The sequence below is a fragment of the Bacillus sp. BC08 genome, from assembly GCF_054326875.1.
In genome coordinates this window covers 1-115343 of sequence record NZ_JBTGPA010000024.1, presented here as the reverse complement: position 1 = coordinate 115343, position 115343 = coordinate 1, and the positions used below count along the sequence as shown (strand labels likewise).

Genomic DNA, 115343 nt, shown 5'->3' with positions numbered 1-115343 from the left:
CGATATGACAGAACGCGATCGTTATACAAATGAAGAGAAAGAGGCCGAGCCGAAAGAAACTGGAAAAGAAGCTTCAATAGTGGAAAAAATTCAACAGCTTGGACAAACAAATGTACCACAAATGAATGAATCGCGTATTCATTGTTTAACAATCATTGGACAGGTGGAAGGTCATGTTCAGTTGCCGCCGCAAAATAAAACAACAAAATATGAGCATATCATTCCGCAAATTGTTGCGATAGAACAAAATCCGAAAATTGAAGGTTTACTTTTAATATTAAACACGGTTGGTGGTGATGTTGAAGCAGGGTTAGCAATTTCTGAGATGGTAGCTTCGCTTTCAAAGCCAACAGTATCACTTGTTTTAGGCGGAGGACATTCTATCGGTGTACCGATTGCTGTCTCTACGGACTATTCATTTATTGCGGAAACTGCGACGATGACAATTCATCCTATTCGTCTAACAGGTCTTGTTATAGGTGTGCCGCAAACATTTGAGTATTTAGATAAAATGCAAGAAAGAGTCATTCGATTTGTGACGAAGCATTCGAAAGTAACGGAAGATCGTTTTAAAGAGCTTATGTTTGCGAAAGGAAATTTGACGCGAGATATTGGGACGAATGTAATTGGCGGAGATGCAGTGAAATATGGTCTTATAGATGATGTGGGTGGTATTGGAAATGCGATTCGAAAACTGAATGAATTAATAGATGCCCGCATGGATGATAGTGCAGAAGGGACAATGTTACAATGATTTTATATACAATTATGCCAGAGCAACTTGTCTATCCAGCCGATTATTCGCAATGTGAAAGTCAAAAAGTTGTAAATATAAACGGTGTTGAGTTAATGGTTTCGGAAGAAGAACATGGGTGTTATTCTATTGTACGTGTGCTAAGTACGGATCCGCTTCACTACTTAGAGTTTGAGCCTGGCCAGAAAATAACCTTTTAGCAAAAAGAAGGATTTTGTTTAGAAGCTATGGTATAATATAAAAAACAAGACGGTTGAGCAGCCATGAGAGGGCTGCTTTCTTCTGTTTATTTAACAATTTACAAGAAGTGTAAAAATAGAAGATATAAGACCTGAAAAAATAGAGAAAACAGACATATAAGTAGAGCTTTTTTCAGGAGGCTCTATTTACATGTAGAACACGAGGTGAAGAAATGGCAAAACAAAAGCAAAGAGGGACGAAGGCAAAAGCAAGACGCACGATAAAGCCAACTTTGTATTATGAAATCGTCGGTTTAACTCTTTTTGCACTTTCAATCATTACGATTTTACAGCTAGGTGTTGTAGGGAAATCGTTTGTGTTATTTTTTCGCTTCTTCTTTGGTGAGTGGTACATAATTGGTGTGTTAGGTGTAATAGCTTTATCGGTTTCGTTTGTTATCAAACGCGGATGGCCGAACCTTTTAAATAAACGGTTAATCGGTTTTTATTTAATAGTATTGGCGATATTAATGTTTAGTCATATTACATTATTTAACCTTCTTACGAAAGATGGAGCAGTGCAAAATACTTCTGTTATTGTGAGTACAAAAGATAACTTCTTTCTTGAAATGAAAAAGGGTCCAGATAGCGTTCATTTAGGCGGTGGTATGTTTGGTGCGCTTATGTTCGCGACATGTTACTTCTTATTTGATGAAGTAGGAGCCTATATTATTGGAATTATTTTAGTGATTCTCGGCATACTTTGTATAACAAATAAGCATATTGGGGAAGTACTTGCCCCTGTAGGGAGAATCCTTAGAAGTCAATTTGAAGTAATGCAAGGGGATTATAAAGATTGGAGATCCAAAAGAACGGCTGAACAAACAGAAAAGAAAAAAACAACGAGAAGCACAAGGAGCAAACGTGCTGCAGAACAAGAAGAGATTATTGAGCCGATGGAAGAAATCTCAATTGATCCTCCCATTATTTCAAATTTCACTGAGAATTATCCAGTAAATGAAGAAGAGAATAAACGAGTTAGTGAAGAACAGGAAGTAGAGTTGATAACTTCACCGTCTATTGAAGAGGCTCCGCCTGTTGAAGAATCTAAGAAAAAGCGTGGAGAAAAAATCGTTGAATCGCTAGAGAGTGAAACACAAGCACCTCCTATGCAATTTTCAAATGTAGAAAATAAAGATTATAAGCTTCCTGCACTTGATATATTGAAATTTCCTAAGAACAAGCAAGTTACAAATGAAAATGCAGAAATTTATGAGAATGCTCGTAAATTAGAACGTACATTCCAAAGTTTTGGAGTGAAAGCGAAAGTAACAAAAGTACATAGAGGTCCTGCTGTTACAAAATATGAAGTGTATCCTGATATGGGAGTAAAGGTAAGCAAAATCGTTAGTTTAAGTGATGATTTAGCACTTGCTTTAGCTGCGAAAGACATTCGTATTGAAGCACCTATTCCCGGGAAATCAGCTGTAGGGATTGAAGTTCCGAACTCAGAAGTTTCTATGGTAACGCTTCGAGAAGTTCTTGATTCTAAGGCTAATAATCATCCGGAAGAGAAATTGTTAATTGGTCTTGGACGAGATATTACAGGTGAAGCTGTATTAGCGCGTTTAAATAAAATGCCCCATTTACTAGTAGCTGGTGCAACAGGTAGCGGGAAAAGTGTATGTATTAACGGTATTATTGTTAGTATTTTAATGCGTGCAAAACCACACGAAGTAAAATTAATGATGATTGATCCGAAAATGGTAGAGTTAAATGTATATAACGGTGTTCCTCATTTATTAACACCAGTTGTAACTGATCCGAAAAAAGCATCACAAGCTTTGAAAAAAGTTGTGAGCGAGATGGAGCGTCGTTATGAGTTATTTGCTCATAGTGGCACGCGTAATATTGAAGGATACAATGATCATATTAAAGAACATAATAGTCAGTCGGAAGCGAAACAACCGGAATTACCTTATATTGTAGTCATTGTGGACGAGTTAGCAGATTTAATGATGGTTGCTTCATCGGATGTAGAGGATGCAATTATGCGTTTAGCACAAATGGCTCGTGCGGCTGGTATTCATTTAATTATTGCAACGCAACGTCCATCGGTTGATGTTATTACGGGAGTTATTAAAGCGAATATTCCATCACGTATTGCATTCGCTGTATCTTCTCAAACGGATTCTCGTACAATTCTTGACGGTGGTGGTGCAGAGAAACTACTAGGTCGTGGAGATATGCTGTTTATACCAATTGGTGCATCGAAGCCTGTACGTGTACAAGGTGCGTTTTTATCAGATGATGAAGTTGAGAGAGTTGTAGAATATGTTATTGGTCAGCAAAAAGCGCAATATCAAGAAGATATGATTCCGCAAGATGTTCCTGATACGAAGCAGGAAGTAGAAGATGAATTATACGATGAAGCAGTTCAGCTCGTAGTGGAAATGCAAACAGCATCTGTTTCTATGTTGCAACGTAGGTTTAGGGTAGGTTATACGCGAGCTGCCCGTTTAATTGATGCAATGGAAATGAATGGTGTAGTAGGTCCGTATGAAGGTAGTAAACCACGAGAAGTGCTCATTAATGATGTACAAGAAAAAAGTTCATAAAAAAAGCCTAATTGTTTTTACAATTAGGCTTTTTTATATGCTGTTTTTGTTATATACTATATTAAATAGTAAAGAAAGGGCTTACATTCAAAGCGATTCTTTAGAATACGAATACTTTGGTATGGTTTTTTGTGAACGTTCGATATTTAATGTAGAAAAATGTTAAATTTTGTTGACACGTATGGGAGCAAGTGGTAAGATTACTTCGAAAAGAATCACTGCCTCATATAATCTTGGAGATAAGGTCCATAAGTTTCTACCCGGCAACCATGAATTGCTGGACTATGAGGGGAAAAGTGTGTAACAAAGGATGTAAGAGATCTTTGTGCCGAACTTTTTCTCGAAATGAGGAATGTTTATGGTGCAAAGTTTTTTTTATGCAGTAAAGAGTGAAAATTTCATTTTAAAAAATTATTAATATTTATTCGACAATTAAGCTTATTTTTAGTATTTAGCAATTTTTATTATGTTGTAAGTTGAAAAAAGAGAAAAGAAGTCTTACATCAGAGGTCGAATAATTGAAATGCGGGGGAGTCTTATGTCAGTAAAATCCGATAGTCGTCATCTATATTTACGGGTGATTGATCACATCAAAGAAAAAATTAAAGATGGAGCTTACAAGGAAAGACAGAAGTTACCATCAGAGTTTGATTTAGCGAAAGAACTTGGTGTAAGTAGGGCGACTTTAAGGGAAGCACTGCGTATTTTAGAAGAAGAAAATGTTGTCATTCGTAGACATGGTGTAGGGACATTTGTAAATGCAAAGCCGTTATTTTCTTCTGGGATTGAACAACTTTCTAGCATTACAGATATGATTTCTAGTGTGGGGAAAACACCAGGAACTATCTTTCTATCATCGTCTACAACAAGTTTAACAGAAGAAGAAAAAGAGAAATTTAATAGTGACGATGGTTTTAATGCAGTAATGATTGAGCGTGTGCGTACAGCAGATGGGGAACCTGTTGTATATTGTATCGATAAACTTGCAAAAGAAATCTTGCCGGATTTATCGGGATACAACGAAGAATCATTGCTTACAGTGATACATAACAATACGCATAAACGTATCACATACGCGGTTGCACACATTGAGCCAATTGGCTATCATCCGAAAATCTCACCGATTTTAGAATGTGAACCAGAAACAGCACTGCTAGTTTTAAAACAAATGCACTATGATCAAAATGATGAGCCAATCTTATATTCTATCAATTACTTTAGAGCTGACAAGTTTAGCTTCCACGTATTAAGAAAACGTATGTAGGTAAGTTCCATTTTAGGGAGGTGACAGCAAGAAGTTAGGGACAGCAGCGTAAGAATAAAGAGATATATATAATTTCAGGAGGGGTTTCTAGTATGAAGAAAAAAACAGGTCTTTTATTATCATTAACATTAGCAGCAAGCACGGTTTTAGGTGCATGTGGTAACTCGGATAAGGCGAGTAGTGACAAGAAAGAAGATAAAGAATTCAAAGTTGGTATGGTAACAGATGTTGGGGGCGTTGATGATAAATCATTCAACCAATCTTCTTGGGAAGGTTTGAAAAAGTTTGGTAAAGATAATGGATTAAAGGAAAAAACAAATTATCGTTACCTACAGTCTGAAAAAGAAGCAGATTATATTCCGAACTTAAAGAAATTTTCAAAAGATAAGTATGATTTATCTTTCGGAATCGGTTATAAATTAGAAGGTGCAATTAAAGAAGTTGCAAAAGAATCTCCAAAACAACAATTCGCAATCGTTGATACTGTTGTAGATGCACCAAACGTAACAAGTATTACATTTAAAGATCATGAAGGATCATTCCTTGTGGGTGCGGTAGCAGCTATGTCAACAAAATCGAATAAAGTAGGATTTGTTGGTGGAATGAAGAGTGATTTAATTAGTAAATTCGAAAATGGATTTAAAGCCGGTGCAAAGGCAGTAAATCCAAACATTGAAATCGTATCTGAATATGCGGAAGCATTTGATAAACCTGAAAAAGGTACAGTTCTTGCGTCAGCAATGTATGGTCAAGGTGTAGATGTAATTTATCATGCTGCTGGTGGTACAGGTAACGGCGTGTTCACTGAAGCGAAAAACCGTAAGAAAAAAGGTGAAAATGTTTGGGTAATCGGTGTTGACCGTGACCAAAACCAAGAAGGTATGCCTGAAAACGTAACATTAACTTCAATGGTAAAACGTGTAGATATCGCTGTTGAAAAAGTAGCACAAGAAGCGAAAGATGGTAAATTAAAAGGCGGTAAAGTAGAAGCGTTTGGCTTAAAAGATGACGGTGTTGGTATTGCAAAAACAACTGACAACGTGAAAAAAGTTAACCCTGAAATTTTAACAAAAGTAGAAGAGTTTGAAAAGAAAATTACAGATGGTGAAATTAAAGTACCAGCTACAGATAAAGAGTATAAAGAATATGAAGCTTCTCTAAAAAAATAAATAGAGAAATAGCAAAGGTTAGTTCATAGAACTAACCTTTGTATGTATAAAACTTCCAAATTGCTTAATAAGTTAATAGTGTAATAGGGGAATGTTCCCTGTTAAAAGGAGGAACACAATGGAATACGTAATTGAGATGAATAACATTACGAAAGTATTCCCAGGCATTGTAGCGAATGATGATATTACGCTGCAAGTAAAGCAGGGAGAAATACATGCTTTACTTGGAGAAAATGGTGCAGGGAAATCCACATTGATGAATGTACTATTTGGTTTGTATCAACCGGAACAAGGTGAAATTAAAATTAAAGGAAAGTCTGTAAACATTACCAATCCAAATGTGGCAAATGATCTTGGTATTGGAATGGTTCATCAGCACTTTATGCTTGTTCATAATTTTACAGTTACAGAGAATATTATTCTCGGAAATGAACCGAAGAAAAAAGGGAAAATTGCTGTTGAGGAAGCTGCTAAAGAAATTCAAAAACTGTCTGAACAATACGGATTAGCTGTAGATCCATATGCGAAAATACAGGATATTTCAGTTGGTATGCAGCAGCGTGTTGAGATTTTAAAAACACTTTACCGTGGTGCAGAAATTTTAATATTTGATGAACCGACAGCTGTGTTAACACCGCAAGAAATTCATGAGCTAATTCAAATTATGAAAAAGCTTGTACAAGAAGGAAAATCTATTGTTCTTATTACACATAAGTTGAAAGAAATTATGGAAGTTTGCGATCGTTGTACGATTATTCGTAAAGGAAAAGGGATTGGAACGGTTGACGTTGCAAATACGGATGAAAATAAACTTGCAGAATTAATGGTCGGACGTCAAGTGAATTTTAAAACAGAAAAAATAGACGCGAAGCCAAAAGAAGAGGTACTTTCAATTGCAAATCTTGTTGTTCACGATGCACGTCAACTACCTGCTGTAAAAGGCCTTGACTTAACTGTTCGTGCGGGGGAAATTGTTGGAATTGCAGGGATTGATGGAAACGGACAAAGTGAATTGATAGAAGCAATTACTGGTTTACGAAAAGTTGAGTCAGGTTCTATTGCAATTAAAGGAAAAGAAATAACAAATTGGCCTGTTAGAAGGATAACGGAAGAAGGAATTGGTCATATTCCAGAAGATCGTCATAAACACGGCCTTGTTCTTGATTTTTCTGTTAGAGATAATATAGTGCTGCAAACGTACTATAAAAATCCGTTTTCAAAGAAAGGGATTTTAAATTTTAGTAAAATTACAGAAAAAGCAAAGGCACTTATTGAACAGTTTGATGTACGTACACCTAGTGAGCAAACGTTAGCGCGTGCTTTATCTGGGGGGAATCAACAAAAAGCAATTATTGCACGTGAAGTAGACCGTGATCCAGATTTATTAATCGCGGCACAGCCAACACGTGGTTTAGATGTAGGAGCAATTGAATTTATTCATAAGAGATTAATAGAGCAGAGGGATAAAGGAAAAGGTGTATTACTTTTATCTTTAGAGTTAGATGAAATCTTAAATGTTAGTGACCGAATTGCTGTTATTTATGAAGGGAAAATTGTAGCAATTGTTGATGCGAAAGAAACGAATGAACAACAGCTTGGATTGTTAATGGCTGGAGGAACAAAGAAGGAGCAGGTGGGTACAAATGGCTAAAAAACTTTTAACAGAACGAACGATAAATATTTTAGTCCCAGTACTATCCGTTATTTTCGGCTTACTTGTCGGAGCAATTGTAATGCTAGTTAGTGGCTATGATCCGATTGTTGGTTATAGTGCACTTTGGACAGGAATGTTTGGTAGCCCAAGTGCAATAGGTGAAACGCTTCGTACAATGATCCCACTTATTCTTGCCGGCTTATCAGTGGCGTTTGCATTTCGTACAGGTTTATTTAATATCGGGGTAGAGGGTCAATTACTAGTTGGTTGGCTTGCAGCAGTTTGGTTCGGTTATGCAGTTTCGCTACCAGCTGTTCTTCACATTCCGTTATCTATTTTATTTGCAGCATTGGTAGGTGGAATTTGGGGTTTCATCCCTGGATATTTAAAGGGGAAATTTCAAGTTAATGAAGTTATTGTAACAATTATGATGAACTATATTGCGTTATACGTAACATATGACATTATTAAGCGTTTCTTGCACGAGGGTAATGATAAAACGTACGACATCAAAGCGAGTGCGTCATTATCTTCAGACTGGCTTGCTGCCATCACTGATGGTTCGCGCCTTCACTGGGGAATTGTTGTAGCAATTTTAATCGCTATTTTAATGTGGTTCTTATTAGATCGAACAACTTTAGGGTATGAATTAAAGTCGGTAGGATTTAATCAACATGCTTCCCAATATGCTGGTATGAAAGTTTCTCGCAATGTAGTATTCTCTATGACAATTGCTGGTGCATTTGCGGGGATTGGTGGTGCGATGGAAGGGTTAGGAACATTCCAAAGTATGACAGCAATGTCTTCGTTTACAGGAGTAGGATTTGACGGGATTGCCGTTGCTTTACTTGGGGGGAATAATCCGTTTGGTATTATCCTTTCAGCTTTATTATTTGGTGGTTTGAAAAGTGCTTCCCCTCAAATGAACTTTGAGGCAGATGTACCATCAGAGCTTATTAATGTGATTATTGCATGTATCATCTTCTTTGTTGCATGTAGTTATGTGTTAAGATGGGCGCTTACACGCATGAGCAAGGAGGGGAAATAAATGAGCTTTTTAGATATATTAGCCATTCTTGTGACGGGTACGTTATATACATCAGCACCTATAATTTTTACAGCACTAGGTGGTGTATTTAGTGAACGATCAGGTGTTGTAAATATCGGATTAGAAGGACTAATGCTATTTGGTGCATTTATTGGAGTTGTTACAAACTTATTAATGGGTGATACATGGGGAACGATGACTCCGTGGATTGCGTTATTATTTGCAGCAATTGGTAGTGGATTATTTGCATTACTTCATGCGGTAGCATCTATCACATTCCGAGCGGATCAAGTTGTAAGTGGTGTAGCGATTAACTTCTTATCTCTTGGATTAACAGTATTTGCAATTAAGAAGATTTTTGATAAAGGACAGACTGACTTTATTCAGTACCGTATTGAAAAGATTGATATTCCAGGCCTTTCGGATATTCCGGTTTTAGGAAAGATATTCTTCTCGAACGTACCGATAACGTCGTATATTGCTATTATTTTAGCATTCGTTGTTTGGTATGTTATTTATAAAACACCGTTCGGTCTTCGTCTTCGTGCGGTTGGTGAGCATCCAATGGCAGCTGATACGATGGGGATTAACGTATATAAAATGCGCTATATTGGCGTTTGTATATCAGGTGTGTTTGCTGGAATTGGTGGAGCAATTTTTGCAATGTCAATTTCTAATAACTTCTCAGGGGCAACTATTACTGGACAAGGTTTCTTAGCGTTAGCTGCTATGATCTTTGGGAAGTGGAATCCACTAGGTGCATTAGGTGCAGCGCTATTCTTTGGTTTTGCACAATCGTTAAGTGTAACAGGTGGAACAATTCCTGTATTAGATCAAATTCCAAGTGTATTCTTAACGATATTACCGTATGTATTTACAATATTAGCACTTGTTGGTTTTGTAGGTCGTTCTGAAGCTCCGAAAGCGTTAGGAACTCCTTATGAAAAAGGAAAACGATAAGTATAAAAAAGCTCGCACATTAGTGCGGGCTTTTTTACATAGACTATATTTAATACAGAATTTTACGATGTTCCTTACAAATGAAAGTTTTTAGAAAGAACCTAATGTAAGTATAGTGAGGAAGAAAATTTGATTTTTCATTTCTAAAAACTGTATATTGAAGAGGAATATTCCTACATACGTAAAGGAGGGCTATAAATGAAACTAATGGAACAACAGTTACATGAGTTAGGTGGTTTACGAGTACATATTATTCCAACAGATAAATATAAAACAAATACTTTTGTATTTCGTTTGAAAGCACCTTTAAATGAGGAGACGGTGACAGAGCGTGCTCTATTGCCATACGTATTGCAAAGTGCGACAGAAAAGCTTCCTTCTGTAATTCGTCTTCGTCAATATTTAGAAGAATTATATGGATCTTCTTTGGCAGTAGATGTAAGTAAAAAAGGAGAAGACCATATCATCTCTATTTATGTGGACATTGCAAATGAAGTATATTTACATGATGCACCACCGTTATTTGAAAAAGTACTTTCTATGTTATCGGATATAGTATTACATCCAGCGACAGAGGGGAACGGTTTTCTACCTTCTATCGTAGAAAGTGAAAAAAGAGCGCTCTTGCAACGAATTGAAGCTACGTATGATGATAAAATGCGCTATGCAAACGAGCGTTTAGTTGAAGAAATGTGTAAAGTAGAACCGTATCGTTTAAGTGCAAATGGGAAAAAAGAGAGTGTTTCTTCTATTACAAATGAAAGTTTGTATCAATATTATCAAAAAGTGTTAGCAGAAGATGAAATGGATCTATACATTATTGGTGATATTTCAGAAAACGCAGTTGATCTTGTAAGTAAGTATTTTTCTATTTCAGCGCGTCCTGCGAGAGAAAGAAATGTACTTCTTCATAAGAGAAATAATGAAGAAAAAGAAGTTGTAGAAAAACAAGAATTAAAACAAAGTAAATTACACATCGGTTATCGTACGTTTATTACGTATAAAGACGAAGATTATTTTGCACTGCAATTGTTCAATGGGCTTTTTGGAGGGTTTTCTCATTCGAAGTTATTCGTTAACGTTCGTGAAAAAAATAGTTTAGCGTACTATGCAGCATCTCGTTTTGAAAGTCATAAAGGCTTATTGTTTGTCATGTCAGGAATTGAAGCGAAAAATTATGAAAAAGCTGTTGAGATTATTAAAGAACAAATGTTAGCGATGCAAAATGGTGATTTTTCTGAAGAAGAGATGCATCAAACGAAAAGTGTTATTCAAAATCAAATATTAGAGGCGATTGATACACCGCGTGGATTTGTGGAAATGCTGTATCATGGTATTATTTCAGAGCGTACGCGTCCGGTTGAAGAATGGCTTACAGGTATTGAAAGTGTGACGAAAGAAGAGATTGTGGAAGTTGCTAAAAATATTGAACTAGATACAATTTACTTTTTACAAGGAACGGAGGGAGAATAAATGGAGAAAATTGTTTATGAGCAATTAAAAGAGACACTCTATTATGAAAAACTTCCTAATGGATTAGATGTATATATTTTACCGAAACAAGGATTTAATAAAACATTTGCAACGTTTACGACAAAATATGGTTCTATGGATAATACATTCGTACCATTAGGTAAAGAAGAAATGATTCGTGTGCCTGATGGGATTGCTCATTTTCTTGAGCATAAATTATTTGAAAAAGAAGATCATGATGCTTTTCAATTGTTTAGTAAACAAGGAGCATCGGCAAATGCTTTCACATCTTTCACAAGAACAGCGTACCTTTTTTCATGTACATCAAATGTAGAACAAAATTTAAATACATTGCTAAACTTCGTACAAGAGCCTTACTTCTCTGAAAAAACAGTTGAAAAAGAGAAGGGGATTATTGGGCAAGAAATTCAAATGTATCAAGATAATCCAGATTGGCGCTTATACTTTGGTTTAATTGATAGCTTGTTTGTAAAGCACCCAATTAAAATTGATATTGCAGGAACAATCGAGTCTATTAGTAAAATTACGAAAGACCTATTATATGAATGTTATGAAACATTTTATCATCCGAGCAATATGTTACTATTTGTTGTGGGCGCAATTGATCCAGAAAAAACAATGGATTTAGTACGTGAAAATCAAGCGAAAAAAGACTATAAAAACCAACCAGAAATTGTACGTTCATTTGAAGAAGAACCAGATGAGGTAAATGAAAAGAAGAAAATTATTTCAATGCCTGTACAAACACCGAAATGTTTAGTGGGTATTAAGGCGACAAATTTAAAAGAAAAAGGGAAAGCCCTTTTAAAACAAGAAATTGCGCTTACGTTACTTTTAGATTATTTATTTGGAAAAAGCTCCGTTCATTATGAATCTTTATATAACGAAGGGCTTATTGATGATTCGTTCTCGTATGATTATACGGAAGAGAATAACTTCGGTTTTGCAATGGTTGGCGGCGATACGAAGCAACCTGATGAGCTGGAAGAGCGTTTGAAAGGTATTTTATTAAATACAAATTATGATCAATTAGATGAGGCGGCATTAGAACGGGTAAAGAAAAAGAAAATAGGTGGCTTTTTACGCTCCTTGAATTCACCGGAATATATTGCAAATCAGTTTACACGATATGCGTTTAATGAATCGAGTCTGTTTGAAGCATTGACGGTATTAGAAGGGTTAACTGTTCAAGATTTACAAGAAGTAGCGAAAACATTATTATCAGAAGAAAGAATGAGCGTTTGTCAGGTTTTACCGAAGAAATAAAAGGTTTCATAATAATACCCTCATCTTATCATTGATAAATTGTAAGATGAGGGTATTATTTATTTGTAGGATAAAGATTTTGCTGAGATAAGAGAGGAATTATATGAAAAAGTATGCATTAGTAACTGGAGGGAGCGGAGGGATTGGCTCTGCTATTTCAAAACAATTAATTCAAGATGGATATACAGTATATGTTCATTATAATAACAGTGAAGAGAAAGTGAATGAGTTGCAGAAAGAGTGGGGTGAAGTAATTCCTGTTCAAGCGAATTTAGCTTCTGCTGATGGAGCAGAGCAATTGTGGGAACAAATTGAACAGCCTCTTGATGTTATCGTATATGCAGCTGGGAAGAGTATATTTGGACTCGTAACAGATGTAACGAACGATGAATTGAATTATATGGTAGAACTTCAGGTGAAGAGTATCTATAAACTATTATCAATGGCATTGCCATCTATGATTCAGCGGAGAAGCGGTAATATTGTACTTATTTCGTCTATATGGGGCCAAATTGGTGCATCATGTGAAGTGCTTTACTCGATGGTAAAAGGTGCACAAAATTCATATGTGAAAGCTTTAGCAAAAGAAGTTTCATTAAGTGGATTAAGGGTTAACGCGGTGGCACCAGGTGCGATTGAAACGGAAATGTTACATGTATTTTCAGAAGAGGATAAGAATGGAATTGCTGAAGAGATTCCGTTAGGCAGGTTGGGATTACCAGAAGAAGTAGCGAAAACAGTGTCATTCCTCGTATCGCCAGGTGCATCTTACATAACTGGACAAATTATCGGAGTGAACGGCGGTTGGCATTGCTAAAAATTTCTTACATAAAAAATAAAAAACTGTACAAATTAAGCATGATTCTATTACTAAGTAGTGAGGTGCTTACACATGTCAGTTTTAGATAATTTTGATCAATGGAAGAGCTTTTTAGGAGAACGATTAGAACAGGCATCAGGAAAAGGTCTTGATGGCGGTGCTGTATCAGATATGGCATTTCGTGTTGGAGATTATTTAGCAAATGAAGTAGAAGCGCGCAACGATCAAGAGAAATTATTGTCTGAGCTTTGGAAAGTTGCTGATGAACAAGAGCAACATACAATCGCAAACTTAATGGTGAAGTTTGTACAGCATAAGTAAAAAATAGAGAGGAGATTCTCCTCTCTATTTTTTTTGTATAATAATAACGCGGGTTAGATTATACATTTAGCTTCCCTATTAAGGTGAAATCATATAATATAGTACGTAGGTGTAAAGTAAGCAAGGGGAGTGATCTTGGATGATTGAATGGTATTTTGAATATGAAATACATAAAAACCGACCTGGCTTGCTTGGTGACGTTTCTTCGTTAATCGGTATGCTCGGCATTAATATTGTCACAATTAATGGTGTAGATAATGCACGACGTGGATTACTTCTTATGTGTGATAATCAAGAGCAAATCTCTAGACTTGAATCAATTTTAAATACGATGGATAACATAACGGTAACGAAATATCGTCCGCCAAAGCTAAGAGATAAGCTAGCGGTTAGACATGGTAGGTACATACAACGAGATGCAGATGATAAGAAGACATTTCGATTTGTACGTGATGAATTAGGGTTACTTGTAGACTTTATGGCTGAAATCATGAAAAAAGAAGGTCATAAACTAATCGGGATACGAGGAATGCCTCGTGTCGGAAAAACGGAATCCATTGTTGCTGCAAGTGTTTGTGCAAATAAAAGATGGTTATTTGTATCATCTACTCTTATTAAGCAAACTGTTCGTAGTCAATTGATTGAAGATGAGTATAGCGACGACAATATTTTCATCTTAGATGGGATCGTGTCAACAAAGCGTGCTAACGAAAGGCATTGGCAGCTTGTTCGTGAAATTATGAGATTACCTGCAACGAAAGTTGTGGAACATCCTGACGTATTTGTGAGTCAGTCAGAATACACATTGGATGATTTTGATTATATTATCGAGTTGCGTAACGATTATGATGAAGAAATTCAATATAATTTAGTAGATGAAATTGAGCAAGGTACGCAAAATAATTTCTCTATGTTTGACTTTTAAAGAAATATTGAGGTGTTAGTAGTGACAGAATTAGGACAAAAGCTGAAAGAAGCAAGAGGAACGAAAGGCTTGTCTATTGATCAGCTGCATGAGATTACAAAAATTCAAAAACGCCATTTAGTAGCGATTGAGGAAGGCAATTATGATGTATTGCCAGGAGCTTTTTATGCGCGTGCATTCATTAAACAATACGCAGATGCGGTTGGATTAAATGGAGAAGAACTGCTTGTAGAATATCAGAGTACGATACCACAATCTGAAAAACGCGATGTTCCACAAGTATCAACAGGACAAAAAACACAAGAAACAATGCAAAAATCTTCATCATGGCCAATTGCAGATCATATGCCGAAAATTTTAGTTGCGTTGTTAGTAATCGCATTTGGAGTGGTAATTTGGTTTGTTTTCCAAGCGTTAACTGGAAAAGATGATGAGAAAGTTCCGAACGCTCAAAGTGAGAAAATTGAAGTTAAAAAAGCAGAAAACTCTCCGTTAGATACAAAGAAAGATGAAGTAAAAGCGGAAGAGCCGAAAAAAGAGGAACCAAAGAAAGAAGAGCCAAAGAAAGAGGAACAACCAGCACAGACAACTGGACAACAAGAAGTGAAAGTAGTTGGAACAACTGGTATAGTATCTACTTTGGAAATTCATAATAATAAAACATTAGAACTGGAAATATCGGGTAAAGGTGCGAGTTATGTAAATGTTCAAGATGATACTGGTAAAGTAATTCTAAACACTACAGTACAAGAGGGCCAAGTAGAAAAACATGATGTATCAACAGTAAAAGAAGTGCGACTTAATATTGGAAATGCAACGAATGTTGAAGTTAAACTGAATGGCCAAGTGGTCGCTTACCCATTGGATACAGGAAAAGAACTTCACCAAAGATTGGTGATAAAAAACCAAGGGATAGAGCAACCTGCACAATAACAGTCATCGCTGCGATGACTTTTTTCAATGAACAAATGTTTTTGATATGATGGAGGAATAGCTGTGAATTTACCAAATAAAATTACAATATCTAGAATCTTCTTAATTCCAATTTTTATGGTAATTATGTTAGCGCCCTTTGATTGGGGTTCATACACAATTGGTGATGTTGATTTACCAATTCAACATTTAGTAGGGGCACTTATCTTTATTATTGCTTCGGCTACAGATTGGATTGATGGATATTACGCAAGAAAGTATAATCTTGTAACGAATTTAGGGAAGTTCCTTGATCCGTTAGCTGATAAATTACTTGTTTCAGCAGCACTTATCACGTTAGTTGAGATGCAATACGTACCTGCTTGGATCGTTATTGTAATTATAAGCCGTGAGTTTGCAGTAACAGGTTTACGCCTTGTACTTGCTGGAACAGGAGAAGTAGTGGCAGCAAATCAGTTAGGAAAAATTAAGACGTGGACACAAATTATTGCGATTGCAGCGTATTTATTACACGATGTACCTTTAAATTTAATCCATATCCCAGTTGCTGATATCTTTATATGGATTGCGTTATTCTTTACTGTTATTTCAGGGTGGGATTATTTCTGGAAAAATAGAGCTGCTTTTGTAAACTCAAAATAGAAGTTTATGGGGGAATTGGGATGAATGCTGAAATTATTGCGGTTGGAACTGAATTATTACTTGGACAAATTGCAAATACAAATGCCCAGTTTTTATCTGAAAAGTTAGCTTCAATTGGAATTAATGTGTACTACCATACTGTAGTTGGAGATAATAACAAGCGATTACAGCAGGCGATTGAAGTTGCGGAAGAACGTGCTGACATGCTTATTTTCACAGGTGGGTTAGGCCCGACAAAAGATGATTTGACGAAAGAAACGATATCTTCTAGTTTGGGTGGAGAGTTAGTGTATGATGAACTGGCATTAGCATCGATCAGCGAGTACTTTAAGCGTACAGGTCGCGAGTTCACAGAGAATAATAAAAAGCAGGCGCTCGTTTTGAATGGAGCAACTGTATTTGCGAATGATCACGGCATGGCACCTGGTATGGGATTAAATAAGAACGGGAAAGTTTATATTTTATTACCAGGACCACCGAAAGAGATGAAGCCGATGTATATAAGTTATGTAGAGCCTTTTTTACGTAACTTTACAACAGGAGAAAACATTTATTCTCGTGTGCTTCGCTTCTTCGGGATTGGGGAATCTCAATTAGAAGTGAAAGTTCAAGATTTAATTGATGGACAAACGAATCCGACAATCGCCCCCCTTGCGAATGATGGAGAAGTGACACTACGTTTAACTGCCAAACATCAAAATGCTGATGAAGCGGCGAAACTCATTCAGCATATGGAAGATTTGATTTTAGAAAGAGTAGGAGAATTTTTCTACGGGTATGATCAAGAGTTTCTGCATGATAAGGCGATAGAGTTATTGAAGAAAAAAGAATTAACTTTAGCATGTGCAGAAAGTTTAACCGGTGGACTCTTCGGGAATCAAGTAACAGAAAGTGCTGGTGTGTCTTCAGTATTTAAAGGCGGTGTCATTTGTTATCATAATGATGTGAAGCAACATGTTTTACATGTACCTGAGGGAGTGTTATCTACTGATGGTGCAGTAAGTAAAGAATGTGCTCGTTATCTTGCTGAAAATGTTAAGGGCTTATTAAAAGCGGATATCGGAATCAGTTTCACTGGGGTAGCAGGACCTGATGCTTCAGAGCATAAGGAGCCGGGAACAGTATTCGTTGGATTGGCGATTAAGGATGAACCAACTGTAGTCTTTCCTCTTAATTTAAGTGGAAGTCGTCAACAAATTAGGGAACGTTCGGCGAAATATGGATTTTATCATTTGTATAAAAAGCTAGAAGAGATGTGAGTCTCTTCTAGCTTTTTTTTTATGCTTAAATGCAGTTTTATTTAATGGAAAATAAAAAAATCGAATAAATGTTCGATTTTTGTTGGCAAATTGAATTGAAAATAGGTATAATAAGATTAGCAATTCAGTTAAGGAGGAATTTTGAATGAGTGATCGTCAAGCGGCATTAGATATGGCGTTAAAACAAATAGAGAAGCAATTCGGTAAAGGTTCAATTATGAAATTAGGAGAACAAGCGGAGCGTAGAGTTTCTACAATTTCAAGTGGTTCTTTAGCACTTGATGTGGCACTAGGGGTAGGCGGATACCCACGCGGCCGTATTATTGAAATTTACGGACCTGAAAGTTCAGGTAAAACAACAGTTTCATTACACGCAATCGCTGAAGTACAGCGTCAAGGTGGACAAGCAGCGTTCATTGATGCGGAGCATGCGATGGATCCTGTATATGCACAAAAATTAGGTGTTAACATAGATGAATTACTATTATCACAACCTGATACAGGGGAGCAAGGTTTAGAAATCGCAGAAGCACTTGTACGAAGTGGTGCGGTTGATATTATCGTAATTGACTCTGTAGCAGCTCTTGTACCGAAAGCTGAGATTGAAGGAGACATGGGTGACTCACACGTAGGTTTACAAGCTCGTTTAATGTCTCAAGCACTTCGTAAACTTTCAGGTGCAATTAATAAATCAAAAACAATCGCAATCTTTATTAACCAAATTCGTGAAAAAGTTGGGGTTATGTTCGGGAACCCAGAAACAACTCCAGGTGGTCGTGCGTTGAAATTCTATTCAACAGTTCGTCTTGAAGTACGTCGTGCGGAGCAATTAAAGCAAGGTAACGACATCGTTGGTAATAAAACGAAAGTAAAAGTAGTTAAGAATAAAGTAGCACCACCATTCCGTGTTGCTGAAGTTGATATTATGTACGGAGAAGGTATTTCAAGAGAAGGTGAAATCTTAGATATGGCTTCTGAACTTGATATCGTTCAAAAGAGTGGTGCTTGGTACTCTTATAATGAAGAGCGTTTAGGACAAGGTCGTGAAAATTCGAAGCAATTCTTAAAAGAGAATACGGATTTAAGAGAAGAAATTGCCTTCTTTGTTCGTGATCATCACGGAATTGGTGAAGACTCTGGTGTGGAAGACACGGAAGATTCAAATCTTCAAGATTAAAAATAAAAGACACGGGACCGTGTCTTTTATTTTTAATTATTATGAAAGCGTTGTATATCGTTGGAAATAAAATATTTAATTTAACTAAAAGGCTATGCATAAAGAGGAATATATGCATGTTTTATATGAATAAACTGGAATTTACTAAGGTTTTCCAGGATAATATGCGGTCTGCTTTTTAAATTCATATATGAATTAGGGCTGAAGGTAAAGAAAGTAAAAGTAGACAACGCTTGACAATGAAAATTGCGATAGATACAATGAGAATGTATATTTTTTCTTATATACGAAACACTCTTCTCAAGAAGAGAAGTAATATTCGGAGTAAGACTTAAATCTTGCCGAAATAATAATATGACATTTTAATTGTGAAATGAAGAAAGTCCCTTAAAAAAGTGGGGCGACGGTCTTTGCTGTATGTTGGTATTCAATGTACATGCCGACAGTCTTTTTTCATTCATAGCAAGGGGAGGTGAAATCATGAGTAGTACTACAGTTTGGATACTCATCTCCATTTTGCTTGCAACAGTCGGTGCAGTTGTTGGCTTTTTTGTTCGAAAGTCTATTGCTGAAGCGAAGATTAATGGTGCAGCTAATGAAGCGAAACGTATTATAGACGAAGCGAATCGTGAGGCTGAAGCACTTAAGAAAGAAGCGCTTTTAGAAGCAAAGGATGAAATTCATACACTTCGTACAGAAGCTGAATTAGAAATTCGTGACCGTAGAAGCGAATTACAAAAACAAGAAAATCGTTTAATGCAAAAAGAAGAGAACCTTGATCGTAAAGACGAAACGCTCGATAAACGCGAGCTACAGTTAGAAAAGAAAGAGGATTCTCTTGTAGCGAGACAACAACAGATTGAAGAGTTGGAAAGCAAAGTGGGAGAGTTAGTTCAAAAGCAACAAACAGAATTAGAGCGCATTTCCAATCTGACACGCGAACAAGCGAAAGCAATTATTCTTGGTAAAGTAGAAAGTGAAGTTTCTCATGAAATTGCCGTAATGGTAAAAGAAAGTGAAGTTCGTGCGAAAGAAGAAGCGGATAAGAAAGCAAAAGAAATCTTATCTCTTGCAATGCAAAGATGTGCAGCTGATCATGTTGCTGAAACAACCGTTTCGGTTGTAAATCTTCCAAATGACGAAATGAAGGGACGTATTATCGGACGTGAAGGTCGAAATATTCGTACGTTAGAGACGTTAACAGGTATTGACCTAATTATCGATGATACACCAGAAGCGGTTATCCTTTCTGGATTCGATCCAATTCGTCGTGAAACAGCTCGTATCGCTCTTGATAAACTAGTACAGGACGGACGTATTCACCCAGCACGTATTGAAGAAATGGTCGAAAAATCAAGACGTGAAGTGGACGAGTATATTCGCGAAGTCGGAGAGCAAACAACGTTTGAGGTGGGTGTTCACGGTTTACATCCAGATTTAATTAAGATTTTAGGTCGTTTAAAGTACCGTACAAGTTACGGACAAAACGTCTTAAAACACTCTATGGAAGTTGCATATTTAACTGGACTTATGGCAGCAGAGCTTGGTGAGGATGAAAAACTAGCAAGACGTGCTGGTCTATTACATGATATCGGTAAAGCGATTGACCATGAAGTAGAAGGTAGCCACGTTGAAATTGGTGTCGAACTCGCAACGAAGTATAAAGAGCATCCTGTAGTTATAAACAGTATTGCATCTCACCATGGGGACACAGAACCAACTTCTATCATTGCAGTTTTAGTTGCAGCAGCAGATGCATTATCAGCTGCAAGACCTGGAGCTCGTAGTGAAACGCTTGAGAACTATATTCGTCGTCTTGAAAAGTTAGAAGAGATTTCAGAGTCTTATGAAGGCGTAGAAAAATCTTTCGCAATTCAAGCAGGACGAGAAGTTCGTATTCTGGTAAAACCAGATACAATTGATGATTTAGAAGCTCATCGTTTAGCTCGTGATATTCGAAAACGTATTGAAAATGAACTGGATTACCCAGGACATATTAAAGTAACTGTTATTCGTGAAACACGTGCAGTGGAATACGCAAAATAAAGTGGTGAAACACCACTTTATTTTTTTGTGTTGGAATTGGTTAAAATAAAGGAAATTAGCATACAAGTGAAACAAACTTATCATACATATATTGTAAGGGGATCACTTGAAGCTATAGTAATAAAAAATGTAGTACATAGGAAGGGTAAGACATATGAGAATATTATTTGTTGGGGATGTAGTAGGATCTCCTGGTAGAGGTATGATTCAACAATACGTACCGGCATTAAAGAAAAAATATACACCTACAGTAACCATTATTAATGGAGAAAATGCAGCAGGTGGACGTGGAATTACGGAAAAAATATATCGAAACTTTTTAGAATGCGGGGCACAAGCGGTTACACTTGGAAACCACGCTTGGGATAACCGTGAAGTATTTGAATTTATTGATGATGCAAAATATCTTGCAAGACCAGCTAACTTCCCAGAAGGGACTCCAGGAAAAGGGCTTATCTTTGTGAACTGTAATGGAACAGAAGTTGCAGTTATTAACTTACAAGGACGTACATTCCTTCCTCCAATTGATTGCCCATTCCGTAAAGTGGATGAATTAATTAACATTGCAAAAAAACGTACGAATATTATCTTTATTGATTTTCATGCGGAAACTACAAGTGAAAAACAAGCGTTAGGTTGGTATGTAGATGGTCGTGCTACAGCGGTAGTAGGTACACATACACATGTTCCTACAGCAGATAATCGTATTTTACCAAGCGGAACGGCATATATCACAGATGTTGGTATGACAGGGCCTTACGATGGGATTTTAGGTATGGACCGAGAAGCGGTATTGAAGAAGTTTTTAACAAACTTACCAGTACGATTTGAAGTGACAAGTGGTAGAACACAATTAAGTGCAGTGCTAGTTGATGTGGATCCTAATACAGGAAAAGCTAAGAAAATTCAGCGTATCTTAATTAATGATGATCAACCATTTTTTGAGTAATTCCTGGGTAAAATCTAGAAAAGTTATTATTTTTTAATTTTTTAGAAAAATTACAGAAATTTAGCAGGAATACGCGTCATTCCTCGTGAATATAAGTTAAAGTGAAATAATTGCTAATACTTTTTATAGAAACGAGGAGGAAACGCGGAATGGAAATATTAAAAGTTAAAGCAACGTCGGTCCCTAATTCTGTAGCTGGTGCACTTGCAGGTGTTATTCGCGAACGCGGAACAGCAGAAATTCAAGCCATTGGTGCAGGTGCATTGAACCAAGCGGTAAAGGCAGTAGCAATTGCAAGAGGATTTGTAGCGCCTAGTGGTTTGGACCTGATTTGTATCCCAGCGTTTACGGATATTATGATTGATGGGGAAGAACGTACAGCAATAAAATTAATTGTAGAACCTCGTTAAGCTTAAACAACCTGTTTGCAGTATGCAAACAGGTTGTTTTTATAATGGAGGAATGAAAATGAAAATTTTTGATGCTCATTGTGATGTGCTTCTTCAGTTATGGAGTGCACAAGGGAAAAAGAATTTTAAACATGATCCGCAATTACATATTACATTTGAACAATTAAAGAGAAGAAAAGAAAGTATACAATGTTTTGCTATATATGTGCCAGAAACAGTGGCATATGAAAACCGATTTGAAGTAGCATTACAAATGGTAGATATTTTTTATAATGAAATTTTATCATTGCCGGGTGTGAAGTTTATTCAGACAAAAGATGATATTAACATGTTAAAACAGGACGAGATTGGAGCGATATTAACACTAGAAGGATGCGAAGCAATTGGAAGAGATGCAATGAAATTACGGTTGTTGTATCGCCTAGGAGTACGTTCTTTTGGACTAACATGGAATTATGCCAATCTATTAGCTGACGGTGCGCTAGAGACACGTGGGGCAGGTTTAACGACTTTCGGTAAAGAAGTTGTACAAGAACTTAATACGTTACATGCATGGACTGATGTGTCTCATCTGAATGAAAGAAGTTTTTGGGATGTTGTAGAAAGTGCAAAAAATCTTATTGCTTCCCACTCAAACTGTATGAAAATTTGTCAGCATCCACGTAATTTAAACGATGAACAACTTAAAGCTCTTATAAAGCGAAATGGCATGATAGGTGTCACTTTTGTACCGCAGTTTCTAACAAATGAAAAACAAGCGAATATAGCAGATATAGTAAAACATATCGAATATATTTGTTCTTTAGGTGGAGAGAACAATATAGGATTTGGTTCAGATTTTGATGGGATTTTAGAAACGGTTGTAAATGTATCAGCGTATCGAGATTATGAAAATGTAATGAATGAGCTTTGTAAACACTATGCTGCATCTACTGTAGAGCGATTTTTATATGATAATTTTGTTGAACATATAAGTTTTTGAGATTTTTGTTTTAAAAATCCAGAAAAATTAGAATTAATTCATTTGATATTATTGCTTTTTTTAAGACCTAATACTAGAATGAAAAACAAAATAGCTTTATACTAAAGATTCAGGGAAATCAGAAGAGGCATAATTTGCGTCCGTTGTAGTTTATTTGTATAAAAAATGCTAAACTATTACTGTAAAAAAATACACTACAATGAATGCAGCCAAAAGGGGTGTAGGAGATGATTAGTCAACTTTCATGGAAAGTTGGAGGCCAACAAGGTGAAGGAATTGAAAGTACAGGAGAAATCTTCTGTATTGCATTAAACCGATTAGGATATTACCTATACGGTTACCGCCACTTCTCATCACGTATTAAAGGCGGCCATACAAATAATAAAATTCGTGTAAGTACAACAGAAGTACGCTCGATCTCAGATGATTTAGATATTTTAATTGCTTTTGATCAAGAAACAATTGATTTTAACTTCCACGAACTACGTCCAGGTGGAATTGTAGTTGCGGATGCGAAGTTTAATCCAACAATACCTGATAATACAGATGTAAATCTATATGTGATACCGTTTACAGATATTGCTTCAGAATTAGGCACATCATTAATGAAAAACATGGTTGCTGTTGGGGCATCAAGTGCGGTATTAGGATTAGATGAAACAGCTTATTTAGATGTTGTTGAAGAAATCTTTGGTCGTAAAGGAGAGCAAGTTGTTCAAAAGAATATGGACGCAATTAAGCGCGGCTCTCAATATATGAAAGAATTGCTAGGTGAGAAAGTAAACATGATGCAGCTTGAAAAAGCTGATGGTAAGAAACGCATGTTTATGATTGGAAACGATGCAATCGCATTTGGTGCGGTAGCTGGTGGTGCTCGCTTTATGTCTGCATATCCAATTACACCTGCATCTGAAATTATGGAATACTTAATTAAAAAATTGCCAAAAGTTGGCGGGACAGTAATCCAAACTGAGGATGAAATCGCAGCTTGTACAATGGCAATCGGTGCAAATTATGCTGGTGTTCGTACATTAACTGCATCTGCTGGTCCGGGCCTATCTTTAATGATGGAAGCGATTGGTTTAGCAGGTATTACAGAAACACCATTAGTAATTGTTGATACACAACGTGGTGGTCCAAGTACAGGATTACCAACGAAACAAGAACAGTCTGATTTAATGGCGATGATTTACGGTACGCACGGTGAGATTCCAAAAATCGTAATGGCGCCAAGTACAGTTGAAGAAGCTTTCTATGATATTGTAGAAGCATTTAACCTAGCTGAAGAATATCAAGTTCCTGTTATTTTCTTAACGGATTTACAGCTTTCTTTAGGGAAACAAACGGTAGAACCACTTACGTTAGATAAAGTAGAAATTCGTCGCGGTAAGCTGGATTTAGAAGCGGAATTACCAGAACGTGAAAATAAAGCATACTTCAAGCGTTATGAAGTAACAGAAGATGGCGTTTCACCACGTGTTTTACCTGGTATGAAAAATGGTGTTCACCATGTTACAGGTGTAGAACATGATGAAACTGGTAAACCATCTGAATCAGCAATAAACCGTAAAGATCAAATGGACAAACGTTTCCGTAAGATGGAGAACTTGAAGTTTAATACCCCTGTCTATAAAAATGTTAAGCATGAAGAAGCAGACGTATTGCTTGTTGGATTTAACTCAACTCGTGGTGCGATCGAAGAAGCAATGGAGCGCTTAGAACAAGAGGGTATGAAAGTAAACCATGCTCATGTGCGTTTAATTCACCCGTTCCCAACAGCTGAAATCGATCCACTTGTGAAAAATGCGAAGCGTGTTGTAGTGGTAGAAAACAACGCAACAGGTCAGCTTGCTAACATTATGAAAATGAATCTTGGTAACGGTGAGAAAATTTCTAGTCTTTTAAAATATGATGGGAACCCATTCTTGCCGAAAGAGATTTACAACGAATGCAAAAAAGGGGTTGTATTAAATGGCAACATTTAAGGACTTTCGTAACAGTGTAAAACCAAACTGGTGCCCAGGTTGCGGAGACTTCTCGGTGCAAGCTGCAATTCAACGTGCGGCAGCTAACGTTGGCTTAAATCCAGATGAACTTGCTGTTATTTCTGGTATCGGCTGTTCAGGTCGTATTTCAGGTTATATTAATTCATACGGTGTGCATAGTATTCATGGTCGTGCCCTTCCAATTGCACAAGGTGTAAAAATGGCAAACCGTGATTTAACAGTTATCGCATCAGGTGGCGATGGTGATGGATTTGCGATTGGTATGGGACATACAATCCATTCTATTCGTCGTAACATCGACATTACGTACATCGTAATGGATAACCAAATTTACGGATTAACAAAAGGGCAAACTTCACCACGTAGTGAAGCTGGATTTAAAACGAAGAGCACACCACAAGGTTCAATTGAGCCATCACTAAATGTTATGGAAATGGCTTTAACAGCTGGTGCGACATTTGTGGCGCAAAGCTTTTCAAGTGATTTAAAAGAATTAACACAAATTATTGAAGCTGGTATTAACCATAAAGGATTTTCATTAATTAACGTATACAGCCCATGTGTTACTTACAATAAAGTAAATACTTACGATTGGTTTAAAGAGAATTTAACAAAACTAAGTACAGTAGAGGGATATGATCCGTCTAATCGCATGATGGCTATGCAAACGTTAATGGAAAATAATGGATTAGTAACAGGTTTAATTTATCAAAATACAGCGCAACCTTCATACCAAGAACTTGTAAAAGGATATAGCGAGAAGCCTTTAGTGCAAGCTGATTTAAATATGGATCAGAAAATGTTTAATGAACTTGTTGCTGAATTTATGTAATATAAGAAGAGGAGGTTGCCATGTGGCAGCCTTTTTTTATGAGAAAATATAGGATAGTCTTATTTACTTAGAAAATTCAGAATGGTAAAATAATATATAAATCGTTGTATGAAAATGGTGAGTTCATTGCTTATGAAATGTAAGATCCAAACAGAGCATCTTTCTTGTTAAAATTGGCGAAACGCTTCATACTATGGTAATGTTTATAAGGATAAAGCAATATGCTTTTGGGTAGGCCAAAAAGAAATGTTAAAAGGGAATGTCTATTTGTGTGTGGGGAAGACTTCATTTTTATGAATGATTAGATTGACTACTCAAGTTTCAAAGGACAAGTTATCTCTCAAGCTATCTAACCATTTTTGAAGTGAGTCAAAGCGCATTAAAATGGACTATAGAGTGTGTATAGTTAAGGGTGAAAGGAGATTACCGATGAACGAGCAACAACGATTAGCAAGTCAACAAGCAAATTCCTCTACGAAAAAAGAAGAGAAAGATTATAGTAAATACTTTGAAAGTGTATACCAACCACCTTCCTTAAAAGACGCGAAAAAACGAGGGAAAGAAGAAGTTAAAATTGAACGGGATTTTGGCTTACCTGAAGAGTTTCGTGATTTTGGTACAGGAAGAAAGTTCTATATTCGTACATATGGTTGTCAAATGAATGAGCATGATACAGAAGTAATGGCGGGTATTTTCACTGCACTTGGATATGAACCAACCTTTTCAACTGAAGATGCAGATGTAGTGTTATTAAATACTTGTGCCATTCGTGAAAATGCTGAAAATAAAGTGTTCGGTGAACTAGGTCATTTAAAGTCATTAAAACGAAGAAATCCGGACCTTTTAATTGGTGTATGTGGTTGTATGTCGCAAGAAGAATCTGTTGTAAATAAAATTATGCAAAAAAATCAGCATGTAGATATGGTGTTTGGAACGCATAATATTCATAGATTACCGTACATTCTAAAGGATGCAATGTTCTCGAAGGAGACGGTAGTTGAAGTTTGGTCAAAAGAAGGGGATGTAATTGAAAACCTTCCGAAAGTACGCCGTGGCGATATTAAAGCTTGGGTAAATATTATGTATGGCTGTGACAAGTTCTGTACATATTGTATCGTACCGTATACACGTGGAAAAGAGCGAAGCAGACGTCCAGAAGACATTATCCAAGAAATTCGTCATTTAGCTGCGAATGGTTATAAAGAAATTACGTTACTTGGACAGAACGTAAATGCATATGGTAAAGACTTTGAAGATTTTGAATACGGACTTGGCGATTTAATGGACGAACTCCGTAAAGTTGATATTGCCCGTATTCGTTTTACAACGAGTCACCCACGTGATTTCGATGATCACTTAATTGAAGTGCTTGGAAAAGGTGGAAACTTAGTAGAACATATTCACTTACCAGTTCAATCTGGAAGCACAGAGATGCTGAAAATTATGGCGCGTAAATATTCACGTGAGCATTATTTAGAGCTTGTAAGAAAAATTAAAGAAGCAATTCCAAACGCGGTATTCACGACTGATATTATCGTCGGTTTCCCAAATGAAACAGATGAGCAATTTGAAGAAACGATGTCGTTATATCGTGAAGTAGGATTTGATACTGCCTTTACCTTTATTTATTCACCGCGCGAAGGTACACCAGCTGCAAAAATGAAAGATAATGTACCGATGGAAGTGAAAAAAGAACGTCTTCAACGCTTAAATACACTAGTAAATACGTTGGCAATTGAAAAGAATAATCGTTACAAAGGTCAAATTGTAGAAGTGTTAGTTGATGGGGAAAGTAAAAATAATCCAGAAGTACTCGCAGGTTATACTCGTACGAATAAACTTGTAAACTTCGTCGCTTCAAAATCTTTAATTGGTCAGCTTGTGAAAGTAAAAGTAACGGATGCGAAAACTTGGTCTCTTAACGGAGAATTAGTTGAAGAGCCGATTGAGGTGGAATAATAGATGAAAGTATATACGAAAGATGACATTGTTGAGCAAGCGAAAGAATTAGCAAAAATGATTTCTGAAACAGAAGAAGTTGATTTCTTTAAGAAAGCAGAGGCGCAAATTCATAAAAATGAAAATGTAAAGCGCGCAATTGATGAAATTAAAGCACTGCAAAAGCAAGCAGTAAACTTGCAGCATTACGGGAAATGGGAAGCTTTGAAAAAAGTAGAAGCTGAAATTGATGCATTGCAAGATAAGTTAGACAGTATTCCAGTTGTACAAGAATTTAAATCTTCACAAACATATGTAAATGACTTACTACAGCTAGTTGCCAGTACGATTTCTAACAACGTTACAGATGAAATATTAATTTCAACTAATGGCGATGTATTGAAGGGTGAAACGGGCGCAGAGGTAGAAAGTAAAAAAGGAAATTGTGGTTGTTAAAGAGATGTCGAATTGACATCTCTTTTTTTAGTGGGTTAAACGTAAGTTCTTCTCGAAAAAAGAATGACACATTCCGCTATTGTCACGCATATGATTAAGTGAATAGTGATTGAGGAGGGTTACGAATGTCCGAATTTAGAGAGATTATTACAAAAGCAGTGGTTGGAAAAGGACGTAAGTATACAAAGTCAACGCATACATGTGAATCGAATAATGAGCCAACAAGTATTTTAGGTTGCTGGGTAATTAACCACTCGTACGAAGCAAGAAAGAATGGAAAGCATGTGGAAATCGAAGGTTTCTATGATGTGAACACTTGGTATTCATTTGATGGTAATACAAAGACAGAAGTTGTAACAGAACGTGTGAACTACACTGATGAAGTGAGTATTGGGTATCGTGATAAAAACTTTTCTGGTGATGATTTAGAAATTATTGCTCGTGTCATTCAGCCACCAAATTGTTTAGAAGCTCTTGTATCACCAAATGGTAATAAAATTGTTGTGACTGTAGAACGTGAATTTGTAACAGAAGTAGTTGGAGAAACGAAAATTTGTGTAAGTGTAAATCCTGAAGGTTGTGTAGAATCAGACGAAGATTTCCAAATCGATGATGATGAGTTTGAAGAATTAGATCCGAACTTTATCGTTGATGCAGAAGAAGAGTAATAGAAAGCTAGGGAGAAGTTCTTCCTAGCTTTTTACTTTACATAAGTAGTGCTTGAATGAACATGATTCCTTATGAAATGTGCTATAATGAAGAAAGACTCCTGAAATAGGAGATATGGATGTCCGTGAAGTGTGACATATATGAAAATTGATTACTATGTAAGAATTATGGAGGATAAGTATGACGCAATATACCCCTATGATACAGCAATATTTAAAGGTTAAGGCAGACTATCAAGATGCCTTTTTATTTTTCCGATTAGGTGATTTTTATGAAATGTTCTTTGAAGATGCGGTTAAAGCAGCTCATGAACTTGAAATTACATTAACGAGCCGAGATGGTGGTAGTAGTGATCGTATACCGATGTGTGGTGTACCGCATCATGCAGCTAAAAATTATATTGAACAACTTGTTGAAAAAGGATATAAAGTAGCTGTTTGTGAGCAAGTGGAAGATCCAAAAACAGCTAAAGGTGTAGTGCGCCGTGAAGTCGTACAACTCATTACGCCAGGAACGATGATGGAAGGGCGTACGATTGATGAGAAAGAAAATAACTTCTTAGCAGCATTAACACATTTTGAAGATGGATCGTATGCTTTAGCTTGTAATGATTTAACGACTGGACAAAATACAGTAACGTTGTTAACGGGTTCAGTAGAAGATATTTTATTAGAAGTGTATGCAACTGGTTCAAAAGAAATTGTTGTAGATTCTACATTTTCGAAAGGTGAATTAAATAAATTAACTGAAACATTAAAAATGACGATTTCGTATGAAGATGCAACGACTATTCCAGAAGGGCTAGAACATCTTGTGAAAAATGTTTCACAAGCAAAGTTAATTAAAGCAATTGGTCGTTTATTTAACTATGTAATAAGAACACAAAAACGTTCGTTAGATCACTTGCAACCAGTTGAAATTTATTATACGAACCAGTTTATGAAAATTGATGTGCATTCAAAGCGAAATTTAGAGCTGACAGAAACACTTCGAACGAAAGAAAAAACAGGATCATTATTATGGCTATTAGATAAAACGAAAACAGCTATGGGTGGTCGTATGTTAAAACAGTGGATGGAACGTCCACTTATTCAGAAAGAAAAAGTGGAAGAGCGTTTAGAAATGGTTGAAACGTTTGTAAATGATTACTTTTTACGTGAAGACTTAAAAGAAAAGTTAAAAGAAGTATATGATTTAGAACGTTTAGCAGGGAAAGTTGCATTTGGTAATGTGAATGCACGGGATTTATTACAGTTAAGACGATCTTTACTTCAAGTACCAGCTATTTTAGAAGCGATTAGTTTGTTAGATAATGCTTATGCAGCAAGGTTAATTCAAGGTGCGGATCCATGTGAGAGCTTAACTGAATTGCTAGGAAGAAGTATTCAAGAAAACCCACCGCTTTCTATTAAAGATGGAGATATTATTAAAGATGGCTATAATGACAAGCTTGATCAATATCGTTACGTTAGTAAAAACGGAAAAACGTGGATCGCCGAGCTTGAAAAACGAGAGCGTGATATTACAGGAGTTAAATCGTTAAAAATTGGGTACAACCGTATTTTCGGCTACTACATTGAAGTAACGAAAGCGAATCTTGCAGCATTACCAGAAGGCCGCTATGAGCGTAAACAAACGCTTGCTAATGCTGAACGTTTCATAACAGATGAGCTGAAAGAAAAAGAAACGTTAATCTTAGAAGCAGAAGAAAAAATTGTACAACTAGAATACGATTTATTTACAGCGCTTCGTGAAGAAGTAAAAGTATTTATTCCGAAATTACAGCATTTAGCGAAAGTAATTAGTGAACTAGACGTACTGCAAAGTTTTGCGACAGTTAGTGAAGAAGAACAGTTTGTAAAACCTGTTTTAACAACTAAGCGCGAAATCTTTATTAAAGATGGTCGTCATCCTGTCGTTGAAAAAGTATTGAACGGGAAATTGTATGTACCGAATGATTGTATTATGCCGGAGAAGATGGATGTCTTTTTAATTACAGGACCGAACATGTCTGGTAAAAGTACGTATATGAGACAATTAGCACTTGTAACTGTTATGTCACAGATTGGTTGTTTCGTACCAGCAACAGAAGCTGTATTACCTGTATTTGATCAAATCTTTACGAGAATTGGTGCAGCGGATGATTTAATTTCAGGTCAAAGTACATTTATGGTTGAAATGTTAGAAGCAAAAAATGCAATTGCAAATGCATCAGAAAGAAGTTTAATTTTATTCGATGAAATTGGACGCGGTACATCTACGTATGATGGTATGGCACTTGCACAAGCAATCATTGAACATATTCATGACCAAATTGGAGCAAAAACGTTATTCTCTACGCATTATCATGAATTGACGGTGCTAGAAGAAAGTTTAGATCAACTGAAGAATGTACACGTTTCAGCTATTGAAGAGAATGGAAAAGTAGTATTCCTTCATAAAATTCAAGATGGAGCAGCTGATAAAAGTTACGGAATTCACGTTGCGCAACTTGCAGAGCTTCCAGATAGCTTGATTGCTCGTGCGAAAGAAGTGTTGGCACAACTAGAAGGACAGGAAGAAATTATTATTCCAAAGCGTGTGGAAGTGAAAGCGCAAGAGCAAGAAGTAATTCCAGAACCTGTAGTTGTAAAAGAAGAACCAGTAGAAATAGAAGAAACGAAGGTAGAGACTGAGGAAGAATCGCAACTATCCTTCTTTGGTGGAGAACAGTCTTCGAAAACACAAGACAAGCCAGTTTTAGATGCAAAAGAAACGGCAGTACTTACGCAAATTAAAAAAATTGATTTACTTGATATGACACCTTTAGAAGCGATGAACGAACTGTATCGCTTGCAGAAAAAGTTAAAGAAAGGATGAGTAAGTAGATGGGGAAAATTCGCAAACTCGATGACCAACTCTCTAACTTAATTGCTGCAGGGGAAGTAGTAGAGCGCCCTGCCTCAGTCGTAAAAGAACTTGTGGAAAATTCTATCGATGCGAATAGTACATCTATTGAAATCCACTTAGAAGAAGCTGGTTTATCAAAAATTCGCATCATTGATAATGGGGATGGCATTGCAGAAGAAGATTGTATTGTAGCTTTTGAACGACATGCAACGAGCAAAATTAAAGATGAGAACGATCTGTTTCGTATTAGAACACTCGGTTTCCGCGGTGAGGCATTGCCGAGTATTGCCTCAGTTAGTGAATTAGAATTAATCACTAGCATAGGTGATGCGCCTGGTACGCACCTTATGATAAAAGGTGGAGACATTATAAAGCAGGAGAAAACAGCGAGCCGAAAAGGAACAGATATTACAGTACAAAACTTATTCTTTAATACACCAGCGCGTCTTAAATATATGAAAACCATTCATACAGAGCTTGGGAATATTACAGATATCGTGTATCGTATCGCAATGTCACACCCAGAAGTATCGTTAAAGCTGTTTCATAATGAAAAGAAATTGCTTCACACATCAGGAAATGGTGATGTAAGACAAGTACTTGCATCGATTTACAGCATTCAAGTTGCAAAAAAGCTTATTCCAATTGAAGCTGAATCTTTAGATTTCACAATTAAAGGTTATGTAACATTACCAGAAGTAACGAGAGCATCTCGAAATTATATGTCAACGATCGTAAATGGTCGTTATGTTCGAAATTTCGTATTAATGAAAGCAGTTCAGCAAGGATACCATACATTATTGCCAATCGGACGATATCCAATCGGTTTCTTATCGATTGAAATGGATCCAATGCTTGTTGACGTTAACGTACATCCTGCGAAATTAGAAGTTCGTTTTAGTAAAGAACAAGAATTGCTAAAACTTATCGAAGAAACATTGCAAGCAGCATTTAAAAAAATACAGCTCATCCCAGATGCAAGTGTAACAACGAAGAAAAAAGAAAAAGATGAAAGTGTGCAAGAACAGTTCAAGTTTGAGCATGCGAAGCCGAAAGAGCCATCTATGCCCGACATCATTTTACCGACGGGCATGGATGAAAAACGAGAAGAACCACTGGCAGTGAAACAGCCAGCACAACTGTGGCAACCGTCGAAGCAAGAATGGCAACCACCACAGTCGCTCGTAAGAGAAGAGCAAAGTTGGCAGCCATCTACTAAACCGATAATGGAAGAACCGATTCGAGAAGAGAAATCGTGGAACAGTAACGATGAAGACTTTGAATTAGAGGAATTGGAAGAAGAAGTTCAGGAAATAGAAGAGATTGAAATGAACGGTAATGACTTACCACCGCTTTATCCAATTGGACAAATGCATGGAACATATATTTTCGCTCAAAATGATAAAGGCTTATATATGATTGACCAACATGCCGCACAGGAACGTATTAATTATGAATACTTCCGTGATAAAGTAGGAAGGGTAGCGCAAGAAGTACAAGAATTACTTGTACCATACCGTATCGATTTATCTCTTACTGAATTTTTACGTGTCGAAGAGCAACTAGAAGAACTGAAAAAAGTTGGACTGTTCTTAGAGCAATTCGGTCATCAATCCTTTATCGTCCGTTCACATCCAACGTGGTTCCCAAAAGGACAAGAGACAGAAATTATCGACGAAATGATGGAACAAGTCGTCAAACTAAAAAAAGTTGATATTAAAAAATTACGTGAAGAAGCAGCCATCATGATGAGCTGTAAAGCGTCCATTAAAGCAAATCAATATTTAACGAACGATCAAATATTTGCTTTACTGGAAGAACTACGTACAACAACAAACCCATACACATGCCCGCACGGAAGACCGATTCTTGTGCATCATTCTACTTATGAGCTGGAGAAGATGTTTAAGAGGGTTATGTAGGGATACTGTTCGTAGAGAAAAAATGGTTCCTGGTTATTTTAATAAAATATAGAGAGAAATAAAAAGGAGCGATAGTAACAAGTCGCTCCTTTTTCATATAATTCTTTTGCAACTATATTTTAAAAATTCATTTATCAACTAGAGATAACCCATTTGCAATTTATATGTGCTTTCTCAATTTTTTTGTAAGGAAAGAGGTTTTTAATTTACAGACTTATCGGAATTATGTAAAGTGTAGATAAAACCATAAAATGGGGTGTTCTTTATGTGTACTAGTTTGACATTACAGACAAAAAATGGTCAGCACCTTTTTGCAAGAACGATGGACTTCACATTAGATATGAATCAAGAAGTAATAATTATTCCTCGACATTACCAGTGGAATAATATAACTGGTGAAATTATTAATACGAAACATGCTACGGTTGGAATGGGTATTAATCATCAAGGAAGGATCATTATGGCGGACGGAGTAAATGAAGCAGGTATGACATGTGCAACACTCTATTTTCCAGGATTCGCTACTTATAGTCAAAGCATAGATGACAACAATACAAATTTGGCTCCATTTGATTTTGTGACTTGGAGTCTGACACAATTCAATTCTGTCAAAGAGTTAAAGAAATCTGTAGATAGCCTTACCTTTTTGGATATACCATTACCGGATTTAGGACTTACGCCACCACTACATTGGATTTTAGCGGATAAATGGGGAGATTGCATTGTACTGGAGCCGACAAATGAAGGGTTAAAAATGTATGATAACCCACTAGGAGTGATGACGAATAGTCCGGAGTTTAATTGGCATTTGCAAAATTTAAGACAATATATAGGCCTTAAATCGCAGCCATTCGCGCCAACTGAGTGGAGTAACTTACCATTAAGTGCTTTTGGTCAGGGCTCAGGCTCAATGGGACTTCCAGGGGATTTCACCCCGCCATCAAGGTTTGTACGAGCAGCATATGGTAAACAAAACATTCAAGGTATAGATGGTGAAGAAGAGGGAGTATCGGCCCTATTTCATATTTTATCAAATTGCGAGGTTCCTAAAGGCGGAGTAATAACAGAAGAGGGTGCATTAGATAATACCATTTATACAAGCGTAATGTGTATGGAGTCTGGAACATATTATTATCATACCTACGATTGTAGACAAATTATAGCCATTCATTTATTTCATGAAAATTTAGATACAGATGAGATTAAATCCTATCCATTCCAGCGGAAACAAAAAATATTTTATGAAAACTAAGTTGCTTTGAAACAGCGTTTGGTAAATTTAAAAATATATAATCGAGCAATAACGCCCTATAAAAAGTAGGGATTGGAAGGGATATAAATTCAATTCAATGACTTCTAGAAGGCCTATTAATACCATTAGGTGAAATAAATATGGAAGCACTTTATTTATAAATAATAAAGAACAAAAAGGTATGGAAAATATCCATACCTTTTTGTTCTTCTATTATCTATGTATAAAAAAGCGCTGTATATCAGCACTTTTTAAAAGTACATGAGTTGTATAAGAAAGATTTATTTATTACCTATAACTATGCAAGGTCTAATATAGATTCTTATTTGATTAATGGTTATAAGGCTATTTATTTTTATTATTATTTATCTTTTCCGTATATAACACCTGTTCTTTATAGTGTTTTTTTATTGGGAAAGTATGTGTACCAGAGCCGTTTTTGTATGTTTTATTGATGGGATTTTTTAGCGGGATTGTTGTAGTTTCAGTAAATTCATATGGGTAGTTTATTTTAGATTTATCTTCAAACATGAAAATGCCTCCTTTTAGGATTTCCTGAATTCTTTACTATAACATGATATGCATATAGATTTTTTTTGGACTAGTTATTTATATAGGTTAATGGAATTTAATTAACTAACTACTGAAATATTTCAAAGGAAAAGAATGTGAAAAATATATGATAATGAATTCTTTCATTTATTAGGGAAGGGAGTTTTGCATATATATTCGCTATAAATTGTTTTTATAATATTATTTATATAGTTTTTTCTTGATAATATAATGTGGGAGGTTATAGTGTTATTAGGTTATTAGGAACATTTAATGCTGTTTCATAACTGAAAGGGAATTGAAAAAAAACTGAAACTTTTCTCATAAAAATTCAATCTTACTTGAAAAATGAAAGGAAAATGAAATTTTCCAATAGATATTCTTTGTTAAGATAAAAAGCATACATACAAAAAGTATTGACATATCTTAAAAATGTATTTTCAAGATATAGTGGGGGAAAAGATGAGAGTAGAAAAACAATTAATAAAAAAGATGTATTATGAAACATTCCTAATGGAGAATGAAACAAAACCACCTCTTGACGTACTTGGAGAAGTTTATGTAAACGAAGAAGGAAATGAGATTTCTGATGGATCTTATATTCGTTTTGCACAAGGTGAGTTTTATTATCGTCATCAAGATTTTGAAGCTGCTATTTTTAAATGGGAAAAAGTTAGTAATGAATTAGCACCGTGGGCACAAAAAAATATTGCGGATGCTTATTTCGAACTTAATCAATTATCAGTTGCTGAAAATGTGTATACTTCTATTACTACTGATAATAAAATATTGATGACTGAAATTGGATTACAATTACTTTCTCTTTACATAGAGCAAAATAATTTTGATTCCGCTTTCGCTGTTATTAAAGAAGCGGTTTCTTTAAATCCCGATTACCCGAACGTCACAAAAATTGCCCGTTCTTTTTATGAGGAGCAGCAAGATTTTGATAGTGCAGTAGAGCTTGCTGTGAATGAGTTAATTCGAACAGAATCTTATCCGTGGTTTGAGGTTTTAAAAGGATATATTGATAAAGGATTCACTAAACATATTTCACCAGATTATTTCTATGAAGTATTAGTTACGTTAAATACTGTAGATCAAGTACAATTTACGCAAATGGTTTCATCACTTTGGAATAGTTATAAAAATGAACAAAATTACTTATTATGGCTTAATACAATAAATGAATTTTTCTTACATATTGAAATACATTCGTCTGATATATGGAACAAAATTTCTTCTCTTTATGAAGAAACGTACTTTGAATTAATTCAAGGTCAATATATGCTTAAACAATTGCACGACATCATTCCAAACTTGTTAACAAATTGGTTAAAGGTAGTCAATCCATCTTATGCTGTATTTCCATCAGCAGCTGTATTGGCATGGGATGAGATTTTCCCTTCTAAAATAGATTCAGCAAATATAAAACATGCGGAAAACCTGTTGTTATATTCTATTAATCATGTGAATGGCTTAGAGTATAGTTTGCATCTTTTTGAATCTATTACAGAGTGGGCACAAGAGCATAATATAGAAATGGGTCACCGATTTAGATGGTTAGTTGGCGAACTCGCAGATTTAAGCACAAACCGCATTTTAGTAACAGGAACTTCAGGGAACGGAAAAACTACATTTATTAACTCTATATTAGGAGAAAATATAGTAGAAAAATCAATTTCAAATGTAGTAGTTTTAAAAAATGATGCTCATACAGAAATTAACGCCATAACAGACTCTGCAATTACAACAACGGAAGATGTCTCTGATTACCATAATATGATGTCTCAACACCATCAATCATATAGAGAGAGAGCATGTGTAGAATTTAAATTACCATGCAGATTTTTAAGTGAAAATAAACTTACATTTGTAGTTACACCTGGATTTAATAGAAATAACGATACTAGGGATGAGATATTCGAATATTTAAATTCTGTAGACGAATTACTATTCGTATTGAATGCGGATTCACCTTTTACTGACAAAGAACGTGACATTCTATTAAGCATTCAAGAATATACACCAAATTTACAAATTCATTTCTTATTAAATAAAATCGATAACATTTACAGTGAAGCAGAAGTGAAAAGAGTGTTATATGATACGCAAGCTAGAATAAACACATATTTCCCGCATGCGAGAATTTTCCCTTACTCTTCGCTATATACAAGTAGTCAACAATTAAATGATTTAACGGAGTTTATTCATTTAAACTGTAATCATAAAGATATCGATGTAGAACGTACTGAAAAGTTATTGTTTTTCATTCGAAAAACAATTACATATCTTTTGGATAAACGAGTGGAGAAAGAAAATAATTTAGTGGATGCGATTAATTGGAATGAAGATATGCTAGTGAAACTAAATGGTAGTATTAATAATCTTACTGCTTTTGAGAAGGAAAAAATTCATTTCATTACACAATCATATCGTACAATGAAAACTGAAATTATGAATGATCTTACTGAAAATATTCCGAAGGTATTACAGGGTTGTTCGGATTTAATTAGTGAAGAAAGTGATTTCGGGCACATGGATACGGAATTAAATAAAGCAATGAATGAAAGAGTGCATAAATACTTAGAACAAACGGTATTACCTAATCTTGCTCTTTCTATGCAAAATTGGATTGCAACTTCTAATAATGAGCTCCTTCAAAGTCAATCGTACCTAGAAGAACTTAGTGAAGGACTTAATTCTTTATTTGGAGAAAATCGAATACAGTTAGCATGTGATTTTAAAGTGCTTGATGACTGGCGCAGAGATACGGACAGAATGACGACTAGAATACAAATGGAGGAAGTAAATATTTTACGTCGATTTACGCCAGCACAATTTTTACTGAAAAGTGCCGGTAAATTATTTGGAGTTCTTCCTAAAAACAAAGGTATGCTATATAGCAAATATAAACAGTATGTAGAAAATGAAGATTATACTGAGGTAACAGCCTCTATTATGAAGAAATTTTTCATGCAATTTGAGCTATTTGAAAACACGCAAGAGAGGGATATTCATATATTCTTTAGGAATCCATTTAACTCCTTGAAACAAGCTGTAGAAAACACTCATTTAGAAATACAAGAAAAACAAGAGATGTTACATAAAATGAAATCAAATCCTGAGGTCTATCATGATTCTATCAAGCTCTTTGAATTGAGATTACGTCAATGTGAAGTAATTTTAAATATAGGTGAAGATCATACCTATACAGATGTAACTTTAGAAACAAGCGTAGAATAAAAGTTCTTATATGACATTGCATCATATGTTATAAGAAAGTAAAAGGGAGCAACTTATTACAGTTGCTCCCTTTTCATATTTAGATTATTTTTCAGTCTCTTTAATTTTCGTTTGTACTTCACCAGTTTTAATTTTATTACTTTCTGAGAAACGTAATAAATCACCTTCAATGATTTTGTCAGACATTCGTAATTCATTTTGTGCACGGTTAATGAGCGCTTGTGCTTCTTTTTTTGGTAAATCCACAATGTCACCTGTTATGCGGTCGTAGAAAGTGTTGTTTGTGTATGCATACTTGTCTGTAATAAAGCTACCATCACGTAAAACAACAAATCCGGTATATTCATCTGAAAACATATCATGGCCAAAACGGATATCGTTCGTAGTATCAATTCCTAATAAATTTAGAATAGTAGGTTTCATATCGATTTGTCCCGTAGGTTTTGAAATCGTTTGACCTTCTGTTTGGCCTGGCATATGAATATATAAAGGTGTTCGTTGTAAATTTAAAGTATCAAATTCTGTTATTTGATCTTTTTCTAAAAACTGTGCCATTGCACGATTATGTTTTTCAGAAATACCATAATGATCACCATACAATACAATAATAGAATCATCATACATTCCCTCGGCTTTTAAACGCTCAATAAATTTTTTGATGGATTCGTCTAAGTAACGTGCTGTTACGATATAACGATCAAATACGCCATTACCAGAGTTATATGGTTCAATGAATTTTGTATCTTTATCATACGTAAATGGATAATGGTTCGTTAGCGTAAGGAAACGAGCATAAAAGGGTTGATCAACAGTTTTTAATATATCTACAGATTGATCAAAGTATTCGATATCTTTTAATCCCCAATTCAAATTTGTTTCGGGCGTAATTTTGTAATCAAGTTCATTATAATAACGATCATAACCAAGAGCAGAGTACATAATGTTACGATTCCAAAATGTTGCGTTATTCGCATGGAATACAGAAGTGAAATAACCTTGCTGACGTAAAATTTCTGGAGTTGCAGTATAATCATTGTTACCGTGTGTGAAAAATACAGCTCCTCGATTTAATGGATACAATGACGTATCGATTAGAAATTCAGAATCGGACGTTTTTCCTTGCCCAGTTTGGTGGAAAAAGTTATCGAAATAATAGCTTTCATTTATGAATTGATTCAAAAATGGTGTAACTTCTTGCCCGTTAACTGATGCGCCTATTAAGAAGGTTTGCAGGGATTCAAGAGTAACGACAATTACGTTTTTTCCTTTTGCTGCACCAAACATGTTAGGATTAGGCTCACTTTGGTTTGCCTTTACGTAGTTTTCTGTTTCTTGTAATTTACTGCTATCAGCAAGTGCTTTTTGTGATCCTGCTTTTACTTGTAGTGTTAAATCATAGATTTGATGAGTGTATAGTCCTAAATTTTTCACAAGCATAACTCGGTCGAATGATCTCGTTAATAGTTCAGGTCGCTCTTTTTCTGCAAGATGTAAATTCGCAAAAAATACACCAATCGTTAAAAGAAAATATAGCAAGCGTACCGGATGAGTTACACGTCCTGTTTGGAAGACTATTGATTTCTTCTTCAATAAAATAAAGAAGAAAATAATGTCTACGAATGCGAGTATAATTTTGTAGTTCAATATTTCTATAATACTGCCGCCTAATTGGCCGAAGTTTGATGTTTGCCCAAGTACTGGTAACGTAACGAAATCGCTATAAAAATCATAGAACATTACATTCCCAACTAGTACGATTGTTAATAAGAAATTAATACATAGCGCGATATAATTTCTCTTTTCACCGGTTGCAAATAATGCTAATCCGACAAATGCTAATGATGCAGCGAGAGGGCTAATAAATAAAATAAGCTCTTGTGTAGAAGACTCAATTTTTAAATCAAAACTGAATCTTGTAATAAGGTATGTTTTTAACCATACTGCCAAAGCAATTATTAAAACAAAGCTTATATTTTGCATTTGTAAATTGATTTTATTTTTCATTTTTACACCTTCTTTATACAAATTATTTAACTTGTGTTATATATTATATTTTTATAACTATTAGAGTGTAATGAACCATTTAGCTTATGTTTTCTAAAGGTAATAATGTGAAGTATTCATATACGTACAATGAGGAATTTTAAAGCATAAATCTATTTTTTAGAAACAGAGCAGAAAAAGTCATAGTTGTAGTAAAAAATACTTATAGACATCCTAACACATTAAACACTATGATGATGTTACAAAATATCGAACAAATGAAAAGGGAAATGAATAGAGGCTTTTAAACCTGTTGACATTCAATTTGTTAGAATTGAATGTCAATGGTTATGTTAAATATGCATTTCATAAAACTCGGATTCTTTGCGGCAGAATCGTTAGTAAGCTATTACTATGGAAGTTAAAATATTTGATCGCAATCTTAATGAAAGATATTAAATATGAGATAAATATTTTCCAACATACAACCCACTTGCAGCAGCTTGAGATAATGAATGAGTGACGCCGGAACAATCTCCAACTAAAAATAGCCCATGTACACTTGTTTCAAAGTGGTTATTGATTTTTATCGTAGGAGCATAGAACTTTCCGTCAATTCCATATAATAAAGTATCTGTATCAATCGGTTCTTGAATGAATCGTTCTAAGCGTAATAAAAATTCTTTAATTCCTTCAATATACAATGGAGGAATTTCTGTATGCAAATCTCCATAATCTCCTTGTAGTGTAGGTTGTATACGGTTATGTTTCACGCGGTTATCCGTTGTAGGTTGTTTATTTAGTAAATCCTCTAAGCGCTGAATAACAATTCGATCTCGTCCTTGGTTAATGTTTTTAATAATTGAACTTGCGTATACATTTGCTTCTTTGAGAGTTGAAAAATAGCGCGGGATAAATAAAGTGAAATTTAAGTTAGGTGTGCCAGTTCCTTTCTCTCGAAAATTTTGACCGTCAGGCATAACTAAACCTTCTTCGTATTTTCTAATAATGCGGCCTTTCGGATTCATACAGTACGTAGTTGCTGTGAAGTGTTCATGCTCATAAGAAAGTTTAGTCTCAAATGTATCTTTTAATATAGAACGTAATTGGTGTTCTTTCATCTCTACTCTAATACCTAAGTCTACACGAGTTTGCTCCTGAGAAATATTGAGAGAAGTGCACATTTCTTTTAACCAATCTGCTCCAGAACGTCCAGTTGCAAATACTAGTTGCTTAGATTGAACTGTTTCTTTATTTGTCTCTATTGTGAAATGATCTTTCTGTTTCATAATATGTTGCACATCTATATGAAATTGTATATTTATTTTCGTAAGTAAAAATTCATAGAGTTGCTGAAAAATCTCACTTGAAAGGGTAGTGCCAAGATGTCTTACTTCTGTTGATAGCATTTGTAAACCACAAGCTTCAGCCCTCTTATTGAGAGTTGGATTTTCTGTAGAATATTTTGAAACAGAACTTCCTCCGAACTGACATAGAATTTCATCTACTTCAGCCATGAGTTGTATAAAGCCCTCTTTACCGACTTTTTGCTCAAGTTCTCCGCCAAATCCGTTTGTATAATTAAATTTCCCTTCAGATTTTCCTAAACCGCCAAACCCAAAATATTTATCACATGTAGTACAAGTACATGCTTTTCCTTCGTCTAAAGGACAATGACGATCTTCTAGCGCTTTACCTTTATCCAAAATTAAAACTTTTTTGTTACTTTTAGCTAGTGAATAAGCCATAAAAATGCTACTTACTCCAGCGCCGATAATTGTAACATCATACATATTCTTTCACCTGCTAACGAATAGTTTGTTTTTTATTTTTCTAGTGTATAACAATTTTATGAAGTTAAGAAATAGATTTTATTAATAAAGAGGGAGTTTTTGATCGAGATGCTTTTTTTATTTCTCCGAGTGGAGGAGTAAACACAAATGTTTTTATTTGAAAGAAGAAGTATTTTTAAATGATCACTATGTCCTATGATTAATAAAATCTAACATATAAAAAACAGACCTTTTAAGTGAAGAGGTCTGTTAATGGTTTTAAATCTTATTTAGCAAACACATGGTTACCAATTACTGCTACTGTTTGACGTGTCGTAATCCATTTGTCTGTTGATGTTTTTGGATTGTAAAAATAAAGCCAATCAGAATGTATTCCATTTGTGGAGATAGCTTCTTCTACTGCCATTGTTGCTTCTGGGCTTGCAGGCTGATTAATTCTTCCATCTGTAATAGGAGTAAAGGCATATCCGTATTTAATAGGTTCATAAATAACGCCTGTTATTGTATTTGGAAAACCTTTTGCCTTTACACGATTTAGAATAACTTTTGCCACAGCCACTTTTCCTTCATAGGATTCGCCACCTGCTTCAGCGGTAACTAAGCGTGCCATTAAGTCTTTTTCTTTTTCTGAAATGCTTGAGTTAATTTTTAAATGTTGTCCTGTATAAAGTTTGTTTCCGATTGTATTGTTAATTTGTTTTATAGATTGAACGGTAACGTTGTAACGCTTTGCTATCGTTTCTAATGAATCTCCCTGTTGAACTTGATAAATAATTTGTCCAGAAATGTTCGCAGGTTTGGCGTTTTGACGAACGATGATTTCTTTTGAATTCGTGGACCCTGGAATATGTAACTGTTCACCAATAAAAGTTTGATCCTTTCCTTTATTGTTAGCCTGTTTAATAGATTGTACTGAAACCCCGTATTGTTTACTAATGCCCCAAAGTGTATCATTCTTTTTTACTGTATGAATGGTAGATGCTTCAGCTGTACTTTGATGACATACGAATGTAATTGCTGCTGCAGATATAGGGATTATATGTTTTATTTTTAAAAATTTCATTGTAAATCCTCCTAGGGAAAATAAGGTCAAACTGTTATGTAATGTAGTTCAGAATGTCTATATATAATATTCTAATGTAAGTATATTAGCACATATGAAATAAATAATCATTATAAGTTTCTTATTTATGTAGTGTAGAGTCCGAATATGAAATATTGCATATGAAAATACATTGAAGTTCATATTGCTGATTACTATAATCTATTTAGTAGAAAGGAAATATGTTATATAAATAAAATCATTATAGATTAATATAATGATTAAATATTATTAATAAGAGGAGTGATGTAATGAGTATATTTAAAAGAATATTTGTTTCAGTTGTAATCATTTCAACATTTTTAGGAATAGGGGAAACTGTCAATATTGTAAATGCTGATTCTATAGAACAACAGAGTAAATTAGGGATAGAACAAGAAACAGATAAGCAAATCATTGTAAAATTCAGAGCGGATTTGAAATTGCCATATGAAGATGGTATTGAAAAACAAATACAATCTCAAATGAACGATAAAGTACTAGAAGATTTTTTTGCAGAATATCCAGATGTAACATTTAATCGTTTATTTACATCTGTAAGTCCGGAACAAATACAAAACCTTGAAGTGAAAGCACCTAATAATGTATCTACAAGTTTATCAAACTACTATATTCTTCAAACTCAAAATGGTGAGCAGGAAGAAGAACTAGTAAATAAGTTAAAGACATCTTCTTTAATAGAAGATGTGTATGTGAAGAAACAAGAAAAAATAACGCCACCGGAAGTGCAAACATCAAATGTATTTCTTAGTCCTAATAACAATCCTAGATATAAAAAACAAGGTTACCTTGATGCGGCACCATACGGTATTAATGCGCCTTTTGCCTGGGGAGTCCAAGGTGGTAATGGAAGTGATATAACCTTTGTTGATATGGAATATGGATGGCTATTAAATCATGAGGATTTAGTACATCAAAATATTGAATTAATGTCTGGAAGAAATATAGATCAGCATGTTGGACATGGAACGTCTGTACTAGGGATTGTATCCTCTGAGGATAATGAGGTTGGGAATATTGGGATTGCACCAAAAGCGAAAGCGAAAGTGATTTCTCAAATAAGAGATAACGGACAGTATAATACAGCTGATGCAATATTAAGTGCTGTAAATCAGTTAGAAGCTGGGGATGTTTTATTATTAGAGGCACAAGCTTCTTTTGATGGATATGGTGATAAATATTTACCTGTTGAAATACAACCAGATATATTTGATGCGATTCGTGCTGGTACAGATAAAGGTGTTGTCATTATAGAAGCTGGAGCAAATGGGTGGAATGATTTAGATCAATTTAAAGATAGAAATGGTAAACAAGTCTTAAATCGTAATAGTAAAGATTTTAAAGATTCAGGTGCAATTATGGTAGGAGCGGGCTCTTCATCTTTCCCTCATGAGCGTATGTGGTTTTCAAATTATGGAAGTCGGATTGATGTGTACGGGTGGGGAGAAAATGTAGATACAACTACAGCCGAGCAAAGTCGAAGTGCCGTAAATCTTTATACATCAAGCTTTAGTGGAACATCTAGTGCTTCACCCATTATCGCAGGAGCAGCGACTTTAGTACAAAGCATTGCTAAAGAAAATTTAGGACAACCATATAGACCAAGTGAATTAAGAACGATATTAAGTAACCGTAACACTGGAACGAAATCTAAAGATCCATCTTCAGATAAAATTGGTGTTTTACCAGATTTGAAGTCTATACTAGTAGATTTAGGATATGAACGAAGAGAACCGAACGGTGGGAATGAGTTACAAGTAACAGAAAATGAACCCAATAATGAACCTAGACAGGCAAATAAAGTCTCCTTTCATACACCAATGAAAGGAAAACTAGATATTCGTGATAAGGTAGATGTATTTACTTTCCAAATTGACTCACCAGAAAATATTAATATTTCTCTACTAAATGAACAAAACATTGGAATGACATGGGTACTTCATCATGAATCCGACTTAAACAATTATGTAGCATATGGTGAAAATGAAGGGAGTGTAGTTAAAGGAACTTATAATGCAAAGCCAGGTAAATATTATTTATATGTCTATAAGTATGAGAATAAAGATGGTTCATATGTATTGAACATAAAATAAACGAAAGGAACTTCAGATGAAGTTCCTTTAAATGTTTCTAATTTAGTATATGTGAATGATTTTTTAACTTTACTTCTATGCAATATTTCATATTGATAAAATGTTATTTATTTTTTATGAACTAGCTTATATTATATTCAATAAGTTTGATATAAAACAGGAAAAGGAGGAATAATAATGAGCAATAATAATTTTATTTTGAAATTATTCATATGTAGTATGATATTTATCACATCTGTATTTGCTTTACATGATAAGCGAGTCGTTGCAGCTAGCCCTGTTAATGAGCTTGAAAATTGGTCAAAATGGATGCAACCTATACCTGATAACATCCCATTAGCACGAATTTCAATTCCAGGAACACATGATAGTGGTACGTTCAAATTACAAAATCCAATTAAGCAAGTATGGGGAATGACGCAAGAATATGATTTTCGTTACCAAATGGATCATGGAGCTCGTATTTTTGATATAAGAGGACGTTTAACAGATGATAATACGATAGTGCTTCATCATGGGCCATTATATCTTTATGTAACATTGCATGAATTCATAAGCGAAGCGAAACAATTTTTAAAAGATAATCCAAGTGAAACGATTATTATGTCTTTAAAAAAAGAGTATGAGGATATGAAAGAAGCAGAAGGTTCCTTTAGTAATACGTTTGAAAAAAATTATTTTGTTGATCCTATCTTTTTAAAAACAGAAGGAAATATAAAACTTGGAGATGCTCGTGGGAAAATTGTGTTGTTAAAAAGGTATAGTAGTAATGAAACAGGAGGATATAATAATTTTTATTGGCCAGATAATGAGACATTTACGACAACTGTAAATCAAAATGTAAATGTAACAGTGCAAGACAAATATAAAGTGAGTTATGATGAGAAAGTAAAATCTATTAAAGATACAATCAATGAAACGATGAACAATAGTAAGGATTTAAATCACCTTTATATTAATTTTACAAGCTTGTCTTCTGGTGGTACAGCATGGAATAGTCCATATTACTATGCCTCTTATATAAATCCTGAAATTGCAAACTATATAAAACAAAAGAGTCCTACAAGAGTAGGTTGGATAATGCAAGACTACATAAATGAAAAGTGGTCACCATTATTGTATCAAGAAGTTATAAGAGCAAATAAGTCATTAATAAAAGAATAAAGATGATGAGAGTAAGAAGCGATAACATACGTCGATTCTTATTGAAAATACAGTGTATCTTGTAAACGGAACTATTATTGAGTTATTTCAATCGATGTTTCATTATGAAAAGACTAAACTTTTAAGTTGGATTAATTTTAAGTGAAAAATGAGTATAATTAACCTTGCGAAAAAGCAACTGATCCTAAGTGATTAGTTGCTTTTTTATTGTTAAAGTGGATGAGCAAAAAAATACAAAAGTGGTTGGTCCGTTTTTTGCAAACATCCATTATGATAAGAGAAGAAAGGTAGTATGTTATTAACGTTTTAAAGAGAAAGTTCTTTATTAAAATAGATTGTCTGTAGAGAGGTGGAAATACAATGGTTTTTGCAATTTCACTAGTCGTTATTATTGTAATTGGATCGCTGTTTGGGACCGTGCTAGTTGCACGAAATGTGGAGGAGAATTACGGCAAGTCCACAAAGAGAAATGTGAAAAACTTATCAACTATTTATATTCTCCTTCTTTTCGTACTACTTGTAGGGGTAACGTGGTATGCGGTAGTGATTTAATAGTTTTGAAAGAAAAAGGTTAATGTTGTATATGATGGAGGAGTATGATTTTGATAAAAAATGAACGCCACGTTTTAATTGTTTTTCCGCACCCAGATGATGAGTCATATTGCGTGGCAGGTACAATTTTAGCTTATACGCAGCGAAATGTTCCGCTTACTTATGTTTGCTTAACGTTAGGTGAAATGGGGAGAGCGATGGGAAATCCTTCTTTTGCAACACGTGAATCATTATATGCAATTAGAGAAAAAGAACTAAAGAGGGCTACAAATATTTTAGGGATTAAAGATTTGCGTATGATGGGATACCGTGATAAAACTCTTGAATTTGAAACTCCTGGAGAGTTAAGACGTGTCATACAAAACTGTGTGGAAGAATTGAACCCTTCATTGGTCATTTCTTTTTATCCGGGATATGCAGTTCATCCAGATCATGATGCAACAGGAAAAGCGGTAGCCGAGGCGTTAGCTAATATTCCGGAAAATAAAAGGCCAATATTTTATGCGGTAGCTTTTTCGAAGAATTATGAAGCGGAAATAGGTCCTCCGCATTTTAAAAATGAAGTGAAAGAATATGTTCCAAAAAAAGTCGAGGCGTTGCAAGCACATGCATCACAATTTGCGACGAAAGTAACGGAACTAAAAAGAGAGTATGAAGAAGGTGCACAGGAAACAGTAGAATGGTTAGAAAAGGAACCATTTTGGATATATTCATTCAAAGATAAGAATAAGTGATGCTATAGCTGAAGGTGATGTATATGTATTTTGAATATAAGAATCGAAAAATTTCTTACAATATAGAAGGATCAGGTCCTGTTATATTGTTATTACACGGTCCTGGTGGGAACGCAAACAATTGGCTATATCAAAGGCAATATTTTAAAGAGAAGTGGACAGTGATTTCTCTTGATTTACCGGGGCATGGGAGATCTGAAGGGTTGGAAATCCCTTTTAAAGAATACGCAAATGTTTTGTATGAGTTATGCAATTATTTAAAGCTACAAAAAGTAGTCATTTGTGGTCTTTCAAAAGGGGCTAGAGTCGGTATCGATTTCGCTATTCAATATCCAGACTTTGTTTCTAGCTTAATTGTTGTAAATGCATTTCCCTATTTGGAGCCTGAAGATCGAAAAAAACGACTTGAAGTATATGATTTACTTAGCTTACATGATAATGGGAAAACATGGGCGGATACATTGTTGAAGGCGATGGGGGTAGCAAATAATGAAGTAATTGTCAGGGGATTTTATCAATCTTTACAGTCTATTAATCCAGTGCATATTCAAAGGTTATTTGCTGAATTAGTAGATTATGATCAAAGACCGTTTCTTTCAAATATTTCATGTCCTACTTTAATTATAAGAGGGGAAAATGATGATTTCGTTTCCGAGAAATATGTAAGAGAGTTTGAAAGACGTTTGAAAAATACAACTTTTATTGAGTTTAAAAATAGTGGACACTTACCTTATTTAGAACAGCCGACTAGCTTTAATATGACGGTAGAAAGATTTTTAAATCACGTAATAAATTAATACTATTATTACAGTGAATACTGTTAGTAGCGAATCAAGGATAGTTCGTTTTGAAAGGAGGAAACAGGATGGAATGGAAACCAAATCGTACAGATAAGACGCCTTTATATAAACAAATAGCTGATTATATTGAAAGGGGTATTTCTTCAGGTGAGTTTCCTTCTGACAGCAAGTTACCTTCTGAGCGTATGTTAGCAAAAGAATTGCAGGTGAACCGGAGTACAATAGTAGCTGCGTATGAAGAATTAAAATCACTTGGAGTAGTAGAACGGCAAAAAGGAAGCGGAACACGGGTGAATACAGACATATGGGGTGTTTCACATAAACGAATACCGAACTGGGGTAGGTACGTTGAGGATGGATCGTTCTTACCTAATGTGCCACTCGTTCAACAAATTCGAACGGAAACACAAAAAGATGACTTAATTAATTTAGCAAGTGGTGAATTGTCACCAGAGTTAATTCCAAGTGATAGATTCCGAACGATTTTGTCGGAGAAAACATTTATGGAAAACCTAGGTTATGACCATCCACTTGGAAATGAAATGTTGAGAAAAACAATTGCGGCACATGTTCAGCAATATAAACAAATTGAAGCAGATTCGAATTCTATCCTTATTACATCTGGCGCACAACAGGCACTGAATCTTATCGTGCAATGCTTATTAAAACCTGGCGATGCGATTGCAATTGAAGATCCGTCGTATTGTTTTTCATTGCCGATGTTTAAATCCGCGGGCTTACAAATATTCCATCTACCTGTTGATCAGAATGGAATGAATCCAGATGACTTAATTGATTTGCATAAAAAGCATCGTATTCGCATGGTATTTTTGAATCCAGATTATCAAAATCCAACGGGAACAGTGCTTTCATTAGCAAGACGTAAAAAGATTTTAGAATTGTCTTCTGAATTTGGTATACCGATTGTAGAAGATGATCCGTATAGCTTAACGTCATTTAATGGAGAAGTGAATCCAACATTAAAATCAATGGATCAAAACGGGAATGTTCTTTATATAAGTTCATTATCAAAAATTGTTGCATCAGGATTACGTATTGGCTGGGTAATTGGCCCAACGCGTGTAATTGAACGTTTAGCGGATGCGAAGCAGCAAGTTGATTTTGGCCATAGCGTATTTACACAGTGGGTGGCAAATCAATTTTTAGAATCAGAAGATTTTCACGCACATATTACAATGCTTCGTGAACAATTGAAAGAAAGAAGAGATGTGTTAATTAGAAAGCTTGAAGAAATATTGGGGGACCAGGTTGAATTTTTTGTTCCAGAGGGTGGAATACATTTATGGTGCAAAGTGCAAGGAACGTTTGATGAATATCATTTGTTAGGCGAATCTATACGAAATGGTGTAGCGTTTGTCCCAGGAAGTGTTTTAGGCACTAAAAGTGAATATATTCGTTTTACTTTTGGGAGAGTAGATGTCGAACAAATTCAACTGGGAATTACGAGATTCGCGGAAACGTTAAATGAAATTTCATAATAGTGATGCGTAATATTGAAATGAGGGAAAGAAATGAAGTACGTGACGCTTTTACTTCAAGTAGGCGTGCTCTATGTATTTAGTTTAGTTGGTACGTGGATTCAGGGAGAATTCCATCTATCAATGCCGGGAAGTTTAATTGGGATGTTAATGCTGTTTCTACTCCTCTCTACTCGTATTTTACCATTAAAGTGGTTTGAGGAAGGTGCGGACAAATTAATCGTATTTTTACCTTTATTTCTAATTCCTTCGACAACAGGACTGATGGAATACGGGTCTTTTCTTTTCAGTAAGGGGAGTGTTATATTCCTTTTAGTAGTTGTGAGCACGGTGGTAACTTTGATTATTTCAGGGTATATAAGTCAATTATTAGTAACATCAAAAAAATAAAATCGACAAGGTGCAAGATGCAAATGGTCTTAATTATTATTACTATAGTAATGTATGTATTGGCGACAAAATTATATAAAAAAATTCCGTTTCCTTTTACGTTACCGGTGCTAACAGTTACAGCAAGTATGATTTGCTTATTTTTGATTTTTGGTATTTCTCATCATGAGTATAGAGCAAATGGGGGAGATATTCTTTCCGGTTTATTGAGTCCTGCAATTGTAGCGTTAGCGATACCGTTATTTAAAGAGCGAAAAATACTTATGAAAAACTTTTTGTCGATACTGATCGGCGTAGTAGTAGGTATAGTGGCTTTAACGAGTATGAATGTAGTGATTGGCGGGATGTTAAATATAGATAAGGAACTCATATTAACGACACTGCCGCAATTAGCGACGATGCCTATCGCCATTTCATTAGCGGATCAAATTGGTGGTATTCCATCTATGACTTCTAGTTTCGTAGTAGTTGCAGGAATAACAGGTGCTATTATCGGACCGACAGTACTGAAGTTTTTCCGAATAACAAGTACGATTGGAAAAGGAGTGGGGATGGGATGCGCATCACATATTATCGGTGTGAGCCGTCTCGTGAAGGAAGGCGAGAAAGAGGCGACAATCGGTTCGGTGACGATGATTGTAACTGGAATACTCATTAGTATATTAATACCGTATGGAACGAAATTTATCTTTTAAATGTAATGGAGATGATGAAAATGACAACATGGTTTATAGTTACATTATTTATTTTTGGCGCTCTTAAAGTACTAGTTTCTAGTATGCCAACTTCTGTTGTAGAATCAATTATTAGTAGATTTGAATTGCATCAAAAACTTGAGGAAGAGAATACCTCTATATCGATAGATGGAAAAAATATAGAGGGAGAAATGAAACTACAAGTTATTCATGAATTTAATGAAGCTTTATTTTTAGATAAACATTATTTCCCGCCGCACGGGGAGGGAACACCGATCGTTATTAACGCGAAGAAAGGGAGTAAAGAGATTAGATTTTCTCTATATAGCCATGAGGAACATGTTGATGTAATCAAACAATATAAGAAGAAAATTGTTGCCTATCGTTTACGTTCTAAAATTCTTCAAAATCCCGCATCATTAGCAATAACTGAAGATTATGCTTAAGAAGAGATCGATAATGGTCTCTTTATTTTTGTATGAAATGATATACTTCCCAAATAAAAGAAAAGAAAATCATATAGCCAAATAAAGAATATGTATGATTCCAATCCACACTATGAATAAAGAAACCGAATCTTTCAGCAACCTGTTCAAAAATACTAGCACAAATACCTATTGAAATAATAAATACAATTCTAGAAACTGCAGATAATGTTTTTGAAATTTGTATGAAAATCGTTGTTAAAATCGGTAGTACAAACAAAGTAAAGCCAATGTTAACTGAAAATATGGATGAGAACGGTCTAACCGGAAAGGAATACATTTGTTTCGCAACAAAGAAAGCATCTAAGCAAGTTCCGATAATACAAGAGAGTAAGATTGTAACTGTTAATGCTAGAAAATCATTCTTCTTCTCGAAGGAGAACGTTTTTCTTTGCAAGAATGGCAAGTTCAATTTTTTCGAGTGTTTTACAGTAGTCTTCTGTAATTTGTCCATTTATATTTTCCTCCTTATCTACTAAGTAATTTACAACTTGCCAGTCCGTAAACCAATCTTCACTGTCAACTTCTTCATGCTTCATATCTCGCCATGCATAGATGAGTGCAGGACTGTATATACGATGAGCGCCACTACGCAACTGGCATTTCTTTATTCGACGCTTATAAAATTCACGGGAAAAAGATTCATTTACACTTGAAAATAAATGAGGCCAGTAATCTTTCCTTGATCCTGTATGCGGATGGTGCTGGGCCCAGCTTATTATTTGAGATAAAACATGTGTGTCTCGAAATAATAATGAATACAACCTTTTTCCAATTAAGATTCGTTCGTGTAAGGAAGTGAAATGTTTCATTGTATCACCAAATAGTAATACTTTGTGTTTCTTATCATTTTCGTAGAATGGGAAAAGGATATGATTAAACTGAAAGAAATCAAAGAGTTTAAATCCAATACTATTAAGTACAGTCTTTTGAAATTGTATATTTTGTATCACTCTTTTTTCTAAGTAGTTTTGTTCATTAATAATAGTTGCAATGGCTAATGTTTTTTTGTTACCCGTTTTCCAAAAATCGTTCCACATCGTTTCCATAAATGTAGAAACATTTAGGTGAGGGAGAAGGTGAAATAGTTTTTGTGCTCTTTTTACACTTTGTTCATAAAGCAGAAATTGAGGATATACATCTTGGAAAATAAGCCAATTCCCTCTTTCTAAAAAAGAAAAAAATGTGATTTGATCTTTCTCTGATAAAATTTTCGTATATAAATCGCCCTTCAAATCAGTCATATTCCAACCGCCGTTACGTGATACCATATGCCCAAGTAGTGCCCAATGTATTTCTGGATATTGAATGTAAAATTGGTAGTATGCGCGTGTCCTTGTAACGTTATTTTTATTTAGCTGTTCTGTTTGTATTTTTATGTTGTTGAGGATGAATTGCTCTTCTTGCGTTAATTTATACATCGTGCCAGAATGAATAAGTTTGCTTTTTTGTTTCAATTCATTTTTCACATCAAATAGGGAGAGAGGCAGGGCTTTGGAAGGTCCGTTATATGTATGATTTGAATTGCTTCGGTACATTCCATTCCCTCCCTTTTTCATAAAATTAAACATGATTATTGGCTATGAGTCATTCTATTTATTTTATTACGAGTATAAGAAATAAATGAGCGGTGTTTTTTACAAGGATTTAGTTATCATACAAAAAGCATAAAAAATCTTACTGTTGTGAGGTGAAATAAAAAAACAGAAACTATGTTTAATAGTTTCTGTTTTTTTATTTTGTCAATTAAATGTAACAAACGACGATTATGATTTAAATCAATTGAAAATAATTCAATAAATTTTTATAAATACAATTTTAATTGAAATGTGTAGTAGGAGGAAAAGAAATGCTAAATAAAATAATTTTAATTACTGGTGGTACAGGTTCGTGGGGTCATGAACTTATAAAACAACTATTAGAAAAATCACCGAAAGAAATTAGGGTTTTTTCAAGAAATGAAACGGTTCAGTTTGAAATGCAGCAACAGTTTATAAATGATGATAGATTAAAATTTATTATTGGAGATATTCGTGATAAAGATCAACTAGCCTATGCTTGCCAAGGTGTGCATTATGTATTTCATCTTGCAGCTTTAAAACATGTTCCAGTATGTGAGTATTATCCTTATGAAGCTATAAAAACTAATATACATGGTACACAAAATGTAATTGAAGCATCTATACAGATGCAAGTTGAGAAAGTTATATATGTTTCAACGGATAAAGCGGCCGATCCATCAAATACGTATGGGATGACAAAAGCAATTGGTGAGAAATTAATGGTTCATGCGAATATGCAAACGAAGAAAACAAAATTCATTTGTGTTCGTGGTGGAAATGTTTTAGGGACGAGCGGAAGTGTGGTACCACTTTTTAAAAAACAAATTAAAAAATCTTCACAAATAGGGATTACCGATGCAAATATGACTAGATTTTTCTTAACGATTGAAGATGCTGTCGGATTGTTATTTAAAGCCGTATATCAAGGTAGAGGTGGAGAAATCTTTGTTATGAAAATGCCGGCATGCAAAATAACAGATTTAGCAGAAGTGTTAATTGAAGATTCGCAAAAGGAAAACGTGAAGGTAAAAGAAGTAGGGATAAGACCGGGTGAAAAATTAAGTGAAATGCTTTTATCTGAGGTAGAGAGTAAAACAAGTATAAGTTTTGATCAAAATTATTTTGTGGTACTACCGACCATTCCTATAGAAGGGCTTCAAGAATATTATGCTAGCTATCCGCTTGTGGATGTGAAGAGTTTTAGTTCTCAACAAGACTTACTTACAAAACATGAGGTGAAACAAATGTTATTAAGAGGAGGATTTTTACGATGAAAAAAAATGCGAGCCTTTTAATAACTGGTGCAAATGGTTTCACAGGACGCCATGCTTGCCAATATTTTTTAGAGCAGGGCTTTCATGTAATTTCTATGTTTCAAAATCGTGCACATAAAGAAACAATTGGGAATGGTATTACTTGTAATTTAACTAATAAGAGCGAAGTAATGAAGGTAATGAAACAAATAAAGCCAGATTATGTATTGCATTTAGCAGGAAGGAATTCGGTCATAGAGTCTTGGACAGCTGCTCTTGAATATGTAGAGATTAATGTAATAGGGACATTATATTTATTAGAAGCAATTAAGCAAGAAGCACCTCACTGTAGAACGTTGGTTATAGGATCTGCTTTGCAAGCAGATAGTATGAACGAAATAAAAATTTCAAATCCATATAGTTTAAGTAAAACGATGCAAGTCATTATTGCAGAAGCGTGGAGTGAATTAATGAATTCAAATATTATCATTGCAAAACCCTCGAATTTAATTGGTCCAGGAGTATCGAATGGTATTTGTTCTATTCTTGCAAAAAAAATGATAATGATAGAGTCGAATAAAAGTGAAGCAATTATTGAGGTGAACAGTTTGAAAGATAGTAGGGATTTTTTAGATGTACGTGATGCGGTTAAAGCGTATCATGTGTTATTACGCGATGGAACAAATGGAAAACAATATAATGTTGGATCAGGGGTAAAACGGTCTTTATTAGATGTAATAGAACAATACAAAGAATTAACACAGCTGAATTTTTCCATAAAAGAAGCAAAGCATAGTGGGAGCGAATCAAATGAGAGTTTAGTAATAGAGGATATAAAAAGGTTAGGTTGGGTCCCAGAAATTCAATTCCATCAATCATTAAAAGATGTACTCGAGTATGTGAAGTGTAGTGAAATCTGCATTCAATGAAAAATAAAAAGGGTGTAAGAAATATATGAATGGCTATAAAACAATAGATAATCAAAATACGCTATTTCTTTTAATTGTTGATACGATGGACTGGAAAGATGAGGAAGAGCATGTTTTGTGTATCTATGAGGCGATAAATAAATGTCGAGCCTATGTGGAAGGTAAAAAGGGTGATAGGAAAAGTCCAGTAATAGGTACAGGAACTAGGGCGGTAATTCAAGTCTTTGCTCAGTATGAATGTAGTGAGTATGGAAATGATTTTTATGATCTCGTTAAAGATTTTTTGCAAGATATAGGATTTGAGTTAAAGGTTTATATAAATAATAGTAAGTTTACTTACATTTAATAGATAAGTATAAAACAAGATTTTTAATGATAAAGGTGGATATAAATTATGAATAAAAAGATTCTCTTTACTGGGGGCGGTACAGCCGGACACGTAATGATTAATATGGTATTGATTCCTAAATTTATGGAAAAAGGATGGGGAGTTGAGTATATTGGATCTCAAAATGGAATTGAAAAACTATTAGTTCAAAATGTGAAATACAATAGTATTTCAACGGGAAAGCTTAGGAGATATTGGGATTGGGAGAACTTTAAAGATCCTTTTAAAATAATAAAAGGTTGCATACAAAGTTATAAATTGATGAAACGAATAAAACCAGATGTTATTTTTTCGGCAGGAGGATTTGTTTCCGTTCCGGTAGTAATAGGAGCGTGGATGAATAAAGTACCCGTAATAATACGTGAACCAGATAGTACGTTAGGATTAGCAAATAAAATAGCATTACCTTTTACTACAAAACTATGCACAACATTTCCTCAGACAGGAGAAAATGTAAGTAATGAGAAGAAGGTTTATGTAGGACCAATTGTAAGGGAAGAAATTGAGAGGGGCAACGTATTACGGGGAAGAAGCTATTGTAAATTTCAGCAAGATAAACCAGTATTGTTAATTATGGGTGGGAGTCAAGGTGCTCAATGGATAAATGATATGGTAAGGGAAAGTTTGGAAACATTACTATTAAATTTTAATATTGTTCATATGTGCGGCAAAGGGAAGGTGGATTCATCTATTGGTATGGAAGGTTATATGCAATTTGAATATATAGGGGAAGAGTTGCCGCATATACTAAATATGGCGAGTGTTGTAGTTTCGAGAGCGGGTTCTACTGCTATTTCTGAATTGCTATTCTTGAAGAAACCAATGTTGCTTATCCCGCTAACTAACAGTTCCAGTAGGGGAGATCAAGTTTTAAATGCTGAATATTTTTCTCGGCAAGGATATGCAGAAGTTATACTCCAAGACAAAGTAAGTATGAATGTATTCATACATGCAGTCAATAAGTTGTATGCAAATAAGGAGAGATATATTCAAAACATGACTGGCTATACGAAAACAAATGATGAGGGGATTCATCAATTAATAAATATAATAAATGAAGTGGTGCAGTAATAGAAATTTAAATAGTAAAAAGGAAAGAAGATATCTTCTTTCCTTTTTACTATAGTTGTTCAAATTCATTATTACTTATCCTGATTAGCTATGTATTATGGGTGAATCCCACTTTCTAATAGCTCAGTAAATGCATTAGTATGAATAGGTTTACTGTAATAGTAACCTTGAATAAACTGACATTTATTTTTTTGAAGGAAATTCACGTGTTCTTTCGTTTCTACCCCTTCAGCAATGACAGACATTCCTAATGTATTTGCTAATGTGATGATTGTTTTAATAATTTCCATTCCATCGTCACATGTTTCAGACATTGTAATAAATTCTCTTGGGATTTTTAACGTATCGATTGGATATAAAGGTAAGTAAGCTAGCGAAGAATAGCCTGTACCAAAGTCGTCGATTGAAATGTGAATCCCTAAACTTTTTAGTGTGCGCAATTTTATCAATGTTTCTCGCTCATCCATCATGGCAATTCGTTCTGTTAATTCAAGATCAAGAGAACTTGCAGGTAAACCTGTAGTTGCTAATGTAGAAGAAATAGATTTTACAAAATCTTCTTGTTCAAATTCTTTAGTAGATAAATTTACACCTATTTTTAAATGAGAATATCCGAGTGTATGCCATATCTTCATTTGTTGACATGCTTGTTGTAATGTCCATTGTCCAATTGGTATAATTTGCATCGTCTCTTCTGCAATAGGTATGAACTCATATGGAGAGATGATACCTAATTCAGGATGATTCCACCTGATTAAAGCTTCCGCACCGATAATTTTGTTAGATTCGCTATCAACTTGAGGTTGATATAAAAGGAACAATTCTTCATTTTGTATTGCGTTTGGTAAATCTTTTTCTAATCGTAATCTTCTTTCGATTTTCTTAGCGATTATATCGTCATAAATAGAGACAGAGTTAAGTTCTTTTGCCTTCGCATCATACATGGCAACATTAGCATTTTTCAGAAGTGTGGCGGTATCGATTCCAGAATGTGGATAAATGGCGATACCGATACTAAGTGATAAAGTTAATGTATGCTCATGTATAACGAACGGTTTTTTCATGCATTCGAATAACTGGTTACATAATTGGAATAAGGAATCTTCGTCAGTATAGTTTTCAATTAAGATTGTAAACTCATCACCGCCGATTCTTGACAGATGAGTATGTGATGGAAGACAGGATTGGAATCGATTTGCTACTTCTTCTAATATATAATCTCCTGACGAATGTCCAAGTGTATCGTTAATTGCTTTAAAGCGATCTAAATCTAAGTATAATAATGCGAACTCACTGTCTGTTGTTTCAGCATTTTTTATAACTCTTTTTAATTTCTTATGGAAAAAGGCACGGTTCCCAATTTTCGTTACAGTATCATGGAATGCTAAATATTTTATTTCTTCTTGCTGTTTTTTTTGTGCAGTAATATCTTTCACCATAATATAGCTTCCTGAAATTTGTCCGTCTATCATAATAGGGACAATGGTAACGTATAAAAAATAAGTAAAGCCATTATTGTATTGAGAACGTAATTGTAAAGAAGTAGGCTCCTGCTTTTTTACTTTTTCTAATGCGGATGCTAGTTTGTGCTTATCTGCATCTAAGATAATAGAAAGACAAGTATTGCCAAGCAATTCACTTGTAGCGACTCCAAGTAGCATGCCGCCTGCTTTGTTAACATTTAAGAAAATGCCATTTAAATCAATAGTAAAAATAGGATCAGGATGATATTCATATAATGATTCGAATTTTTGTTGTTTCTGAGATAAAGCTTCTGATTTTTGAACTAAGTCAGAAGTTCGTACAGCAACTTTTTCTTCTAATTGTGCATTAAAGAATTGTAACCGTTCTGTTAAGCTCTTGTTTTGCATACGTCCAATGGAATGGCGAATAAGTACGAAAACAAAAGTGATACAGTTTCCTGTAATAAGAATGGAAGAAGCTGTTTGTTCTATAAGGGTAAAGCCAATTAGAAATGCAACAACGAGATAGGGAAATGTGACTAAAACTTTTTTCCCTAGTACAGGGTTTACGATGGAATAACTTGTATTATTCGTAAGGCCGTTTGGAATAGAAGCAGCTATTGCAACAAGTAATAGTGGTATCCTATATAAAAGTCGTAATAATGCTACAGTGTCATGCGATAAATGAGTATTTAAATAAAAATAAATATAATTAAAAGCTGCAGAACTTATTAATACAAAAACAAAAATATATATTTTCCATTTCGACTTAAAAACAGTTGGGCGAAAAATGAGAATAGCACCTAGTAGTAAAAAGAGTAGGTCTGCAATTGGATATAAAAATGAAAGGAAAATTTCTCTCATTGGTAGAGAGAAAACACTTAAATCTGGTTGATTAAATAAATACCATTCTAATGTGAGTATAGAAGCGAGTACTATACATATATCGCAAATAAAGAAAGCTTTTTCCCATTTATTACATCCCTTTAAAATTTTATAGCAGAAAGCGATAAGGAAGAAGAATAAAAATAGCATGTAAAATATATCTGAAAAAGTAAAATGATGTACTGGTAATTCGAAAAATTCATGTTGAACCGTATATATTATTTTTCCTAATAAAAAACTGCCCATTGCGAAAATAATACATAACCAAAAGAAATCAGTACAAATCTTTTTGGAATATAGAGAGTAAATTAATGATATGAATGCGATGCCTTCAACGATGAGAGAAGAGAAGCGTACATTGAAATCAGAAAAATGAACAGGGAATGAAAAGAAATATATAAGACAATAGCTGGAATAACAAAGTGTGGTTATTGTTAATATACGTAATTGTAAATTTTTATTTAATTGCAATAGAATCACCTTCTTAAAATATACACTAAATTCATAATATCCATACGTAAGAATATTACTTGAAGATTGTACCAGATTTACCTAGAAAAATCATGTTTCTGAGTAAATTAATGGAGAATGTAATGATTTTGTAATCAGGAAAATATTACAAAAAACAGCTCGGTAGAAAATTGAATGGAAGTTGTATATTTAGTCATTTTTCAAATTGTAATGATTTTTTAGTGTTTTGCAAGTGAATATGCAAAATTGCATAAAGATAACGGATTCGATTTGTGTAAATTAGTTTTGTTATAAAGCATGAACTAAACTTTTGTATGTATTTATTTTCATACTAATGAGGGACTTCAAAAAGAGGTTACGTATATACAATAATACGTAAGCAAGTATAAAATTTTTAGTATGGGAGGAAAAGTATGAAGAATTGGGTGGAATTTCGAATAGCACGTCCAACTGATCAGTTTGAAAAGGTTATAGAATTCTATGAAAAAGGATTAGGCTTAAAACGTATAGGTGAATTCTACGATCATGAAGGCTATGATGGGGTCATGTTTGGACTCCCAGATGAAGAATATCATTTAGAGTTTACAAGGCATATAGATGGGAGCCCATGTCCAGCTCCGACAAAAGATAATTTACTCGTATTTTATATGCGGGAAGATAGCGAAATGAAAAAGGTGAGTAAAAGGCTGCATGCATTGGGATATGATGAGGTCGAACCTGAAAACCCATACTGGAAAGACAAGGGGATAACGATAGAGGATCCAGATGGCTGGAGAATTGTGTTGATGAAATTAGAAGAATAATGTGTAATGATGCTTGAAGTGCAAGTAGGAGGAAATACGTAAAAGAGCTTTCTTTTGAGGGGATACACTCATGGAGGGCTTTTTTGTTTAAAAACTGAAAAGTAAAATTTGAAGTTATGTTCTGAAAAGTTATAAAATAAGAACGTGTATTCCTGTTGGTTTGAGAGGGTTGTCTGTAAAGATGAATAGAACACTAGGGGGACTTTTTAATGATATGCCGGATTAAGGATGCAGAAATATATTATGAAATCATTGGTGAAGGAAAACCAGTCATTATTATACATGGCTGTGCTCCTGATCATAGGTTAATGCAGAGATGCATGGAATCAGTATTTCAAAAATATAAAGGTTACCAAAGAATATATATTGATTTACCTGGCATGGGGAAATCAAATGCTCCAGATTGGATAAATAGTTCAGATCATATGTTAGAACTGTTAATTGCATGTATTGAAGAAATCATTCCAACGAAAAACTTTTTATTAGTAGGGGAGTCCTATGGGGGATATTTAGCTAGAGGTATACTCACAAAGCTGTTTGAAAGAGTTAATGGATTACTATTAGTATGTCCTGTTGTTGTAGCGGAGCAAGAAAAAAGGGCTCGCCCGAATAAACAGGTAATTGTACAAGATAAGGAGTTTTTAAATACACTAACTTCCACTGATAGAGAAGAGTTTTGCGAGTTAGCAGTAGTCGCGAATGAATATACATATACGAGATTTAAAGAGGAGATTAAGCCGGGACTAGATATTGCTAATTATGAATTTATTGAAAGGTTGCAAAAGAATTACTCTCTTACTATGAATTTTCATCATATGAAATATGAGAAACCCGTTCTTTTACTAGCTGGAAGACAAGATATCTCGGTAGGTTATCAAGATATTATAAGAATTATTGATGATTATCCAAGAGCGACATTAGCGATGTTAGATATGGCAGGGCATAATTTACAAATTGAACAACCTGAAGTATTCGAGTGTTTAGTAGGCGAGTGGATTAGACGAACAAATCAACAAAGTTTATAAAAGACGAATGAATATTTTCAAGGAGGAAGTATGAGTACATATATCTATATGGTTAGACATGGTGAATCACCAAAATTAGAAGGAAATGAAAGAGCACGTGGGTTAACTGAGAAGGGACATATGGATGCCTGTCGAGTAACTGACATATTAAAAGAGGAGAGGATTGATACTTTTATTTCTAGTCCCTATAATCGGGCTACGTTAACGATAGAAAAAGCAGCCGATTTCTATGAAAAAGAGATAGTAGTATATGAAAATCTCAAAGAGTGTATGTTTTCAAATGAGGATCAGGTTATATCAGATAAAGAGATATATCCACTTGTAAAGAAGATGTTCGCAAATCAGGATTTTACATTAACGGAAGGAGAGTCATATAAGGATTGTCAGAGACGGGTAGTGAAAGTGCTGAAGGAAATATTGATGGATTTTCAAGGGCAAAAAGTTGTAATTGGTACGCATGGGCTTGTAATGACTTTAATGATGAATTACTTTGATAATCAATACGGGTTTGAATTTCTTATACATGCATCGAAGCCCGACATATATAAGTTGGAATTTAAGGATGAGCAATTAATGAATGTAGAAAGATTATGGATAGGAGATAGAAAGAATCTTTATCAACTGTTTTTAGAATCTTAAATCAATAAGTAATTATTCAGTTTCTGAATAATATTATTAGAAGTTGGTTTAAGTAAACAATTTTTAATAAGACAAAATTCCAAACGCTGGATTTATATTCAATTGGAGAAAAAGATGTAGAATTTTGTCTTACGGTCTCCGTTTACTTTTCATTTCATTACATATAGCCTTTGTGGTGTAAAGGAGAAAATCACCTTTACACAAAATTTATAAGGAGGACATTGTGATGAAAAAGATTAAAAAGTTTGCGGGAGTTGCTTTAGCGGGGACGATTGGATTAAGTGGACTATTGTTTTTAGAACCAAGTGTAAGTGCTGCAGAAACACAGCAGGTGAAAGAAGAAAATTTCAATGCAATTGATGTAACGATGAATCAAAGTGAATTTTATGTATTGAGTGGCAGAAGCATTGATGTTCTTTCTGGAGATAAAGAAGCAATTCAACTAAATAAATACACAATTCGTTTTAGTAAACCCGGGAAGTATGTCATTAAAGTAAATGGCTGTATTTATGAAGATATATATACTTTTATTGTAAATGAGTAGTATATATTCTTAAATTGTGAGATGAAAAAAGAAACACCCTATTTATGGTGAGAATCGTAAATAGGGTGAATTTATTTATATTTAACTGTACTTTAAATATGTTCACTAATTTTCTTTTTGCTATGTAAAGTATGTAAGAGGGTTTGAAACATCTTAAATGATTGTTGAAAGATTGGACTTTGAATAAAGGTGTACAGAAAAGTTACGATGAAAACAGGACCTCCTAGCATAAATCCAATAACGAGTACAACACATTCTACTATGATTCTAGCACGGCTAATAGATAGTCCTGTTTTATCGGAAATAGTAAGCATGAATCCATCGCGAGGTCCAGCACCAATCCCAGCCGCAACATACATCCCTCCCCCAATACCTGTAATTGCAATACCAGCAAATAAAATGAGTAAGTTTATCCATAAATAATCACTAGCGTTTGGAAGGATATTTGATTGTAAGAAAAAGTCCATAATCGGACCGATAAGTAGTGCATTTAAAAATGTACCCACATTTATATATTTTCGATCTACTAGTAAAGAAATGAGAACGAGACATAATCCACATATTACACTCCACGTACCAATGGTCCATCCAAACCTTTGGTAGAGAGCCATGTTTAAAACTTCCCAAGGATGTAAACCGAGAAATTTAACTTTGACTGCAAGAGCATTTCCAAGGCCGAAAAAAATTAATCCTAAGAAAAAAAGAAAATGGCGAAAGAGAGTTAGCCTCATCTTTAATACCTCCCATATTGTATAATTATGTATATTACATGTAAGAGTCTTAGTGTACAAATATTACGACTTTTTGGTTGTTATTTATAATTTCTAAAATACAAATGAAATAAATATTCGCAGTCAAAAAAGTTAAAATATTTCGTTTTAAGGATTATAATAGAAAGAGAAACGTAAAAGGGAGTGAATGAGTTTGAAACAAGAACTTATTGAAAGATTTACGAGATATGTAAAGATTGATACACAATCAAATGAAGAAAGTCATACAGTACCAACAACACCTGGACAAATTGAGTTTGGTAAGTTATTAGTGGAAGAGTTAAAAGAGATTGGCTTAACAGAAGTAACGATGGATGATAATGGATATGTAATGGCAACACTTCCTGCTAATACGGATAAGGATGTTCCAGTAATCGGCTTTTTAGCACATTTAGATACGGCAACAGACTTTACAGGGAAAAACGTAAAACCACAAATTCATGAAAATTTTGATGGTAATGCGATTACGTTAAATGAAGAGCTAAATGTTGTGTTAACGCCAGAACAGTTTCCAGAATTACCATCATATAAAGGACATACGATTATTACAACGGATGGTACGACACTTCTAGGAGCAGATGATAAAGCTGGCCTGACTGAAATTATGGTTGCAATGAACTATTTAATACATAATCCGCAAATTAAACATGGGAAAATAAGAGTAGCATTTACGCCGGATGAAGAAATTGGTCGTGGGCCAGCGCATTTTGATGTAGAAGCGTTTGGTGCATCATGTGCTTATACGATGGATGGAGGTCCATTAGGTGGTTTAGAGTATGAAAGCTTTAATGCTGCAGGTGCTAAGTTAACGTTTAACGGAACGAATACACATCCTGGAACAGCGAAAAATAAAATGCGTAACGCAACTAAACTTGCTATGGAGTTTAATGGGCATTTACCAGTAGAAGAAGCACCAGAATATACAGAAGGCTATGAAGGATTCTATCATTTACTTTCATTAAATGGTGATGTTGAGCAAAGTAAAGCGTATTATATTATTCGAGATTTTGATCGTGAAAATTTTGAGGCGCGTAAACATAACGTTGAAAATATTGTGAAGCAAATGCAAGAGAAGTATGGACAAGATGCAGTCGTTTTAGATATGAATGATCAATACTATAACATGCTTGAAAAAATTGAACCAGTGAGAGAAATTGTTGATATTGCATATGAGGCGATGAAAAGCTTAAATATCGAACCAAACATTCATCCGATTCGTGGTGGAACAGATGGGTCACAATTATCGTATATGGGATTACCAACGCCGAATATTTTCACAGGTGGTGAAAACTATCACGGTAAATTTGAATATGTTTCGGTAGATACGATGGAAAAAGCTGTTCAAGTTATTGTGGAAATCGCAAGACGATTCGAAGAACAAGCTTAAAAAAGAACCAAGTAGTGCGGATGCGCTACTTGGTTTTTTAGTATAATACTCGCCACAAATAAAAAGTTGCGTAAGACTCCCAGTTGGTCCAATTTGCCGCAAAATCTTTTATTTCATGTTTAGTCGGTTTATTTTCAGAACCTGTTATATATTTAATTGCATTGTGTAAACCAACATCGTCAATTGGAAAAGCGGAAGGAAATCGTAAACAGCGCATTAAAACATAGTGGGCAGTCCACGGTCCTATACCATGTATAGCAGTTAATTGTTTTTCAGCTTGTTTCACGTCTTGTATTTGCAGTAAAGATTCTTTTGATAGTTTTCCTTCTGTAATAAGCTTTGCAATACCGATTAAATATTCACATTTTCTAGTCGTCATTTTTAAGTTTTTGAGATCCTCTACATGTAAATTGGCAATCGTTTCAGGAGAAGGGAATATCCAATGTTTTCTATCATTCCACTCTACATAACTTCCAAAGTGTTCGACTAATCTTCTTTTTAGTGTATAAGCATATGTGAGGTTAATTTGCTGACCGATAATTCCCCAGGAAAGTGCTTCAAATAAGTCTGGAATACCTAAAGTACGAAGGCCATAATATTGTTCAATTGGTCTTTGAAGGAGTACATCATGTTTAGCTAATGTATAAAAGGGAGCTAAATCAGTAGTTAAATCAAACCACTCTTTCACATAGTTAGCTACAGCTTCGCATACCAATTCTTCAGATGTATATAATTTTTCTAAAAAACGTATTTGAATATTTCCATCCGTATTTATACTAATTTCAACTAAAAGATTTACATCGTGAACAGGGATCACTTTATAAATTTTGTTATCTTCAATGTGGAACATACATTCATTGTTAGAACGTGATAGATAGCGTAAATTTTCTTGGAAATTAAATTCTGTTGGAACTGCTAAAGTTAATGCGCTAGTATGTTCTGCTGTCATATGTATTCTACCTGTAACTTTTCTAATGTAAGCAGCTCTTTCTTCATTTCTAATCCACCTCTAAATCCGGTTAATTTACCATTCTTTCCAATAACACGATGGCAAGGAATTGTAATAAGGAGGGGGTTAGCAGCAATAGCAGTAGCAACAGCACGTACGGCAGTAGGTTTTTGTATTCTTTCGGCAATTTCTGAATAAGAATATGTTTTCCCGTAAGGAATTTCACGTACCGTATTCCAAACAGATAATTGAAAATCAGTTCCGTAAGCATCGATAGGGAATGTAAAAGTTTCTCGTTTACTTTCTAAATACTCGGTAACTTCTTTCGCATATGATTGTAGATAATCTGGATTACAGGCCAATATATGTTGTGGCAATTTTTTTCTAGCCCATATATTTAGTTCTTCAAAGTTTTCATCTTGAGATCCAATGAAGCATAGTCCATTTTCTGTTGCAGCAATATGAAACTGCCAATTCTTATGTGTAAGTAGCGTCCAATAAATAAATTTATTTTTGTTGGAATTCATTTTTGTATCCTTCTTTCATTTTTCGATATTCAGTAGGAGTAAACCCGGTTTTCTTTTTAAATAAGGTTGCAAAATACTCTGGGTTTTCTATCCCGACAGCATTACTAATTTCTTTAATGGATTGATTTGATTGTAATAGCTGTTCTGCAGCTTTAACAATCCTGAACTGCTGTATATATTCTATTGGACTTATTCCTGTTGTTTTTTTGAAAGTGCGTTGTAAATGAAATGGGCTACCATGGCACATTTCTGCAAGTATATCGAGAGTTAATAATTCATCGAAATGTTTTTCAATATAATCTTTAATTTGTTCTACCCACTCTTCATTAGGCAAAGTGATTCCACTTGGCTTACAACGTTTGCAAGGGCGAAATTTTTCACTTAATGCTTGCTCTGCATGATGAAAAATTCGTACATTGTTTTTATTCGGTATTCTTGATTTGCATGACGGCCTGCAAAAGATTCCAGTTGATTTCACAGCATAAAAGAATTTGCTATCATAGGAAGAATCATTATGAATAATTGCTTGCCAATGCTCATTTGTTAACGTAATCCCTTCATTGTGCAAAGAACATCACCTCTGAAATTAGTATAACCTGAATAAAGTACGTATGTATGTATTCACAAATGTAAGAGCAAGATTACAAAGATGAAAATATGATTGTTTTTCTATTTTGTGATAGCATGAAATTTAAAAGTGAACATCAAGAGGAGGACTATAGGTGAAGTTAATTTCGTGGAATGTAAATGGTTTGCGAGCAGTTATCGCAAAAGGTGGATTTTTAGAATATCTTGAGGAGTCAAATGCTGATATATTTTGTTTACAAGAGATTAAATTACAAGATGGCCAAATTGATTTAAATCCAGAAGGATACTATACATACTGGAATTATGCTGTGAAAAAAGGTTATTCAGGAACGGCTATTTTCACGAAAAAAGAACCGCTTTCTGTTACATACGGTTTAGGCATCGAAGAGCATGATCAAGAAGGCCGAGTTATTACTTTAGAATTCGAAGATTTTTATATGATAACGTTATATACACCAAATTCAAAACGTGGATTAGAACGATTGGACTACAGAATGAAATGGGAAGATGATTTCCGGGCGTATATAAAGCGGTTAGATGAGAAGAAACCAGTTGTTTTTTGCGGTGATTTAAACGTTGCTCATAAAGAAATCGATTTAAAAAATCCAAAAAGTAATCGTAAAAATCCTGGATTCTCTGATGAGGAACGAGAGAAATTCACACGTATTTTAGAAGAAGGATTTATTGATACGTATCGTTATCTGTATCCTGATCAGGAAGGCGCATACTCATGGTGGTCGTATCGTATGGGAGCGAGAGCAAAAAATATTGGATGGCGTTTAGATTATTTTGTTGTTTCCGAAAGAGTGAAAGACCAAATAACAGGGGCGAAAATTAATAGTGAAGTGATGGGATCAGACCATTGCCCAGTTGAATTACATATAAATTTCTAAAAGAAGAAGTATCTCCTTAACATTAGGCGGATACTTCTTTTTTATTCAGTTTGTTAAAATTTTTCAAATCTTTCTTGAAATAATTGCATATTAAATATATACTTAGTAACGATAATCATTATCAGTGAAAAGGGTTATCAATGGATGAGGTGTAAACGAATTATAGCTTAGGGGAAGTGAACGAGAATGAGTTCTGGATAGGATTATTAATCTAATGAAATATATATGTAAGACAAGTTTCATATAGTTAAATTTTATTGAAAATTCGAGAGGAGATATATAAAGATGAACAAGAAGTTATTTACATTAGGGATGGTTACAGTTTTAAGTGTAGGATTAGCAGCATGCAATAGTGCGGATAAAACTTCAGGGGAGCAAAAGCAACAGACAAAAGCTACGGAAACGAAAAAAGACGAAAAAAGAAAAATTACATATTTAGGTAAAGAATATACAGTACCAGCAAAAGTAGATAAAATTGCGACAGCTAGTCTAGAGTCAATGGAAGATGCAGCGGTACTTGGTATTAAGCCAGTTGGTGCAATTACTGTTGGTGGTAAATTACCGAAGTATCTTGAAAAAGATTTAGAAGGTGCAAAATCTGTTGGTGAGAAAATGGAACCAAATTTCGAAACATTACTACAATTAAAACCAGATGTTATTACATCAAGTACGAAATTTCCAGCAGAAACAGCTGAAAAGTTTACGAAAGTAGCTCCGACATTCCCAGTATCGCACGTTTCAACAAATTGGGAAGATAACTTAAAGTTAATGGGAGAATTAACTGGTAAAAAAGATAAAGCGGAAAAAATTATTAAAGATTACAATGCAGATGCTGAAAAAGCAAAAGCAAAACTAGGAGATAAATTAAAAGATAAAAAAGTTCTTGTTATTAGACTAAGAGCAAACGAATTATTCCTATATCCAGAAGGGGTATACTTCAACCCTGTCATTTATAAAGATCTTGGATTAACTGCTCCAGAACAACTTAAAACTGTAAAAGCACAAGAGAAAATTTCATTTGAAAAACTTGCTGAACTTAACCCAGATTATATTTTCTTACAATATGAGACAACTGAAAATAAAAACCCGAAAGTACTAGAAGAAATTGAAAAGAATCCAATTTGGCAAAGTATGAATGCTGCGAAAGAAAAGAAAGTATTTGTAAACGTTGTAGACCCAATGGCACAAGGTGGTACAGCTTGGAGTAAAACAGCATTCTTAAAAGAAGCAGTGAAAAATTTATCTAAATAATACAATAAGTAAGGTGCGTTGAATGATATGCAGAAAACAAATGCAGTACCAGTGACTATATTATGTATAGCACCCATACTCATCTTATTTACAGTTATACTTTCTATTTTGTATGGGGCGAAAAGTATTGATGCTGAAACAGTGTGGAACGCATTATTTCATTTTGATTCAAGTGATGTAAATCATAATATTATTATTACTTCACGTTTACCAAGGGTAGTTGCAGCTCTTTTAGTCGGAGCATTTCTAGCCATATCAGGAGCACTTATGCAGGGGATGACAAGAAACTATCTTGCATCCCCTTCTATTATGGGTGTGACGGATGGGGCAGCCTTTGTTATTACACTTTGTATGATTTTTCTCCCAGGAATGTCATCTATTGGTATGGTGATATGTTCAATGATTGGTTCTGCACTAGGAGCTGGTATCGTGTTTGGTTTTGGTTCGCTCCTTCAAAATGGCTTATCACCAGTTAGGTTAGCGATTATTGGAACTGTGATTGGCACATTTTTAAGTAGTGTATCTGCTGCGATGGCTTCATATTTCCAAATTTCTCAAAATGTTAGTTTTTGGTTTAATGCAAAGTTAGATCAAGTGGACCCGAATATTATTAAAATTACGATACCATTTGGGATAATTGGAATAGTTTTAGCACTGTTAATATCAAAATCTATTACGATTCTTTCTTTAGGAGAAGAAGTTTCTATTAATTTAGGGCAGCGTACAAAACTAGTTAAAGCGATGTCTATTTTATCAGTTATTTTCTTAACAGGAACGGCAGTTGCTTTAGTGGGGAAAGTTGGTTTTGTAGGTTTAATTATTCCGCATATTACCCGCTTTATAATTGGGGTAGATTATAAGTGGATTTTGCCATGTGCAGGCGTTATTGGTGGCGTTTTCTTAGCATTATGTGATGTTTTAAGTAGATTTGTAAACTATCCATTTGAAACACCGATTGGAGTTGTAACATCTTTAATCGGAATTCCTTTCTTCCTTTATTTAATCCGTACAAGAGGAGGAGAGAGACATGCTTAAAAGTTCAAGTCAACGTTTTGGAATGACGATGGGGATTATTATATTTTTAATACTATGTGCTATTTATATTAGTTTAACGAATGGTACGTTTGACATTACGATTACAGATGTATTTAAAACACTCCTTAGAATAGATCCAGTACCAGACCATGATTTAGTTATTTTTGAGTTTCGTCTTCCGCGCATTGTAATTGCTGGATTAGTAGGATTAGGATTAGGTGTTGCAGGGGCTGTTATTCAAGGGATTACGAGAAATGGATTGGCAGACCCAGGTATTTTAGGAGTGAACGCCGGGGCAGGAACAGCAATCGTCATCTTTATGTTTTTCTTTCAAGGACAATTAAAAAGCACAGACTGGGTGTCTATTATGATGATGCCAATGTTTGGTTTAGTTGGCGGATTAGGTGCAGCTATTATCATTTATCTGTTTTCTTGGAAAAATGGTAAGTTAGATTCGCAGCGTCTTTTATTAACAGGGATTGCAATTGGATCAGGATTTGGAGCATTTTCTATGTACTTATCACTCAAAATGAAGTCAACTGATTTCGAGATGGCTGCAGTTTGGGTGTCGGGAAGTATATATAATGCAAACTGGAAGTATATTATTGCAATGTTGCCGTGGCTAATCCTATTAATTCCGCTTATACAAAAGAAAGCTTATTTATTAGATTTATTTCAATTGGAAGAAACGAGTATTACAAGTTTAGGTGTTTCAGTAGAAAGAGAGAAATCTATTTTACTATTAAGTAGTATCGGACTTGTCAGTGCATGTGTTGCTGTTTCAGGAAGTATTGGTTTCATTGGACTAATGGCACCGCATATAGCGAAAAGACTTGTCGGTATTCAGCATAAGCATATCATTCCTACGTGCGGAGTAATCGGAATGTTCCTTGTAATCGCTTCAGACTTTATCGCAAAAACAGTCTTCACACCTGTAGAGTTACCAGTTGGAATCGTTATTTCTATTGTCGGTGTACCGTATTTCTTATATTTACTTTATAAGGCGAAAGCGTAAGAGGAGGAATAAAAGTGAGTATTTTAAGTGCAAAAAATTTAGAAACGAGTTATGAAAAGCTTACAGTGTTTCGCAATTTAAATGTGGAAATACAAGAAGGAAAAGTAACGACAATTATAGGACCAAACGGGTGCGGTAAATCCACACTGTTAAAAACAATGGGAAGAATTTTAAAGCAAAAGAGCGGTCAAGTCTATTTACAAGGACAGGATTTAAATACAATTCCAACGAAAGAAATTGCAAAGCAGTTAGCGTTACTTCCGCAAACTCCAATTGCGCCAGGAGAGCTTAAAGTAGAAGAATTAATTTCTTATGGACGCTATCCACATCGAAATAACGTAAATAAGTTAACTTCAAAAGATAAAGAGATGATTGATTGGGCTTTAGATATAACGAAAACATCTGAATTTCGAACGAGACAAATAGCAAATCTATCTGGTGGTCAAAGGCAAAAGGTATGGCTAGCGATGGCTTTAGCACAAGAGACAGAAGTGTTACTACTAGATGAACCAACGACATATCTTGATATGTCTCATCAATTAGATGTATTACAAATTGTGGAGAAATTAAATAAAGAGCATAATTGTACGGTCGTAATGGTACTACATGATATTAACCATGCAGCAAGGTTTTCAGATGAAATTATTGCAATGAAGGAAGGGGAAATCGTTACAACGGGTATCCCAGAAGAAATTATTACAAATGAAGTGTTAAAAGAAGTATTTCATATTGATGCGCGTGTCATGATTGATCCGTATAATGGGTCTCCTGTTTGTTTTGGATACGATAGCGTTGCACTTCAAGAAGAGAAAGTTGAAATATATGTAACGAGTTAAGAAGGGGGGATATAAGATGAATACTACGATTGAAAAACAGCAGATTATAACATCTAATACGGAACAGTGGAAAATGTATTCGAAATTAGAATGTAAGGAATATCAAATTCATATTTCAAAGCCGAGGCAGCCAGCACCAGAATCAGGCTATCCTGTTATATACGTATTAGATGGCAATGCCTTTTTTCAAACATTCCATGAAGCGGTTAAAATACAATCAGTTAGAGCAGAAAAAACAGGTGTTTCACCAGCCATTATAGTCGGTATTGGTTATCCAATTGAAGGGGCATTTTCAGGTGAAGAGAGATGCTATGATTTTACGCCTAGCGTAATTTCAAAAGATGCGCCTTTAAAACCAGATGGCAAACCGTGGCCTAAAACAGGAGGAGCACATAACTTCTTTACTTTTATAGAAGAAGAATTGAAGCCTCAAATCGAAAATGACTTTGAGGTTGATAAAGGAAAACAAACGTTATTTGGGCATTCGCTAGGTGGTTTATTTGCTTTACATATACTATTTACAAACGTAAATGCCTTTCAAAATTATTTTATTAGTAGTCCATCTATTTGGTGGAATAACCAATCTGTGCTTGAAAAAGAAGAGAATCTTATAAGTGAATTAAATAGTGCGAAGTTTGAAACGGGAGTGTTCCTTACAGTTGGATCACTAGAACGAGAGCATATGGTTGTAGGGGCAAACGAATTGTCAGAGCGCCTTCTCCAAGTAAAACATGATCAGTTTAGATTTACGTTTTATGAGGCTGAAGGGGAGAACCATGCATCTGTTGTGCCGACTTCTTTAAGTAAAGGGTTAAGGTTTATTAGTCGTTGAATCACTTAACATTAAACATAATGAAATGATTGTCTAATAAAATGCAAACAAAAGGCTATGGGGAATTTCTCCATAGCCTTTTGTTTGTTCAAGTAGAATTGTCCTTTTTGAAAGTTTTGTTTCAACTTTTCGTCTAAAGAGACAAAAAGTTGTCACAATTCGGTCACAATTAGCATAAACATAAAATAGACGAAATGAACTTATTTCCAAAAAGGCTTGATTCATTCCATTCATGATTAGTAGAGCTGAAAAAGCATGGATTAAAAGTTCACTATATTCTCAAGGAGGTAGATCGTATGAAAACTATTCTTGCTATCGCTGGGCTTATTTGGGTTTTATCACATGGCATTCCAATTTATGAAGGAGAACAAATTCGCAGTGCTCTGAATAAAAATTTTAATGAATATCACGTTATTGATCGGCAAGATAATGTCGTGACAGTTCGTGTAAATGACTGTTTTCATACGGTAACCGTTGAAGGAACTTCAGTAGTGAATGATACAAAAGTATGTGATCAGCAGTAAATATATATAGGAAGAAAAAAGTCTCAATTTACATGTGTGAATTGAGACTTTTATATTTGTGGATGAATAATAAGAGGGGATGAACCCCATCGCTATCAACTTAACAAAAGGAAATCCCTTTATAGCCGTCAACCTAACAAAAATAAACTACCCCAGAATGATAAAATTGAGTAACTTGTGCGAAATTTTATCATTCTGGGGTAGTTCTAATAAATTCTTAAGCTAAAGAAGCAATCCTACATGGATATCACTCAGATAAAGAAGGTGAGACAGCTTGGGAAGAAGTGAAGAAAGACGAGCTTCCTGTGAAAGCAAGAGGAAAATAAGTTATGAAATAATCTGTTATTTGTGACGGGAGATTTGCATTGTTTACTTTTTTACAGTGAGAAACGTATGCTGAGGCGCATTGTAGTAAGTCATTCACCGTTAGAATAGATGTTAAAGTTATATGCAGTATTAATTAATATGGAGTGTACCTCGCTTTCTTATATAATTGTTTTATAGTACAATTTCTTTAAGATAGTAAGTTTTATTCTTTTTATTGGAGAATAAGGCCGTAGATAATGATTATTAAAGGATGAGGCGGTATGACAAAAGAAAAACAACCATATGGTACAGTTTTAATAAAAGCTTCAAAAATTTTAGATTTTTTATCTGAAAGTAAAAAACCACAGCCTTTAAATGTGATTGCGCAAGAAACAGGAATGACAAGTTCAACAACATTAAAGATATTAGAAACGTTAGTTATAATAGGCTATGCAAAAAAATATCCTGAAACTAAAAGATTTGGTTTAGGAACCGCTTTAATTTACTATGCAAATCAGTATCTTGCGAATTTAGATATTACCAAAATCACATTTCCATATTTAAAAAAGTTACAAAGTAGTTTAGATGAAACTGTTCATTTAGGAATATTAGAAGAAGATAAAATTTTTTATATTAATAAATTAGAGCCAGAGAGACCGATAATTCGTATGAGTTCACGAATTGGAATGAGTATTCCTTTGTATTGTTCAGCAATGGGGAAGGCTGTACTTGCAGAATTTTCTCAACAAGATTTAGAAAGCTATTTAACAAGGGTAGAATTGAATCCGGTTAATGAAAATACTATAGTTGATCCTCATGTTTTAAAGGAAACTTTAAAAAAGATAGAGCAAATGGGTTTTGCGATTGATGATGCTGAATATGAAGAGGAAGTATATTGTATAGGAGTTTCGTTAACTTTAAATGGGCAAACATATGGTGCATTTAGCGTGAGTATGCCCAAGTATCGTGTTACAGAAGACCTGAAGAAAAAAATGATTCAGTTGATACTAGAAACAAAACAAAGTATTCTCAAAGAACTTGAACAATTGCATGCGTTTATATAGGGGGTTTCATATTGAGGAGCTTTAGTGGTGATTTTTCACTGCTAGAGCTCTTTTTTATTTTTAGAAGCAAAAGAATTGGAACCGACTTGTGAGTTCAGTAAGAACTATGGCTGAATAATGGATTTCTATGTTAGAAAAATAATAAATAATGTTCAAAAAATTTTCACTAAATATCAAAAAAAAATCTTGTAATCCTGCTAAATAATTCATATAATCTATTTATAAATTTCTTTTAAGGAAAAATGATTTCCAAATAAGAAATTAAGAGTGTGAGCTCTTAAAAATGGAGGCACTTTATGAAAAGGGTAACTGTATTAAATAAACTGAATAAGAGTGGCGTAATCGCTGTTTTGAGAGCGCATACAAAAGAAGAGGCTCTTAAAGTTACTGAGGCGGTTATTGATGGAGGGATTACTGGTATTGAAGTAACCTTTTCAGTACCGCAAGCTGAAGAGGTCGTTCGTAAAATCAGGGAAATACATAGTGATTGTGAAGATTTGGTGATTGGTGCAGGGACTGTGCTTGATGCGATAACGGCTCGTATAGCCATTTTGGCAGGAGCTGAGTATATTGTTAGTCCAGCGTTTGATAAAGAAACAGCAGAGATTTGTAATCTTTATCAAGTTCCATATTTACCTGGTTGTATGACAATTACGGAAATAAGTACAGCATTAAAAGCGGGAGTCGACATTATAAAATTATTTCCAGGAAGTTCGTACAATCCAAGCTTTATAAATGCAGTGAAGGGTCCCCTGCCACAAGTTAATATTATGCCTACTGGAGGGATAAATATTGAGAATATGCATCAATGGTTTGAACGTGGATGTGTAGCTATAGGTGTGGGAGGAGATTTACTAGCTCCTGCTCAAAATGGGGATTATGCTAAAGTCTCAGAACTTGCAAGAGAGTATATAGATAAGTTGGCAGAAATCAGAAAGGGTGCCTAATTATGGGGCGAATTTTAACGCTAGGTGAGATTATGCTTCGTTTATCCACTAATGAAGGAACTAGAATAACTGAAGCTAATTCTTTTAACGCGCATTATGGTGGTAGTGAGGCTAATGTAGCAATTAATTTAGCGAATTTTAACCACCAAGTTTCTTTTGCTAGTAAGGTACCTTCAAATTTATTAGGTAAAGCTGTTCAACAGCATTTACAAAATTATGGGGTGGATACCAGTAACTTACTGAAAGGTGGTTTACGTTTAGGAACGTACTATCTGGAAAGGGGGATAGGCAAAAGGGCTTCATTTGTTTTGTATGACCGAAAACATTCTAGTTTTGCACAGATAAAAAATGTGGAGTGGAATATAGATCATTTATTCAAAAATGTATCATTATTTCATGTTTCAGGAATTAGCCTTGCTTTATCAGATTCAATGATTGATCTCATTCTAGGGTTAATCAAAGAGGCCAAAAAGCGTCAAATTAAGGTGAGTTTTGATATTAATTATCGATCTAATTTATGGGACTATGAACGCGCATCGAGAACAATGAATAAAATTTTACCTTATGTAGATTACTGTTCTGCAGGGAAAATGGATGCTCTCTATTTAATCGGAATTCCTGAAAATAAGACGAAACAATTAGATTTAGAATATTATTATGAGCAAATGCATAAGAAACACCCTAATATTGAAGTCTTTTATTCTACATTAAGGGATGTTCATTCTGCAAGTTCGAATGATCTTCAGGGAACATTATGGAAAAATCATTGTCTGTATACCTCGAAGGTGTACAACATTAACCCTATTGTGGATCGTGTTGGTGGAGGAGATGCTTTTGTTGCTGGAATTTTACACGGATTATTAGAAGAAAAGGATCTGGATTATACAGTTTCATTCGCTACTGCAGCATCTAGTTTAAAGCATACGATTCATGGTGATTGTAATCAGTTTTCTATCTTGGAAGTAGAAGAGTTTATGAGAAATGAGTCGGGAAATATTATTAGATAAAATACTAAAAAATGATAGGAGAATGTATATTATGGAAACACGTTATACACATAGTCCAATGGATATTCGTCATTATTCTACAGATCAACTAAGACAGGAGTTTTTAGTAGAGCGAAACTTTGCACCGGGAGAAGTTATTCTTACATATACACATAATGATCGAATGATTTTCGGGGGAGTAACGCCAACTGAAAAACCTTTGAGTATTGAGTTGTCTACTGAATTGGGAGTTTCATATTTTTTAGAACGCCGTGAATTAGGTGTTATAAATATTGGTGGACCAGGATCTATCATAATTGACGGGATAGAAGAAAGTATGAAAAAACAAGATGGGTACTATATTGGAAAAGAAACAAAGGAAGTGGTCTTTAAGTCAGAAGATCCGTCTAATCCTGCGAAATTCTATTGTGTTTCAGTGCCTGCACATCATAAATATCGAAATGTACGTATAAGCATTGATGAAATTAATCCTATGGAAACAGGGGACTCTGCAACGTTAAATAAGCGAAAAATCTATCAATATATTCATCCGAATGTTTGTGAAAGTTGTCAACTACAGATGGGATATACCATCTTAGAACCAGGAAGCAGTTGGAATACCATGCCTTGCCATACGCATGAACGTCGCATGGAAACGTACTTATATTTTGATATGAAACCGGATACAAGAGTGTTCCATTTTATGGGTAAACCTGATGAAACTAAACATTTGGTAATGAAAAATGAGCAGGCGACAATTTCTCCAAGTTGGTCAATTCATTCTGGTGTTGGTACAAGTGACTATACATTTATTTGGGCAATGTGTGGAGAAAACATTACGTATAGTGATATGGACATGGTCGAGATGGATCAGTTGAAATAGTAGGATTGATACAATTAAAGGAGGACTAGAACATGAACTTAAATGGATTTTCAATGGATTTCTTTAGTTTAAAAGGGAAGGTAGCTATTGTTACTGGGGGAAATACAGGATTAGGTCAAGGATATGCAGTAGCATTAGCGAAAGCTGGGGCAGATTTGTATATTGCAGCATCTGGTGACAATTGGGATGAAACTCGTCAATTAATTGAGGAATGTGGACAACGAGTAGAATTCATTCAAGTAGATTTAACACAAGATGATGCAGCAGAAAAAGTGGTACAAGGTTGTTTAGATAATTTCGGGAAAATTGATATTTTAATTAATAATGCAGGCACAATTCGTCGTGCACCATTGCTTGAATATAAGAAGGAAGATTGGAATGCCGTAATGAGCATTAACTTGAATACTGTTTATTTACTAAGTCAAGCTGTAGCTCGTGTTATGGCAGAGCAAAAGAGTGGAAAAATCATTAATATTGCTTCTATGTTGTCTTTCCAAGGAGGAAAATTTGTACCTTCTTATACTGCTAGCAAACATGGGGTGGCAGGATTAACGAAAGCATTTGCTAACGAATTAAGTAAATATAATATTCAAGTAAATGCGATTGCTCCTGGCTATATAGCAACAGCTAATACTGCCCCAATTCGTGCGGATGAACAACGGAATAAAGAAATTTTAGATCGTATCCCAGCTGAAAGATGGGGAGTACCTTTCGATTTAATGGGTACGGCCGTATTTTTATCAAGTAAAGCGTCAGATTATGTAACAGGCCACATTCTAGCTGTTGATGGTGGATGGTTAGTGCGTTAATTAGTTTAAGCCTTATAGCAAATATTTATTTGTCAATTCAAGAACACTTTGGTTGTTAAAAACATCTGAACATAAGGTGTGAACCTTTATGAAAGGGTATACATTTTGTTTGGTAGAGCCGGTAAATTGTATATATTGATAAGTATAAGGGATAGAATTACTTTATCACGAGTGCTGAATTTGAAAAAATACTAGTTGATTAGAAGGGAAGTTATTTATGGATATACTGATTCTTTCACATGCTGGTGTTGCAAGTGGGTTGAAGAAAGCGACACAAATGATTTTAGGGGAGCAAAAAAACCTACACGCTCTTGAATTAACTGAAGAGAATGGGATTACTTATTTTAGTGATCAACTACAAGAATTTTTGGGGAGATGGAGTGAAAATGAGTCAAATAAGTTGCTTATTTTTGCCGATCTTAAAGGGGGAACACCCTTTAATCAAGCTGTATTTTGGGCATCAAAATTAAAGTTAAATCAGTGTATTAGTATAATCAGTGGTGTAAACTTACCGATTGTTATAGAAGCGATATATTGTAATCAAGAAAAATCATTAGAAGAGCTGTCCAAAGAATTAATAGACGGCGCAAAAAATGGAATTGATATACCAGAAATGGAGATTGGTAGTGTAGATGCTTTAGATGAATAGAGAGGAGAATAGCCAATGGTAAGCGTTGAATGGTGGCAAATTGTTTTAATAACATTATATTCTGGATTCGCTATTTATGATGGGAACAATACTACATTTGGTTTTGTAAAGCCAACAATGGCAGGTTTTTTCGCGGGGCTAATTTTAGGTGACATTCAAACGGGGTTAATTGTAGGAGGCACTTTAAACTTATTGGTTTTAGGTGTTGGCAACTTTGGAGGGGCATCTATACCAGATTATATGACAGGTGCGCTATTGGGAACAGCTTTTACAGTTATGAGTGGGCAAGATGCTAAATTTGGAGCGACACTAGCAATCCCGATTGGACTACTAATGGTGCAATTAGATGTTCTGGCTCGTTTTACGAATACTTTTTTCCAGCATAAAGCTGAAAAATTAGTAGCAGAAGGGAAATTTAAAAAGGCATCCTATATGAATCTATGGGGAATTGTCCCAACGTCCTTATCAAGAATGATACCTGTATTTCTAGCTTTAGTGTTTGGTGCCAAATTTGTCCAAGCTATTGTAGATAATATTCCTAAGTGGCTTATGGGTGGTTTGCAAGTAGCTGGGGGATTGCTTCCTGCATTAGGTATTGCAATTTTATTGAAATATTTACCTATAAAACAAAATATCGCCTTTTTGATTATTGGTTTCTTCTTAGCGGCTTATTTAAAAGTACCTGTACTAGGCGTTGCTTTAATCGGCTTAGCGATGGCAATAATTTATTTCCAAACCTTTATGAAAGAGAACGATTATGCAACTAATGATGGGGGAATGGGAGATGAGTAAAAATATAGTAGATAAAGATGTAAACAAAGTATTTTGGCGTTGGTATTTCTTCGGTCAAACAGGATGGAACTATGAAAAGATGCAAGGTTTAGGCTATTACTACAGCATTTATCCATTGTTAGAAAGCATATATAGTGAGGAAGAAGAAAGAAAGAGAGCAGCAATAAATCAATTGCAGTTTTTTAACACGAATAATTCTACAGCTCCCGTTATTCTAGGTTTAGATGTAGCCTTAGAAAAAGAGAAGGGAATTGAGTCCATTGATACAGTAGCGTCGCTTAAAACAGGATTAATGGGACCGCTAGCAGGAATAGGCGATACTTTATTCTTTGTAATTCCGACCACTATTGTTGGCTCCATTGCGTCTTATTTAGCACTAGAGGGAAATCCAATTGCTCTGATTTTATGGATCTTATTTGGATGTGTCAGATTAGGGTTTATGAGATTCTTTGTATGGACAGGTTATAAAGAAGGAGCAAAACTTGTCGGTGAGTTAGGGAATCGTTTGAAAAAAATAACTCAATCAGCAAATATTCTGGGGATCACCGTTGTAGGAGCATTGATTCCTTCAGTAGTTAAGGCCAATTTTGGTTATGAGTTTACCAAAGGTGAAGTCACTTTAAAGTTACAGGATCTTGCTAATCAAATTATGCCTGGTTTAGCACCAGCTCTTGTAGTATTTTTAACATATTGGTTATTAGGTAGAAAGAAAATGAATTCTACTCGTGTTATCTTTTTATTAATTTTTATAGGAATTATTGCTTATAATTTAAAAATTTTCGTTTAAGGGGAGTGTTTAGTAATGGAAGGAATCGTACATATTAGAGTTGATGATAGACTTATTCATGGACAAGTTGCAACAAGATGGGCAACAGGTTTAAGAGTAAATCGTATTATGATTATCGATGATAAAGTTGCTGTTAATGATGATGAGAAATCAATTTTAAGAATGGCAGCACCAGCTGGTGTTAATACGTCCATTTTAACCTTTGAAAAAGGCCTTAATAATGTGAAGAATGGGAATTATAAAGGGCAAAGAGTGTTATTAATTGTGAAGACTCCTGAAATTTTAGCGCAACTAATGAATGGTGGATTAGCATTGGAAGAGGTAAACATTGGTAATATGTCTAATCGTCCAGGAACAACTCAAATTAAAAAATCAATTAGTATGACGGAAGATGAAAAAGTTGCTGTTCAACAGTTATTAAGACAAGGTGTAAAAGTTACTGCGCAGATGGTTCCAGAAGAATCTGATGCAAGTATTGAAGGATTTTTAAATTGAATAATATGTAAGGGTTAATAAAAACTAAAAACATCACTCGTTTTATGAAAAATGAGTGATGTTTTCATATAGTGAGGTTAAAAGGATAAGAGAGTTTAAATGTAGAGATTGAATTGTTAGGGAGGAGACTAGCATGTCTATACTATCGAAAAATATAGAGCTATTTAAAGAAAAAGGAAAGGCATTAGATCGGAATAGTATAAAAGCAGAATTAGATTGGATATGCGAAAAGCTAGAAAAGAACATAGAACGTTTTGGGACTAGTTATCCATCTGCCTGTGCAACAAATGGAAAATATAGAATAAAGGAAAATGATGATTGGACGAATGGATTTTGGACAGGGATGCTATGGATTGCCTATGAATATTCGAAAAAAGATATTTTTAAATCAATAGCACTAAAAAACATTGAAAGTTTTAAAGATAGACTAGATAAAAATTTTGTTGTAGATCATCATGACCTAGGATTTTTATATAGTTTATCAGTTGTTGCTGGTTATAAGGTGACATTAGATGAATCTTTTACTCCAATTATTATTCAAGCTGCCGATAAACTAATAAGTCGTTTTCATGACAAAGGGAATTTTATTCAGGCTTGGGGAAAACTTGATGATCCTGATGAATACCGTTTGATTATTGACTCATTATTAAACCTGCCTTTATTGTTTATGGCAACGAAATTGACAGGTGATCAATGTTATAAACATATAGCAGAACAACATTTTCAACAAGTAACGAAAACTATTATAAGAGAAAACGCGTCCACGTATCATACATTTTATTTTGACCCTATTACAGGAGAAGCTTCATACGGGGCTACCCACCAAGGATATACTAATTCTTCTTGTTGGGCGCGTGGGCAAGCATGGGCCGTGCTAGGTTTACCTATGGGGTTTAATTATATGCTAAATCATGTTGATCGAAAACAATATGAAAAAATCACCAATTATTTTATTAGTAAATTATCAAATGGTTTGGTTCCCTATTGGGATCTTACTTTTACAGATGAGGATAATCAGCCGTTAGATAGTTCTGCAATGGCAATTGCCGCATGTGGTTTGCTTGAAGCTCAAACAAGTAATATGTATGAGGGATCTGCATCCATTGCTCGCGGAATGATTCAAGTACTTAGGGAACAGTGCACGATAAAAAATGATGAGGATAATGAAGGCATCTTACTACATGGTGTTTATGCATATGCAGAAGGAAAAGGAATTGATGAACCTAATTTATGGGGTGATTATTTTTACTTTGAGGCGTTGTATCGCATGTTTAACCCAACGTGGGCAACATATTGGTAAGTATATAAATGTTAATAAAGTAAGGTATCATCATTTGAAATAATGGAGGATAAACTATGAAATCATTTGAAATTGGGAAAGATTTTATGCTAGATGGTGAGCCTATAAAGATTATATCAGGTGCTCTTCACTATTTCAGGATTGTTCCACAATATTGGGATCATAGTCTTTATAACTTGAAGGCACTAGGGTGTAATACAGTAGAGACGTATGTTCCGTGGAATATGCACGAACCAAAAGAAGGGGTATTTAATTTTGAAGGTATGGCAGACCTGGTGAAATATGTACAATTGGCTCAAAAATATGGATTAATGGTTATTTTACGTCCTACTCCATATATTTGTGCAGAATGGGAATTCGGTGGATTACCTGCTTGGTTACTAAAATATAAAAATATACGAGTTCGAAGTAATACTAACTTGTTTCTAAATAAAGTGGAAAACTTTTATAAAGTTCTTCTACCAATGGTAACCCCATTACAGGTAGAAAATGGTGGACCGATTATTATGATGCAAGTAGAAAATGAATATGGCTCATTTGGAAATGACAAAGAGTATGTAAGAAATATAAAAAAAATAATGAGAAATTTAGGTGTAACGGTTCCACTTTTCACTTCAGATGGTGCATGGCAAGAGGCTTTAGAATCAGGGAGCCTGATTGATGACGATGTTTTAGTAACGGGTAATTTCGGCTCACGCTCTAATGAAAACTTAAATGAGCTTGAAAGTTTTATTAAAGATAATAAAAAAGAATGGCCATTAATGTGTATGGAATTTTGGGATGGCTGGTTTAACCGATGGGGTATGGAAATTATTCGACGTGATGGTAGTGAATTAGCAGCAGAAGTCAAGGAACTATTGAAAAGGGCTAGTATTAATTTCTACATGTTTCAAGGTGGTACTAATTTTGGGTTTATGAATGGTTGTTCATCGAGGGAAAATGTGGATTTACCACAAATTACTTCATATGATTATGACGCATTACTGACAGAATGGGGAGAACCAACGCCAAAATATTATGCTGTTCAGAGAGCTATTAAAGAAGTTTGCCCAGATAGAGAACAATTTGAACCGCGTATTTTACCACGTGCAAATTATGGGGATATTAAATTGAATCGTAAGGTATCACTGTTTTCAACTTTAGAGAAAATAGGGAAGAAGAGAGACAATTCTTATACATTAACAATGGAAGATATTGATCAGCAGTATGGGTATATTTTATATCGAACATTTTTAAAAGGACCAAAAAATATAGAAAAATGTAAGGTAATAGATGCTAGAGATCGTGTTCATGTGTTCCTTAATGAACAATTAGTAGACACCCAATATAGGGATGAGATTGGTAGAGAAGTATCGTTAGATTTAACTAAGGAAGAAAATACGCTGGATATTTTAGTAGAAAATATGGGACGTGTTAATTATGGGGCACGGTTGTTGTCTCCTACGCAACGAAAAGGTATCTCCTCAGGTGTAATGATTGATATACATTTACAATCAAACTGGGAACATTATGCATTAGAATTTGATAGTCTTGATGAGATTGATTTCAACGGTCAATGGGAACCTAATACACCTAGTTTTTATGAGTACTCATTTAATGTACAAGAATTAAAAGATACATTTTTAGATTGTAGTAAGTTGGGAAAAGGATTTGTTGTTTTAAATGGTTTTAATTTAGGAAAGTATTGGGATGTAGGTCCAACGGGTTATTTATATATCCCAGCTCCTTTATTAATAAAGGGGGAAAACAAGTTGATTGTCTTTGAAACGGAAGGGAATTATGAGGAAGAACTGTATTTAAGAGAAAATCCAATTTATTTAGATATAAAATAAGCATTTCTAGTATTTTGTTAGATATTTTTTAGCGTTATAATGGGCAGCTTTGATGAAGGAATTAGGTAAAGCGTACAGTTTAAAAAACAATGTAGATTATTACGTTTTTAGCTGATTCATAGGCTTGTTTTTCATAATATACAAACTTTTTAAAGGGGTATTATTTGAAATGAAATCTCTAAACACGGAATGAATGGATGATTCATTACTAAAGTGATAAAGGAGAACGGTTTCATGAAAAGGATAATATTATGTATATTTGTTTTAAGTTTTGTTATGGAGTCCTTCAGTTTAAATGCAGTCGCAGAAACAGAAGAAAGTGCTAAAATGATATCAAATTGGAAAAAGGTACTTGTTGGTGAACCTTTTTTAAATGAAGATGAAATTTTAAAAAACATCGTTTTGGATAAAGAAAAGGATTTACAAGATAATGTGTTAAGCAATCTAAACAAAGATAACGAGAATTCTTTTTTATTTAAGAATCTTCAAGAATGGAAGCAGAATTCTGCACAAATCACAGAAACAGTGAAAAATATTGAGAAAATGGCGGTACTTTATCAAACACCTAATTCGATATATTATCAACAAAATACATTACAAAAAGACATTATGTATGCAATAAAATACTTCAATGATCAAATGTATAATGAAAAAATTAAAAATATATATGGAAATTGGTGGGATTGGGAGATTGGAATACCGCAGTCATTCAATAATATTTTGATATTAATGTGTGATGATTTAACTGAAGTGGAGCTAAGCAAATATATAATGGCAGTTGATCGTTTTGTACCGGATCCAACAAAAAGGTTAAATGGAATTAAAGAAACTGGAGCTAATTTATTAGATAAAAGTTTCATAGTCATGGTGAGAGGTAGTCTGAACAATAATAGTGATAAAATTCAACTAGGAATAGATGCGACAAATGATGTGTATAAAATAGTTCAAAATGGTGATGGGTTTTATAAAGATGGATCATTTATACAACACACATATAATCCGTATACTGGTGGGTATGGGGAAGTGTTACTTGCGAGAAGTGCTGATATCCATGAATTGTTTAGTGGAACAGACAGACTGACAAATGTACAAGGAATTAAAAAACTTTATACGTATATTGAAACTACCTATTTACCAGTTATGAAACAAGGTGAAATATTTGACATGACGCGTGGCCGAGGCATGTCTAGACAAATTTCCTCCTCTAGTATTGTAGGGAGAAATATTCTTTATGAAATACTTGTAATTAGTTCACAAAATCAAGACTTATCATATCGAGAAAAATATGCTCGTTATGTAAAAGAAGCCATATTTCAACATAACAATCAGGAAAGTTATTATAATGGGTTATCCATTCATAAAACACAAACATTTCAACGTTTAATGAGTGATAGTTCAATTAAACCAGATTTTGGTGTGAGAGATACAAATCATATGTTAAGTACGATGAATCAGATGACCCATCAAAAGAAAGACTTTGCAGCTGGATTGAGTTTATTTGGTAAACAAATTAGTTCTTTTGAATATGGGAATGGGGAAAATATGAAGGGATTTTACATGGGAACAGGGATGTTGTATTTGTATAACAATGATATTGGCCAATACGACAATGATTATTGGGCAACTATAGATATGACAAGACTTCCTGGCACAACAACAGACCATAAATTAGGAAATTTAATTGATTGGAAAAATTATAATAACCCTAAGTCGTGGTCAGGAGGCGTTTCGGATGGACAGATTGGTTCAGCTAGCATGTATTACACCATGCAAAATGTTACTGGAAGTTCATTAGAAGCAAAAAAATCTTGGTTCTTTCTTAAAGATAAAATTGTAGCAATGGCTGCAGGTATTAATTCAAAAGAGAATGTTGATACAGAGACAATAGTCGAGAGTAGAAGATTAGAAAAAGATGGTTCAAATCTTTTGGAAGTGGAGGGTACAGAAGTAGCTCTTGATCAAGGTACCCTATTTAAGGGGGCTTCTTGGGCCCACCTTAAAGGAAAAAACAATCAGTCTGATATTGGTTATGTGTTTCCTCAATCTGAAACTATATATGCTGAAAAGAAAGAGCGAAGTGGAAAGTGGTCTGATGTAAATAAAGGGGGATCGAGTAATCAGGTAAGTAACATGTTTGCAACACTATCAATACCTCATGGGAAATCGCCATCAGGTGGAGAGTATGTATATGTAATTCTTCCTGGTAAGAATCAAGAAGATACATCTACTTACGCAAAAGAAATAGATGTATCGATACTTTCTAATACACCAACGCAGCAAGTGATTTATGATGATGCTGATGATATATGGATGGGGAATTTTTATGAGATAGGGAAGGTGAATGAAGTAGAGGCTAAAACTAGGGGGGCAATTGCAATAAACTATGAAGGTAGTGGCATAAAAGTAGTGGTGGCTGATCCAATGAAAGAGCAAGCTAAAGTAATCTTTACTGTACCTAAAAAAATAGGTTACAAGGTAGCAGAAAAGGACGTTGAGATAACTGTTAAGGAAGATGCAAATTCTTGGATAATAGAAATGGATAGTTCGGATAAAAGTGGGAAAAGTTCTCAAGTGTATTTTGAACAGTAAAGGTTATAAATTACATTTTGATGTGTAGATTGTGTAATGGCATTCATCTAAAACATAAATAAAAGTCAAGAGCTATTTTGATAGCCTTGACTTTTATTTATGTCTGCAAAATACGTAGCTTGTTTTGGAGTTTTAAAAATTTATTCTTATAATCATTAAACGTGTAGTTCGGAACTTTTATGAAGAAATTTTTGTACCTTAACAAAATTTATTTCATTTTCTTAGGTGGCCTGTGAAATAATTTCTTGTTTCCCAAGTAATAACTTCAAACTTGATAAAGAAATGGATTGAAAATCATCTTTCGACATACGTTTTCGGTAGTGCGTAGGTGTTTCCTTAGTCACCTTTTTAAATATGCGACTAAAGGCTGCTAAACTATGAAAACCCACCTGATAAGATATATTTTCTACCGATTCATTAGTCATTGAAAGTAAATACGCTGCGTGATTAATGCGCATCCTTATAATCCAGTCCTTCATGCTCATCCCAAAATGATTTTGAAATACCCGAGAAAGATGGCTTCGATTGACTGCGAGGTGATTGGCTACATCACTTACGGTAATCTCCTCTATATAGTGTTCTCCAATATATATCATTGCTTCAATTGCGAGTCGTGAAACCTTTTGTTTTACTCCTGTTGAGATTGAACCACCATCTGTAAGGAGTAATCTTAAAAAACGATAGGTTAGCTCATTTAACTTTAATTCATCTTCTAATGTACTGTAGGAGCAATTCATACACTCCAAGATAATCTCCAAATATTGTTGAATATTAGTTGAGGTAACAGTATAGTTATCACCTTTTAAATTTGAAAAGTTAATAATTTCTTCTGCAACCTTCCCACCAAATGAAAGCCATGCATACAACCATGGTTCCTCAGCATCTGAACGATAAAAGGTAGACTCTCCTGGGGGAATAAGAAAAAGATCACCTTTCTTTAATGAATATTTTTTATCTTTTACATAGTACTTTCCTTTTCCATCCAACACGACATGAATAATATAGCTGTTACGTACAGCAGGACCAAATGCATGAAAAGGTAGTGTTTTTGAAAAACCACAAAAATCAAAATAAAGTTCGCTCGAGAAGTGATGGTGTTCTTTTTTTATAAATACTGCTTGTTCCATGTGTCTCTCCCTTCTTCGAGATTACTATAACCAATACGCCATTTGAAGAAAGAAATGCAACAAAAGGTTAAATTAAGGTCACAAAAGGATATAAAATAGAAAACGCTTTCTTGTTAAACTATACATGAAAAAGAAAATCATAGGAAGATTAATGTAATTTGTAATTTTATATACATAAAATCGAAAACGTTTTCTTTCATTATTAAAACTAAGAGGACGGGAATTTTACCAACTCAGTTGAATATGGACAATGGAAAAATGGCACTCGAAATGAAGCTGTGACATTATTAATTCGTCCATTACTCGATAAAATTGCTGGAGCTTTATCAAACTGAATCGTTGGGTTTGTAGCTGTTATTTCTGGGATGACTGGTAATGCTACAGCAGCAGATATTACTGATCATGGTGCTTCAATATTCCATCTTTATGCGTTTTATCTTCCAGCAGTACTCATGATTTTTCCGCTATTATTTTTGCATGGAAGGTTATATTGACAGAGAAAACCCATGTATAAATTGTCAAAGAACTAGAAGTGAAGCTAATTCATCATGAGCAAGCAATGGAAGATGTTAATTCTAGTGCTGCACTGGCTCATTTTCATTCTAAATAAAGGAGGGTGATACCTGAAATGAATATTACAACAAAAGATTTCGGTGCTGGTTATACGAGTATTACTATTACCAATCTGTACGGCCTGCAATTGACATTTTCAGACCTAGGAGCTCGTATTACGAGTTTAAAGGTACCGACAACGAATGGCTTACGTGAGCTTATACTTGGTTTTGATACGGCAAAGGAATATCTAGAAAAAGATTTATATATTGGTGCCTCAATCGGACGTGTAGCTGGACGAATTCGAAATGGAACTTTTCAAATAGATGGGGAAATCTATAGAGTACAAGTTGATGAGAAAACCGGGAACACTTTACATGGCGGTACTCCAGGATTTGAAAGTAAAAAGTGGCAATATTGTGTTGTCGAGAATAATGATGAGACCTCAGTGATATTTCATATGTTGAGCCCGCATGGTGAAAATGGTTTTCCGGGGAACCTTGATATTGAGATACGTTATACCTTGACTAACACTAATGTTTGGAAAGTAGAAACTAGAGCGACAAGTGACAAAGATACCTTATTCAATCCAACAAATCATGTGTACTTCAATTTAACTGGTGATGTAGCACAATCCGTAAATGAACATAAATTGTGGGTGGATAGTGATAGATTTGCACCATTAGATTTGGAAAGTGTTCCAATTGGTGTGAAGTTGCCTGTAGAAGGGACTGCATTTGATTTTAGAAAGCCAGTTAAACTCAAAGAAACTTTCAGTAGTAATTTTGTTCAAAAAGAATTAGTGGATGGAATTGATCACCCATTCTTCTTGAATCGACCTGAACTATCGCATAGTTCAGTGAAACTCACTAGCCCGGATGAAGTGGTTTCTATTGAAATAGCTACAAAAGAGCCCAGTGTCGTCATCTTTACAGCAAATTTTGGTAAGAATACTCCACTCATGCATGGTAAGCAACTTGCAAACCATGGCGGAATTACTTTTGAAACACAGGTTTGTCCAGGTGCTGAACAGTTTTCTGATTTTGGGGATATGGTTCTTAGGGCGGATTCAACTTATCAAACGGTAACAGAATTTCATATTATTTGAGGGCATAATTTTTAATAGTTTCTTTAAATATGAAACATGTATAGAAGGATTAGATACTGCAATCGGAACTTATTTAAAATACGATGTTGTGTCTAGAAATGATGTTGAACGGTTAGAAGTGGTCGAATGAATAATCGAATGGCTCCTATATTTAAAACGAATGCAAAAGGGAGGTTTATATTTATGGAAAAGAAACGTGAGCTAACTTTTAAATTTGCTGAGATATTTGGAAATCAAGAAACAAATCAATATTTTTCTCCAGGACGTATCAACTTAATAGGGGAACATACAGACTACAATGGTGGTTATGTATTCCCAGCTTCTATTACATATGGGACTTATGGAGTGGCCAGGCGTCGTGAGGATGATAGAGTATTAGTTTATTCAACGAACTTTGAGGAACTTGGAGTAATTAGCTTTACTGTGAATGAATTAAATTACGATAAAAACGATAATTGGGCGAACTATGTAAAAGGAGTTATTTTAACGCTGAAAGAAGCAGGGTATAAAATAGACTCTGGTTTTGAATTATTAGTTGAAGGGACGATTCCAAATGGAGCGGGCCTTTCAAGTAGTGCTTCACTTGAATTACTTGTAGGCGTAGTATTAGAAGGCCTGTTCAACTTAGATGTGACGCGACTTGAATTAGTGAAAATGGGTAAAAAAGTTGAGAATGAATTTATTGGTGTGAACTCTGGCATCATGGATCAGTTTGCCATTGGATTTGGTGAAGAAGACAAAGCAATTCTTCTAGATACTAATACGTTAGAGTATGAAATGGTACCAGTGGTTTTGAATGACTATGCGATTGTAATTATGAATACGAATAAGCGCCGAGAACTAGCAGATTCAAAATATAATGAACGTCGTGCTGAATGTGAAGAAGCACTCGCATGTCTCCAAACAAAGTTGGAAATTAGGGCACTTGGAGAACTAAGCAAAGCAGAATTTGATGCAAATCAAAATCTTATTGGGAATGAAATCTTAATGAAACGCGCCAAGCATGCAGTTTATGAAAATGAGCGTACAAAAAAAGCAAAAGAAGCTCTTACTGCAAATGATTTAGAAGAATTCGGAAAGCTATTGAACGCTTCTCATGCATCTTTAAGAGATGATTATGAAGTTACTGGGCTGGAATTAGATACATTGGTAGCCACTGCACAAAAACAAGAGGGTGTACTTGGGGCACGTATGACTGGGGCTGGGTTTGGTGGATGCGCTATCGCATTAGTAAAAGAAAGTAAAATCCATGCTTTTAAAAACAATGTTTATGAGGAATATCTTAAAGTTGTAGGATATGCGCCTGTCTTTTATGTAGCACACATTGGTAGTGGAACTACAGCAATCGGATAATGAATGGGGTGAAAAAGATGGAAACAAGCCAAGCAATTTATGATTTTACTACACTTGCAATTGATAATGGAGCCATTGAAGAAAGTGACCGAATTTATACGCACAATCAACTATTACGTTTGATTGGCGAATCGGACATGGGTGAGATTAATAGTGTAGTCGAAATGGACCCGCACGTGCTGTTAAATACACTGATAAATAAAGCGATGGAAAATCTAAAAATCTCTAAAAATCAAGTTAATTGTGAAATGTTTGAAGCGCTTTTAATGGATGTGATTACGCCACTTCCATCTAAGGTTAATGCGAATTTTCAGAAGGCATATCGTACAAGTCCTAAACAAGCAACGGATTATTTCTTTGAACTTAGTAAACGAAATGATTACATAAAGACACGTGCAATGGAAAAAAATATTCAATATGTAGCAGAATCAAAATATGGCGAACTGGAGATTACTATAAATTTATCCAAACCAGAGAAAGACCCCAAAGAGATCATGGCAGCTAGAAATACACCGAAGGGTAATTATCCAAAATGTTTACTTTGTATTGAAAATGAAGGCTATTTTGGTCGCTTGAACCATCCAGGTAGAAGCAATCACCGAATCATTAATATTGAGCTAGATGGAGAAGAGTGGGGGTTTCAATATTCACCATATGCCTACTTTAACGAACACTCCATCGTACTATCTAAAAAGCATCGTCCAATGAAAATTTCTCGTGAGGCATTTTCTCGTTTGTTTAGTTTTGTAGAAATAATGCCACACTACTTTATTGGTTCAAATGCGGATTTACCTATTGTAGGAGGGTCTATTTTAAGTCATGATCATTATCAATCTGGACGCCATAACTTTCCAATGGCAAAGGCTAACGTTCTTAAAACATTTGAATTACCTGCCTATCCAAATACTTCTTGTGGTATCGTCAACTGGCCAATGAGTGTGATTCGTCTTTCTTCCCTAAATAAAGACGAACTAATTAATGCCAGCACCTATATCCATGAAAGTTGGAAGAACTATTCAGATGAATCCTTACAAATTCGTGCGCAATCAAAAGATGGTACAAAACATCATACAATTACACCAATTGTACGGCGACGTAAAGAAAAGTACGAAATTGACCTTGTACTTCGTGATAATAATGTGAGTGAAGAATACCCTGATGGAATTTTTCATCCACATCCAGATGTACAACATATTAAAAAAGAAAATATAGGACTTATTGAAGTTATGGGCTTAGCAATTCTCCCCCCACGTTTGATTGTGGAGCTTTATGAAGTGGAGCTGTATTTGTTAGATAAGGGGGGGAATGTTCCTAAAATTCATCAAAAATGGGCAGATGAATTAAAAGCCCAGGGGGGATATACAGAAGACAACATTAAAAGATTTCTTCAAATTGAAGTTGCAAAGAAATTTGAACGCGTCTTAGAAGATGCTGGTGTTTATAAGGTGAATAAAGAGGGTAGAGCAGGGTTTGATTGCTTTATTAAAGAGTTACAAAGTATAAATCGATAGGTGATGACTAGGTGCCAGTATTTGTTTTAAGTCGTGCAAGATATTACCGCGCTACTGTATAACAATGAATCTAAGGATAAAATAAGTGGTTTTAATTGATGAATTTCTAGGGGTAATGCCACACAACTATTAACATAGTATATTGAAGTTTTGTTTTTTCATAAATGTTTATTGACATAACGATTTTATGTTGATAGAATTCAATTCATAAAATATGAAAAATTTAATAGATTTTGAATCAGATGAAAATTAAATCTGATTTCTCTTATCCAGAGAGGTGGAGGGACTGTGCCCTGTGAAACCCAGCAACCATCAATTTTTACATTGAAATGGTGCTAATTCCTGCAAAGCAAATGCTTTGAGAGATGAGAGAAAGGGATAGTATCGATATATGCATACAAACCTTTCTGCTCATTCTAAGGGCAGAAAGGTTTTTTTGTTGTAAGACTATTCTGAGGGGAAATAGAGCGATTTATACAGTCCGTGTTTAGAAGGAATAACGATGTGAAAATCGATGAACTAATTTGTGCATGTCCTAGTGTTGTTCTAATAAAATGGATTATTGATTTGTTACAGCGTGAATTAATAAATAAATACATAAAAGAAGAAGGGTGTTTACAACATGAAAAAACTATTACTATCAGGACTTATTACAACGGCAATTTTTGGTTTAACTGCTTGTGGAGGAAAAAGTGAAGATAAGCTTGTTGTTGGTGCTTCTAATGTACCTCATGCAGTAATTTTGGAAAAAGCAAAACCATTACTTGAGAAAAAAGGTGTAGAACTAGAAATTAAAAAATTCCAAGACTACGTATTACCAAATAAATCATTGGCGAATGAAGATTTAGATGCAAATTATTTCCAAGGTATTCCATTCTTAGAGAAAGAAATGAAAGACAAAAAATATGATTTTGAAGTAGCTGGAAAAATACACATTGAACCAATCGGTTTATATTCTCAAAAATATAAAAATCTAAAAGAGCTTCCAGATGGTGCAACAATTATTATGAGTAATGCAATTACTGATCATGGACGTGGTTTAGCGATTTTACAAAAAGAAGGCATTGTAAAAATTAAAGATGGTATAGATCCTGTAAAAGCAACCGTAAAAGATATTGCAGAAAATCCGAAAAATTTGAAATTCAAAACAGATATTGAGCCTGGTTTATTAACGCAAATGTATAAAAATAAAGAAGGGGATGCTATTTTAATTAATGCTAACTATGCAATTGATGCAAAATTAAATCCAAGAAAAGATGCAATTGCGATTGAAGGTAAGGATTCTCCATATGTAAACGTAGTTGCAGTTCGTAAAGGTGACAAAGATAAGAAAGAAATTAAAGCACTTGTAGAAGTATTGCATTCGAAAGAAATTGAAGATTTTATTAATAAGGAATATAACGGTGCTGTTATACCTGTAAAAGAATAACTTTGAAAACTAAGGAATTGCGCTCTTTACAACTTAGTATTTTAAAACTGGTGAAAATTAATTATTTTATTAAGGGCTACTAAGGTAGCCCTTTTATATTTGTAACGAGAAATTGTTAGGGAATGTACACGAATGGAGGCTTTAGTTGAAGAACATAGCACAAAAGTGATTAAGAATTTTACTTTATTGAGTTTTGATGGAGAATGTAATGTTTTTTTGAAAAAGGATAGGGTATCATGAAAATCTAGACTGAGAAGCTAATAAATTGTTAAGAATAAGCATAGAGTGGAAATATACTCTTATGGGGTATCATACGTAGATAATTAGTGCTATAATTGGTATACTCGTAAAAGCAATTGTTTTATTGGATGAAGAGAAACTTTAAGAAGGTGATAATATGGATCATAAAGAGCATGAAGCGGTAACACATAGATCAGAAAAAGAAAAAGAACAAATTATAAATAGATTAAAGAGAATTGAAGGACAAGTCCGCGGTATTCAAAATATGATTGAAAATGATCGTTATTGCGTGGATATTTTAGTGCAAATTTCAGCGATTAATGCAGCGATGAAAAAAGTAGGAATGGGTGTATTAAAAAACCATACAAGTCATTGTGTTTCAGGTGCTATTAAAGATGGCAATGGTGACGAAGCAATTGAAGAATTAATGACAGTATTTGAACGTTTTTCAAAAGCGTAAAAACAAGCTAGTATGTAACTGGCTTGTTTTTTGTTTACCTTCATATAGGATTTTGGGGTATTGGTGTGAAAAAATGTGTGTAAAATAAACTTTTAGAAAATAATTGAAAAATCATGATACAAAACCATTGATTACCTTAGGGGGGTATGGTAAGATGAGGTTGTGATTAACAAACAATGAAGAAACAAGAGGAGGATTTTAAATGGAACAGTTAACATTACAAGTTGAAGGTATGTCTTGTGGACATTGTGTAAATTCAATTGAAAGCAGTGTGAAAGAACTAAACGGTGTTGAACAAGTGAAAGTTCAATTAGCAGAAGGAACTGTTGAAGTTACTATCGACTCATCAGTTGTAACGTTAAAAGATATCGTTGCTGTAATTGAAGATCAAGGATACGATGTTCAATAATTATTTTTAGATATGGAAATAAATCGTACTTTATAGGAAGTACGATTTATTTTGTTAATAATTATACCTTGTCAGGGTATATAGAGGTGAGAGACATGAATGAACAAAAAGAGGCCAATCTTCAAATATCAGGAATGACATGTGCGGCATGTGCGAATAGAATTGAAAAAGGTCTGAAAAAAGTAGAAGGTGTTCATGATGCAAATGTAAATTTTGCACTTGAAAAAACAAAAATAATGTATGATCCCCAAAAAACAAATCCGCAACAATTTAAGCAAAAAGTTGAATCGTTAGGTTATGGAATTGTCAGTGATAAAGCTGAGTTTACTGTTTCAGGGATGACATGCGCAGCATGTGCCAATAGAGTAGAAAAACGTTTAAATAAGTTAGAAGGTGTGAACGGAGCGACAGTGAATTTTGCTTTAGAATCAGCTACAGTAGATTTTAATCCTGATGAAATTAATGTAAATGAAATGAAGAGTGCAATTACGAAATTAGGATATAAATTAGAAGTGAAATCAGATGAGCAAAATGGATCAACTGATCATCGCTTACAAGAAATTGAGCGACAAAAGAAGAAATTTATCATTTCGTTTATTTTATCATTTCCGTTATTGTGGGCAATGGTAAGTCATTTCTCATTTACATCGTTTATTTATTTACCTGATATGCTTATGAACCCTTGGGTGCAACTAGCTCTTGCAACTCCAGTTCAGTTTATCATTGGTGGGCAGTTTTATGTTGGGGCTTATAAAGCGTTACGTAATAAAAGCGCCAATATGGATGTTCTCGTTGCACTTGGAACGTCTGCGGCATATTTCTACAGTGTGTATTTAAGTATTAGGTCGATTGGTTCTTCGGAACATATGACAGACTTGTATTTTGAAACGAGTGCAGTACTTATTACATTAATTATTTTAGGTAAATTATTTGAGGCGAAAGCAAAAGGACGCTCGTCAGAAGCAATTAAAAAATTAATGGGGTTACAGGCGAAAACCGCTACTGTTGTACGAGATGGAACAGAAATAAAAATTTTAATTGAAGAAGTGGTAGCTGGTGATATCGTTTATGTGAAGCCAGGGGAAAAAATCCCGGTAGATGGGGAAATTGTAGAAGGAAAGTCAGCAATAGATGAATCGATGTTAACAGGCGAGAGTATCCCGGTTGATAAAACAATTGGGGATGTAGTAATCGGTTCTACAATAAATAAAAATGGCTTTTTAAAAGTGAAAGCAACTAAGGTAGGAAGAGATACTGCATTAGCTCAAATTATTAAAGTAGTAGAAGAGGCTCAAGGTTCAAAAGCGCCTATTCAAAGGGTAGCAGATCAAATTTCAGGTATTTTCGTACCGGTTGTAGTTGTGATTGCTATTATCACATTTGCAGTGTGGATGCTATTTGTTACACCTGGTGATTTTGGCGGAGCACTTGAGAAAATGATAGCCGTACTTGTTATCGCTTGTCCGTGCGCATTAGGTCTTGCAACGCCTACATCTATTATGGCGGGATCAGGAAGATCGGCTGAGTATGGCATTTTATTTAAAGGCGGGGAGCATTTAGAAGCAACACACCGATTAGATACAGTTATTCTAGATAAAACAGGTACTGTAACAAATGGGAAGCCGGTGTTAACAGATGTAATGGTAGCAGATGGATTCCATGAAGAAGAAATACTACGTTTAGTAGGTGCGGCAGAAAAAAATTCTGAACACCCACTTGCAGAAGCAATTGTAGAAGGAATTAAAGAAAAGAAAATTGATATCCCAAGTTCAGAAACGTTTGAAGCAATTCCTGGATTCGGTATCGAATCAGTTGTAGAAGGGAAACAATTATTAATTGGTACACGTAGATTAATGAAGAAATTCGATATTGATATTGAAGAAGTTTCTAAATCGATGGAAGCGCTAGAACGAGAAGGAAAAACAGCAATGTTAATAGCAATAGATAAGGAGTATGCTGGTATAGTTGCCGTTGCGGATACTGTAAAAGATACTTCAAAAGCAGCTATTGCAAGACTTAAGAAAATGGGTCTAGACGTTGTTATGATTACAGGAGATAATACACAAACCGCTCAGGCAATCGCTAAGCAAGTTGGTATTGATCACGTAATTGCAGAAGTATTGCCAGAAGGAAAAGCAGAAGAAGTGAAAAAACTGCAAGCGCAAGGTAAGAAAGTAGCAATGGTTGGAGATGGAATAAATGATGCTCCTGCACTGGCTACGGCGGATATCGGTATGGCAATTGGAACCGGAACGGATGTAGCGATGGAAGCGGCAGATATTACGTTAATCCGTGGTGATTTAAATAGTATTGCGGATGCAATCTTTATGAGTAAGATGACGATAAGAAATATTAAGCAAAATTTATTCTGGGCACTAGCTTATAACGGCCTAGGAATCCCAATTGCGGCGTTCGGTTTCTTAGCACCTTGGGTTGCTGGAGCTGCAATGGCATTTAGTTCTGTATCCGTTGTATTAAATGCATTACGACTGCAAAGAGTGAAATTAAAAAAATAAAAATCTATAGAGTAATTGCATATGCTTTTAAACAAAAAAACAATACCTTGAAATAAGTATTGTTTTTTTGTTTATATAGAAAGAAAAAAGCTATAATAAAGCAGAAATATTGAATACTAGATGGTAGAAAAATTAAATGATAGTTTAGTAAGGAGGTTCATATATGTTAAAAGACACGATCATTAGAACATTCCATAAAGAGGATTTAGAACAAGTTTTGCAGTTGTTTTATGAAACAGTTCATACAATTAATGCAAAAGATTATAACGTGTTACAGCTACAGGCATGGGCACCAGATGGACTAGAGAGAGAAAGCTGGTTACAGTCTTTAGAGAAGAATATTAGTTATGTAGCGGATTATAACGGTGTGATAGTGGGATTTGGTGATTATAATGATGAGCATTACATAGATCGCTTATTTACACATAAAGATTATCAAGGAAAAGGGATAGCGTCCTACCTACTACAGAAGTTAGAAAAAGAAGCAGTAAACGTGGGGCATAGGGAGATATATACAGAGGCGAGTATTACAGCAAAACCTTTCTTTGAAAGTAACGGTTTTATTTGCATAAAGGAACAAAAGAAACAGCATAATGGTCAGATTTTTATTAATTATGTAATGAAAAAAATAGCCCTCTCATAAATGAGAAGGCTATTTTTCATTATTTTACAGCTTCTTTTAGTTCTTTACCAGCTTTGAAAGCAGGTACTTTAGAAGCTGCGATTTGCATTTCTTCACCAGTTTGTGGGTTACGGCCTGTACGAGCAGCTCTTTCGCGAACTTCGAATGTACCGAATCCGATAAGTTGTACTTTTTCACCAGCAGCTAAAGTGTTAGTGATTGATTCTACTACAGTTTGTAAAACTACAGTAGCTTCTTTTTGAGAAATCTCAGCATTTTGTGCTACGTTTTTGATTAATTCTGTTTTGTTCATGTTTTTCACCTCATATGTAAATAATGCTATTTAAGTTGTTATTATAACGTATAAAACATTCGAGAACAAGTGTACGCACATATATTCGTAAAAAAAATGGAATTTGTAATATTTTTTAGAGCTACTGTATAGACAGTTCATTTAAGCGGATACAGATTTTTTCTTTAATTCGGTTTGCTCTTTACTGAAAGGGAGTTTCTTATTATATGATATGAAATAAGGTAATGCTACAAACAACATACCTCCTACTAAGTTTCCAAAGAAAACAAAAATGAAGTTTGGAAAATATTCAATCCAAGTTAAATGGCCAGAAAAAATTGCAGCTGGGATAACAAACATATTGGCTACAACGTGTTGAAAGCCAATCGCAACAAAAGTCATAACTGGGAACCAAATACCGATAATCTTCCCGATAAATTCTTTACTTCCCATACTGAGCCAAACGGCTAAACAAACGAGCCAATTACATCCGATTGCAGAAATGAAGGCTTGCAGTGGTGTATCTTGTAGTTTAGCTTGTGCAATAGAAACTGTTTTCGCTAAAAAAGTGCCTTCTGTTAATCCGACGATATGACCGAAAAAATAAGCAACGAATACAGCGCCTATGAAGTTGCTAAACGTAACAATAACTAAATTTCGTATGAAATGAAATAAAGTAATTTTCTTTTGAAGCCAAGCCATAGAAACTGTCATCATGTTACCAGTTACTAGTTCACCGCCTGCAAGAATAACGAGTATAAGACCGATAGGGAATACAGCAGCGCCTAGAAAACTAGTAAATGATCCCCAAGATTTTGGCATTGTTCCTATAACATGGATATCGAGTAAATACCCTAATGCTATGAAAGCACCACCAAAAAAACCGAGAATTAGCATAGGGAGTAATGATAAATGAGCTTTTTTACTTCCGGAATTCGCAGCAAGTTCCGTAATTTCTTCTGGTGTAAATACAGACATGAATAATCTCTCCTCATTAAAATGATAGAATGAATAGAAGGAACATTTTTGAAAATCTATGTATTATAAAAATATGTTATGACTTCTGTATAAGTTTGTCAAAGTGAATGGGGTAGAATTGGATATAACTAACATTGTTCGTGTTGTCACATTAATGTAACAATAAGGCTGTAAAGTACTTCTAGAGGTGAGAACATGAATCCGCATCATGTAAAAAAAGAACAAAAAAAATCAATCATAAAAATATTTATAATCAGTTTTATAAGTATAGTAATGATTTCAGTAAGTTTGTATTTCTATGCGACAGAAATTGAACGAAAACTAGTAACAGTTACGTGGAATGAAATAGAAGCATCTACAATTCCTAAAGAGTTTAATAATAAAAAGATATTGCAATTCTCAGATGTGCATTTAGGGCCAGAATTTACACTGAAACAACTAGAAAATTTGGTGGAGAAGATGAATGCGTTACATCCAGATGTAGTAGTTTTTACAGGGGATTTAATAGATAAGTTTGGATCGTATAAGGCGGAAAGAGAAGAAGCGAAAGGTATTTTACAGAAAATACACGCGCCCTTAGGGAAATATGCAGTGTTTGGGAATCATGATAGAGGCGGGGGAGGTAGTTTATTTTATAAAAAGTATATGGAGGAAGCTGGTTTCTCTGTGTTAGTAAATGAAGTGCAAAAAATTAAAGTAGAAAACGGAAAATATATTACAATATCAGGTTTGGATGATTTCTTATTAGGAAAGCCGCAAATAGACTCCACTTTAAAACATTTGAGACAACAAGATTTCAATATGCTCTTAGTACATGAGCCGGATGTTGTAGACAAAGTAGCTCATTACCCAGTTGATTTTCAAATGTCAGGCCATAGTCACGGAGGACAAGTTCAAATTCCTTTTATAGGTCCATTAATTACTACAAAATTAGCTGAGAGCTATGTGGAAGGTATGTATGAATTAGATGGGAAGAATAAGCCGTTACATTTATACGTAAATCGTGGTATTGGGACAACCCGAATGCCTGTTAGATTTTGGAGTGTACCTGAACTTTCAGTATTTGTGTTAAAGCAAAATAGGAACTAAACTATTCTAGAGTAGTAGGACTTTCAGAGAAAGTTCTCTTTTTTTATTAGTTAAACACGGAATATTATGTAAGTTTTATTTAAAGTGTTAAAATGGAGAAGAATCTTTTCATCGTGTAGAGGTGAAAAAGTAATTTACATAAATAAAAAACCAACAATAGATTATATAAAACCTATTGTTGGTTTTTTTATTATTTTTGTAAGGGGAGAGCATCAAAATATGTTCTATAGTTATTAGAGAATTCAAAGTTGTTTTTTGCATCCCAATTAATAGACCAAGACATTAGGCCGCGGAATGCAGGATAGCCACTCTGATTTGAAAGTTTATACTTTCCTCCGAAAGGAATTCCTTTAATGATATAATCTAAAGCTTTTTGCATTTCAGTTGGAGAAATATATCCGCCACTTGGAGCGGCAGCTGGTGCTGCAGGAAGTCCAATCATGACTTGATCCGAACGAAGAGCTGGGAAAATGTTATTTGCATTACCACCTACAGGAAAACCATGTAAGAGCATATCTGCCATAGCGACTTCGTAATCTGCAGTACCTTGATTATAGTTATTACCGTCCATTCCAATTCCACTACCAGCGTTGTAGTGTTGAACGTGAATGTATGTTAGTTTGTCTTTCACTCCGTAAATAATCGGTAAATATGCACCCCAGATGCTTCCATATGCGCTATAACCGCCTTGAACATAAGCAGTTTCAGGAGCCATGCTTAATAGAAAATTTGTACCATAATGATCTGAGATTGTCCGAATAGCTGAAATAAGATTTACGATTTGAGGAGTCGTTGGGTTTTTGAAATTAGTGTCATTTCCGTTTAAGTAAATTCCTGATTCGAGGTCAATATCTATTCCATCGAAACCGTATTTATCAATTAGAGATTGTATGGAATTAATAAAACGTTGCTTAGCGGCATTATCAGGAAGTAAAACGACCCCATTTTGTCCACCTATTGAAAGAACCACTTTCTTTCCTTTACTTTTTAAATAAGCAATATCTGATTTGAATTCTGCATCCGTACCATACACAGGAGAAAATTCAACAGTGGAACGATCACCACCAGTTTCACCGAAAGATACATTGAGTACATCCCATTTTGGTGAAACGTCTCTTAATTTAATAATGCCAGTACCATTATCGAAGTTATGCCAGTATCCAACGAGTAGTTTTGATCCTAAATGGTTTGCTGCTTGTGCTTGAAAGGGAGCTAGCGGTAGCAGTAAGAAAATTACTAAAGTACAACAAATGAATTTGAACTTGTTTAACATATCAACACTCCTATACAAAAAGTTGTCTAGATGTATAATCTTGTTTATTTAATGTTATATGAAAATTCGCTCTTTTGTAAGGTGACTATAATTTTCTCAATAATTGTGTATGGGAAATTATTAAACCTAATGAAATAATTTCTGAAGGCGGTCGAATTACGATTGTTAAATTCAGAATATTTTGATATATTTTAAAGTATAGGACAAGATTTTTCGCATAATACTCTTACATAAAGTGAAACTTTAATCAGTGGGGGTTTTGTTCATCCCCGCTGATTATCAGCCCTCACCAATCGGGCTTTTACGGGTAGTAGATTCCCGCCTAACTTCCTTGCTTCCACTGAAATTTGAGGTAGGGGTCTTACGGTCCGTTAATGCGTGGTAAATTTCAAAATTAAGTTTGGAAGGGGATGTACAAGAGTTGGATAAAAATCTTAAGAAAGACCTCAAAATACGCCACATTACAATGATCTCCATTGGTGGCGTAATAGGAGCTGGCTTGTTTGTTGGAAGTGGTGCGGTTGTGCATTCAGCAGGTCCAGGTTCTATCGTTTCATATGCATTAGCAGGACTTCTAGTTATTTTCGTTATGAGAATGCTAGGAGAAATGGCAGCTATTAATCCGACAAGTGGTTCATTTGCAACATATGCAAGAGAGGCAATTGGTCCATGGGCAGGTTATACAATTGGGTGGCTATATTGGTTTTTCTGGGTAATTGTTATTGCAATAGAAGCTACAGCAGGAGCTGGTATTATTCAATACTGGATTCCAGAAATCCCGCTCTGGTTATTAAGCCTAATATTAACGATTTTATTAACGTTGACGAATGTTTTTTCGGTGAAATCATTTGGAGAGTTTGAATATTGGTTTTCATTTATTAAAGTAATAAGTATTGTTTTGTTCCTTTGTCTTGGACTAGCTGTTATTTTAGGATTTGTACCAGGAACTGAAGCGCCTGGCACTTCTAATTTAGTAGGGCAAGGAGGGTTTATGCCAAATGGTATAAGTTCGGTGCTACTTGGAATCACCGTCGTTATATTTTCATTTATGGGATCTGAGATTGTTGCAGTAGCCGCTGGAGAGTCTGCCGAACCTGTAAAAGCAGTAAAAACAGCAACAAATAGTGTGATTTGGCGTATTCTCGTATTTTTCATTGGATCGATCGCTGTAGTTGTTACACTCCTTCCGTGGAATTCAGCGAACATACTAAAAAGCCCATTTGTGGCGGTATTGGAACATATAGGGATACCAGCGGCGGCACAAATTATGAATTTTATCGTTTTAACAGCTGTACTTTCTTGTTTAAATTCGGGTTTATATACGAACTCAAGAATGCTTTTTTCAATGGCAGAAAGAGGAGATGCACCAAAGGCATTTTTGAAATTGAATAGTAGTGGTGTTCCAGTTCGGGCAGTTTTATTTGGAACTTTCTTTGCTTACATTGGAGTTGTTTTTAGTTACATATCTCCAGATAAAGTATTTTTATTTTTAGTGAATGCATCTGGCGGGATTGCGTTACTCGTTTATCTCGTTATAGCAGTTTCACATTTCAAGATACGTAAAAAAATGGGGGAAGCAGAACAACAAAATTTGAAAGTGAAAATGTGGCTGTTTCCATATGTAACATATGTTACAATTGCTGCGATTATAGCAGTTTTAGTTGCAATGCTCGCAATTGAATCTTTACGTTCACAGGCACTATTAACGATGCTTGTTACTGTTCTTATAATAATTTCGTATTTTATTTTTAATAGAAATAAAAATAGTACAGTGTTGAATTCTAAAAGTAAAAATGAGGAATCTGTTCGATTCTAATTTCTTGTTTTAGAAGAGAGTTACACCCAATCATTGCTATAAAAGAATCATATATAATCATAGAAACAAGTAATTACTATTGTCATAGTGAGTATAAACTTTTTTCTTGACTTTTTAAACGAAGGCGAGCAAAATGGTAAAAAAGGAAGGGGGGATGACAATGGAAGAGTACGTATTAGAGCTATATAATCTGTTATATACGACAGAATGGCAAGATATTGTTTCGTTTCTAGGAATAATGTTTTGTATGAAAATTGTAATTGTATATATGGAAGAGCAAGGTATGTTCTATTCCTTCTCATCCCCGTTCGATGTGCAGCGCGAGCCGTTGCCAAACTATGCCAAGGTAAATTACGAACAAATTCCTTTTGTTATATTCTTTATGATTCGATTTATAACAGCAATTGTAAAGAAAAAGGAAAGTGACGATGAAGAGTACCACTCCACTTGTAATATAGCGACTGCTTTTTAAGCTAAATACAAGGAGGAGATTTATATGTGGTTTCGATTTCTTATGATTGGTTTCTTTTCATTAACAGCAATTTCTTTAATGGGATATCAAGTGTCTGAAATTTTTCAAGCATATAGCAATACGTTTTTCAACAAAAACTAATTACATTGCTATTTAAATAATAAAGCGATAAAATCCTTCTTAAGAAGTTTTATTAAGAAGGATTTTTTTCTTTGCTCTGTCTTACTGTGTCAAACTATTGTCACATTTACACTGTGAATAATATGTTAAAATAGTGAGGTTACGTATACATAATTGAAGGAAGAGGAGTGACCATTTTGGTGGATCAATCAACTAATCAGAAAAGCTATGCTCCTATTGTGATAACGCTTTCTGTAATTGTAAATGCGATTATTTTATTTTTGTTTTTTGGACCTGTTGGCTATGAAGGAGAAGTACATTTTGATGTAACAATTTTACCAATGTTAAATGCAATTTTTAATAGCTTTACGTTTGTATTCTTATTAGCAGCTTTATACTCTATTATTAAGAAAAATGTGAAAATGCACCGCGGTTTCATCCTGGCAGCATTTACAACGACGTTGCTATTTTGTGTTTCTTATTTATCGTATCATTACTTGGCGCCGGCAACACATTTTGGTGGAGAAGGATTCATTAAATATGTGTACTTCATTATTTTAATTACACATATTATCCTTGCAGCAATTATTGTACCACTTGCATTGTTTGCACTTGTATTTGGTTTTACAAATCAATTAACACGTCATCGTAAAATTGTACGTTGGACGATGCCGATTTGGTTATATGTAAGTTTATCTGGTGTTATTGTTTACTTAATGATCTCACCTTATTACCAATAAAAAATCTCAGCCTGTAGGCTGGGATTTTTTTGTTAGGCAAATATTTTTGTGAAATGAAAAAAATATGGTATACAAAAGTATAGTTGCTTTTCATATAGAAGGGATGGTAAAGGAATATGCAAAATTTTGTATTTCGTAATCCAACGAAACTTATTTTTGGTAAAGGGCAGTTAGAACAGTTGAAAACTGAAATTCCACAGTTCGGTAAAAAAGTTCTTCTCGTATACGGGGGAGGCAGTATTAAAAGAAACGGTATTTATGATAATGTAATTTCTATTTTAAAAGATATAAATGCAGAAGTATTTGAATTGACAGGCGTTGAACCGAATCCTCGTGTATCAACTGTAAAGAAAGGGATTCAAATTTGTAAAGATAATGGCGTTGAATTCATATTAGCAGTTGGCGGAGGCAGTGTAATCGACTGTACGAAAGCAATTGCTGCTGGTAGCAAATATGATGGAGATGTGTGGGATATTGTAACGAAAAAAGCATTTGCTAGTGAGGCAGTACCATTTGGTACGGTACTTACGCTTGCGGCAACAGGATCTGAAATGAATGCGGGTTCTGTCATTACAAACTGGGAAACGAATGAAAAATATGGCTGGGGTAGCCCGGTTACTTTTCCGCAGTTTTCGATTTTAGATCCAGTCCATACTGCGTCTGTACCGAGAGATCAAACAATTTACGGTATGGTAGATGTTATGTCTCACGTATTAGAGCAGTATTTCCATCATGGAACAAATACAGAATTACAAGATCGTTATTGTGAATCTGTTTTAAAAACAGTCATTGAAACTGCTCCTAAGCTTTTAAGTGATTTAGAAAATTATGAGCATAGAGAAACCATTTTATATTGCGGTACTATGGCGTTAAACGGCATTTTAGCGATGGGGGTTAAAGGGGACTGGGCAACTCATAATATTGAGCACGCTGTTTCTGCGGTTCATGATATACCACATGGGGGTGGCCTGGCGATTTTATTCCCGAACTGGATGAAGCATGTTGTAGATGAAAATGTAAGTCGTTTTAAACAGTTCGCTATTCGTGTATTCGATGTAGAAACGGATGGGAAGACAGATCGAGAAATTGCGTTAGAAGGAATTGAGGCGTTACGTCAATTTTGGACTTCAATTGAGGCGCCGGTAACATTAGCTGATTACGCTATTGGGGAAAATGAAATTGATTTAATGGCGGATAAAGCAATGGCTTATGGCGAATTTGGTAACTTTAAAAAATTAAATAAAGACGATGTTTTAAGCATATATAAAGCTTCTTTATAAGTGAATCAAGCAAAGAAACCCATTTGATTGTTATATCAAATGGGTTTCTTTTTTTTGCTGTTTATAACTGTTTATGATTGTTTTTGATTATTAGTGGATGTTTATGGTTGATTTTTGTGATCGTTTTCATTATACTGTAATCAAAGAAGAGGTGAATGAAATGTTAACTCCTGAACGTCATCAAATGATATTGCAACTTGTAAAAGAGCTGAAGGTTGTTAAATTACAACAATTAGTGGAAAGAACAGAAAGCTCTGAATCAACAATCCGTCGTGATTTAGCGCAATTGGAAAAACAAAGGTTATTAAAAAGAGTTCACGGTGGTGCGGCTATTTTAACAGGAAAAGGACAAGAGCCGACGATGGTTGAAAAATCGTCCAAAAACATTCAAATAAAACAACAAATTGCGAAGCATGCGGCTAGCATTGTTGAACAAGGTGATTGTATTTATTTAGATGCAGGAAGTACGACATTTGAAATGATTCCATTTTTAATAAATAAAGACGTTACTGTCGTTACAAATGGACTTATGCATATTGAAGCTTTAGTTGAAAATAATATTCGTGCATATTTACTAGGCGGAATGATGAAAAGTAGGACGAAAGCTTTAATTGGTGCTATGGCACAGGAAAGTATGCAAAAGTATCGTTTTGATAAATGTTTTTTAGGCGCGAATGGTGTACATGAACAGCTTGGTTTTACAACGCCAGATCCAGAAGAGGCGCTTTTGAAACAAATGGCATTAACATTAGCGAACGAAGGATATTTCTTAATTGATGAAAGTAAGTTTTCGGAAGTTGCGTTTGCGAAAATTGCCAATGTTGAAGAGGCAAATATTATTACAAACCATTTAGAAATTGATTTAGAAAAATATAAAAGACAAACCAATGTAATTGAGGCTGATAAACAATGATCTATACAGTTACTTTAAATCCATCTATTGATTATGTAGTACAAGTTAATTCCTTTGATTTAGGCGCAGTAAATCGAGCAGAGAAAGATATGAAGTTTCCTGGAGGAAAAGGGATTAATGTTTCTCGCGTTCTCCATCGTTTAGGTGTGGAAAATGTAGCCCTTGGATTTACTGGTGGATTTACCGGTCGATTCATTAAAGATGTATTACAGGCGGAAGGTGTAACAACAAACTTCGTCCAAGTAGACGGAGATTCCCGAATTAATGTGAAAATAAAAGGGCAAGAAGAGACAGAATTAAATGGGCAAGGTCCTAATGTGACAAATGAGCAATTTGAACAATTAATGAAACAAATTGAAAGTATGAAGCAGGGAGATTGCGTTGTACTAGCTGGGAGTGTACCGGCGTCTATCTCAACTACTTTTTATGAATCAATCGCAGCGCTTGGAGCTGAAAAAGGTATTCGCGTAGTAGTTGATGCGAGTGGAAGTGCGCTGCAGCATGTAATTAAAAATAAACCATTTTTAATAAAGCCTAATCATCATGAACTTGGTGAGTTATTTGGTGTAGATATTTCCACAGTAGAAGCTATTTTACCGTATGGAAGAAAATTAATTGAACAAGGTGTAGAGCATGTGATCGTATCGATGGCTGGAGATGGAGCTTTATTATTTACGGCAGAAGGAATATATGAAGCAACTGTTCCAAAGGGTGTTGTAATTAATTCGGTTGGGGCTGGAGATTCTCTCGTTGCAGGATTTGTAGGGAAATATGAACAGACAAAAGATATTGAAAAGGCATTTCAATATGGCGTTGCAACAGGCAGTGCAACAGCATTTTCAGCTGATTTATGTGAAAAGGAAAAAGTAGAAGAATTATTGTCGCAAGTAATTGTAACTAAGCGATAGGGGGAAGCAACATATGAAAATTACAGAACTATTAAAAAGGGATACAGTTATTATGAATTTGACAGCTTCAAATAAAGAAGCTGTCATAGATGAATTAGTTGAGAAATTAGACGGCGCAAATCGTTTAAATAGTAAAGCGGAATTTAAAGAAGCTATTTTAAAGAGGGAGTCACAAAGTACGACTGGAATAGGGGAAGGGATTGCAATCCCTCATGCGAAAACAAAAGCTGTTAAGCAACCGGCGATTTGTTTTGGTAGAAGTGTAAGCGGTATCAACTATGAATCGCTTGACGGACAGCCAGCGCATTTATTCTTTATGATTGCTGCGAGCGAAGGGGCGAATAATACTCATTTAGAAACGTTATCACGCCTATCTACAGTATTAATGGATGAAGGATTTCGTAAGCAATTATTAGAAGCAAAGGATGAAGAGGAACTTCTTCGTTTATTTGATGAAAAAGAGAATGAAAAAGAAGAAGAGGTTGAAGTTACAAAACCAGAAGGAAATGAACCGTACGTATTAGCGGTTACGGCTTGCCCAACTGGAATCGCTCACACGTATATGGCAGCGGATAGCTTGAAAGCAAAAGCAGCAGAGCTAGGTATAGCAATTAAAGTTGAAACGAATGGATCAACAGGCATAAAAAACGGTTTAACGAAAGAAGATATTGAACGCGCAACGGCTATAATTGTTGCGGCAGATAAACAAGTAGAAATGAACCGTTTTGCTGGGAAACATGTCATTCAAGTGCCAGTCGCTGATGGGATTAGAAAAACGGAAGCGCTTCTTAATCGAGCTGTAAAACAAGATGCGCCAATCTTTAAAGGAATAAAGGAAGATGGGAAGACAGAAAGTACAGAGAAAGAAAAAGGATTAGGAATTTATAAGCACTTAATGAGCGGTGTAAGTAATATGCTTCCATTCGTTGTTGGTGGCGGAATTTTAATCGCATTAGCATTTATGTTCGGTGGAATTAAGGCGGAAGGTCCTGTTGCTGAAATATTAATGAATATTGGCGGTGGAGAAAAAGGAGCCTTTTTATTCCTTGTACCAATTTTAGCTGGATTTATTGCAAGTTCTATTGCTGATAGACCTGGTTTTATGCCTGGTGTTGTAGGTGGATTTTTAGCAGCACAAGCAAATGCGGGCTTTTTAGGTGGATTAATTGCTGGTTTCTTAGCTGGATATGTTGTTGTTGGCTTGAAAAAATTATTTTCTAGTTTACCAGCGCAGTTAGAAGGTATTAAACCAGTCTTGATTTATCCGGTATTAGGGTTATTAATTACAGGTGTTATCATGTTAAAAGTGGTTAATCCACCTGTAGTTGCGTTAAATGAAATGTTAACGAGTTGGTTAAATAGTTTAGGTGGTACAAATGCTATACTATTAGGTTTAATTTTAGGTGGTATGATGGCAATTGATATGGGGGGACCAATTAATAAAGCAGCATTTACATTTGGTATCGCTGCAATCTCAGCAGGGAACTTTGGTGTTCACTCAGCAGTTATGGCTGGTGGTATGGTACCGCCGTTAGCAATTGCATTCGCAACTACCGTCTTTAAATCAAAGTTTACTGAAGCAGAACGTAAATCTGGTTTAACAAATTATATTATGGGGGCGTCGTTTATTACAGAAGGTGCGATTCCATTTGCAGCTGCAGATCCGGTTCGAGTAATAGTAAGTTGTGTTGTTGGTTCAAGTATTGCAGGTGCATTATCTATGTTATTCCAAATTACATTACCAGCACCGCATGGTGGATTGTTTGTTATCGCATTAGTAAATAAACCGGTGTTATATATTTTCTCGATATTGATAGGGACAGTTGTCTCAGCTCTTATGATGGGGATTTGGAAAAAGAAAGTGAAATAACATATGAAAAGGGAGGAGCTTTTATTAGCTGCTCCTTTTTATTACAAAAAAGAAGGTTAATAATTGGAGAATGATGGATTTTGGTAAAAGATGTAATGAAATATGAATTTTTTGTAACAAAAAAGTAATACTGTAATTTTTTCTGGAAAAAAATTCTGGTGCTTGTATGTGGAAAATATATGAAAACTATTGGGAATTCTATTGTAAATGGAATTCATTAATATGGAAATTTATGTTACAACTCATTAATCGTATATTACGAATGGTTTGTAATTGTGTGATTTCTAAAAATCCTAAAAACCTGTTGCTATAATGAAAATACGAAAACAAAGCAAATGGAGGCTATTCATGAAAAAATTATTAGGTATAGCAACAGCAGCAGTTTTTGGTCTTGGGATTTTTGCGGGTTCTGCGAAAGCAGAAACGATTGTAACAACAGACGTATTAAATGTTAGAGAAAACCCAACTGTAGAATCAAAGCTTGTAGGTAAAATGTTAAGTGGAAATACATTAGATGTTGTAAATACAGAAAATGGATGGACAAAAATTAAATTAAATGGTCAAGAAGCGTTTGTGAGTGCTGAGTTTACAAAAAGTACATATTATGTAACAGCGGGCGTGCTAAATGTTCGTGCTGGAGCGAATACAGACTCTGAAATTCTTGGTAAACTTAATAAAAATGATGTAATTGAAACGCCAAATCAAGTTCAAAATGAATGGTTACAATTTGACTATAATGGAAAAACAGGATATGTTCACGTGCCATTTTTAACAGGGACGGCACCTGTGATTGAAAAGAAAGAAGTTGTAACGCAAGAAGAAGCGCCGGAAAAAGTAAATACGCCGGTTAAAAATAATAAAGCAGTTAAGAATAAAGAGTCTGTTAAGAATGTAGAATCAAGTAAACCTGTGGTAAAACAGCAGCCAACTACGAAACAAGTTGCGAAATCTACTCAAACAAGTGCACCTGCTGGTGGACGTGAAATAACAGTAGAAGCGACAGCGTATACAGCGCATCCAAGTGAGAATGGTACGTATGGTGGTCGTGTATTAACTGCAATGGGGCATGATTTAACAGCAAATCCAAATATGAAAGTCATTGCTGTTGATCCTAAAGTAATTCCACTTGGATCAAAAGTATGGGTAGAAGGATATGGAGAAGCAATTGCTGGAGATACAGGTGGCGCGATTAAAGGAAATCGTATTGATGTTTTAGTTGGTTCAGATGGTAGTGCTGATAACTGGGGGCGCAAATCTGTAAAAGTGAAAGTTATAGAATAGTATATATGTATGAATAGGAAAGGCGGTTGCTTGAAAGTACGTAAGCAACCGCCTTTTATGGATTATTGAAAAGGATAAATCGTTTTACCTGTAATAATTTTATATGCACTGCAAAATTGATTTTGAATATATTCTGTATTTTTATTTTCTGGATGTAATGTTGTTTCTTGGAGAGTAGAATGAAAAGAACGTAGCAAACAATTTAAGGCGAAGTATAATTCTTCTTGTGAGCAATTTTGTTCTTTTGTAGCAGTAGCTAAAATGAGGTCTTTTGTTAAAGATGAAAAATTAAGGGTGGATTGTTTCATAGTCAACTCATCCTCTCGAAGGTATTTTTAATCATGTATATGCGGAATTGGACAAACTATGTTTTTTTTATTTATAATTTCATGTACCGGAATGAAAGAACTTGCAATCATGCCGTTAAAATTGGTAAGATTGGATATAATCAAAAGATGGAGTACATCACATAAAGAGAGTTGAATGATATGGGAGAAGTGCAACGTGAAAAAGTTGTTGTCATCATTGGACCAACTGCTGTTGGGAAGACGAAGTTAAGTATTGATCTTGCTAAAGCGTTAAATGGTGAAATTATAAGTGGAGATTCCATGCAGATTTATCGTACGATGGATATTGGAACTGCAAAGGTGACGAAAGAAGAGATGGACGGAATTCCACATTATATGGTCGATATAAAAAATCCGGAAGAATCATTTTCTGTTGCCGAATTTCAAGAACGTGTTCGTAAGCATATTCGAGAGATTACAGAGCGTGGTAAATTGCCAATTATCGTTGGTGGAACTGGGCTGTATATACAATCTGTTTTATTCGATTATCAGTTTACGGAAGATGCTGGTGATACTATATACCGAGAACAAATGGAACAGTTAGCATTAGAACGTGGTGTGGAATATGTACATAAAAAGTTACAAGAAATAGACCCAGAAAGCGCTGAGCGTATTCATGCAAATAATGTACGCCGTGTCATTAGAGCGTTAGAAATTTTCCACACGACGGGTGAAAAAATGAGTGATCAACTTGAAAAACAAGAAAACGAGTTATTATACGATGTTTCCTTGATTGGCTTGACAATGGATCGAGAAATGCTATACGATCGCATTAACTTGCGAGTTGATATAATGATGGACCAAGGTTTATTAAAAGAAGTAGAAGGATTGTATAATAGCGGGATACGAGATTGTCAATCTATTCAAGCGATTGGGTATAAAGAGATATATGATTATTTTGAGGATCGTGTCTCTTTAGAAGAAGCGGTATCACAATTAAAGACGAATTCACGTCGTTATGCAAAGCGTCAATTAACATGGTTCCGTAATAAGATGGATGTCACATGGTTTGATGTTACAGACGGTGAAAAAACGTCAGAAATTTTACGATACATAGAAGGAAAGTTACAACTAAAGTCGAATAATAATAAGTAGAGAAAAAGAGGAGGATTCGACATGAAGCAATCAATCAATATTCAAGATCAGTTTTTAAATCAACTCCGTAAAGAAAATACGTTTGTTACGCTGTACTTATTAAATGGTTTCCAGCTTCGTGGATTAATTAAAGGATTTGATAATTTTACAGTCCTACTGGAAACAGAAGGTAAGCAACAGCTTATTTATAAACATGCAATTTCTACATTTGTACCACAAAAAAATGTTTCAATTGAATTAGAGTAGTAATGAATTATTGTACATAACAAAAAAAGAGCGAGTTTCTCGCTCTTTTTTTATTTGCCATAAACAATAGATCGTGGAATTTAAGCGATTCTAAATACAGTAAGACGAATGTTAGTGTTGCCTGTTGCAGGGATCGTAATCTCGTTAAGAGTAGATTGGACAGAAATGTTTGCGCCAGCTCTTAACGTTTCGATTGTAGTAAATGAAAGTGAGTCGCCTATTAGATTTGAAGAGAAGTTGTCAGTAGCGACTGCTCCATTAATTGAAATGCCTACTCCAAGAGGAGCACATCCTGGCGCAGTTGTAGAAATAGATACGCTAATTACATAAATACCACCGTTGATAACTGTAACTGTATCTGTGCCATTAAAGATAATATTGTTTACGTTAATTGCAGTACTGAAAATAAAGTTATTAAATTGCAGTACTGTTTGTTGAATGTTGTTTGTTACAACAATTGTTGCTACAGGAAAGCTAGGTCCAGTAGGTCCGGTAACTCCTATACCAGTAGCGCCGGTAGCACCAGTAGCACCCGTTGGTCCTTGACCACCTTGAGGTCCAGTGGCGCCGGTAGCACCCGTGTTACCTTGAACACCTTGAGGTCCAGTAGCGCCAGTAGCACCTGTGTTACCTTGAGCACCCTGAGGTCCAGTGGCACCTGTATTACCTTGAGGTCCCTGAGGTCCAGTAGGTCCAGGAGGCCCACCAGAAGGTCCAGTAGGTCCGGTAACTCCTATACCAGTAGCGCCGGTAGCACCAGTAGCACCCGTTGATCCTTGAACACCTTGAGGTCCAGTAGCGCCAGTAGCACCCGTGTTACCCTGAACACCTTGAGGCCCAGTAGCGCCCGTGTTACCTTGAACACCCTGAGGTCCGGTGGCGCCGGTAGCACCCGTGTTACCTTGAGCGCCTTGAGGTCCAGTAGCGCCAGTAGCACCTGTATTACCTTGAACACCCTGAGGTCCAGTAGCGCCCGTGGCACCCGTGTTACCTTGAACACCTTGAGGTCCAGTAGCGCCAGTAGCACCCGTGTTACCTTGAACACCTTGAGGTCCAGTAGCACCTGTGTTACCTTGAGCACCCTGAGGTCCAGTGGCACCTGTATTACCTTGAGGTCCCTGAGGTCCAGTAGGTCCGGGAGGCCCACCAGAAGGTCCAGTAGGTCCGGTAACTCCTATACCAGTAGCGCCGGTAGCACCAGTAGCCCCTGTGTTACCTTGAACACCCTGAGGTCCAGTAGCGCCGGTAGCACCTGTATTACCTTGAACACCCTGAGGTCCAGTAGCGCCCGTGGCACCCGTGTTACCTTGAACACCCTGAGGTCCAGTGGCACCAGTAGCCCCTGTATTACCTTGAACACCTTGAGGTCCAGTAGCGCCGGTAGCACCTGTATTACCTTGAACACCCTGAGGTCCAGTGGCACCAGTAGCGCCGGTAGCACCTGTGTTACCTTGAACACCTTGAGGTCCAGTGGCACCAGTAGCGCCGGTAGCACCTGTGTTACCTTGAACACCTTGAGGTCCAGTGGCACCAGTAGCCCCTGTGTTACCTTGAACACCCTGAGGTCCAGTAGCACCCGTGTTACCTTGAGCACCCTGAGGCCCAGTAGCGCCGGTAGCACCAGTAGCGCCCGTGTTGCCTTGGACACCTTGAGGTCCAGTAGCGCCCGTGTTGCCTTGGACACCTTGAGGTCCAGTGGCACCAGTAGCGCCCGTGTTACCTTGAGCGCCTTGAGGTCCAGTAGCACCTGTGTTACCTTGAACACCCTGAGGTCCAGTAGCGCCCGTGTTACCTTGAGCACCTTGAGGTCCAGTAGCGCCCGTGGCACCCGTGTTACCTTGAGCGCCTTGAGGTCCAGTAGCACCGGTAGCACCAGTAGCACCAGTAGCACCTGTATTACCTTGAACACCCTGAGGCCCAGTAGCGCCGGTAGCACCAGTAGCACCTGTATTACCTTGAACACCCTGAGGTCCAGTAGCCCCCGTGTTACCTTGAGCACCCTGAGGTCCAGTGGCACCTGTGTTACCTTGAACACCTTGAGGTCCAGTGGCACCAGTAGCACCCGTGTTACCTTGAGCACCTTGAGGTCCAGTGGCACCAGTAGCACCAGTAGCGCCCGTGTTACCTTGAGCACCCTGAGGTCCAGTGGCACCGGTAGCACCTGTATTACCTTGAACACCCTGAGGTCCAGTGGCACCTGTGTTACCTTGAACACCTTGAGGTCCAGTGGCACCAGTAGCACCCGTGTTACCTTGAGCACCTTGAGGTCCAGTGGCACCAGTAGCACCAGTAGCG

At 35.1% G+C, this 115343-nt stretch carries 103 protein-coding genes, 2 pseudogenes and 2 riboswitches; of the genes and pseudogenes, 88 read left to right on the top strand and 17 right to left on the bottom strand.

Features of this window, described 5'->3' with window-relative positions:
• Positions 1-4 precede the first annotated feature (4 nt).
• From tepA to ACXVYO_RS06055, 29 genes are all read left to right on the top strand, one after another.
• Entirely contained in the window at positions 5-754 is a 750-nt protein-coding gene (gene tepA, locus ACXVYO_RS06195) for a translocation-enhancing protein TepA (protein WP_073516071.1), read from the top strand.
• Complete coding sequence (locus ACXVYO_RS06190) at positions 751-954, top strand: YlzJ-like family protein (RefSeq protein ID WP_000605020.1); 204 nt, start codon at positions 751-753, stop codon at positions 952-954. Before tepA ends, ACXVYO_RS06190 begins: the two co-directional genes overlap by 4 nt.
• Positions 955-1166: 212 nt before the next feature.
• On the top strand, positions 1167-3551 hold the full coding sequence (locus tag ACXVYO_RS06185; RefSeq protein ID WP_458466326.1) for a DNA translocase FtsK: 2385 nt from the start codon (positions 1167-1169) through the stop codon (positions 3549-3551).
• Positions 3552-3754: 203 nt separating this feature from the next.
• Positions 3755-3856: riboswitch (purine riboswitch) on the top strand.
• Between the two features lie 233 nt (positions 3857-4089).
• On the top strand, positions 4090-4815 hold the full coding sequence (locus ACXVYO_RS06180; RefSeq protein WP_061678186.1) for a GntR family transcriptional regulator: 726 nt from the start codon (positions 4090-4092) through the stop codon (positions 4813-4815).
• A 92-nt stretch (positions 4816-4907) separates the two neighbouring features.
• Positions 4908-5984 carry a BMP family lipoprotein gene (locus tag ACXVYO_RS06175; protein ID WP_132131188.1) on the top strand — a complete coding sequence of 359 codons (1077 nt, stop codon included), beginning with the start codon at positions 4908-4910 and terminating at the stop codon, positions 5982-5984.
• Between the two features lie 118 nt (positions 5985-6102).
• Positions 6103-7635, top strand: a complete 1533-nt coding sequence (locus ACXVYO_RS06170; RefSeq protein WP_000456925.1) for an ABC transporter ATP-binding protein — start codon at positions 6103-6105, stop codon at positions 7633-7635.
• Complete coding sequence (locus ACXVYO_RS06165) at positions 7628-8686, top strand: ABC transporter permease (protein WP_001085261.1); 1059 nt, start codon at positions 7628-7630, stop codon at positions 8684-8686. The genes ACXVYO_RS06170 and ACXVYO_RS06165 overlap by 8 nt, the downstream gene beginning before the upstream one ends.
• Positions 8687-9646 carry an ABC transporter permease gene (locus tag ACXVYO_RS06160; RefSeq protein WP_062923045.1) on the top strand — a complete coding sequence of 320 codons (960 nt, stop codon included), beginning with the start codon at positions 8687-8689 and terminating at the stop codon, positions 9644-9646.
• Between the two features lie 198 nt (positions 9647-9844).
• Positions 9845-11119 carry an EF-P 5-aminopentanol modification-associated protein YfmF gene (gene yfmF, locus ACXVYO_RS06155; RefSeq protein ID WP_458466325.1) on the top strand — a complete coding sequence of 425 codons (1275 nt, stop codon included), beginning with the start codon at positions 9845-9847 and terminating at the stop codon, positions 11117-11119.
• Positions 11120-12406 (top strand): EF-P 5-aminopentanol modification-associated protein YfmH, encoded by a 1287-nt coding sequence (gene yfmH, locus ACXVYO_RS06150; protein WP_071721407.1) that lies wholly within the window; start codon positions 11120-11122, stop codon positions 12404-12406. It begins immediately after the preceding gene.
• A 103-nt stretch (positions 12407-12509) separates the two neighbouring features.
• Positions 12510-13223 (top strand): elongation factor P 5-aminopentanone reductase, encoded by a 714-nt coding sequence (gene ymfI, locus ACXVYO_RS06145; protein WP_088023188.1) that lies wholly within the window; start codon positions 12510-12512, stop codon positions 13221-13223.
• A gap of 75 nt (positions 13224-13298) precedes the next feature.
• The gene (locus ACXVYO_RS06140) at positions 13299-13547 is read left to right on the top strand and encodes a DUF3243 domain-containing protein (RefSeq protein ID WP_000114455.1); all 249 of its coding nucleotides are present in this window, start codon (positions 13299-13301) and stop codon (positions 13545-13547) included.
• A 139-nt stretch (positions 13548-13686) separates the two neighbouring features.
• On the top strand, positions 13687-14472 hold the full coding sequence (locus tag ACXVYO_RS06135) for a DUF3388 domain-containing protein (protein WP_000574107.1): 786 nt from the start codon (positions 13687-13689) through the stop codon (positions 14470-14472).
• 21 nt (positions 14473-14493) lie between these two features.
• Positions 14494-15405, top strand: coding sequence for a helix-turn-helix domain-containing protein (locus ACXVYO_RS06130; protein ID WP_458466324.1), 912 nt, complete (start codon positions 14494-14496; stop codon positions 15403-15405).
• Positions 15406-15468: 63 nt separating this feature from the next.
• Positions 15469-16047, top strand: a complete 579-nt coding sequence (pgsA, locus tag ACXVYO_RS06125) for a CDP-diacylglycerol--glycerol-3-phosphate 3-phosphatidyltransferase (RefSeq protein WP_001052972.1) — start codon at positions 15469-15471, stop codon at positions 16045-16047.
• Positions 16048-16067: 20 nt separating this feature from the next.
• Positions 16068-17306, top strand: coding sequence for a competence/damage-inducible protein CinA (gene cinA / locus ACXVYO_RS06120; RefSeq protein WP_458466323.1), 1239 nt, complete (start codon positions 16068-16070; stop codon positions 17304-17306).
• 145 nt (positions 17307-17451) lie between these two features.
• Positions 17452-18483 (top strand): recombinase RecA, encoded by a 1032-nt coding sequence (gene recA, locus ACXVYO_RS06115; protein WP_063260397.1) that lies wholly within the window; start codon positions 17452-17454, stop codon positions 18481-18483.
• Positions 18484-18963: 480 nt separating this feature from the next.
• Positions 18964-20529 carry a ribonuclease Y gene (gene rny / locus ACXVYO_RS06110; RefSeq protein WP_016086643.1) on the top strand — a complete coding sequence of 522 codons (1566 nt, stop codon included), beginning with the start codon at positions 18964-18966 and terminating at the stop codon, positions 20527-20529.
• Between the two features lie 154 nt (positions 20530-20683).
• Entirely contained in the window at positions 20684-21478 is a 795-nt protein-coding gene (locus ACXVYO_RS06105; protein ID WP_001221093.1) for a TIGR00282 family metallophosphoesterase, read from the top strand.
• Positions 21479-21627: 149 nt separating this feature from the next.
• On the top strand, positions 21628-21888 hold the full coding sequence (gene spoVS / locus ACXVYO_RS06100) for a stage V sporulation protein SpoVS (protein WP_000404341.1): 261 nt from the start codon (positions 21628-21630) through the stop codon (positions 21886-21888).
• Positions 21889-21946: 58 nt separating this feature from the next.
• Entirely contained in the window at positions 21947-22870 is a 924-nt protein-coding gene (locus ACXVYO_RS06095) for a dipeptidase (RefSeq protein WP_458466322.1), read from the top strand.
• Between the two features lie 227 nt (positions 22871-23097).
• Positions 23098-24855 carry a 2-oxoacid:acceptor oxidoreductase subunit alpha gene (locus tag ACXVYO_RS06090; RefSeq protein ID WP_458466321.1) on the top strand — a complete coding sequence of 586 codons (1758 nt, stop codon included), beginning with the start codon at positions 23098-23100 and terminating at the stop codon, positions 24853-24855.
• On the top strand, positions 24842-25708 hold the full coding sequence (locus ACXVYO_RS06085; RefSeq protein WP_458466320.1) for a 2-oxoacid:ferredoxin oxidoreductase subunit beta: 867 nt from the start codon (positions 24842-24844) through the stop codon (positions 25706-25708). The genes ACXVYO_RS06090 and ACXVYO_RS06085 overlap by 14 nt, the downstream gene beginning before the upstream one ends.
• 429 nt (positions 25709-26137) lie before the next feature.
• Complete coding sequence (gene miaB, locus ACXVYO_RS06080; RefSeq protein ID WP_458466319.1) at positions 26138-27667, top strand: tRNA (N6-isopentenyl adenosine(37)-C2)-methylthiotransferase MiaB; 1530 nt, start codon at positions 26138-26140, stop codon at positions 27665-27667.
• Between the two features lie 3 nt (positions 27668-27670).
• On the top strand, positions 27671-28102 hold the full coding sequence (locus ACXVYO_RS06075; RefSeq protein ID WP_000870464.1) for a RicAFT regulatory complex protein RicA family protein: 432 nt from the start codon (positions 27671-27673) through the stop codon (positions 28100-28102).
• A gap of 125 nt (positions 28103-28227) precedes the next feature.
• Positions 28228-28770, top strand: a complete 543-nt coding sequence (gene cotE, locus ACXVYO_RS06070; RefSeq protein WP_001288800.1) for an outer spore coat protein CotE — start codon at positions 28228-28230, stop codon at positions 28768-28770.
• 181 nt (positions 28771-28951) lie between these two features.
• A complete protein-coding gene (gene mutS / locus ACXVYO_RS06065) occupies positions 28952-31630 on the top strand; it encodes a DNA mismatch repair protein MutS (protein WP_458466318.1) in 2679 nt (892 codons plus the stop codon).
• Between the two features lie 8 nt (positions 31631-31638).
• Complete coding sequence (mutL, locus tag ACXVYO_RS06060) at positions 31639-33582, top strand: DNA mismatch repair endonuclease MutL (RefSeq protein WP_458466317.1); 1944 nt, start codon at positions 31639-31641, stop codon at positions 33580-33582.
• A gap of 265 nt (positions 33583-33847) precedes the next feature.
• Positions 33848-34834: a choloylglycine hydrolase family protein gene (locus ACXVYO_RS06055; protein ID WP_458466316.1), complete on the top strand. Its 987-nt coding sequence runs from the start codon at positions 33848-33850 to the stop codon at positions 34832-34834.
• A 345-nt stretch (positions 34835-35179) separates the two neighbouring features.
• Here the strand turns inward: ACXVYO_RS06055 and ACXVYO_RS06050 are convergent, their stop codons facing one another.
• On the bottom strand, positions 35180-35365 hold the full coding sequence (locus ACXVYO_RS06050; RefSeq protein ID WP_000461131.1) for a hypothetical protein: 186 nt from the start codon (positions 35363-35365) through the stop codon (positions 35180-35182).
• Between the two features lie 483 nt (positions 35366-35848).
• Between ACXVYO_RS06050 and ACXVYO_RS06045 the strand changes: the two genes are divergently transcribed.
• Positions 35849-38632, top strand: a complete 2784-nt coding sequence (locus tag ACXVYO_RS06045; RefSeq protein WP_458466315.1) for a dynamin family protein — start codon at positions 35849-35851, stop codon at positions 38630-38632.
• Between the two features lie 84 nt (positions 38633-38716).
• Here the strand turns inward: ACXVYO_RS06045 and ACXVYO_RS06040 are convergent, their stop codons facing one another.
• From ACXVYO_RS06040 to ACXVYO_RS06030, 3 genes are all read right to left on the bottom strand, one after another.
• Complete coding sequence (locus tag ACXVYO_RS06040; RefSeq protein WP_458466314.1) at positions 38717-40636, bottom strand: LTA synthase family protein; 1920 nt, start codon at positions 40634-40636, stop codon at positions 38717-38719.
• A gap of 434 nt (positions 40637-41070) precedes the next feature.
• On the bottom strand, positions 41071-42408 hold the full coding sequence (locus tag ACXVYO_RS06035; RefSeq protein WP_458466313.1) for an NAD(P)/FAD-dependent oxidoreductase: 1338 nt from the start codon (positions 42406-42408) through the stop codon (positions 41071-41073).
• A 265-nt stretch (positions 42409-42673) separates the two neighbouring features.
• Positions 42674-43471 carry a cell wall hydrolase gene (locus tag ACXVYO_RS06030; RefSeq protein WP_458466312.1) on the bottom strand — a complete coding sequence of 266 codons (798 nt, stop codon included), beginning with the start codon at positions 43469-43471 and terminating at the stop codon, positions 42674-42676.
• Positions 43472-43761: 290 nt separating this feature from the next.
• Here ACXVYO_RS06030 and ACXVYO_RS06025 point away from each other — a divergent pair, with 290 nt between their 5' ends.
• The 10 genes and pseudogenes from ACXVYO_RS06025 (at position 43762) to ACXVYO_RS05980 (ending at position 51883) form a co-directional block, all read left to right on the top strand.
• Positions 43762-45603, top strand: a complete 1842-nt coding sequence (locus ACXVYO_RS06025; RefSeq protein WP_458466311.1) for a S8 family peptidase — start codon at positions 43762-43764, stop codon at positions 45601-45603.
• A gap of 177 nt (positions 45604-45780) precedes the next feature.
• Positions 45781-46767: a phosphatidylinositol diacylglycerol-lyase gene (plcA, locus tag ACXVYO_RS06020; RefSeq protein WP_458466310.1), complete on the top strand. Its 987-nt coding sequence runs from the start codon at positions 45781-45783 to the stop codon at positions 46765-46767.
• A 31-nt stretch (positions 46768-46798) separates the two neighbouring features.
• A pseudogene (locus tag ACXVYO_RS06015) lies at positions 46799-46912 on the top strand (GntR family transcriptional regulator); the annotation flags it as partial.
• A gap of 215 nt (positions 46913-47127) precedes the next feature.
• A complete protein-coding gene (locus tag ACXVYO_RS06010) occupies positions 47128-47319 on the top strand; it encodes a hypothetical protein (RefSeq protein WP_000230688.1) in 192 nt (63 codons plus the stop codon).
• A 53-nt stretch (positions 47320-47372) separates the two neighbouring features.
• Positions 47373-48053: a bacillithiol biosynthesis deacetylase BshB2 gene (gene bshB2, locus ACXVYO_RS06005; RefSeq protein WP_458466332.1), complete on the top strand. Its 681-nt coding sequence runs from the start codon at positions 47373-47375 to the stop codon at positions 48051-48053.
• A gap of 23 nt (positions 48054-48076) precedes the next feature.
• Positions 48077-48850 (top strand): alpha/beta fold hydrolase, encoded by a 774-nt coding sequence (locus tag ACXVYO_RS06000; protein WP_458466309.1) that lies wholly within the window; start codon positions 48077-48079, stop codon positions 48848-48850.
• A gap of 68 nt (positions 48851-48918) precedes the next feature.
• Positions 48919-50352: a MocR-like pyridoxine biosynthesis transcription factor PdxR gene (gene pdxR, locus ACXVYO_RS05995; RefSeq protein WP_458466308.1), complete on the top strand. Its 1434-nt coding sequence runs from the start codon at positions 48919-48921 to the stop codon at positions 50350-50352.
• Positions 50353-50385: 33 nt separating this feature from the next.
• Entirely contained in the window at positions 50386-50742 is a 357-nt protein-coding gene (locus ACXVYO_RS05990) for a CidA/LrgA family holin-like protein (RefSeq protein ID WP_458466307.1), read from the top strand.
• Between the two features lie 23 nt (positions 50743-50765).
• Positions 50766-51437, top strand: a complete 672-nt coding sequence (locus ACXVYO_RS05985; protein ID WP_458466306.1) for an LrgB family protein — start codon at positions 50766-50768, stop codon at positions 51435-51437.
• Positions 51438-51457: 20 nt separating this feature from the next.
• On the top strand, positions 51458-51883 hold the full coding sequence (locus ACXVYO_RS05980) for a YfmQ family protein (RefSeq protein ID WP_458466305.1): 426 nt from the start codon (positions 51458-51460) through the stop codon (positions 51881-51883).
• A gap of 22 nt (positions 51884-51905) precedes the next feature.
• On the opposite strand, the gene ACXVYO_RS05975 is transcribed toward ACXVYO_RS05980, so the two are convergent.
• Together ACXVYO_RS05975 and ACXVYO_RS05970 are read right to left on the bottom strand one after the other, a co-directional pair.
• Positions 51906-52376: a CBO0543 family protein gene (locus ACXVYO_RS05975; protein WP_458466304.1), complete on the bottom strand. Its 471-nt coding sequence runs from the start codon at positions 52374-52376 to the stop codon at positions 51906-51908.
• The gene (locus ACXVYO_RS05970) at positions 52282-53460 is read right to left on the bottom strand and encodes a DUF2515 domain-containing protein (protein WP_458466303.1); all 1179 of its coding nucleotides are present in this window, start codon (positions 53458-53460) and stop codon (positions 52282-52284) included. The genes ACXVYO_RS05975 and ACXVYO_RS05970 overlap by 95 nt, the downstream gene beginning before the upstream one ends.
• Before the next feature lie 311 nt (positions 53461-53771).
• On the opposite strand from ACXVYO_RS05970, the gene ACXVYO_RS05965 reads away from it, so the two are divergent.
• The 4 genes from ACXVYO_RS05965 to ACXVYO_RS05950 are packed head-to-tail and all read left to right on the top strand — an operon-like array spanning position 53772 to position 57125.
• Positions 53772-54758 (top strand): UDP-N-acetylglucosamine 4,6-dehydratase family protein, encoded by a 987-nt coding sequence (locus tag ACXVYO_RS05965; protein ID WP_458466302.1) that lies wholly within the window; start codon positions 53772-53774, stop codon positions 54756-54758.
• Complete coding sequence (locus ACXVYO_RS05960) at positions 54755-55666, top strand: NAD-dependent epimerase/dehydratase family protein (RefSeq protein WP_458466301.1); 912 nt, start codon at positions 54755-54757, stop codon at positions 55664-55666. Before ACXVYO_RS05965 ends, ACXVYO_RS05960 begins: the two co-directional genes overlap by 4 nt.
• A gap of 25 nt (positions 55667-55691) precedes the next feature.
• A complete protein-coding gene (locus ACXVYO_RS05955; RefSeq protein ID WP_458466300.1) occupies positions 55692-56012 on the top strand; it encodes a DUF6572 domain-containing protein in 321 nt (106 codons plus the stop codon).
• Between the two features lie 48 nt (positions 56013-56060).
• Entirely contained in the window at positions 56061-57125 is a 1065-nt protein-coding gene (locus ACXVYO_RS05950; RefSeq protein WP_458466299.1) for an undecaprenyldiphospho-muramoylpentapeptide beta-N-acetylglucosaminyltransferase, read from the top strand.
• A gap of 95 nt (positions 57126-57220) precedes the next feature.
• Here the strand turns inward: ACXVYO_RS05950 and ACXVYO_RS05945 are convergent, their stop codons facing one another.
• Entirely contained in the window at positions 57221-59944 is a 2724-nt protein-coding gene (locus ACXVYO_RS05945; RefSeq protein WP_458466298.1) for a putative bifunctional diguanylate cyclase/phosphodiesterase, read from the bottom strand.
• 413 nt (positions 59945-60357) lie between these two features.
• On the opposite strand from ACXVYO_RS05945, the gene ACXVYO_RS05940 reads away from it, so the two are divergent.
• From ACXVYO_RS05940 to ACXVYO_RS05925, 4 genes are all read left to right on the top strand, one after another.
• Entirely contained in the window at positions 60358-60747 is a 390-nt protein-coding gene (locus ACXVYO_RS05940) for a VOC family protein (protein WP_458466297.1), read from the top strand.
• Positions 60748-60956: 209 nt separating this feature from the next.
• Entirely contained in the window at positions 60957-61772 is an 816-nt protein-coding gene (locus tag ACXVYO_RS05935; RefSeq protein ID WP_458466296.1) for an alpha/beta fold hydrolase, read from the top strand.
• Between the two features lie 30 nt (positions 61773-61802).
• A complete protein-coding gene (locus ACXVYO_RS05930) occupies positions 61803-62411 on the top strand; it encodes a histidine phosphatase family protein (RefSeq protein ID WP_458466295.1) in 609 nt (202 codons plus the stop codon).
• 226 nt (positions 62412-62637) lie between these two features.
• Positions 62638-62955, top strand: coding sequence for a hypothetical protein (locus ACXVYO_RS05925; protein ID WP_458466294.1), 318 nt, complete (start codon positions 62638-62640; stop codon positions 62953-62955).
• 92 nt (positions 62956-63047) lie between these two features.
• Here ACXVYO_RS05925 and ACXVYO_RS05920 read toward each other — a convergent pair whose 3' ends face one another.
• Positions 63048-63686 carry a YczE/YyaS/YitT family protein gene (locus ACXVYO_RS05920; RefSeq protein WP_458466293.1) on the bottom strand — a complete coding sequence of 213 codons (639 nt, stop codon included), beginning with the start codon at positions 63684-63686 and terminating at the stop codon, positions 63048-63050.
• Positions 63687-63879: 193 nt separating this feature from the next.
• Between ACXVYO_RS05920 and pepT the strand changes: the two genes are divergently transcribed.
• On the top strand, positions 63880-65112 hold the full coding sequence (pepT, locus tag ACXVYO_RS05915; RefSeq protein ID WP_458466292.1) for a peptidase T: 1233 nt from the start codon (positions 63880-63882) through the stop codon (positions 65110-65112).
• Between the two features lie 37 nt (positions 65113-65149).
• On the opposite strand, the gene ACXVYO_RS05910 is transcribed toward pepT, so the two are convergent.
• The 3 genes from ACXVYO_RS05910 to ACXVYO_RS05900 are packed head-to-tail and all read right to left on the bottom strand — an operon-like array spanning position 65150 to position 67156.
• Positions 65150-66061 (bottom strand): DNA-3-methyladenine glycosylase 2, encoded by a 912-nt coding sequence (locus ACXVYO_RS05910; protein WP_458466291.1) that lies wholly within the window; start codon positions 66059-66061, stop codon positions 65150-65152.
• Positions 66058-66588, bottom strand: coding sequence for a methylated-DNA--[protein]-cysteine S-methyltransferase (locus ACXVYO_RS05905; protein ID WP_458466290.1), 531 nt, complete (start codon positions 66586-66588; stop codon positions 66058-66060). The genes ACXVYO_RS05910 and ACXVYO_RS05905 overlap by 4 nt, the downstream gene beginning before the upstream one ends.
• A complete protein-coding gene (locus ACXVYO_RS05900) occupies positions 66569-67156 on the bottom strand; it encodes a bifunctional transcriptional activator/DNA repair enzyme AdaA (protein ID WP_458466289.1) in 588 nt (195 codons plus the stop codon). The genes ACXVYO_RS05905 and ACXVYO_RS05900 overlap by 20 nt, the downstream gene beginning before the upstream one ends.
• Before the next feature lie 154 nt (positions 67157-67310).
• On the opposite strand from ACXVYO_RS05900, the gene ACXVYO_RS05895 reads away from it, so the two are divergent.
• The 20 genes and pseudogenes from ACXVYO_RS05895 to ACXVYO_RS05800 all read left to right on the top strand — a co-directional run bounded on the left by ACXVYO_RS05895 (position 67311) and on the right by ACXVYO_RS05800 (position 87001).
• The gene (locus ACXVYO_RS05895) at positions 67311-68069 is read left to right on the top strand and encodes an exodeoxyribonuclease III (protein ID WP_458466288.1); all 759 of its coding nucleotides are present in this window, start codon (positions 67311-67313) and stop codon (positions 68067-68069) included.
• A 285-nt stretch (positions 68070-68354) separates the two neighbouring features.
• Positions 68355-69320 carry an iron-hydroxamate ABC transporter substrate-binding protein gene (locus ACXVYO_RS05890; RefSeq protein ID WP_060631908.1) on the top strand — a complete coding sequence of 322 codons (966 nt, stop codon included), beginning with the start codon at positions 68355-68357 and terminating at the stop codon, positions 69318-69320.
• 27 nt (positions 69321-69347) lie between these two features.
• On the top strand, positions 69348-70355 hold the full coding sequence (locus ACXVYO_RS05885; protein WP_458466287.1) for a FecCD family ABC transporter permease: 1008 nt from the start codon (positions 69348-69350) through the stop codon (positions 70353-70355).
• Positions 70348-71370, top strand: coding sequence for a FecCD family ABC transporter permease (locus tag ACXVYO_RS05880; protein ID WP_458466286.1), 1023 nt, complete (start codon positions 70348-70350; stop codon positions 71368-71370). Before ACXVYO_RS05885 ends, ACXVYO_RS05880 begins: the two co-directional genes overlap by 8 nt.
• Before the next feature lie 14 nt (positions 71371-71384).
• The gene (locus ACXVYO_RS05875; RefSeq protein WP_458466285.1) at positions 71385-72206 is read left to right on the top strand and encodes an ABC transporter ATP-binding protein; all 822 of its coding nucleotides are present in this window, start codon (positions 71385-71387) and stop codon (positions 72204-72206) included.
• Between the two features lie 16 nt (positions 72207-72222).
• Positions 72223-73038, top strand: a complete 816-nt coding sequence (locus ACXVYO_RS05870; RefSeq protein ID WP_458466284.1) for an alpha/beta hydrolase — start codon at positions 72223-72225, stop codon at positions 73036-73038.
• 296 nt (positions 73039-73334) lie between these two features.
• Complete coding sequence (locus ACXVYO_RS05865) at positions 73335-73562, top strand: hypothetical protein (protein ID WP_000849106.1); 228 nt, start codon at positions 73335-73337, stop codon at positions 73560-73562.
• 224 nt (positions 73563-73786) lie between these two features.
• A pseudogene (locus ACXVYO_RS05860) lies at positions 73787-73888 on the top strand (nitroreductase); the annotation flags it as partial.
• A gap of 261 nt (positions 73889-74149) precedes the next feature.
• Complete coding sequence (locus tag ACXVYO_RS05855; RefSeq protein WP_458466283.1) at positions 74150-74932, top strand: IclR family transcriptional regulator; 783 nt, start codon at positions 74150-74152, stop codon at positions 74930-74932.
• 296 nt (positions 74933-75228) lie between these two features.
• The gene (locus ACXVYO_RS05850) at positions 75229-75879 is read left to right on the top strand and encodes a bifunctional 4-hydroxy-2-oxoglutarate aldolase/2-dehydro-3-deoxy-phosphogluconate aldolase (protein ID WP_458466282.1); all 651 of its coding nucleotides are present in this window, start codon (positions 75229-75231) and stop codon (positions 75877-75879) included.
• A gap of 2 nt (positions 75880-75881) precedes the next feature.
• Entirely contained in the window at positions 75882-76886 is a 1005-nt protein-coding gene (locus ACXVYO_RS05845; protein ID WP_458466281.1) for a sugar kinase, read from the top strand.
• 31 nt (positions 76887-76917) lie between these two features.
• Complete coding sequence (gene kduI, locus ACXVYO_RS05840; RefSeq protein WP_088028745.1) at positions 76918-77748, top strand: 5-dehydro-4-deoxy-D-glucuronate isomerase; 831 nt, start codon at positions 76918-76920, stop codon at positions 77746-77748.
• 32 nt (positions 77749-77780) lie between these two features.
• On the top strand, positions 77781-78557 hold the full coding sequence (gene kduD, locus ACXVYO_RS05835) for a 2-dehydro-3-deoxy-D-gluconate 5-dehydrogenase KduD (protein ID WP_458466280.1): 777 nt from the start codon (positions 77781-77783) through the stop codon (positions 78555-78557).
• 217 nt (positions 78558-78774) lie between these two features.
• Positions 78775-79206 (top strand): PTS sugar transporter subunit IIA, encoded by a 432-nt coding sequence (locus ACXVYO_RS05830; RefSeq protein WP_458466279.1) that lies wholly within the window; start codon positions 78775-78777, stop codon positions 79204-79206.
• Positions 79207-79221: 15 nt separating this feature from the next.
• Positions 79222-79998: a PTS mannose/fructose/sorbose/N-acetylgalactosamine transporter subunit IIC gene (locus ACXVYO_RS05825; RefSeq protein WP_458466278.1), complete on the top strand. Its 777-nt coding sequence runs from the start codon at positions 79222-79224 to the stop codon at positions 79996-79998.
• Entirely contained in the window at positions 79991-80785 is a 795-nt protein-coding gene (locus tag ACXVYO_RS05820; RefSeq protein WP_458466277.1) for a PTS system mannose/fructose/sorbose family transporter subunit IID, read from the top strand. Before ACXVYO_RS05825 ends, ACXVYO_RS05820 begins: the two co-directional genes overlap by 8 nt.
• 15 nt (positions 80786-80800) lie before the next feature.
• Positions 80801-81280, top strand: coding sequence for a PTS sugar transporter subunit IIB (locus tag ACXVYO_RS05815; RefSeq protein WP_458466276.1), 480 nt, complete (start codon positions 80801-80803; stop codon positions 81278-81280).
• 133 nt (positions 81281-81413) lie between these two features.
• Positions 81414-82580, top strand: a complete 1167-nt coding sequence (locus ACXVYO_RS05810; protein WP_458466275.1) for a glycoside hydrolase family 88 protein — start codon at positions 81414-81416, stop codon at positions 82578-82580.
• A 56-nt stretch (positions 82581-82636) separates the two neighbouring features.
• Positions 82637-84412, top strand: a complete 1776-nt coding sequence (locus ACXVYO_RS05805; protein WP_458466274.1) for a glycoside hydrolase family 35 protein — start codon at positions 82637-82639, stop codon at positions 84410-84412.
• Between the two features lie 234 nt (positions 84413-84646).
• Positions 84647-87001, top strand: a complete 2355-nt coding sequence (locus ACXVYO_RS05800) for a polysaccharide lyase 8 family protein (RefSeq protein ID WP_458466273.1) — start codon at positions 84647-84649, stop codon at positions 86999-87001.
• A gap of 221 nt (positions 87002-87222) precedes the next feature.
• On the opposite strand, the gene ACXVYO_RS05795 is transcribed toward ACXVYO_RS05800, so the two are convergent.
• On the bottom strand, positions 87223-88128 hold the full coding sequence (locus ACXVYO_RS05795) for an AraC family transcriptional regulator (RefSeq protein ID WP_088028752.1): 906 nt from the start codon (positions 88126-88128) through the stop codon (positions 87223-87225).
• 628 nt (positions 88129-88756) lie between these two features.
• Between ACXVYO_RS05795 and ACXVYO_RS05790 the strand changes: the two genes are divergently transcribed.
• The 8 genes from ACXVYO_RS05790 to ACXVYO_RS05755 all read left to right on the top strand — a co-directional run bounded on the left by ACXVYO_RS05790 (position 88757) and on the right by ACXVYO_RS05755 (position 98349).
• Positions 88757-89788, top strand: coding sequence for a galactose-1-epimerase (locus tag ACXVYO_RS05790; protein WP_458466271.1), 1032 nt, complete (start codon positions 88757-88759; stop codon positions 89786-89788).
• 183 nt (positions 89789-89971) lie between these two features.
• Positions 89972-91141 carry a galactokinase gene (locus ACXVYO_RS05785; RefSeq protein WP_458466270.1) on the top strand — a complete coding sequence of 390 codons (1170 nt, stop codon included), beginning with the start codon at positions 89972-89974 and terminating at the stop codon, positions 91139-91141.
• Positions 91141-92652, top strand: coding sequence for a UDP-glucose--hexose-1-phosphate uridylyltransferase (gene galT, locus ACXVYO_RS05780; protein ID WP_458466269.1), 1512 nt, complete (start codon positions 91141-91143; stop codon positions 92650-92652). The genes ACXVYO_RS05785 and galT overlap by 1 nt, the downstream gene beginning before the upstream one ends.
• Before the next feature lie 262 nt (positions 92653-92914).
• A riboswitch (SAM riboswitch) is annotated at positions 92915-93024 on the top strand.
• 250 nt (positions 93025-93274) lie between these two features.
• Complete coding sequence (gene metQ / locus ACXVYO_RS05775) at positions 93275-94081, top strand: methionine ABC transporter substrate-binding lipoprotein MetQ (protein ID WP_458466268.1); 807 nt, start codon at positions 93275-93277, stop codon at positions 94079-94081.
• Between the two features lie 397 nt (positions 94082-94478).
• Positions 94479-94781, top strand: a complete 303-nt coding sequence (locus ACXVYO_RS05770) for a metal-sensing transcriptional repressor (protein WP_000349636.1) — start codon at positions 94479-94481, stop codon at positions 94779-94781.
• A 202-nt stretch (positions 94782-94983) separates the two neighbouring features.
• Positions 94984-95190, top strand: coding sequence for a copper chaperone CopZ (copZ, locus tag ACXVYO_RS05765; RefSeq protein ID WP_000436980.1), 207 nt, complete (start codon positions 94984-94986; stop codon positions 95188-95190).
• A gap of 95 nt (positions 95191-95285) precedes the next feature.
• Positions 95286-97706, top strand: a complete 2421-nt coding sequence (locus ACXVYO_RS05760) for a heavy metal translocating P-type ATPase (protein ID WP_458466267.1) — start codon at positions 95286-95288, stop codon at positions 97704-97706.
• 163 nt (positions 97707-97869) lie between these two features.
• Positions 97870-98349 carry a GNAT family N-acetyltransferase gene (locus ACXVYO_RS05755; RefSeq protein ID WP_458466265.1) on the top strand — a complete coding sequence of 160 codons (480 nt, stop codon included), beginning with the start codon at positions 97870-97872 and terminating at the stop codon, positions 98347-98349.
• Between the two features lie 19 nt (positions 98350-98368).
• Here ACXVYO_RS05755 and ACXVYO_RS05750 read toward each other — a convergent pair whose 3' ends face one another.
• Positions 98369-98641, bottom strand: a complete 273-nt coding sequence (locus ACXVYO_RS05750) for an HU family DNA-binding protein (RefSeq protein WP_001043902.1) — start codon at positions 98639-98641, stop codon at positions 98369-98371.
• A gap of 141 nt (positions 98642-98782) precedes the next feature.
• On the bottom strand, positions 98783-99598 hold the full coding sequence (locus tag ACXVYO_RS05745; RefSeq protein ID WP_458466264.1) for a formate/nitrite transporter family protein: 816 nt from the start codon (positions 99596-99598) through the stop codon (positions 98783-98785).
• Positions 99599-99793: 195 nt separating this feature from the next.
• Here ACXVYO_RS05745 and ACXVYO_RS05740 point away from each other — a divergent pair, with 195 nt between their 5' ends.
• Positions 99794-100687, top strand: a complete 894-nt coding sequence (locus ACXVYO_RS05740; protein WP_458466263.1) for a metallophosphoesterase — start codon at positions 99794-99796, stop codon at positions 100685-100687.
• Positions 100688-100877: 190 nt separating this feature from the next.
• Here the strand turns inward: ACXVYO_RS05740 and ACXVYO_RS05735 are convergent, their stop codons facing one another.
• Positions 100878-101960 (bottom strand): chitinase, encoded by a 1083-nt coding sequence (locus tag ACXVYO_RS05735; RefSeq protein WP_458466262.1) that lies wholly within the window; start codon positions 101958-101960, stop codon positions 100878-100880.
• 421 nt (positions 101961-102381) lie between these two features.
• Between ACXVYO_RS05735 and gabP the strand changes: the two genes are divergently transcribed.
• The 8 genes from gabP to entD all read left to right on the top strand — a co-directional run bounded on the left by gabP (position 102382) and on the right by entD (position 111360).
• A complete protein-coding gene (gene gabP, locus ACXVYO_RS05730) occupies positions 102382-103776 on the top strand; it encodes a GABA permease (protein ID WP_458466261.1) in 1395 nt (464 codons plus the stop codon).
• 133 nt (positions 103777-103909) lie between these two features.
• Positions 103910-104248 carry a hypothetical protein gene (locus ACXVYO_RS05725; RefSeq protein WP_458466260.1) on the top strand — a complete coding sequence of 113 codons (339 nt, stop codon included), beginning with the start codon at positions 103910-103912 and terminating at the stop codon, positions 104246-104248.
• A gap of 317 nt (positions 104249-104565) precedes the next feature.
• The gene (locus ACXVYO_RS05720; RefSeq protein ID WP_000228316.1) at positions 104566-105108 is read left to right on the top strand and encodes a DUF420 domain-containing protein; all 543 of its coding nucleotides are present in this window, start codon (positions 104566-104568) and stop codon (positions 105106-105108) included.
• A 116-nt stretch (positions 105109-105224) separates the two neighbouring features.
• Positions 105225-106388 carry an iron-containing alcohol dehydrogenase gene (locus ACXVYO_RS05715; protein ID WP_458466259.1) on the top strand — a complete coding sequence of 388 codons (1164 nt, stop codon included), beginning with the start codon at positions 105225-105227 and terminating at the stop codon, positions 106386-106388.
• A gap of 160 nt (positions 106389-106548) precedes the next feature.
• On the top strand, positions 106549-107301 hold the full coding sequence (locus tag ACXVYO_RS05710) for a DeoR/GlpR family DNA-binding transcription regulator (RefSeq protein WP_458466331.1): 753 nt from the start codon (positions 106549-106551) through the stop codon (positions 107299-107301).
• Positions 107298-108209 (top strand): 1-phosphofructokinase, encoded by a 912-nt coding sequence (gene pfkB, locus ACXVYO_RS05705; protein ID WP_458466258.1) that lies wholly within the window; start codon positions 107298-107300, stop codon positions 108207-108209. Before ACXVYO_RS05710 ends, pfkB begins: the two co-directional genes overlap by 4 nt.
• Before the next feature lie 13 nt (positions 108210-108222).
• Positions 108223-110079 carry a PTS fructose transporter subunit IIABC gene (locus ACXVYO_RS05700; protein ID WP_458466257.1) on the top strand — a complete coding sequence of 619 codons (1857 nt, stop codon included), beginning with the start codon at positions 108223-108225 and terminating at the stop codon, positions 110077-110079.
• Positions 110080-110427: 348 nt separating this feature from the next.
• On the top strand, positions 110428-111360 hold the full coding sequence (gene entD, locus ACXVYO_RS05695; protein ID WP_458466256.1) for a cell wall-binding protein EntD: 933 nt from the start codon (positions 110428-110430) through the stop codon (positions 111358-111360).
• 62 nt (positions 111361-111422) lie between these two features.
• On the opposite strand, the gene ACXVYO_RS05690 is transcribed toward entD, so the two are convergent.
• Positions 111423-111668 carry a hypothetical protein gene (locus ACXVYO_RS05690; RefSeq protein WP_088122929.1) on the bottom strand — a complete coding sequence of 82 codons (246 nt, stop codon included), beginning with the start codon at positions 111666-111668 and terminating at the stop codon, positions 111423-111425.
• Between the two features lie 180 nt (positions 111669-111848).
• On the opposite strand from ACXVYO_RS05690, the gene miaA reads away from it, so the two are divergent.
• Together miaA and hfq are read left to right on the top strand one after the other, a co-directional pair.
• Complete coding sequence (gene miaA, locus ACXVYO_RS05685; RefSeq protein ID WP_458466255.1) at positions 111849-112802, top strand: tRNA (adenosine(37)-N6)-dimethylallyltransferase MiaA; 954 nt, start codon at positions 111849-111851, stop codon at positions 112800-112802.
• A 21-nt stretch (positions 112803-112823) separates the two neighbouring features.
• A complete protein-coding gene (gene hfq, locus ACXVYO_RS05680; RefSeq protein WP_000813896.1) occupies positions 112824-113048 on the top strand; it encodes an RNA chaperone Hfq in 225 nt (74 codons plus the stop codon).
• 80 nt (positions 113049-113128) lie between these two features.
• Here the strand turns inward: hfq and ACXVYO_RS05675 are convergent.
• The coding region (locus ACXVYO_RS05675) for a Gly-Xaa-Xaa repeat protein (RefSeq protein ID WP_458466254.1) at positions 113129-115343 on the bottom strand (2215 nt) is incomplete at its 5' end.

Excerpts from the sequence above, each read along its gene's own strand:
- tepA (WP_073516071.1), top strand. The coding sequence starts at position 5 with ATGACAGAACGCGATCGTTATACAAATGAAGAGAAAGAGGCCGAGCCG.
- ACXVYO_RS06190 (WP_000605020.1), top strand. The coding sequence starts at position 751 with ATGATTTTATATACAATTATGCCAGAGCAACTTGTCTATCCAGCCGAT.
- ACXVYO_RS06185 (WP_458466326.1), top strand. The coding sequence starts at position 1,167 with ATGGCAAAACAAAAGCAAAGAGGGACGAAGGCAAAAGCAAGACGCACG.
- ACXVYO_RS06180 (WP_061678186.1), top strand. The coding sequence starts at position 4,090 with ATGTCAGTAAAATCCGATAGTCGTCATCTATATTTACGGGTGATTGAT.
- ACXVYO_RS06175 (WP_132131188.1), top strand. The coding sequence starts at position 4,908 with ATGAAGAAAAAAACAGGTCTTTTATTATCATTAACATTAGCAGCAAGC.
- ACXVYO_RS06170 (WP_000456925.1), top strand. The coding sequence starts at position 6,103 with ATGGAATACGTAATTGAGATGAATAACATTACGAAAGTATTCCCAGGC.
- ACXVYO_RS06165 (WP_001085261.1), top strand. The coding sequence starts at position 7,628 with ATGGCTAAAAAACTTTTAACAGAACGAACGATAAATATTTTAGTCCCA.
- ACXVYO_RS06160 (WP_062923045.1), top strand. The coding sequence starts at position 8,687 with ATGAGCTTTTTAGATATATTAGCCATTCTTGTGACGGGTACGTTATAT.
- yfmF (WP_458466325.1), top strand. The coding sequence starts at position 9,845 with ATGAAACTAATGGAACAACAGTTACATGAGTTAGGTGGTTTACGAGTA.
- yfmH (WP_071721407.1), top strand. The coding sequence starts at position 11,120 with ATGGAGAAAATTGTTTATGAGCAATTAAAAGAGACACTCTATTATGAA.
- ymfI (WP_088023188.1), top strand. The coding sequence starts at position 12,510 with ATGAAAAAGTATGCATTAGTAACTGGAGGGAGCGGAGGGATTGGCTCT.
- ACXVYO_RS06140 (WP_000114455.1), top strand. The coding sequence starts at position 13,299 with ATGTCAGTTTTAGATAATTTTGATCAATGGAAGAGCTTTTTAGGAGAA.
- ACXVYO_RS06135 (WP_000574107.1), top strand. The coding sequence starts at position 13,687 with ATGATTGAATGGTATTTTGAATATGAAATACATAAAAACCGACCTGGC.
- cinA (WP_458466323.1), top strand. The coding sequence starts at position 16,068 with ATGAATGCTGAAATTATTGCGGTTGGAACTGAATTATTACTTGGACAA.
- recA (WP_063260397.1), top strand. The coding sequence starts at position 17,452 with ATGAGTGATCGTCAAGCGGCATTAGATATGGCGTTAAAACAAATAGAG.
- rny (WP_016086643.1), top strand. The coding sequence starts at position 18,964 with ATGAGTAGTACTACAGTTTGGATACTCATCTCCATTTTGCTTGCAACA.
- ACXVYO_RS06105 (WP_001221093.1), top strand. The coding sequence starts at position 20,684 with ATGAGAATATTATTTGTTGGGGATGTAGTAGGATCTCCTGGTAGAGGT.
- spoVS (WP_000404341.1), top strand. The coding sequence starts at position 21,628 with ATGGAAATATTAAAAGTTAAAGCAACGTCGGTCCCTAATTCTGTAGCT.
- ACXVYO_RS06095 (WP_458466322.1), top strand. The coding sequence starts at position 21,947 with ATGAAAATTTTTGATGCTCATTGTGATGTGCTTCTTCAGTTATGGAGT.
- ACXVYO_RS06090 (WP_458466321.1), top strand. The coding sequence starts at position 23,098 with ATGATTAGTCAACTTTCATGGAAAGTTGGAGGCCAACAAGGTGAAGGA.
- ACXVYO_RS06085 (WP_458466320.1), top strand. The coding sequence starts at position 24,842 with ATGGCAACATTTAAGGACTTTCGTAACAGTGTAAAACCAAACTGGTGC.
- miaB (WP_458466319.1), top strand. The coding sequence starts at position 26,138 with ATGAACGAGCAACAACGATTAGCAAGTCAACAAGCAAATTCCTCTACG.
- ACXVYO_RS06075 (WP_000870464.1), top strand. The coding sequence starts at position 27,671 with ATGAAAGTATATACGAAAGATGACATTGTTGAGCAAGCGAAAGAATTA.
- cotE (WP_001288800.1), top strand. The coding sequence starts at position 28,228 with ATGTCCGAATTTAGAGAGATTATTACAAAAGCAGTGGTTGGAAAAGGA.
- mutS (WP_458466318.1), top strand. The coding sequence starts at position 28,952 with ATGACGCAATATACCCCTATGATACAGCAATATTTAAAGGTTAAGGCA.
- mutL (WP_458466317.1), top strand. The coding sequence starts at position 31,639 with ATGGGGAAAATTCGCAAACTCGATGACCAACTCTCTAACTTAATTGCT.
- ACXVYO_RS06055 (WP_458466316.1), top strand. The coding sequence starts at position 33,848 with ATGTGTACTAGTTTGACATTACAGACAAAAAATGGTCAGCACCTTTTT.
- ACXVYO_RS06050 (WP_000461131.1), bottom strand. The coding sequence starts at position 35,365 with ATGTTTGAAGATAAATCTAAAATAAACTACCCATATGAATTTACTGAA.
- ACXVYO_RS06045 (WP_458466315.1), top strand. The coding sequence starts at position 35,849 with ATGAGAGTAGAAAAACAATTAATAAAAAAGATGTATTATGAAACATTC.
- ACXVYO_RS06040 (WP_458466314.1), bottom strand. The coding sequence starts at position 40,636 with ATGAAAAATAAAATCAATTTACAAATGCAAAATATAAGCTTTGTTTTA.
- ACXVYO_RS06035 (WP_458466313.1), bottom strand. The coding sequence starts at position 42,408 with ATGTATGATGTTACAATTATCGGCGCTGGAGTAAGTAGCATTTTTATG.
- ACXVYO_RS06030 (WP_458466312.1), bottom strand. The coding sequence starts at position 43,471 with ATGAAATTTTTAAAAATAAAACATATAATCCCTATATCTGCAGCAGCA.
- ACXVYO_RS06025 (WP_458466311.1), top strand. The coding sequence starts at position 43,762 with ATGAGTATATTTAAAAGAATATTTGTTTCAGTTGTAATCATTTCAACA.
- plcA (WP_458466310.1), top strand. The coding sequence starts at position 45,781 with ATGAGCAATAATAATTTTATTTTGAAATTATTCATATGTAGTATGATA.
- ACXVYO_RS06010 (WP_000230688.1), top strand. The coding sequence starts at position 47,128 with ATGGTTTTTGCAATTTCACTAGTCGTTATTATTGTAATTGGATCGCTG.
- ACXVYO_RS06000 (WP_458466309.1), top strand. The coding sequence starts at position 48,077 with ATGTATTTTGAATATAAGAATCGAAAAATTTCTTACAATATAGAAGGA.
- pdxR (WP_458466308.1), top strand. The coding sequence starts at position 48,919 with ATGGAATGGAAACCAAATCGTACAGATAAGACGCCTTTATATAAACAA.
- ACXVYO_RS05990 (WP_458466307.1), top strand. The coding sequence starts at position 50,386 with ATGAAGTACGTGACGCTTTTACTTCAAGTAGGCGTGCTCTATGTATTT.
- ACXVYO_RS05985 (WP_458466306.1), top strand. The coding sequence starts at position 50,766 with ATGGTCTTAATTATTATTACTATAGTAATGTATGTATTGGCGACAAAA.
- ACXVYO_RS05980 (WP_458466305.1), top strand. The coding sequence starts at position 51,458 with ATGACAACATGGTTTATAGTTACATTATTTATTTTTGGCGCTCTTAAA.
- ACXVYO_RS05975 (WP_458466304.1), bottom strand. The coding sequence starts at position 52,376 with ATGGACAAATTACAGAAGACTACTGTAAAACACTCGAAAAAATTGAAC.
- ACXVYO_RS05970 (WP_458466303.1), bottom strand. The coding sequence starts at position 53,460 with ATGTACCGAAGCAATTCAAATCATACATATAACGGACCTTCCAAAGCC.
- ACXVYO_RS05965 (WP_458466302.1), top strand. The coding sequence starts at position 53,772 with ATGCTAAATAAAATAATTTTAATTACTGGTGGTACAGGTTCGTGGGGT.
- ACXVYO_RS05960 (WP_458466301.1), top strand. The coding sequence starts at position 54,755 with ATGAAAAAAAATGCGAGCCTTTTAATAACTGGTGCAAATGGTTTCACA.
- ACXVYO_RS05955 (WP_458466300.1), top strand. The coding sequence starts at position 55,692 with ATGAATGGCTATAAAACAATAGATAATCAAAATACGCTATTTCTTTTA.
- ACXVYO_RS05950 (WP_458466299.1), top strand. The coding sequence starts at position 56,061 with ATGAATAAAAAGATTCTCTTTACTGGGGGCGGTACAGCCGGACACGTA.
- ACXVYO_RS05940 (WP_458466297.1), top strand. The coding sequence starts at position 60,358 with ATGAAGAATTGGGTGGAATTTCGAATAGCACGTCCAACTGATCAGTTT.
- ACXVYO_RS05935 (WP_458466296.1), top strand. The coding sequence starts at position 60,957 with ATGATATGCCGGATTAAGGATGCAGAAATATATTATGAAATCATTGGT.
- ACXVYO_RS05930 (WP_458466295.1), top strand. The coding sequence starts at position 61,803 with ATGAGTACATATATCTATATGGTTAGACATGGTGAATCACCAAAATTA.
- ACXVYO_RS05925 (WP_458466294.1), top strand. The coding sequence starts at position 62,638 with ATGAAAAAGATTAAAAAGTTTGCGGGAGTTGCTTTAGCGGGGACGATT.
- ACXVYO_RS05920 (WP_458466293.1), bottom strand. The coding sequence starts at position 63,686 with ATGAGGCTAACTCTCTTTCGCCATTTTCTTTTTTTCTTAGGATTAATT.
- ACXVYO_RS05910 (WP_458466291.1), bottom strand. The coding sequence starts at position 66,061 with ATGACAGCAGAACATACTAGCGCATTAACTTTAGCAGTTCCAACAGAA.
- ACXVYO_RS05905 (WP_458466290.1), bottom strand. The coding sequence starts at position 66,588 with ATGAATTCCAACAAAAATAAATTTATTTATTGGACGCTACTTACACAT.
- ACXVYO_RS05890 (WP_060631908.1), top strand. The coding sequence starts at position 68,355 with ATGAACAAGAAGTTATTTACATTAGGGATGGTTACAGTTTTAAGTGTA.
- ACXVYO_RS05885 (WP_458466287.1), top strand. The coding sequence starts at position 69,348 with ATGCAGAAAACAAATGCAGTACCAGTGACTATATTATGTATAGCACCC.
- ACXVYO_RS05880 (WP_458466286.1), top strand. The coding sequence starts at position 70,348 with ATGCTTAAAAGTTCAAGTCAACGTTTTGGAATGACGATGGGGATTATT.
- ACXVYO_RS05870 (WP_458466284.1), top strand. The coding sequence starts at position 72,223 with ATGAATACTACGATTGAAAAACAGCAGATTATAACATCTAATACGGAA.
- ACXVYO_RS05865 (WP_000849106.1), top strand. The coding sequence starts at position 73,335 with ATGAAAACTATTCTTGCTATCGCTGGGCTTATTTGGGTTTTATCACAT.
- ACXVYO_RS05855 (WP_458466283.1), top strand. The coding sequence starts at position 74,150 with ATGACAAAAGAAAAACAACCATATGGTACAGTTTTAATAAAAGCTTCA.
- ACXVYO_RS05850 (WP_458466282.1), top strand. The coding sequence starts at position 75,229 with ATGAAAAGGGTAACTGTATTAAATAAACTGAATAAGAGTGGCGTAATC.
- ACXVYO_RS05845 (WP_458466281.1), top strand. The coding sequence starts at position 75,882 with ATGGGGCGAATTTTAACGCTAGGTGAGATTATGCTTCGTTTATCCACT.
- kduI (WP_088028745.1), top strand. The coding sequence starts at position 76,918 with ATGGAAACACGTTATACACATAGTCCAATGGATATTCGTCATTATTCT.
- kduD (WP_458466280.1), top strand. The coding sequence starts at position 77,781 with ATGAACTTAAATGGATTTTCAATGGATTTCTTTAGTTTAAAAGGGAAG.
- ACXVYO_RS05830 (WP_458466279.1), top strand. The coding sequence starts at position 78,775 with ATGGATATACTGATTCTTTCACATGCTGGTGTTGCAAGTGGGTTGAAG.
- ACXVYO_RS05825 (WP_458466278.1), top strand. The coding sequence starts at position 79,222 with ATGGTAAGCGTTGAATGGTGGCAAATTGTTTTAATAACATTATATTCT.
- ACXVYO_RS05820 (WP_458466277.1), top strand. The coding sequence starts at position 79,991 with ATGAGTAAAAATATAGTAGATAAAGATGTAAACAAAGTATTTTGGCGT.
- ACXVYO_RS05815 (WP_458466276.1), top strand. The coding sequence starts at position 80,801 with ATGGAAGGAATCGTACATATTAGAGTTGATGATAGACTTATTCATGGA.
- ACXVYO_RS05810 (WP_458466275.1), top strand. The coding sequence starts at position 81,414 with ATGTCTATACTATCGAAAAATATAGAGCTATTTAAAGAAAAAGGAAAG.
- ACXVYO_RS05805 (WP_458466274.1), top strand. The coding sequence starts at position 82,637 with ATGAAATCATTTGAAATTGGGAAAGATTTTATGCTAGATGGTGAGCCT.
- ACXVYO_RS05800 (WP_458466273.1), top strand. The coding sequence starts at position 84,647 with ATGAAAAGGATAATATTATGTATATTTGTTTTAAGTTTTGTTATGGAG.
- ACXVYO_RS05795 (WP_088028752.1), bottom strand. The coding sequence starts at position 88,128 with ATGGAACAAGCAGTATTTATAAAAAAAGAACACCATCACTTCTCGAGC.
- ACXVYO_RS05790 (WP_458466271.1), top strand. The coding sequence starts at position 88,757 with ATGAATATTACAACAAAAGATTTCGGTGCTGGTTATACGAGTATTACT.
- ACXVYO_RS05785 (WP_458466270.1), top strand. The coding sequence starts at position 89,972 with ATGGAAAAGAAACGTGAGCTAACTTTTAAATTTGCTGAGATATTTGGA.
- galT (WP_458466269.1), top strand. The coding sequence starts at position 91,141 with ATGAATGGGGTGAAAAAGATGGAAACAAGCCAAGCAATTTATGATTTT.
- metQ (WP_458466268.1), top strand. The coding sequence starts at position 93,275 with ATGAAAAAACTATTACTATCAGGACTTATTACAACGGCAATTTTTGGT.
- ACXVYO_RS05770 (WP_000349636.1), top strand. The coding sequence starts at position 94,479 with ATGGATCATAAAGAGCATGAAGCGGTAACACATAGATCAGAAAAAGAA.
- copZ (WP_000436980.1), top strand. The coding sequence starts at position 94,984 with ATGGAACAGTTAACATTACAAGTTGAAGGTATGTCTTGTGGACATTGT.
- ACXVYO_RS05760 (WP_458466267.1), top strand. The coding sequence starts at position 95,286 with ATGAATGAACAAAAAGAGGCCAATCTTCAAATATCAGGAATGACATGT.
- ACXVYO_RS05755 (WP_458466265.1), top strand. The coding sequence starts at position 97,870 with ATGTTAAAAGACACGATCATTAGAACATTCCATAAAGAGGATTTAGAA.
- ACXVYO_RS05750 (WP_001043902.1), bottom strand. The coding sequence starts at position 98,641 with ATGAACAAAACAGAATTAATCAAAAACGTAGCACAAAATGCTGAGATT.
- ACXVYO_RS05745 (WP_458466264.1), bottom strand. The coding sequence starts at position 99,598 with ATGTCTGTATTTACACCAGAAGAAATTACGGAACTTGCTGCGAATTCC.
- ACXVYO_RS05740 (WP_458466263.1), top strand. The coding sequence starts at position 99,794 with ATGAATCCGCATCATGTAAAAAAAGAACAAAAAAAATCAATCATAAAA.
- ACXVYO_RS05735 (WP_458466262.1), bottom strand. The coding sequence starts at position 101,960 with ATGTTAAACAAGTTCAAATTCATTTGTTGTACTTTAGTAATTTTCTTA.
- ACXVYO_RS05725 (WP_458466260.1), top strand. The coding sequence starts at position 103,910 with ATGGTAAAAAAGGAAGGGGGGATGACAATGGAAGAGTACGTATTAGAG.
- ACXVYO_RS05715 (WP_458466259.1), top strand. The coding sequence starts at position 105,225 with ATGCAAAATTTTGTATTTCGTAATCCAACGAAACTTATTTTTGGTAAA.
- ACXVYO_RS05710 (WP_458466331.1), top strand. The coding sequence starts at position 106,549 with ATGTTAACTCCTGAACGTCATCAAATGATATTGCAACTTGTAAAAGAG.
- pfkB (WP_458466258.1), top strand. The coding sequence starts at position 107,298 with ATGATCTATACAGTTACTTTAAATCCATCTATTGATTATGTAGTACAA.
- ACXVYO_RS05700 (WP_458466257.1), top strand. The coding sequence starts at position 108,223 with ATGAAAATTACAGAACTATTAAAAAGGGATACAGTTATTATGAATTTG.
- entD (WP_458466256.1), top strand. The coding sequence starts at position 110,428 with ATGAAAAAATTATTAGGTATAGCAACAGCAGCAGTTTTTGGTCTTGGG.
- ACXVYO_RS05690 (WP_088122929.1), bottom strand. The coding sequence starts at position 111,668 with ATGAAACAATCCACCCTTAATTTTTCATCTTTAACAAAAGACCTCATT.
- miaA (WP_458466255.1), top strand. The coding sequence starts at position 111,849 with ATGGGAGAAGTGCAACGTGAAAAAGTTGTTGTCATCATTGGACCAACT.
- hfq (WP_000813896.1), top strand. The coding sequence starts at position 112,824 with ATGAAGCAATCAATCAATATTCAAGATCAGTTTTTAAATCAACTCCGT.